At 61.4% G+C, this 115,343-nt stretch carries 100 protein-coding genes and 1 riboswitch (1 of these 101 running past the window's edge); of the genes, 56 read left to right on the forward strand and 44 right to left on the reverse strand.

The window, feature by feature from the left end; genetic code table 11:
• Together IB249_RS06815 and IB249_RS06820 are read left to right on the forward strand one after the other, a co-directional pair.
• The coding region (locus IB249_RS06815) for a cbb3-type cytochrome c oxidase subunit I (RefSeq protein WP_192302895.1) at positions 1-755 on the forward strand (755 nt) is incomplete at its 5' end.
• Between the two features lie 14 nt (positions 756-769).
• Positions 770-991 carry a cbb3-type cytochrome c oxidase subunit 3 gene (locus tag IB249_RS06820; protein WP_192302897.1) on the forward strand — a complete coding sequence of 74 codons (222 nt, stop codon included), beginning with the start codon at positions 770-772 and terminating at the stop codon, positions 989-991.
• A 68-nt stretch (positions 992-1,059) separates the two neighbouring features.
• On the opposite strand, the gene IB249_RS06825 is transcribed toward IB249_RS06820, so the two are convergent.
• Together IB249_RS06825 and IB249_RS06830 are read right to left on the reverse strand one after the other, a co-directional pair.
• Positions 1,060-1,554, reverse strand: a complete 495-nt coding sequence (locus IB249_RS06825; protein ID WP_192302899.1) for a hypothetical protein — start codon at positions 1,552-1,554, stop codon at positions 1,060-1,062.
• A 149-nt stretch (positions 1,555-1,703) separates the two neighbouring features.
• A complete protein-coding gene (locus tag IB249_RS06830; protein ID WP_192302900.1) occupies positions 1,704-2,144 on the reverse strand; it encodes a carboxymuconolactone decarboxylase family protein in 441 nt (146 codons plus the stop codon).
• 206 nt (positions 2,145-2,350) lie between these two features.
• On the opposite strand from IB249_RS06830, the gene IB249_RS06835 reads away from it, so the two are divergent.
• The 3 genes from IB249_RS06835 to IB249_RS06845 all read left to right on the forward strand — a co-directional run bounded on the left by IB249_RS06835 (position 2,351) and on the right by IB249_RS06845 (position 4,806).
• Positions 2,351-3,784, forward strand: a complete 1,434-nt coding sequence (locus tag IB249_RS06835; RefSeq protein ID WP_192302902.1) for a PLP-dependent aminotransferase family protein — start codon at positions 2,351-2,353, stop codon at positions 3,782-3,784.
• Positions 3,785-3,907: 123 nt separating this feature from the next.
• The gene (locus IB249_RS06840; protein ID WP_192302905.1) at positions 3,908-4,201 is read left to right on the forward strand and encodes an antibiotic biosynthesis monooxygenase family protein; all 294 of its coding nucleotides are present in this window, start codon (positions 3,908-3,910) and stop codon (positions 4,199-4,201) included.
• A 194-nt stretch (positions 4,202-4,395) separates the two neighbouring features.
• Positions 4,396-4,806: a cupin domain-containing protein gene (locus tag IB249_RS06845; RefSeq protein ID WP_192302907.1), complete on the forward strand. Its 411-nt coding sequence runs from the start codon at positions 4,396-4,398 to the stop codon at positions 4,804-4,806.
• Positions 4,807-4,991: 185 nt separating this feature from the next.
• Here the strand turns inward: IB249_RS06845 and IB249_RS06850 are convergent, their stop codons facing one another.
• The gene (locus tag IB249_RS06850; protein ID WP_192302909.1) at positions 4,992-9,884 is read right to left on the reverse strand and encodes an NAD-glutamate dehydrogenase; all 4,893 of its coding nucleotides are present in this window, start codon (positions 9,882-9,884) and stop codon (positions 4,992-4,994) included.
• A gap of 698 nt (positions 9,885-10,582) precedes the next feature.
• On the opposite strand from IB249_RS06850, the gene IB249_RS06855 reads away from it, so the two are divergent.
• The 11 genes from IB249_RS06855 to IB249_RS06905 all read left to right on the forward strand — a co-directional run bounded on the left by IB249_RS06855 (position 10,583) and on the right by IB249_RS06905 (position 25,605).
• Positions 10,583-11,731, forward strand: a complete 1,149-nt coding sequence (locus IB249_RS06855; protein WP_192302911.1) for a colicin-like pore-forming protein — start codon at positions 10,583-10,585, stop codon at positions 11,729-11,731.
• A 769-nt stretch (positions 11,732-12,500) separates the two neighbouring features.
• Positions 12,501-12,854, forward strand: a complete 354-nt coding sequence (locus IB249_RS06860) for a hypothetical protein (RefSeq protein ID WP_192302913.1) — start codon at positions 12,501-12,503, stop codon at positions 12,852-12,854.
• A 240-nt stretch (positions 12,855-13,094) separates the two neighbouring features.
• Positions 13,095-14,054 (forward strand): AAA family ATPase, encoded by a 960-nt coding sequence (locus tag IB249_RS06865; protein WP_192302915.1) that lies wholly within the window; start codon positions 13,095-13,097, stop codon positions 14,052-14,054.
• A 5-nt stretch (positions 14,055-14,059) separates the two neighbouring features.
• The gene (locus IB249_RS06870) at positions 14,060-15,004 is read left to right on the forward strand and encodes a DUF58 domain-containing protein (protein ID WP_192302917.1); all 945 of its coding nucleotides are present in this window, start codon (positions 14,060-14,062) and stop codon (positions 15,002-15,004) included.
• A complete protein-coding gene (locus IB249_RS06875; protein ID WP_192302919.1) occupies positions 15,001-15,495 on the forward strand; it encodes a DUF4381 domain-containing protein in 495 nt (164 codons plus the stop codon). Before IB249_RS06870 ends, IB249_RS06875 begins: the two co-directional genes overlap by 4 nt.
• The gene (locus tag IB249_RS06880) at positions 15,488-16,567 is read left to right on the forward strand and encodes a vWA domain-containing protein (RefSeq protein WP_192302921.1); all 1,080 of its coding nucleotides are present in this window, start codon (positions 15,488-15,490) and stop codon (positions 16,565-16,567) included. Before IB249_RS06875 ends, IB249_RS06880 begins: the two co-directional genes overlap by 8 nt.
• Complete coding sequence (locus IB249_RS06885) at positions 16,564-18,300, forward strand: tetratricopeptide repeat protein (protein WP_192302923.1); 1,737 nt, start codon at positions 16,564-16,566, stop codon at positions 18,298-18,300. The genes IB249_RS06880 and IB249_RS06885 overlap by 4 nt, the downstream gene beginning before the upstream one ends.
• Complete coding sequence (locus IB249_RS06890) at positions 18,297-19,937, forward strand: BatD family protein (RefSeq protein WP_192302925.1); 1,641 nt, start codon at positions 18,297-18,299, stop codon at positions 19,935-19,937. Before IB249_RS06885 ends, IB249_RS06890 begins: the two co-directional genes overlap by 4 nt.
• A 192-nt stretch (positions 19,938-20,129) precedes the next feature.
• A complete protein-coding gene (locus IB249_RS06895) occupies positions 20,130-21,374 on the forward strand; it encodes an exonuclease SbcCD subunit D C-terminal domain-containing protein (protein ID WP_192302927.1) in 1,245 nt (414 codons plus the stop codon).
• Positions 21,371-25,012, forward strand: coding sequence for an AAA family ATPase (locus tag IB249_RS06900; RefSeq protein ID WP_192302929.1), 3,642 nt, complete (start codon positions 21,371-21,373; stop codon positions 25,010-25,012). Before IB249_RS06895 ends, IB249_RS06900 begins: the two co-directional genes overlap by 4 nt.
• On the forward strand, positions 25,009-25,605 hold the full coding sequence (locus IB249_RS06905) for a glutathione S-transferase (protein WP_192302931.1): 597 nt from the start codon (positions 25,009-25,011) through the stop codon (positions 25,603-25,605). The genes IB249_RS06900 and IB249_RS06905 overlap by 4 nt, the downstream gene beginning before the upstream one ends.
• A 4-nt stretch (positions 25,606-25,609) precedes the next feature.
• Here the strand turns inward: IB249_RS06905 and IB249_RS06910 are convergent, their stop codons facing one another.
• The 8 genes from IB249_RS06910 to IB249_RS06945 all read right to left on the reverse strand — a co-directional run bounded on the left by IB249_RS06910 (position 25,610) and on the right by IB249_RS06945 (position 32,561).
• A complete protein-coding gene (locus IB249_RS06910) occupies positions 25,610-25,867 on the reverse strand; it encodes a hypothetical protein (RefSeq protein WP_192302933.1) in 258 nt (85 codons plus the stop codon).
• Positions 25,864-26,076, reverse strand: a complete 213-nt coding sequence (locus IB249_RS06915) for a hypothetical protein (protein WP_192304799.1) — start codon at positions 26,074-26,076, stop codon at positions 25,864-25,866. The genes IB249_RS06910 and IB249_RS06915 overlap by 4 nt, the downstream gene beginning before the upstream one ends.
• A gap of 448 nt (positions 26,077-26,524) precedes the next feature.
• Entirely contained in the window at positions 26,525-26,704 is a 180-nt protein-coding gene (locus IB249_RS06920) for a hypothetical protein (RefSeq protein ID WP_192302935.1), read from the reverse strand.
• Between the two features lie 154 nt (positions 26,705-26,858).
• Positions 26,859-28,028, reverse strand: a complete 1,170-nt coding sequence (locus tag IB249_RS06925) for a lactonase family protein (protein WP_192304801.1) — start codon at positions 28,026-28,028, stop codon at positions 26,859-26,861.
• A complete protein-coding gene (locus IB249_RS06930; protein WP_192302937.1) occupies positions 28,021-28,314 on the reverse strand; it encodes a DUF5629 family protein in 294 nt (97 codons plus the stop codon). The genes IB249_RS06925 and IB249_RS06930 overlap by 8 nt, the downstream gene beginning before the upstream one ends.
• 205 nt (positions 28,315-28,519) lie before the next feature.
• Positions 28,520-30,100: an aldehyde dehydrogenase (NADP(+)) gene (locus tag IB249_RS06935; RefSeq protein ID WP_192302938.1), complete on the reverse strand. Its 1,581-nt coding sequence runs from the start codon at positions 30,098-30,100 to the stop codon at positions 28,520-28,522.
• A 10-nt stretch (positions 30,101-30,110) separates the two neighbouring features.
• The gene (araD1, locus tag IB249_RS06940; RefSeq protein ID WP_192302940.1) at positions 30,111-31,103 is read right to left on the reverse strand and encodes an AraD1 family protein; all 993 of its coding nucleotides are present in this window, start codon (positions 31,101-31,103) and stop codon (positions 30,111-30,113) included.
• Between the two features lie 144 nt (positions 31,104-31,247).
• A complete protein-coding gene (locus IB249_RS06945; protein ID WP_192302943.1) occupies positions 31,248-32,561 on the reverse strand; it encodes an MFS transporter in 1,314 nt (437 codons plus the stop codon).
• A gap of 193 nt (positions 32,562-32,754) precedes the next feature.
• Between IB249_RS06945 and IB249_RS06950 the strand changes: the two genes are divergently transcribed.
• The gene (locus IB249_RS06950) at positions 32,755-34,491 is read left to right on the forward strand and encodes an IlvD/Edd family dehydratase (RefSeq protein ID WP_192302945.1); all 1,737 of its coding nucleotides are present in this window, start codon (positions 32,755-32,757) and stop codon (positions 34,489-34,491) included.
• A 145-nt stretch (positions 34,492-34,636) separates the two neighbouring features.
• Positions 34,637-35,356, forward strand: coding sequence for a FadR/GntR family transcriptional regulator (locus IB249_RS06955; RefSeq protein WP_192302947.1), 720 nt, complete (start codon positions 34,637-34,639; stop codon positions 35,354-35,356).
• 122 nt (positions 35,357-35,478) lie between these two features.
• Here IB249_RS06955 and IB249_RS06960 read toward each other — a convergent pair whose 3' ends face one another.
• The 8 genes from IB249_RS06960 to IB249_RS06995 all read right to left on the reverse strand — a co-directional run bounded on the left by IB249_RS06960 (position 35,479) and on the right by IB249_RS06995 (position 45,756).
• Complete coding sequence (locus IB249_RS06960) at positions 35,479-37,854, reverse strand: efflux RND transporter permease subunit (RefSeq protein ID WP_412547989.1); 2,376 nt, start codon at positions 37,852-37,854, stop codon at positions 35,479-35,481.
• A gap of 25 nt (positions 37,855-37,879) precedes the next feature.
• Positions 37,880-38,932, reverse strand: a complete 1,053-nt coding sequence (locus IB249_RS06965; protein WP_192302951.1) for a WD40/YVTN/BNR-like repeat-containing protein — start codon at positions 38,930-38,932, stop codon at positions 37,880-37,882.
• 306 nt (positions 38,933-39,238) lie between these two features.
• The gene (gene pepN, locus IB249_RS06970) at positions 39,239-41,896 is read right to left on the reverse strand and encodes an aminopeptidase N (protein ID WP_192302953.1); all 2,658 of its coding nucleotides are present in this window, start codon (positions 41,894-41,896) and stop codon (positions 39,239-39,241) included.
• A gap of 10 nt (positions 41,897-41,906) precedes the next feature.
• Positions 41,907-42,737 carry a DUF2797 domain-containing protein gene (locus IB249_RS06975; protein WP_192302955.1) on the reverse strand — a complete coding sequence of 277 codons (831 nt, stop codon included), beginning with the start codon at positions 42,735-42,737 and terminating at the stop codon, positions 41,907-41,909.
• Positions 42,734-42,994, reverse strand: a complete 261-nt coding sequence (locus IB249_RS06980; RefSeq protein WP_192302957.1) for a YeaC family protein — start codon at positions 42,992-42,994, stop codon at positions 42,734-42,736. Before IB249_RS06980 ends, IB249_RS06975 begins: the two co-directional genes overlap by 4 nt.
• Positions 42,995-43,028: 34 nt before the next feature.
• Positions 43,029-43,898: a rhomboid family intramembrane serine protease gene (locus IB249_RS06985; RefSeq protein ID WP_192302965.1), complete on the reverse strand. Its 870-nt coding sequence runs from the start codon at positions 43,896-43,898 to the stop codon at positions 43,029-43,031.
• Positions 43,895-44,869 carry a metallophosphoesterase gene (locus IB249_RS06990; RefSeq protein WP_192304803.1) on the reverse strand — a complete coding sequence of 325 codons (975 nt, stop codon included), beginning with the start codon at positions 44,867-44,869 and terminating at the stop codon, positions 43,895-43,897. Before IB249_RS06990 ends, IB249_RS06985 begins: the two co-directional genes overlap by 4 nt.
• Positions 44,866-45,756 (reverse strand): NAD(+) kinase, encoded by an 891-nt coding sequence (locus IB249_RS06995; RefSeq protein WP_192302967.1) that lies wholly within the window; start codon positions 45,754-45,756, stop codon positions 44,866-44,868. The genes IB249_RS06990 and IB249_RS06995 overlap by 4 nt, the downstream gene beginning before the upstream one ends.
• Positions 45,757-45,879: 123 nt before the next feature.
• Between IB249_RS06995 and IB249_RS07000 the strand changes: the two genes are divergently transcribed.
• Entirely contained in the window at positions 45,880-46,830 is a 951-nt protein-coding gene (locus tag IB249_RS07000) for a DUF1853 family protein (protein ID WP_192302969.1), read from the forward strand.
• Positions 46,831-46,881: 51 nt separating this feature from the next.
• On the opposite strand, the gene IB249_RS07005 is transcribed toward IB249_RS07000, so the two are convergent.
• Both IB249_RS07005 and IB249_RS07010 read right to left on the reverse strand, forming a co-directional pair.
• Positions 46,882-48,165 carry an arsenic transporter gene (locus IB249_RS07005; protein WP_192302971.1) on the reverse strand — a complete coding sequence of 428 codons (1,284 nt, stop codon included), beginning with the start codon at positions 48,163-48,165 and terminating at the stop codon, positions 46,882-46,884.
• 83 nt (positions 48,166-48,248) lie between these two features.
• Positions 48,249-48,806 (reverse strand): NADPH-dependent FMN reductase, encoded by a 558-nt coding sequence (locus IB249_RS07010; RefSeq protein WP_192302973.1) that lies wholly within the window; start codon positions 48,804-48,806, stop codon positions 48,249-48,251.
• A gap of 177 nt (positions 48,807-48,983) precedes the next feature.
• Here IB249_RS07010 and IB249_RS07015 point away from each other — a divergent pair, with 177 nt between their 5' ends.
• Both IB249_RS07015 and IB249_RS07020 read left to right on the forward strand, forming a co-directional pair.
• Positions 48,984-49,235 (forward strand): hypothetical protein, encoded by a 252-nt coding sequence (locus IB249_RS07015; protein WP_192302975.1) that lies wholly within the window; start codon positions 48,984-48,986, stop codon positions 49,233-49,235.
• Positions 49,236-49,320: 85 nt separating this feature from the next.
• Complete coding sequence (locus IB249_RS07020; protein WP_192302977.1) at positions 49,321-50,214, forward strand: LysR substrate-binding domain-containing protein; 894 nt, start codon at positions 49,321-49,323, stop codon at positions 50,212-50,214.
• On the opposite strand, the gene IB249_RS07025 is transcribed toward IB249_RS07020, so the two are convergent.
• The 5 genes from IB249_RS07025 to IB249_RS07045 form a co-directional block, all read right to left on the reverse strand.
• The gene (locus IB249_RS07025) at positions 50,180-50,794 is read right to left on the reverse strand and encodes a GNAT family N-acetyltransferase (RefSeq protein WP_192302979.1); all 615 of its coding nucleotides are present in this window, start codon (positions 50,792-50,794) and stop codon (positions 50,180-50,182) included. The genes IB249_RS07020 and IB249_RS07025 overlap by 35 nt on opposite strands.
• 14 nt (positions 50,795-50,808) lie before the next feature.
• Positions 50,809-53,064 carry an arginine/lysine/ornithine decarboxylase gene (locus IB249_RS07030; RefSeq protein ID WP_192302981.1) on the reverse strand — a complete coding sequence of 752 codons (2,256 nt, stop codon included), beginning with the start codon at positions 53,062-53,064 and terminating at the stop codon, positions 50,809-50,811.
• A 127-nt stretch (positions 53,065-53,191) separates the two neighbouring features.
• Positions 53,192-53,941, reverse strand: a complete 750-nt coding sequence (dnaQ, locus tag IB249_RS07035) for a DNA polymerase III subunit epsilon (RefSeq protein WP_192302983.1) — start codon at positions 53,939-53,941, stop codon at positions 53,192-53,194.
• A 166-nt stretch (positions 53,942-54,107) separates the two neighbouring features.
• Entirely contained in the window at positions 54,108-54,560 is a 453-nt protein-coding gene (gene rnhA / locus IB249_RS07040; RefSeq protein WP_192302985.1) for a ribonuclease HI, read from the reverse strand.
• A 90-nt stretch (positions 54,561-54,650) separates the two neighbouring features.
• Entirely contained in the window at positions 54,651-55,409 is a 759-nt protein-coding gene (locus IB249_RS07045; protein ID WP_192302986.1) for a methyltransferase domain-containing protein, read from the reverse strand.
• Between the two features lie 65 nt (positions 55,410-55,474).
• Here IB249_RS07045 and gloB point away from each other — a divergent pair, with 65 nt between their 5' ends.
• The 8 genes from gloB (at position 55,475) to fabI (ending at position 66,217) form a co-directional block, all read left to right on the forward strand.
• Positions 55,475-56,242, forward strand: coding sequence for a hydroxyacylglutathione hydrolase (gene gloB, locus IB249_RS07050; RefSeq protein ID WP_192302988.1), 768 nt, complete (start codon positions 55,475-55,477; stop codon positions 56,240-56,242).
• 99 nt (positions 56,243-56,341) lie between these two features.
• Positions 56,342-57,790 (forward strand): transglycosylase SLT domain-containing protein, encoded by a 1,449-nt coding sequence (locus IB249_RS07055; RefSeq protein WP_192302990.1) that lies wholly within the window; start codon positions 56,342-56,344, stop codon positions 57,788-57,790.
• Positions 57,791-58,004: 214 nt separating this feature from the next.
• Positions 58,005-59,855 carry an extracellular solute-binding protein gene (locus IB249_RS07060; protein WP_192302992.1) on the forward strand — a complete coding sequence of 617 codons (1,851 nt, stop codon included), beginning with the start codon at positions 58,005-58,007 and terminating at the stop codon, positions 59,853-59,855.
• Positions 59,852-61,693: an extracellular solute-binding protein gene (locus IB249_RS07065; RefSeq protein WP_192302994.1), complete on the forward strand. Its 1,842-nt coding sequence runs from the start codon at positions 59,852-59,854 to the stop codon at positions 61,691-61,693. The genes IB249_RS07060 and IB249_RS07065 overlap by 4 nt, the downstream gene beginning before the upstream one ends.
• A gap of 3 nt (positions 61,694-61,696) precedes the next feature.
• Positions 61,697-62,770, forward strand: coding sequence for a microcin C ABC transporter permease YejB (locus tag IB249_RS07070; protein ID WP_192302996.1), 1,074 nt, complete (start codon positions 61,697-61,699; stop codon positions 62,768-62,770).
• 1 nt (position 62,771) lies between these two features.
• Positions 62,772-63,791: an ABC transporter permease gene (locus IB249_RS07075; protein ID WP_192302998.1), complete on the forward strand. Its 1,020-nt coding sequence runs from the start codon at positions 62,772-62,774 to the stop codon at positions 63,789-63,791.
• Between the two features lies 1 nt (position 63,792).
• Positions 63,793-65,403: an ABC transporter ATP-binding protein gene (locus tag IB249_RS07080; RefSeq protein ID WP_192303000.1), complete on the forward strand. Its 1,611-nt coding sequence runs from the start codon at positions 63,793-63,795 to the stop codon at positions 65,401-65,403.
• 19 nt (positions 65,404-65,422) lie between these two features.
• Positions 65,423-66,217, forward strand: a complete 795-nt coding sequence (gene fabI, locus IB249_RS07085) for an enoyl-ACP reductase FabI (protein WP_192303002.1) — start codon at positions 65,423-65,425, stop codon at positions 66,215-66,217.
• 171 nt (positions 66,218-66,388) lie between these two features.
• Here the strand turns inward: fabI and IB249_RS07090 are convergent, their stop codons facing one another.
• Positions 66,389-67,249, reverse strand: coding sequence for a LysR family transcriptional regulator (locus IB249_RS07090; protein WP_192303004.1), 861 nt, complete (start codon positions 67,247-67,249; stop codon positions 66,389-66,391).
• 115 nt (positions 67,250-67,364) lie between these two features.
• On the opposite strand from IB249_RS07090, the gene IB249_RS07095 reads away from it, so the two are divergent.
• On the forward strand, positions 67,365-67,790 hold the full coding sequence (locus IB249_RS07095) for a VOC family protein (RefSeq protein WP_192303006.1): 426 nt from the start codon (positions 67,365-67,367) through the stop codon (positions 67,788-67,790).
• 95 nt (positions 67,791-67,885) lie between these two features.
• On the opposite strand, the gene IB249_RS07100 is transcribed toward IB249_RS07095, so the two are convergent.
• Together IB249_RS07100 and IB249_RS07105 are read right to left on the reverse strand one after the other, a co-directional pair.
• Positions 67,886-68,467, reverse strand: a complete 582-nt coding sequence (locus tag IB249_RS07100) for a GGDEF domain-containing protein (protein WP_192303009.1) — start codon at positions 68,465-68,467, stop codon at positions 67,886-67,888.
• Positions 68,468-68,705: 238 nt separating this feature from the next.
• Positions 68,706-69,551: an oxidoreductase gene (locus IB249_RS07105; protein WP_192303010.1), complete on the reverse strand. Its 846-nt coding sequence runs from the start codon at positions 69,549-69,551 to the stop codon at positions 68,706-68,708.
• A 114-nt stretch (positions 69,552-69,665) separates the two neighbouring features.
• On the opposite strand from IB249_RS07105, the gene IB249_RS07110 reads away from it, so the two are divergent.
• Complete coding sequence (locus IB249_RS07110) at positions 69,666-70,589, forward strand: LysR family transcriptional regulator (protein ID WP_192303012.1); 924 nt, start codon at positions 69,666-69,668, stop codon at positions 70,587-70,589.
• Between the two features lie 173 nt (positions 70,590-70,762).
• Here the strand turns inward: IB249_RS07110 and IB249_RS07115 are convergent, their stop codons facing one another.
• Positions 70,763-71,014 carry a transmembrane sensor/regulator PpyR gene (locus tag IB249_RS07115; protein WP_192303014.1) on the reverse strand — a complete coding sequence of 84 codons (252 nt, stop codon included), beginning with the start codon at positions 71,012-71,014 and terminating at the stop codon, positions 70,763-70,765.
• A 280-nt stretch (positions 71,015-71,294) separates the two neighbouring features.
• Here IB249_RS07115 and IB249_RS07120 point away from each other — a divergent pair, with 280 nt between their 5' ends.
• The 4 genes from IB249_RS07120 to IB249_RS07135 all read left to right on the forward strand — a co-directional run bounded on the left by IB249_RS07120 (position 71,295) and on the right by IB249_RS07135 (position 76,279).
• The gene (locus IB249_RS07120) at positions 71,295-71,819 is read left to right on the forward strand and encodes a sigma-70 family RNA polymerase sigma factor (RefSeq protein ID WP_192303016.1); all 525 of its coding nucleotides are present in this window, start codon (positions 71,295-71,297) and stop codon (positions 71,817-71,819) included.
• 4 nt (positions 71,820-71,823) lie between these two features.
• On the forward strand, positions 71,824-72,807 hold the full coding sequence (locus tag IB249_RS07125; protein WP_192303018.1) for a FecR domain-containing protein: 984 nt from the start codon (positions 71,824-71,826) through the stop codon (positions 72,805-72,807).
• A gap of 177 nt (positions 72,808-72,984) precedes the next feature.
• The gene (locus IB249_RS07130) at positions 72,985-75,390 is read left to right on the forward strand and encodes a TonB-dependent siderophore receptor (protein WP_412547995.1); all 2,406 of its coding nucleotides are present in this window, start codon (positions 72,985-72,987) and stop codon (positions 75,388-75,390) included.
• A gap of 58 nt (positions 75,391-75,448) precedes the next feature.
• Complete coding sequence (locus IB249_RS07135; protein WP_192303021.1) at positions 75,449-76,279, forward strand: helix-turn-helix transcriptional regulator; 831 nt, start codon at positions 75,449-75,451, stop codon at positions 76,277-76,279.
• Here the strand turns inward: IB249_RS07135 and IB249_RS07140 are convergent.
• Entirely contained in the window at positions 76,276-76,863 is a 588-nt protein-coding gene (locus IB249_RS07140; protein WP_192303023.1) for a LysE family translocator, read from the reverse strand. The genes IB249_RS07135 and IB249_RS07140 overlap by 4 nt on opposite strands.
• A gap of 142 nt (positions 76,864-77,005) precedes the next feature.
• Positions 77,006-78,337 carry a PLP-dependent aminotransferase family protein gene (locus IB249_RS07145; protein WP_192303025.1) on the reverse strand — a complete coding sequence of 444 codons (1,332 nt, stop codon included), beginning with the start codon at positions 78,335-78,337 and terminating at the stop codon, positions 77,006-77,008.
• Positions 78,338-78,437: 100 nt separating this feature from the next.
• On the opposite strand from IB249_RS07145, the gene IB249_RS07150 reads away from it, so the two are divergent.
• The 3 genes from IB249_RS07150 to IB249_RS07160 all read left to right on the forward strand — a co-directional run bounded on the left by IB249_RS07150 (position 78,438) and on the right by IB249_RS07160 (position 80,612).
• Entirely contained in the window at positions 78,438-79,334 is an 897-nt protein-coding gene (locus tag IB249_RS07150) for a DMT family transporter (RefSeq protein ID WP_192303027.1), read from the forward strand.
• 133 nt (positions 79,335-79,467) lie between these two features.
• On the forward strand, positions 79,468-79,926 hold the full coding sequence (locus tag IB249_RS07155; RefSeq protein ID WP_192303029.1) for a sn-glycerol-3-phosphate transporter: 459 nt from the start codon (positions 79,468-79,470) through the stop codon (positions 79,924-79,926).
• A 341-nt stretch (positions 79,927-80,267) separates the two neighbouring features.
• Positions 80,268-80,612: a hypothetical protein gene (locus IB249_RS07160; protein WP_192303031.1), complete on the forward strand. Its 345-nt coding sequence runs from the start codon at positions 80,268-80,270 to the stop codon at positions 80,610-80,612.
• Here the strand turns inward: IB249_RS07160 and IB249_RS07165 are convergent.
• Positions 80,598-80,801, reverse strand: a complete 204-nt coding sequence (locus tag IB249_RS07165) for a cupin domain-containing protein (RefSeq protein WP_225606869.1) — start codon at positions 80,799-80,801, stop codon at positions 80,598-80,600. The genes IB249_RS07160 and IB249_RS07165 overlap by 15 nt on opposite strands.
• A gap of 65 nt (positions 80,802-80,866) precedes the next feature.
• Positions 80,867-81,316 carry a tryptophan-rich sensory protein TspO gene (gene tspO, locus IB249_RS07170; protein ID WP_192303033.1) on the reverse strand — a complete coding sequence of 150 codons (450 nt, stop codon included), beginning with the start codon at positions 81,314-81,316 and terminating at the stop codon, positions 80,867-80,869.
• Between the two features lie 105 nt (positions 81,317-81,421).
• Positions 81,422-81,617: riboswitch (cobalamin riboswitch) on the forward strand.
• Positions 81,618-81,749: 132 nt separating this feature from the next.
• Here tspO and IB249_RS07175 point away from each other — a divergent pair.
• From IB249_RS07175 to IB249_RS07185, 3 genes are read left to right on the forward strand one after another with little or no spacing between them, the layout of a single operon-like run.
• On the forward strand, positions 81,750-82,760 hold the full coding sequence (locus IB249_RS07175) for an ABC transporter substrate-binding protein (protein ID WP_192304807.1): 1,011 nt from the start codon (positions 81,750-81,752) through the stop codon (positions 82,758-82,760).
• An 8-nt stretch (positions 82,761-82,768) separates the two neighbouring features.
• Positions 82,769-83,773 carry a FecCD family ABC transporter permease gene (locus tag IB249_RS07180; protein ID WP_192304805.1) on the forward strand — a complete coding sequence of 335 codons (1,005 nt, stop codon included), beginning with the start codon at positions 82,769-82,771 and terminating at the stop codon, positions 83,771-83,773.
• Positions 83,770-84,540: an ABC transporter ATP-binding protein gene (locus IB249_RS07185; RefSeq protein WP_192303035.1), complete on the forward strand. Its 771-nt coding sequence runs from the start codon at positions 83,770-83,772 to the stop codon at positions 84,538-84,540. Before IB249_RS07180 ends, IB249_RS07185 begins: the two co-directional genes overlap by 4 nt.
• Here the strand turns inward: IB249_RS07185 and IB249_RS07190 are convergent.
• On the reverse strand, positions 84,533-85,036 hold the full coding sequence (locus IB249_RS07190) for a GNAT family N-acetyltransferase (RefSeq protein WP_192303036.1): 504 nt from the start codon (positions 85,034-85,036) through the stop codon (positions 84,533-84,535). The two genes, IB249_RS07185 and IB249_RS07190, sit on opposite strands and share 8 nt — an antisense overlap.
• Before the next feature lie 146 nt (positions 85,037-85,182).
• The gene (locus tag IB249_RS07195) at positions 85,183-85,635 is read right to left on the reverse strand and encodes a hypothetical protein (RefSeq protein WP_192303038.1); all 453 of its coding nucleotides are present in this window, start codon (positions 85,633-85,635) and stop codon (positions 85,183-85,185) included.
• A 383-nt stretch (positions 85,636-86,018) separates the two neighbouring features.
• Here IB249_RS07195 and IB249_RS07200 point away from each other — a divergent pair, with 383 nt between their 5' ends.
• Positions 86,019-87,710 carry an Hsp70 family protein gene (locus IB249_RS07200; RefSeq protein ID WP_192303040.1) on the forward strand — a complete coding sequence of 564 codons (1,692 nt, stop codon included), beginning with the start codon at positions 86,019-86,021 and terminating at the stop codon, positions 87,708-87,710.
• A 3-nt stretch (positions 87,711-87,713) separates the two neighbouring features.
• Complete coding sequence (locus IB249_RS07205; protein ID WP_192303042.1) at positions 87,714-89,072, forward strand: J domain-containing protein; 1,359 nt, start codon at positions 87,714-87,716, stop codon at positions 89,070-89,072.
• 39 nt (positions 89,073-89,111) lie between these two features.
• Here the strand turns inward: IB249_RS07205 and yfcF are convergent, their stop codons facing one another.
• From yfcF to IB249_RS07225, 4 genes are all read right to left on the reverse strand, one after another.
• A complete protein-coding gene (gene yfcF, locus IB249_RS07210; RefSeq protein ID WP_192303044.1) occupies positions 89,112-89,744 on the reverse strand; it encodes a glutathione transferase in 633 nt (210 codons plus the stop codon).
• A gap of 135 nt (positions 89,745-89,879) precedes the next feature.
• Positions 89,880-90,881: an NAD(P)H-quinone oxidoreductase gene (locus tag IB249_RS07215; protein WP_192303046.1), complete on the reverse strand. Its 1,002-nt coding sequence runs from the start codon at positions 90,879-90,881 to the stop codon at positions 89,880-89,882.
• A complete protein-coding gene (locus tag IB249_RS07220) occupies positions 90,881-91,216 on the reverse strand; it encodes a carboxymuconolactone decarboxylase family protein (RefSeq protein ID WP_192303048.1) in 336 nt (111 codons plus the stop codon). Before IB249_RS07220 ends, IB249_RS07215 begins: the two co-directional genes overlap by 1 nt.
• Before the next feature lie 10 nt (positions 91,217-91,226).
• A complete protein-coding gene (locus IB249_RS07225; RefSeq protein ID WP_192303050.1) occupies positions 91,227-92,663 on the reverse strand; it encodes an NAD-dependent succinate-semialdehyde dehydrogenase in 1,437 nt (478 codons plus the stop codon).
• A gap of 192 nt (positions 92,664-92,855) precedes the next feature.
• Here IB249_RS07225 and IB249_RS07230 point away from each other — a divergent pair, with 192 nt between their 5' ends.
• The 4 genes from IB249_RS07230 to IB249_RS07245 all read left to right on the forward strand — a co-directional run bounded on the left by IB249_RS07230 (position 92,856) and on the right by IB249_RS07245 (position 98,096).
• Positions 92,856-93,785 (forward strand): LysR family transcriptional regulator, encoded by a 930-nt coding sequence (locus tag IB249_RS07230; protein ID WP_192303052.1) that lies wholly within the window; start codon positions 92,856-92,858, stop codon positions 93,783-93,785.
• 97 nt (positions 93,786-93,882) lie between these two features.
• The gene (locus IB249_RS07235; RefSeq protein WP_192303054.1) at positions 93,883-94,965 is read left to right on the forward strand and encodes a bifunctional transcriptional activator/DNA repair enzyme AdaA; all 1,083 of its coding nucleotides are present in this window, start codon (positions 93,883-93,885) and stop codon (positions 94,963-94,965) included.
• Between the two features lie 31 nt (positions 94,966-94,996).
• Positions 94,997-95,614, forward strand: a complete 618-nt coding sequence (locus IB249_RS07240; RefSeq protein ID WP_192304809.1) for a DNA-3-methyladenine glycosylase family protein — start codon at positions 94,997-94,999, stop codon at positions 95,612-95,614.
• A gap of 232 nt (positions 95,615-95,846) precedes the next feature.
• On the forward strand, positions 95,847-98,096 hold the full coding sequence (locus tag IB249_RS07245) for a TonB-dependent siderophore receptor (protein ID WP_192303056.1): 2,250 nt from the start codon (positions 95,847-95,849) through the stop codon (positions 98,094-98,096).
• Between the two features lie 67 nt (positions 98,097-98,163).
• On the opposite strand, the gene IB249_RS07250 is transcribed toward IB249_RS07245, so the two are convergent.
• The gene (locus IB249_RS07250) at positions 98,164-98,772 is read right to left on the reverse strand and encodes a tRNA-(ms[2]io[6]A)-hydroxylase (RefSeq protein WP_192303058.1); all 609 of its coding nucleotides are present in this window, start codon (positions 98,770-98,772) and stop codon (positions 98,164-98,166) included.
• A 158-nt stretch (positions 98,773-98,930) separates the two neighbouring features.
• On the opposite strand from IB249_RS07250, the gene IB249_RS07255 reads away from it, so the two are divergent.
• The gene (locus tag IB249_RS07255; RefSeq protein ID WP_192303059.1) at positions 98,931-99,794 is read left to right on the forward strand and encodes a universal stress protein; all 864 of its coding nucleotides are present in this window, start codon (positions 98,931-98,933) and stop codon (positions 99,792-99,794) included.
• Positions 99,795-99,884: 90 nt separating this feature from the next.
• Here IB249_RS07255 and IB249_RS07260 read toward each other — a convergent pair whose 3' ends face one another.
• Positions 99,885-100,355: a DUF1289 domain-containing protein gene (locus IB249_RS07260; RefSeq protein WP_192303061.1), complete on the reverse strand. Its 471-nt coding sequence runs from the start codon at positions 100,353-100,355 to the stop codon at positions 99,885-99,887.
• A 407-nt stretch (positions 100,356-100,762) separates the two neighbouring features.
• Here IB249_RS07260 and acnB point away from each other — a divergent pair, with 407 nt between their 5' ends.
• On the forward strand, positions 100,763-103,372 hold the full coding sequence (gene acnB / locus IB249_RS07265) for a bifunctional aconitate hydratase 2/2-methylisocitrate dehydratase (protein ID WP_192304811.1): 2,610 nt from the start codon (positions 100,763-100,765) through the stop codon (positions 103,370-103,372).
• Positions 103,373-103,843: 471 nt separating this feature from the next.
• On the opposite strand, the gene IB249_RS07270 is transcribed toward acnB, so the two are convergent.
• Positions 103,844-105,124, reverse strand: coding sequence for a serine/threonine transporter (locus tag IB249_RS07270; protein ID WP_192303063.1), 1,281 nt, complete (start codon positions 105,122-105,124; stop codon positions 103,844-103,846).
• A 266-nt stretch (positions 105,125-105,390) separates the two neighbouring features.
• Here IB249_RS07270 and IB249_RS07275 point away from each other — a divergent pair, with 266 nt between their 5' ends.
• From IB249_RS07275 to IB249_RS07305, 7 genes are all read left to right on the forward strand, one after another.
• Positions 105,391-105,774 (forward strand): tautomerase family protein, encoded by a 384-nt coding sequence (locus tag IB249_RS07275; protein WP_192303065.1) that lies wholly within the window; start codon positions 105,391-105,393, stop codon positions 105,772-105,774.
• A 29-nt stretch (positions 105,775-105,803) separates the two neighbouring features.
• Complete coding sequence (locus IB249_RS07280; RefSeq protein WP_192303067.1) at positions 105,804-106,388, forward strand: TetR/AcrR family transcriptional regulator; 585 nt, start codon at positions 105,804-105,806, stop codon at positions 106,386-106,388.
• Positions 106,389-106,498: 110 nt separating this feature from the next.
• Complete coding sequence (locus tag IB249_RS07285; protein ID WP_192303069.1) at positions 106,499-107,464, forward strand: 2-hydroxyacid dehydrogenase; 966 nt, start codon at positions 106,499-106,501, stop codon at positions 107,462-107,464.
• A 144-nt stretch (positions 107,465-107,608) separates the two neighbouring features.
• On the forward strand, positions 107,609-108,676 hold the full coding sequence (locus tag IB249_RS07290) for a phosphotransferase family protein (RefSeq protein ID WP_192303071.1): 1,068 nt from the start codon (positions 107,609-107,611) through the stop codon (positions 108,674-108,676).
• A gap of 37 nt (positions 108,677-108,713) precedes the next feature.
• Positions 108,714-109,481 carry an SDR family oxidoreductase gene (locus IB249_RS07295; RefSeq protein WP_192303073.1) on the forward strand — a complete coding sequence of 256 codons (768 nt, stop codon included), beginning with the start codon at positions 108,714-108,716 and terminating at the stop codon, positions 109,479-109,481.
• 286 nt (positions 109,482-109,767) lie between these two features.
• The gene (locus tag IB249_RS07300; RefSeq protein ID WP_192303075.1) at positions 109,768-111,669 is read left to right on the forward strand and encodes a hypothetical protein; all 1,902 of its coding nucleotides are present in this window, start codon (positions 109,768-109,770) and stop codon (positions 111,667-111,669) included.
• A gap of 435 nt (positions 111,670-112,104) precedes the next feature.
• Entirely contained in the window at positions 112,105-112,701 is a 597-nt protein-coding gene (locus tag IB249_RS07305) for a hypothetical protein (RefSeq protein WP_192303077.1), read from the forward strand.
• An 862-nt stretch (positions 112,702-113,563) separates the two neighbouring features.
• On the opposite strand, the gene IB249_RS07310 is transcribed toward IB249_RS07305, so the two are convergent.
• Positions 113,564-115,343: the 3' portion of a hypothetical protein gene (locus IB249_RS07310; RefSeq protein ID WP_192303096.1), read on the reverse strand. It continues 482 nt past the right edge of the window; 1,780 of the gene's 2,262 nt are visible here — the last part of the coding sequence; its start codon lies off the right edge, out of view — the gene reads right to left on this strand; its stop codon occupies positions 113,564-113,566.

The raw sequence follows: 115,343 nt of genomic DNA on the forward strand, positions 1-115,343 counted from the left end.
ACTTCGTGCCCAAGCAAGTCGGCCGGCCGGTGTACTCCTATCGCCTGTCCATCGTGCACTTCTGGGCGCTGATCACCCTGTACATCTGGGCCGGGCCGCACCACCTGCACTACACCGCCCTGCCCGACTGGGCGCAGTCGCTGGGCATGGCGATGTCGCTGATCCTCCTGGCCCCCAGCTGGGGCGGCATGATCAACGGCATGATGACCCTCTCGGGCGCCTGGCATAAGTTGCGCAGCGACCCGATCCTGCGCTTCCTGGTGCTGTCCCTGGCGTTCTACGGCATGTCGACCTTCGAAGGGCCGATGATGGCGATCAAGACCGTCAACGCCCTCTCCCACTACACCGACTGGACCATCGGCCACGTGCACGCCGGTGCCCTGGGCTGGGTGGCGATGATCACCTTCGGCGCCACCTACCACATGGTGCCCAAAGTCTTCGGGCGCGAGCAGATGCACAGCACCCCGCTGATCAACCTGCACTTCTGGCTCGCGACCATCGGCACCGTGCTGTACATCGCCTCGATGTGGGTCAACGGCATCACCCAGGGCCTGATGTGGCGCGCAATCAACGACGACGGCACGCTGACCTACTCCTTCGTCGAAGCCTTGCAGGCCAGCCACCCCGGCTTTGTGGTGCGCTTCGCCGGTGGCGTGTTCTTCCTCAGCGGCATGCTGCTGATGGCCTACAACGTCTGGCGCACCGTGCGGGTGGCGGACGTGCGCCTGGCCGAACGTGAAGCGCAGATTGCCTGACGGAGGCGCTGGAGATGGGTGAAATACTGCTGAACCTACTGTTTGTCGCCGGGCTGTGGCTGGCGGTCGAGTACTGCCTGAAGCGCGAGACCGCGCAGAGCCTGGACGACGCCAGTCTGATCCCCTTCGCCGATGACCCGGAAGTGGCGCGGCGCGTGGAGCTGGCGACCGGCAAGGTCGTCAAGGCGGTGGCGCCCGAAGAAGCCAGGCCGGGGTATGTAAACCTCGATATGTGATGCAACGGCAAACCCTGTGGGAGCGAGCAGGCTCGCTCCCACATTGAATGGGTTTCAGCCTCGGGAATTCAACCGCGTTCGCGAGGGATCAGGCTCTGCAACTGCTGCGCCAGAAAATTCGCATCGAAAGTAAAGTTGTCGGACTCCTTCAAGCCGTTGGTCTTGCGCCATTGCCAGCTGTCCGACGGCGGCAGGCACACCAGCGAAATGCTGCCGTACCGCGCCGCCGTCAGGCCCATCACCGCCAGGGAAATCTGCCCACCTGCGCCCATCACGTCGGGCAGGAACTCCACGGGTTTGCCGGCGATCACGATGCTTAGCTTCTCTGTCTTGAACGTCGAAGTCTCAAGCGGAACGCTCGGCCCCGAAGCCACATAGGCTTCGCGTGATACTTCCAGCAGGTTCGGTGCCTGGACCGGTTCCAGCCATTGCTGGATCTGATCGAACAGTTCGGTTATGCGTGTCGTCCACACCGCCGATTGCGCCTCGAACAGTTGTTGTTTGTGCGCCTTGCCGTCTGCGTAGTGGCGAAGCATCTCACCCAGTTGCTGTACGTCGTCCATTGCGATGTTCCTATGGTGGAAGCCGTGCTGCGGACCCTGAGCATGGCAGATGCCGGCGCCGGCCGTACAAATCAATGATGGCCGGGCACAACGCACACCGGCGATCCGACGACAGCTCGCGCTCACAGAAAGCCAGGCTGGCGGCCGGATCAGGCGTTGGGGGCCTGCCGGAAGCTGACGGCCAGGCGATTCCAGCTGTTGATCGTGGTGACGGCAATGGTCAGGTCGACCAGTTCGCTTTCGCTGAAGTGCTGTCGGGCCTGCTCGTAGACGTCGTCCGGCACGTGGCTGTCGGCAAGCAGCGTGACCGATTCGGTCCAGGCCAGCGCCGCGCGCTCGCGCGGGTTGAAAAAATTGCTGTCGCGCCAGACCACGATCGAATACAGGCGCCGGTCGGTCTCGCCGAGGCGCCGCGCATCCACCGAGTGCATGTCGGTGCAGAAGGCGCAGCCATTGAGTTGCGAGGCACGAATCTTGATCAGGTGCAGCAATTCCGGCTCGATGCTCAGGTGGCTGGTCAGCGCCTCCATGGCAATCATGGCTTTCATCGCCTTGGGCGATGCGCTGTAGTAATCCAGGCGGGACGTCATGACTAGCCTCGGGGGTCGATGGGGACTGTTCAAAATTAGGCGCTGATGCCTCGCAGTGACAGAGCCAATTACGCGAAATAACGGTGGGCCATTGCGCAAAAAGACCAATCCCCGGTTTTTGCACTGCGCAACTTCTGCGCAACCACGCTTGCGGGTAATCTTGCGCGACGCAAGCGCGCGTCAATTGCCCCAGGAGCCCCGTCGGTATGGAACTTCATGTTGTCATCAACGGCCGCAAGGACCTGGCTGGCCAGTTGTACAACCAGTTGCGCAGCGCCATCGAATCCGGCCGCCTGGCCGCCGGCACGCAGTTGCCGCCCAGCCGCCTGCTGGCGGAACAACTGGGCATCTCGCGCAAGACCATTTCCGACACCTATGCACAACTGACGTACGAGAACTTCCTGACCGGAGTGATCGGCAAGGGCACGTTCGTCAACACCCGGCCAGCGAAAGCGCAGCCCAAGCAGAGCCATACGCAACTGGCGAGCGCCGAGGTCATCGAGTCCTGGCGCAACCTGCCGGTGTTCCTGCGTCACCCGACCCTGGAAGGCTCATTGCGTTATGACTTCATCGGTGGCGCCACCAGCAAGGGTCAGTTCCCCCAGGACGACTGGCGACGCTGCACCGCCCACGCGCTGCGTCAGATGGCCGATTCAAGAGGGTTCTACAGTTTGCCCGAAGGCCTCCCGGCGCTGCGCAACGCCATCGCCCGGCACATCGCATTTTCCCGTGGGGTGAACTGCCAGGATGAAGACGTGGTGGTGTGCAACGGCGCGCAACAGGCGCTGGACCTGATTTCCCGGGTGATGACACGCCCCGGCAGCATCGTTGCCATGGAAGATCCCGGCTACCCGCCCGCGCGCCTGCTGTTTGGCAGTCATGGCGCCACGGTGGTGGGCGTACCGGTGGACGCCGAAGGCATTCAGGTCGACAAGATCCCCGACGGAACCCGCCTGATCTATGTGACCCCTTCGCATCAGTTTCCCCTCGGCATCGCGATGAGCCAGGCTCGCCGAGCGGCACTGCTCGAACGGGCCCGCGAATTGGGCGCGATCATCATCGAGGACGACTACGACAGCGAATTCCGCTACGAAGGCCGCCCCACCGACTCCCTGCAAAGCATGGACGAGCACGGGATCGTCGCCTACGTGGGGACCTTTTCGAAGACCCTGCTGCCGGAATTGCGCCTGGGCTACATGATTCTCCCGCCGGCGATCCTCGACGCCGTGGTCCGCGCCAAGCAACTGACCGACCTGCACACCTCCACTCTGCCCCAATGGGCGCTGGCCAAGTTCATCGCCGAAGGTTGCCTGCTCAAGCACATCCGGCGCTGTCATACGATCTATGCCGGACGGCGCGAACGCCTGCTGTCGCGTGTTGCCGGGGATCTGGCCCCCTGGCTCGAGGCGATCCCGAGCACCGCCGGTTTCCACATGACGCTTAGATGCAAAACACCTATCGATATTCCGTTGTTGGTCGAACTGGCGAAAAAAGTCGAAGTCGGCCTGTACTCCATCGAGCCCTTCTACTACCAGCAAATGCCGCAGGCCGGCCTGCTCATGGGCTTTGGCGCCATTGAAACCCTGGACATCGACACCGCCCTGGACCGGCTGCGGGACCTCTTGCAGCAGCTGGCGTAAGGCATTGGCCTGCGGTTTTATCCGGCGATTGGCTATTGGCGGTCCGGGAGTGCAGGCCTATTCTGCATGGGCGTTGTCCCTCAATGAGCAGGATTCGTCCGGCCTGATTCAGGAGTGTGAGTAATGTCCAACGAAGTGATCAATACCGTAAAGGTGCAGGCCGTCTCCGGCCGCTCGGAAGAGCTGGGCAAGCAACTGCAAAAGATTGTCGAAACCCTGCGCGAGTTACCGGGCTGTGAATCCTATATGGTCGACCGCTGCCCCGAGGACAGCAACCGCTGGAACGTCAGCGCCCGCTGGCAATCGGAAGCGGCCATGCACAGGCATTTCAACTGCCCGGAAGTCCAGGGCTTCATCGGCCTGATCGACAACCAACTGGCGAACGCCGTGGATTTCAACAGTTTCCCCCTCCGCTGACACGGTTGAAAGATCGCAGTCTTCGGCGATGCCGGCAGGGCTATGGGTACCTCTGCAGGCCTCGCCGCAGGCTGCGATCTTTTTTGTGCGCGAGCAGGATTGGTCCCCTCGCCTTCACGAAAATTGGCCGTTTGAACACCCGGGTACGCGGTCTACTCTGGTCCCTGACGACTAACCACTGCAGGTGATAATCCATGAAAGCTTTGCGCTTGTGTGCCGCTCCGCTGGCGGCTCTCGCCCTGACCCTCTCGGCCTCGGCATTCGCCCACGACCCCTCGGAAAAAGTCACGATCCTGCAGGACGAAGTCCTCAAGAACGTCCCGGACAAAAAAGCCCTGATGCTCGAAGTCGACTACAAGCCCGGCCAGTCGTCCGTCGCCCACAAACACGAAGGGACGGCGATGGCGTACGTACTGTCCGGATCGATTGTTTCCCAGGTCAAGGGCGAACCGGCAAAAACCTACAAGGCGGGCGAGTTCTGGTACGAACCGGCCGGCTCGGAACACCTGGTGTCGAAAAACGCCAGCAAGACCAAGCCGGCCAAGCTGCTGGTGTTCATGGTGTTGTCGCCAGACGAGAAAGTGTTGATTCCGCTGGAAAAATGAATTTACACACGAGCGGTAGCCCCGGTGTGGGAGCGAGCCTGCTCGCGATAGCGGCGTATCAGTTAACAACGACGTTGAATGTACAGACCTCATCGCGAGCAGGCTCGCTTCCACCGGGCGACAAGTAAACGGCCATAAAAAAGCCCCGTATCTTTCGATACGGGGCTTTTTCATTCAACGCCTGATCAGGCCGGTTCCAGCTCCGCGCTGGCCTGGGCGGCAGCAGGCACTACCGCTTGTCCGCTCAACGCCAGATCCAGCAACTCACGGTTGGCCACCGCATACATGGCGTAGTCCGTACCGCTGGCGGCACGGATTTCCACCAACATGGAGCGCCAGCGCTCGATCATGCTCTCGTGCTGCGCCATCCACGCCTCCAGACGGGCTTCCACCGAGCCTTCGCCCAGTTGCAGCACCGAGATGGTGATGGCGCGCTGTTGCCAGTCGACGTCATCGCGGAACGCTTCACGGGCCAGGGCCTGCCAGTTGTTTTCAACCGGCAAGGCACTGATCTGTTGCAGGTACCAGGTGATGTCCAGCTTCTCGCCCACGGCGAAGTAGGCCTTGGCCACTTCGGCAGGGTCCTGGCCGGTCACGTCGGACGCCTCGATGACAGGCAGCAGGGTGTACAGGTGCGAGGTACCCGCCACCATACGTGCCAGCAACTCCGGCACACCCGCTTCGACGTAAGCCAGGTAACGCTTCTGCCAGCCCTCGCGGGTCGGGCCTTCCAGCAGTTCGTCGAGCTTCAGGCCCAGCTCCTTCAGGTGCGGGCCGAAATGCGCGACGTCACGGGCGGCGTTCTGCTCGTTGCGGCGGGCACGCAGGAACCAGCGCGTGGCGCGACGGCCCAGGCGCATCAGCTCGTCCATCATCTCCAGTTGCACGTCAGCGGACACCTTGTAGTCCAGGGCTTCGATCTGACGGAACCAGTGCGGGAGGTGGAAAATGTCCCGAACGATGACATAAGCACCCGCAACATTCGCCGGGCTCATGCCGGTCGACTCCTTGAGTCGCTGAACGAAGGTGATGCCCATGTGGTTCACCAGGTCGTTGGCGATCTGGGTGCTGACGATTTCGCGCTTCAGGCGGTGACGGCGCATGGCCTCGGAGAACTTGCTCACCAGGGTTGGCGGGAAAGCGGTTTCCATGTCACGGGTCAGGTACTCGTCATCCGGCACCAGGGACTCGAGCAATTGTGCCTTGAGGTCGATCTTGCTGTAGGAGATCAGGACCGACAGCTCCGGACGGGTCAGGCCGTGGCCCGCCGCGACGCGTTCGTTGATCTGGTCTTCGGACGGCAGGAATTCGATGGCACGGTCCAGCTTGCCGCGACTTTCCAGGTCGTTCATCAGGCGCTTGTATTCAGCGATGCGTGGCAATGCACGACGCGCCGCCAGGGACAGGGCCTGGGTCTGCTTGTAGTTGTTGCCCAGCACCAGGCCACCGACTTCGTCGGTCATGCTCGACAGCAACTGGTTGCGCTGCTTGTCGGTCATGTCGCCGGCCTGAACCACTTCGTTCAGCAGGATCTTGATGTTCACTTCGTGGTCGGAGCAGTCCACGCCACCGGCGTTGTCGATGAAGTCGGTGTTGGAACCGCCGCCATTGAGACCGAACTCGACGCGGCCCAATTGGGTCATGCCCAGGTTACCGCCCTCGCCCACGACCTTGCAGCGCAGCTCATTGCCGTTCACGCGCAGCGCATCGTTGGCCTTGTCGCCGACGTCGGCGTGGCTCTCGCTGCTGGCCTTGACGTACGTACCGATACCACCGTTCCACAACAGGTCCACCGGCGCCTTGAGCAAGGCGTTCAGCAGTTCGGTCGGGGTCAGTTTGTCGGCCTGGATGTCGAAGCGCTCTTTCATCTGCGGGGAAATCGCGATGCTTTTCGCGCTGCGGGAGAAGATCCCGCCGCCTTCGGACATGATGCTGGTGTCGTAATCCGACCACGCCGAACGCGGCAGGTCGAACATGCGCTGACGCTCGGCGAAGCTGGTCGCCGGGTTCGGGTTCGGGTCGATGAAGATGTGCAGGTGGTTGAACGCCGCGACCAGTTGCAGCTTGTCGGACATCAGCAAGCCGTTACCGAACACGTCACCGGCCATGTCGCCGACGCCCACGACTGTAATGCTGTCTTCCTGGACATTGATGCCGCGCTCGCGGAAGTGACGTTGCACGCCCACCCACGCGCCCTTGGCGGTGATGCCCATTTTCTTGTGGTCGTAACCGGCCGAGCCGCCGGAGGCGAACGCATCGCCCAGCCAGAAGCCGTAGTCGATGGCGATGCCGTTGGCGATGTCGGAGAAGGTCGCGGTGCCCTTGTCCGCAGCGACGACCAGGTACGGGTCATCGTCGTCATGGCGCACGACGTTGGCCGGCGGAACCAGCACGCCGTCCTTCAGGTTGTCGGTGATGTCCAGCAGGCCGGAAATGAAGATGCGGTAGCAGGCGATGCCTTCGGCCGCGATCTCGTCCCGGCCGCCGCCCAGTGGCAGGCGACGCGGCAGGAAGCCACCCTTGGCGCCCACCGGCACAATGACCGAGTTCTTCACCTGCTGGGCTTTTACCAGGCCCAGCACTTCGGTGCGGAAGTCTTCCTCACGGTCGGACCAGCGCAGGCCACCGCGCGCCACGTTGCCAAAGCGCAGGTGCACGCCTTCGACCCGTGGCGAGTAAACGAAGATCTCGAATTTCGGCACCGGCTTGGGCAGCTCGGGAATCAGGTGCGGGTTGAACTTGAAGCTGAAGTACGACTTGTTCTGACCATTGGCATCGGCCTGGTAGAAGTTGGTCCGCAGGGTCGCCTTGATCAGGTCCAGGTAACGACGCAGGATGCGGTCTTCATTGAGCACCTGAACGTCGTCCAGGGCGCTGAGAATCGCGTGCTCCAGGCGTTGCTGCTTGTCGTCCAGATCGTCGCCGCTGAGCTTGCGCGCCAGGTAGAAACGGGTCTTGAACAACCGGGTCAACTCGCGGGCGATGTCGGTGTGGTTGTTCAGGGTGCTGGCGATGTAGCCCAGATCGAAGCCCAGGCGGATCTGCTTCATGTAGCGGGCGTAGGCACGCAGCAGCGCCACATCGCGCCATGGCAGGCCGGCGGTCAGCACCAGGCGGTTGAAGGCATCGTTCTCGGCATCGCCGCGCACGATGTGGACGAAGGCGTCCTGCAGGGTGTCGTTGAGTTGCTGGATGTCCAGGTCCAGGCCTTCGGCGGCGGTGAACGCGAAGTCATGGATCCAGAACTCGCGACCGTTGGTGTGACGCAGACGATAAGGGAATTCACCGAGCACACGCAGACCGAGGTTTTCCAGGATCGGCAGCACGTCGGACAGTGCCAGCGGGGTGTCGGCGTGATACAGCTTGCAATGCAGCTCGCGCTGGCCGGACACCTGGCCCAGTGGCTGATAGAAGCTCATCACCAGCGGGTTCTTTTCGTTCAGGCTCAGCAGGTGCTGCATGTCGACCACGGCCGAATGCGCCGCGAAACGCTCGCGATAACCGGCCGGGAAGCCTTTCGGGAAGTCGGCCAGCACGTTGGTGCCGTGGGCTTCGCCGAAGCTCTCGACGGTCAGGGCGGCGTAATCGTCCTGCCAGCTGCGGCAGGCCTGGATCACTTCGTTTTCCAGTTGCTGCGGGTCGATGTCGATGCGGTTTTTCGGGTCGACGCGCAGGATCAGTTGCACGCGGGCCAGCACAGACTCGGAGAAGAAGGTCCAGAACTCGCAATCCGAGGCTTTCAGGCGATCCATCAGTACCTGCTGGATCTTCTGGCGCACCTCGGTGGAGTAGATGTCACGCGGCACATAGGCCAGGCAGTAGCAGAAACGGCCGTACGGGTCCTTGCGCAGGAACACGCGGATTTTGTTGCGTTCCTGGATCTGCACGATCGACATCACGGTGCTGAACAGTTCGTCCACCGGGGTCTGGAACAGATCGTCCCGTGGCAGCACTTCGAGGACCTGTGCCAGTTCCTTGCCCAGGTGAGCCTTGGCCTGGAAGCCGGAGCGGCGTTCGATTTCCGCCACCTTGCGACGGATGTACGGAATGACCCGCACGCTCTCGCCGTACACCGACGAAGTGTACAGGCCCATGAAGCGGCATTCCTTGATGACCTTGCCATCGGCGTCGATTTCACGGATCGACACGTAGTCAGGGTAAGCCGGACGGTGGACACGGCTTGGGTGCGCAGCCTTGGCGAACGACAGCAGGGTCGGTTCGCGCAGGTAGTTCACGGCGTAGTCTTCGATGCGCAGGTCATCGTAGGTCAGGCCGACACGCAGCAGCTTGGCCAGGCCCAGGAAGGAGCTCTGGTCGTATTCGATGTGACCGCCATCGGCCTGGTCGGTGACCACGAACTCTTCGTAGCCGAGGAAGGTGAAATGGTTGCCCACCAGCCATTCCAGGAAGCTCTTGATTTCGTTCTTTTCTTCGGCATCGACGGCGAAACGGCTGTTGTCCAGGTTGGTCAGGATTTCCTGGACCTTGGCCTTCATCGGCTCGAAATCGGTGACCGCGACGCGCACTTCACCCAGCACCTGCTCCAGCTCTTTGCTCAGCACGTTCAGTTCGGCGGTATTGGCGCAACGGTCGATTTCCAGGTACATCAGCGACTCTTGCAGCACGTCGTCGCCCTGGGTGCCTTTTGGCAGGATTTCCAGCAATTCGCCCTTGCTGCCACGACGCACGCTCAGCACGGTGGTCTGCAAGGTGTGAATGCTGTAGCCGCGACGGTTCAGCTCGGTGCGTACCGAGTCCACCAGGAATGGCAGGTCGTGGTGCAGCACTTCGACCGCGGTGTGGGTCGACTGCCAGCCGTGGCGTTCGTAATCGGGGTTGTAGACGCGCACTTGCGGTTGCGCGTGATCGAAGCGCTCAAGCAGGCGCCACGCAGAAAGGGTACAGCCAGCGAGGTCGGACAGGCGACGCTGGGTCAGCTCGTCCAGGGAAATGATGCCGAAGAATTGTTCAGCGAACAGCGCCACTTGTGGCAGTGCCTGTTCACTGATGTGCTGCGCCAGTGCCGCTTGCAGTTGGTGCTGGAAGTCGGCTTTGCTGGCTGCGGTGAAGAACGCCATCTGTGGTACTCCGCTTGGGCTTGTTATTGATTGAAGCGTCGCGTGCAACACCCCTTTCGGGGCGATCCGTCATCCTGTTCCTGATTCTCGGGCAGAGGAAACAGGGTGACAGGTGGGTGAAGCTGGACGGGACACTCAGGTCACATTCACCTTCCGTGAATGGGCATCTGCAAAAACCACTGTGCGATCAATTGCACACTCTCTTTACAGGCAGGTCTTTACAGGTATCCATTCGATGCGCAGCTTAACCAGTGCGGCAAGGCCGCTGCTTGCAGTGCTGCGACATATTCGGTCATCGGAATGCAGCTGGCGCGACATGCCTCGAACAACACTAGCAGCCGCGAGGGAAATTGGGCGTTTTATCCCGTATTTACGGCACGGGCGTACCAGAAGCGCTCGAGTGACGTGCGGGGGGGCTCTCCCCTCCGTCCTTTCGCTTCTTGACCAGACGAGATTTTTTTCTGAATGGGCAGCGTCGCAACGATGCCCCCAAAAACCAGAAAAAAACATGATGTAACTTCGCACTATCTTATCCTTACTAATAACGCGAATTATCCTACGCAACTATAAGACCACTCCCTCACACATCTTATTTTCAAAAACAACAGAAGACACTGACAATATCGCTCCACCACAAGCAGACAACATCGGTTTGAATAGACAATGGATCGGTCACCCAACATGAAAGGAATCATGACATGTCGCAACTAGAGCTACCACTAACGATATTCTATGGCGACGGGACATGGGAAATCTTGAATCTGAACCCCAACAGAATCCGCGGGGACATTCGTAAAAACTACCCATTGGGAAATCCAATGCATGGCTTTACATTGGCCATCGAAAAGGACTATTTCGCGCGCAAACAAAACCTTGAAACAGCCTTGCAAATAGAATTGAACACCTCCGAAACCAGGCAACCGCCACCCACCAACAACACACCCGACGCATCGCTTTCTCGAACGATCAACGCGGTTAACGAGTTAATCTCCCAAAAAAACTCCCTACTTCAGCAAGAGCTGAAAATTATAAAAACATCGAAACAGCATGGAAAACTACAAGCCACTTACAACGCGATGATTCTGAAGGACCAAGTCGATATTCTTCAGCTGCGACAGAATCACTTGCATAAAGAGAAAGGCCGACGCGAAGCTGAGCTTTCTGCACAGCAACAAGCTGCCGAAGCCGCGCGCACTGCTGCGCAAGCGCAGCGGCAGGCTGAAGAACAGGCTCGCCTTGCCATTGAAGAAGAGTCTAGTCTCGCTGATGAATACAAACGCAACATCAGCTTTTTAGCAGACATGAATGAAAGCATCTTGAAAAAATATGGCGAGAACATGGGATACGTCGCACATAACCTTCAAAAGGATATTTCCGGGAAGAAGGTTAGAAGCTACCGAACAGCCATGAAAACTTTCGAGAAGGTCAGAAAAAATCCGAACGTGCGGCTTAGCCCGCAGGATACCCAAGCCGTTATCGACGCCCTGAATTCACTGGACAAAGCCACGCTTGCAGATAATGCGAATCGCTTGGCAAGAGCTTTCGGGCTCGTGGGAAAAGCGGTCCAGGCACACTCCATTGTCGAAAACGCGGCAATCGGCTTCAAGGATGGCAATTGGGCGCCTTTGATGCTGGAGTTGGAAAGCATTGCTGCCGGGGCGGGTGCAAGTGCGCTGCTAGCCACTGTTCTCATGCCGATTTTAACCATGGCAGTGCCATCAACTGCAGCGCTCATCATCACCGCTATACTAATGGCTTCCGCCTCCGCTTATCTTGATGCCAAGCAGGTAGATATCATCAATAAAAGAATTCTCAACAAGCTCAACTCACTCAAGAACGAGAACTAAATAAAAATATTAGCCAGGATCACCTCCACCTTGGCTACTCACATACCAAATCAACGCCGACACCCATCATGACCAATAGAATATTACTCCCTTACCGGCAGTTCATAGTTACGGCACTGCCGATTTTTCTGATAATTTATTTTGTCCCCGCACACGCCTCCACCCCGCTGCATTTTCTTATTGATAACTTTATAGAAACCCACCTACTGGGATATGCCGGATTCTGGACGAGCCATTATCCATTCAGCTCAAAAATAACTACAAATTACATAAGTATTCTCGGACCTGTTATCGCAATTTCAGTATTTTACAAAACGTACCCCAGCATTAACTTAACGCCGCTCCAAATGGAGAGAATAGAAAACCTTGGGGGCATTAAATATTGCCTGTTCTCACTCTGCATGATAGTCATTTTTTATTTTATACTCACCAAACACTATCTATACCCTTACGAGTTGATCAGCCAAAAAAACAGCCTGAGCATATTGGGCAAACATAAAATCCTGTATTCGCTCTACTCCACACTCATGCTCTTCGGGCTTTATCTGATGCCGGTGATATTTTATATTTACTTTATCCTCCTACCCCACAAGCTCTTTAAACGTTGGAAGGTAAAAAAACCACATCAGTAGGTTCGTGCATCCGTTCAATTAATCGACGGAGACGACTGAAAAACATAGAATGCCCGCCTCTTTTCCTGCTTTTCTCGACATGACCCAACCGTCAAGATCGCGACCTTTTTACCTCACGTCTATGACCAGGAGCTCCCATGCAAATGACCACCGCCCTGTTGATCGTCAACCCGTGCGACGACGAAGAAGACAACATGGCCATGCTGGCCTGCCACAGCAACCAGGGGGAAATGTTCCTGATGACCCGCTATCCGGACGAGGACGAGCTGGAAATCACCCTCGACGGCGAACCTTCGACCCTGGACGGCGTGAAAGTCACCCTCAGCCCGACTCGCCTGCTGATCGAAATCGCTGCAACGGATGCCGATGCGCTCAATGGTGATGATTCGCTGGAAATCATTCACGGCACCGATGCGGGTGACCTGGCGGAGGTCGAGGAGACCTTGCGCAACATTCTCAAGGGCACCGGGACTTACATCAGCGAGCTTTGAGGGCGTTTGTGCGGGCCCCGTCGCGAGCAGGCTCGCTCCCACAGGGGCTATACGAACGGCTTCTTTGTGGGAGCGAGCGTGCTCGCGATGGCGCTCGCCAGGTCGCCACCGTTCCCATCATTTCCCACACTTTGCACAAAATGCCGTTAGTCGCCGCCCCCCGCGATGGATTAAAGTAACGCCCCCAGCCCTGGCGTTAATTCGAACGTCTTCGGTCACCCTTTCCAGGAACAGTCATCGATGGAACATCGTGAAGCGCTGATCGCGCTGCGAACCTTTCTTTCAACGCAGATTCTCGGCCAGGAAAAACTCATCGAGCGCTTGCTCATCGCCCTGCTCGCCGACGGCCACATGCTGGTCGAGGGTGCACCGGGCCTGGCCAAGACCAAGGCCATCAAGGAGCTCGCCGAGGGCATCGAAGCCCAGTTCCATCGTATCCAGTTCACCCCCGACCTGCTGCCCGCCGACATCACCGGCACGGAGATCTATCGCCCGGAAACCGGCAGCTTCGTGTTCCAGCAAGGCCCGATCTTCCACAACCTGGTGCTCGCGGACGAAATCAACCGGGCCCCGGCCAAGGTGCAATCGGCCCTGCTCGAAGCCATGGCCGAGCGCCAGGTCAGTGTCGGGCGCAGCACCTACGAGTTGTCGCCGCTGTTCCTGGTGATGGCCACGCAGAACCCGATCGAGCAGGAAGGCACCTATCCGCTGCCCGAAGCTCAGCTCGACCGCTTCCTGATGCACGTGAAAATCGGCTTTCCGGACGCCGCGGTCGAACGCCGCATTTTGCAACAGGCCCGTGGCGAAGCGCTGAACGGCGAAACCAAGCCGGAACGCCGGGTCAGCCAGCAGGCAATCTTCGCCGCGCGCAAGGAAATCCTCGGCCTGTACATGGCCGACGCCGTGGAGGAATACCTGGTGCAACTGGTCATGGCTACGCGCACCCCGGCCAAGTTCGACCCGGAAATGGCCGAGTGGATCGCCTATGGCGCCAGCCCTCGCGGTTCGATCGCCCTGGACCGCTGCGCCCGGGCCCACGCCTGGCTGGCCGGTCGCGACTTCGTCAGCCCGGAGGACATTCAGGCCGTGCTGTTCGACGTGCTGCGCCATCGCATCATCCTGTCCTTCGAAGCCGAGGCCGCCGGCATTGACCAGGACCGGGTGGTCCAGCGAATTCTCGACGTCGTAGCCGTCGCTTGACCCCGATGAACGCCCACCTGCCGCCCGAGCCGGGCATCCGCATCAGCCTCTCCGACCTGATCGAGATGCGCCATCGCGTGCGCGAAGTGCAACTGTTCTCCACGCCAAGCCAGCGCAGCCCGCTGATCGGCCTGCACCACTCCAAGCTGCGGGGCCGTGGGGTGGATTTCGATCAGGTGCGGGTCTACCAGGCCGGCGACGACGTACGCACCATCGACTGGCGCGTGACCGCCCGAACCCAGGAACCGCACACCAAGCTGTTCCATGAAGAGCGCGAGCGACCGATCTTCATCATGGTCGAGCAAAGCCGTCGGCTGTTCTTCGGTTCCGGGCTGATGTTCAAGTCGGTGCTCGCCGCCCAGGCCGCGAGCCTGATCGGTTGGGCGGCGCTCGGTCATAACGACCGGGTGGGCGGGCTGGTGTTCGGCGACAACGAGCACTACGAGATCAAGCCACGCCGTAGCAAACAAAGCCTGCTGCAACTGCTCAACCGGCTGGTGCGGGTCAATCAATCCCTGCACACCGAAATCGAACAGAATCGCGACACCCTCAACCTGGCCCTGCGCCGCGCCCGTGAAGTCTTGCGCCCTGGCAGCCTGGTGATTCTGATCTGCGACGAGCGTGCGTTGACCGAGGGCACCGAACAGCAATTGAGCCTGCTGTCGCGCCATTGCGACCTGCTGCTGTTGCCGGTATCCGACCCGCTGGACCACGCCCTGCCCGCCGCCGGCCTGCTGCGCTTCGCCGAACGTGGCGCGCAACTGGAGATCGACACCCTGAACTTCGAGCTGCGCCAGACCTATCGTGCCCAGGCCGAGGCGCGGATCGCCCGCTGGGAACTGCTGGCGCAAAAGCTGCGGGTGTTGTTGATGCCATTGAGCACCCAGAGTGAAATGGTCGAGCAACTGCGCGAGTACCTCAACCCCCAGAATGCGGGGACGGGTCGATGAGCAGCCTGGACCAGTTGCAACCGCTGATTTCGCCGCCGCCCATCAGCCTCTGGCCGCCGGCGCCGGGCTGGTGGCTGTTGCTGCTGGCACTGGGGCTGATCGCATTCGGTCTGTGGAAAGCCCGAAGCCTGCTGCCGAGCAAACGCCTCATCGTGCGCGCCGAACAACCCCTGGACCCGGTGCGCCTCGCCGCACTGGCGGAACTGGCGCTGCTGCCCAAACCCTACGACGGCGCCCCGGCCGGTGCCTGGCTGCAGCAGCTCAACGGCCTGCTCAAGCGCCTGTGCCGCAACCATTACCCCTACAGCCAGAGCCATACCCTCAACGGTCGCCAATGGCTGGCATTCCTCGACAACCGCTGCCCCGCCGCCGGCCTGACGCGCTGGATGGTGCTGGTCGAAGGCGCCTACAAACCCGAATGCAAACTTGACGACAAGGCCATCGCCGGCCTGACCCAGGCCGTCGACACCTGGATTCGCAAACATGTTTGAGTTCGCCTGGCCGTGGATCTTCGCCCTGCTGCCGCTGCCGTGGTTGATGCGCCTCGTGCTGCCGGTGGCCGACAGCGGCGAGCCGGCGCTCAAGGTCAGCTTCCTTGGCGACCTCGAAGGCCTGGCGCGACGCCGCGCCCGGGCCAACCTGCCGGCCTGGCGCCAACAGGCACCGTTCATGTTGCTGTGGCTGTTTCTGCTGATTGCCGCAGCGCGCCCGCAGTGGCTCGGCGAACCGCTGCCGATTGCCGCCAGTGGCCGCGACCTGCTGGTGGCGGTGGACGTGTCCGGTTCCATGGATTTCCCCGATATGCAGTGGCAGGAGGACGAGGTCAGCCGCCTGACGCTGGTGCAACACCTGCTCGGCGACTTTCTGGAAAGCCGCGACGGCGACCGGGTCGGCCTGATCCTGTTCGGCAGCCGGGCTTACTTGCAGGCGCCGCTGACCTTCGATCGACGTACGGTGCGAATCTGGCTCGACGAAGCGCGGGTCGGCATCGCCGGCAAGAACACCGCCATCGGCGACGCCATTGGCCTGGCCCTCAAGCGCCTGCGCCTGCGCCCGGCACAGAGCCGCGTGCTGATCCTGGTCACCGACGGCGCCAACAATGGCGGTGAAATCGACCCCTTGACGGCGGCAAGGCTGGCGGCCCGGGAAGGGGTAAAGATTTACACCATCGGCATCGGCGCCGACCCGGAGCAGTCCGGCACCCCGGGCTTTCTCGGCGTCAACCCGAGCCTGGACCTCGATGAGCCGGCGTTGCAAGCCATCGCCGCCGCCACCGACGGCCAGTATTTCCGTGCTCGCGATGGCGCGCAGCTACAGGCGATCAAGCAAACCCTCGATCAACTGGAGCCGGTGACTCAACAACCGACCCAGGCCCGCCCCGCCCAGGCGCTGTACCACTGGCCGCTGGCGATGGCGCTGCTGCTGAGCATGTTGCTGGTCGTGCGCGAACGCTGGCCGGACAACCCGCTGCAGCGCCTGTTCACCAAGGACCTTCTGTCCCAGACCGCCCTGCCCGACTGGCGCCAGCGGCTCAGGCGCCTGCGCCTGCGGAGGCGCCGATGAGCGCTCTCTGGCCTTATTGGTTCCGGCCCTGGTGGCTGTTGCTGGTGCCGCTGCTTGGCTGGTTGCTCTGGCAGCTGTGGCACCGGCAGAAACGCGCCGGGCGCTGGCAGATGATTCTGCCGCCGGCGTTCCATGCCGCATTGCTCAGTGGTGGTAACGGTCGCGACAGTAAATTGCCGTGGGCGGCGCTCGGCGTGGCTTGGTTGCTGACGGTTCTGGCGCTGCTCGGACCGAGCTGGGAGCGTGTCGAGCAAAACAGCCAGAAACCGGCTGACCCGCTGGTGGTGATTCTGGAGCTGACCCCGGAAATGCTCGCCACCGACGTTACGCCCAACCGCCTGGAACAGGCACGCCGCAAGCTGTTCGACCTGCTGCAGAACCGCAGCGATGCACAGACCGCCATCGTCGTCTACGCCGGCAGTGCGCACACGCTGGTGCCGCTGTCGGACGATCTCGCCACCAGTCGCAATCTGCTGGATGCGCTCAAACCGTCGCTGATGCCCCAGGCCGGCCATCGCGCCGACCTGGCGGTGACCAAGGCCTTGGCATTGCTGAATCAGGGCGCATTGGGCGATGGCCGCATCCTGCTGATCGGTTCGTCCTTGAACGAACTGGAGCGCGAAGGCATTCAGCAGGCGCTGGATGGCAAATCGACCCAGTTTTTGATGCTCGGTGTCGGCACGGCCGAAGGATCGCCGATCACCCAGGAAGATGGCAGTTTCCTCAAGGACGATCAGGGCGCGATCCTGGTCCCGCACCTGGACGAGCCGAGCCTGAAAGCCTTCGTCAATGGCCTCGACGGCCGTTATCGCCATGCGCGGCTCGAGGATGCCGACCTGCGCGGCCTCGGCCTGCTTGGTGGTCCGCGCAACCTGCGCGATGACGGCCAGACCCTGCGTCTCGATACCTGGGCCGACCAGGGTTACTGGCTGCTACTGCCCCTGTTGTTCCTCGCAGCCTGCGCCGGGCGGAGGGGCTGGTTGTTCTGTGTGCCGCTGCTGTTCCTGCTGCCACAACCGAGTTACGCCTACGACTTCAAGGATTTGTGGTTGCGTCCCGATCAGCAGGGCCTGCACCTGCTCAAGCAGAAGCGCCCGGCCGAGGCCGCGCAGCACTTCGAGAATCGGCAATGGCAAGGCGTCGCGCTCTATGAGGCCGGCGACTACAGTGGCGCCGTCCAGCGCTTCGCCGAAGGCAACGACGCCCACGCCCACTACAATCGAGGCAACGCCCTGGCCAGGAGCGGTGAGCTGGAAGCTGCGCTGGATGCGTACGAACAGGCGCTGGAGCTGCAACCGGACTTGCGGCCGGCACTCACCAACAAGGCGCTGGTGGAAAACCTGCTGAAACAGAAGAACGCGCCCAAGCCGGTCGAACCGGACAATAACCAAGACGACAAGACAGACGCCCCGCAGGAACCACAGCCCGGCGCCGCCACGCAGCCGGCCAACGCCGACGAATCCAGGCCCGACGCACAGGCGCCCGCCACAGAGACACAGGAGCCGGAAACGGCACCGCCACGACCGGGCAGCAATGAAGTGCCCGGTAGCGAGCTGGGCGACGAACAAAGCACCACCCCGCCCCTGCGCCCGGCCAGCGATGCCATCGATGGCGAACAGCGCCAGGCACTGGAGCAATGGCTGCGCAAGATCCCGGATGACCCGGGAGAATTGCTGCGGCGCAAATTCTGGTACGAACAGCAACAGCATCAGGATCAGGAAAAAACTCGATGACCCGCTTCACCGCTTTCTTGGCCGCCCTTCTACTCTGGACCCTGCAGGCCCAGGCTGCGGAGTTGGTCGCCAGTGTCGACCGCACTCGCCTGAACTCCGGCGAAACGGTCGAGCTGACCCTGGAAACCAACGATGTGACGCAGTTCGGCAAACCCGACCTGACGGCGCTGGAGCCGCTGTTCGAGGTGCGTGGCACGCGCCAGGTCAACCAGTTGACGACCATCAACGGCGACAGTCGCGCCACCACCCGCTGGATCATTACCCTGCTGCCACGCCAGAACGGCAGTGTGGTGATTGCCCCGCTGAAACTGGGCGACGTGCAGAGTCAGCCCATCACCCTGCAAGTGGTCGAAAGCGAAAGCCGCGACACCACCGGCACGCAGGCACCGGTCTTCATCGAGGCCAGCCTCGATCAGTCCAGCGTGTACGTGCAGGCCCAGGCGATTCTGACGCTGCGTATCTACCATTCCGTCTCGCTGTACGACGACAGTAACCTGACCCCCTTGCAGATCCCTGACGCGCGTATCGAACAGCTGGGTGAATCACGCACTTACGAAAAGGACATCAATGGCCTGCGCCACGGTGTGATCGAACTGCGCTATGCGATCTATCCGCAACACAGTGGCCAGTTGACCATACCGGCACAGATCTTCAGCGCCACCCTGGTGGACCCGCAGCCAGCTCAGGACATCGAAGCCCAGGTGCCGAAATCCGGCAAGCTGATGCGGGTCAGCTCGGCCGAGCTGACGCTGACCGTCAAGGCCAAGCCGGCCACGTATCCGGCCGACGCCCCCTGGTTGCCGGCTCGAAGCCTGAGCCTGAGTGAAAGCTGGAACCCGGAGCCGGACCATCCACAGGTTGGCGACTCGCTGACGCGCAGCCTGACCCTGAAGGCCGAAGGCCTGGCCAGCTCGCAACTGCCGCCGCTGCCGGGCACCGACGTCAACGGTTTGCGGCGCTACCCCGACCAGCCAGTGCTGGGCAATCAGAACAGTGAGCGCGGCCTGGTCGGCAGCCGTGAAGATCGCGAGGCCCTGGTGCCCGTGCACAGTGGCGATATCGAGCTGCCGGCGGTGGACGTGGTCTGGTGGAACACTTTCGAGGACCACCTGGAACACACCAGCCTGCCGGCCCGCACCCTGAACGTTGCGAACAATCCCGGCCTGATCGTCGATACCCCGGCCGGCGTGCCAGCGGTTATCTCCGCTGCCGACAATGAAGCGCTGTGGTGGTGGAAACTCAGTACCCTGATCCTGGCCTGCACCACACTTATGGGCTTCGGCCTCTGGTGGCGCGCCCGCTGGCAGCCGGCGATCCTGCGGGCCGCACAGACCGGCCCGAGCCCGCGCACCGTGCTGGACGACCTCAAGCGTGCCTGCCAGGCCAACGACACCCACGCCACCCGCCAGGCCCTGGACGCCTGGGCTCGCCAGCAACCGGAAACTCTGGCGGACATGGCCGCGCGCTTCGTTCCGCTGTCCGACGCACTGGATGGGTTGAACGGCGCGCTGTACAGCGAGACCGGCCAACACTGGCAGGGTGAGGAGTTGTGGCGGGCGATCCGGACCATACCGATCGCCGAACGGACCCAGGACCCGCTGGGCGACAGCGGATTGCCGCCGCTTTACCCCAAGTAAACGCAGCGAAGGCGCCAGCCCATTACCCGCGATGGCGCCTGCTCCACCGCCTTCGCGAGCAACCCCGCCAAGACAATGCCCAATTTGCACGGCGAGTGTTATGTATCACTCCCGCTTTACCCTTAAACTCTTCCCCCTTTCGCCGCTGTCCATTTCCTCGCGGCCATGACCTTATTTCCTACGGAGCTCGCCTTGCGTCTGTTTCACACCTCCGACTGGCACCTTGGGCAGAACCTGCACGGCCAGGATCGCGATTTCGAGCACGCCTGCTTTCTCGAGTGGCTGTTGCGCCAGCTGAAGCTGAACCAGCCCGATGTGCTGTTGATCGCCGGCGACATCTTCGACACGGTCAATCCACCGGTCAAAGCCCAGGAGCGCCTGTACGACTTCATCGTCAGCGCCCACGAACAACAACCGAAGCTGACCATAGTGATGATCGCCGGCAACCACGATTCCGGTTCGCGCATCGAACTGCCCGCGCCGCTGATGCGTCGCTTGCGCACCCATGCGCTGGGTCGTGTGCTGTGGCTGGACGATGGCCAACTCGACGTCGAACGCTTGCTGCTGCCACTGCCGGATGCCAAAGGCAAAACGGCGGCCTGGTGCCTGGCGCTGCCCTTCCTGCGCCCGGCCGAAGTCACCGGCGCCCATCTGGGCGACGACTACCTGCGCGGCATCGGCCAGGTGCACGAATGGCTGATCGAAGCCGCCAACGCCAGGCGAAAGAAGGGTCAGGCCCTGATCGCCATCAGCCATGCGCACATGGCCGGCGGTTCGGTATCGGAAGATTCCGAGCGCAGCCTGATCATCGGCAACGCCGAAGCCCTGCCCGCCAGCCTGTTCGGCCCGAGCATCAGCTACGTCGCCCTCGGCCACTTGCACAAGCCGCAAAAGGTCAACGGTGAAGAACGCATTCGCTACAGCGGCTCACCGATCCCGCTGTCCTTCTCGGAAATCGCCTATCAGCACCAGATTCTCGACATCCAGCTCGATGGCGAAACCCTGATCAGCGTCGAACCCCGGCTGATTCCCCGCGCCGTCAACCTGCAACGCATCGGCCCTGCCCCATTGGCCGACGTCCTGCTGCAACTGACCGACCTGCCCAACGTCGACCTGCTGGCGGACATCCAGCGCCAGCCGTGGCTGGAAGTCCGGGTTCGTCTCGACGAGCCGCAGCCGGACCTGCGCAATCAAGTGGAAACGGCCCTGCAAGGCAAAGCCGTGCGCCTGGTGCGCATTGCCGCCGAATACGCCGGCAGCGGCAGTCGCGATGGCGTCGACGACGGCGCGGCCTTGATCGAACTCGACCAGCTCACGCCCCAGGAACTGTTCAGCCGCGCCTGGCAGGACAACTATGGCAGCGAGGTCGACGAGCAAACGCTGAAGGACTTTGCCGAGTTGCTGCAGGACGTGCAGATGGAGGGCGAGCAGCCATGAAAATCCTCGCCATCCGCCTGAAAAACCTCGCCTCGCTGGCCGGGCCCTTCGAGATCGACTTCACCGCCGAACCCCTGGCCAGCGCCGGGCTGTTCGCCATCACCGGCCCGACTGGCGCCGGCAAGAGCACCTTGCTCGATGCGTTGTGCCTGGCGCTGTTCGGTGCCGTTCCGCGCTTGAGCAATGCCCAGGCGTCGGCCAAGGCACCGGACGCCGACGGCGAGATCAGCACCGGCGACCCACGCACCTTGCTGCGTCGCGGCACCGGCGAAGGCTACGCCGAAGTGGATTTTGTCGGGATCGACGGCCGCCGCTACCGGGCGCGCTGGGAAGCCAATCGCGCCCGGGACAAGGCCGGCGGCAAGCTGCAGGCCAGCCGCCAGAGCCTGCGCGACATCGACCTGGATCAACTGCTCGCCAGTCAGAAAGTCGAGTTCAAGACTCAACTCGAATCGGTGCTAGGCCTGAATTTCGAACAGTTCACCCGCGCCGTATTGCTGGCCCAAAGTGAGTTCAGTGCCTTCCTCAAGGCCAACGACAACGAACGCAGCGAGCTGCTGGAAAAGCTCACCGACACCGCGCTCTATACGCGTCTGGGCCGGCGTGCCTTCGACAAGACCAAGGAGGCGCGCGAGGCCCACAAGCAACTGCAGGATCAAGCCACCGGCGTCACCCCGTTGGCTGCGCAGGCGCGTGCCGAACTCGATGAGCGCTTCAACCAGGCGCAGCAGCAGCTCAAGACCCAACAGGCGCAACTCAAGCAACTCGAGCAGCAGCACACCTGGCTGAAACAGCTAGGCCAATTGCAGGACGAACTGCTCAGCTCCCGCGAACAACTGACCAGCGCCGAGCAGGATTGGCAACACTTGGCCGGCGAACGCCTGACCCTGACTCGCCTGGAACAACTGGCGCCGCAACGCCACCAGTTTGCCCGCCAGAGCGAACTCAGGGCGCAGCTCACGCCGCTGGCGGCGCAGATTCAACAGCACACCCAGCAGGAACAGGCCTTGCAAACGCGCCAGGCGCAACTCGAACAGAGCCTGAGCGCCGCGCAAACCGCACTGACCGAAGCCCAAGGCCAGCACCGTTCGAGCGCCCCGCTGTTGCGCCAGGCCTTTGAAGCCCAGAGCAGCCTGGCCCGCCTGACCCGCGAAGCCGGCCTCAGCGCGGACCTCAGGCAGCAAGCCGAACACGCCTGCAGCGAAGGACAAAACACCCTCAAGGGTTTGCTTGACCAGCAGCAACGGGTGGCCGAGCGCCTGCAACAGATTGCCGCCGAACTTGAGCAAAGCACCCCGCTGGCGCCGATCAGCGAGGCCTGGAGCGCTTACCGTGACCGCTTGCAGCAGCTGATGCTGATCGGCAATCGCCTGAACAAAGGTCAGGCCGAACTGCCCGCGCTGGAGCAGAACGCCAACCTTGCCAGCGCAGAATGGACCGCGCAAAAGCAACACCTGGAAATGTTGTACAAGGAAGCCGGCGCCGAACCGGAAGCAGTGGCGGAACAGATCCAGTTGCTCGGCAACCTGTTGCAGGACAACCGCAAACAGCTGCGCGCCTTCGAAGAGCTGATGCGACTGTGGAGCAGCCAGCAGGCCCTGGACCAACACCTGGCCGAGTTGCAACAACGCCAGGCCAGCGCCCAACAGGAACGTGAACGCCTGACCCAGGACGGGGTGAAAACCCGTAACGAATTGGCGATCGCCGAGCAGACCCTGACCGTCACCCGTGAACTGCTCGAACGTCAGCGCCTGGCCCGCAGCGCCAGCGTCGAAGAACTGCGCGCGCAATTGCAGGATGATCAGCCCTGCCCCGTGTGCGGCAGCCCGGATCACCCCTACCACCAGCCCGAAGCACTGCTGCAGAGCCTCGGCCGCCATGATGAAAGCGAACAGGCCAACGCGCAGAAAGCGGTGGATTCGCTCAAGGAGAAGCTGACCGACCTGCGCACCGAGGTCGGCGGCGTGATCGCCCAGCAAAAGGAACTGCTGCAACAGCAGGAACAGCTGCTCACCCAGCAACAGAGCCTGGCGTCGGAGCTTGAGGCGCACCCGTTGTCCGCGCAGCTGTTCAACCAGGATCACGCCAGACGGGATGCCTGGCTGGCCCAGCAAAACAGCCAATTGAACCAGAGCATCAGCCAGGACGAACAACGGCAGACCGCCCTGCTGACCCTGCAGCAGGACGCCGCACGCTTGCAACAGCAACTGCGCGGCGCCGAGACCGCCAGTCAGCAGGCGACCCAGCACCTGATCAATCAACAACGTGAGCTGAGCAGCGATCGCCAGCGTCTGGACGAGGAACTGAACGCGTTCAGCAGCCTGCTCCCGGCCGACACCCTGGAGGCCTTGCGCGCCGAGCCGGCCGCGACCTTCATGCAGTTGGATCAACAGATCGCCCAGCGTCTGGAACAACTCGATCAGCAGCGCGACGAACTCGGCGAGCAGCAACAACGCCAGCAGACGCTGGAGAAGGAACAGGACCGGCAACTGACCCGCGTCCAGCAGCTCGAAGCGGCGCAACAGCAATTCGCGGCGCTCGCCGATCAGCAGCAGGTCTGCCAGCAGCAATTGGCACAACTGCTCGGCGAGCACAGCAGCGCCGAACACTGGCAACAGGCGCTGGATCAAGCGGTCGAACAGACGCGCCAGGCCGAAACCACGGTCAATCAGGACCTGCAAACGGTGCGCACGCAACGGGTGCAACTGGCGGCCGAACTCAACGCCCAGCAGGAGCGCCTGATCGCCCTGGAAGCTGAAGATCGGCAACTGAGCGCAAGCATCGGCGATTGGCGTGCACGGCATCCGGAACTGGATGACGGCGGCCTTGAGCAACTGCTGGGCATCGACGACCAGCAGCTTGGTGAGTTGCGCCAGCGTCTGCAACAGAACGAAAAGGCCATCGAACAGGCCAAGGTGTTGCTGCAGGAGCGCGACAAGCGGCTGGTCAGTCATCAGGCGCAGCACAATGGCAACCTCGACGCCGCGCAACTGGCCAGCGCGCTGGCCGACCTGCAACAGCAGTGTGCCGTCAGCGAACAGCAGTGCGCTGAGCTACGGGCCGAACAGGCCGAGGATCAACGCCGGCAAAACGCCAACCAGGCACTGGCGCAACAGATCGCCCAAGCCTATGCCGAGTATCAGCGCTGGGCGCGCCTGAATGCGTTGATCGGCTCCGCCACCGGTGACACCTTCCGCAAGATTGCCCAGGCTTACAACCTCGACCTGTTGGTGCATCACGCCAACGTGCAATTGCGTCAACTGGTGCGGCGCTACCGCCTCAAGCGTGGGGGCAGCATGCTCGGCCTGCTGGTGATGGACACGGAAATGGGCGATGAGCTGCGTTCGGTGCATTCGTTGTCTGGCGGCGAAACCTTCCTTGTGTCGCTGGCACTGGCGCTGGGCCTGGCATCGATGGCATCGAGCACGCTCAAGATCGAATCGCTGTTCATCGACGAAGGCTTCGGCAGCCTCGATCCGGAGTCGCTGCAACTGGCGATGGACGCCCTCGATGGCTTGCAGGCCCAGGGCCGCAAGGTCGCGGTGATCTCCCACGTGCAGGAAATGCATGAACGGATTCCGGTGCAGATCCAGGTGCAGCGCCAGGGCAATGGCCTCAGCACTCTGGAGGTGAAGTGATCACCCTCTACTCCTTCCGCCGCTGCCCGTATGCCATGCGCGCCCGCATGGCCCTGCGCTACTCGCAGGTGGCGCTGGACATCGTCGAAGTCAGCCTGAAGGCCAAACCGGCCGAAATGCTGGCGTTGTCGAGCAAAGGCACGGTGCCGGTGCTGAACGTCGATGGCCAGGTGATCGATGAAAGCCTGGCGATCATGCACTGGGCACTGGCGCAGCACGACCCGCAGGATTGGCTGCTCAGGGACGACCCCGTCGGGCAAGCGTCAATGGCGGCATTGATCGAAGAGAACGACCAGGTGTTCAAGGTGCACCTCAATCGCTACAAATATGCCGAACGCTACCCCGAGCAGCCGATGGTGTTCTACCGGGGCGAAGGTGAGCGATTCCTGGGCAAGCTGGAGCAGTTGCTGGAGCAGCGCGCGTATTTGCTGGGTGCTCATCCGAGCCTGGCGGACGTGGCGCTGATGCCGTTCATCCGGCAGTTCGCGCATGTCGATCGCGAGTGGTTCGCGCAGAGCCCTTACCCGCGCTTGCAGCGTTGGCTGCAGGGATTTCTGGACTCGGCGCTGTTCACCGCGATCATGAAAAAATAACCTTTCAGGCAAACACTTCGCACATCTGCACCGCCGAGCAATCGATCTGGAACGGGCCGAAGAAATCGCCCTGGCGTTTCACCGGCGGATTACCGGCCAGCAGGCCCATGGCCTTGGCGGTTTCAATGTTGTGCGCGAGGTTGTGATTGGCCTCGATCGACCGCGCGACCGAGCCTGCGGAGCCGTGGCTGAAGCCGAGCAACGAAGGCCCGTTGGTCATGAACGCCAGGAAGGCAACGACCCAGAGTCTGACCCCTTTCATATCCCTGCCACTCCCACCGCGTCGACGTGATCGACCACCGCGTTCTGCACGCGATGTTCGAACTGGATGCCTGGGTGAGCGACCTGGATCGGTGCGTCGATGTCGCGTTGCGATTGCGCCGAAAGGCTGACGACCAACACCAGCGCCAGGTACAGACCGATGGCCAGGTAGGCGCCGTATTTGGCTGAAGTAAGAATGCTGCTGGCCATGATGTTCTCCGTGGACATGTTTCGATGTCCACAGAATCGATCAAAAAAGCAGTGATAACCACTCAGGGTTATCCATAGTGACCATCAGCTTTATTGATCATTAAGCCAGTCTATTTCAGCCTTCAATAAAACTCATCATGCGCTCGTGCGCAGCGTCGGGCTCGCCGGGAACAGGCGTGTGAGCGGACAGGATAGGAGTTGAATAGAGGCAGAGAAGAACTACGGCCAGACGCATCGCCATACTGTCGATCCTTTTTATGGGAGAAGGAGTCAGAACGTCAGCGACAAATCTAATGGTATGGCCATGTGATATCAAGCCTTGCACTGATAGCACTGTGACGGTGTCGTAAACGCGTTATGCAGGAGCGACCTCACTCGTTTTTTTTCAAGCCTTGGCTCGATTCACTCAAGTGACTTCGCTCCTGCATAAAGGGTGCAGGGCTGGCTTTCAGGCTTGGGTCTTGTGATCCAGCGCGGCGTAGAAGTTGGCGCTCTGTTGCAGGTATTTCTGGGTGTAGCTCTGGGTGGGGGCTTTTTTGTCGCTGATTTCCACGTTGGCGCTGGCTGGCAGAGCAACGGTGGCGGAGATGGCGGAAGCGGCGATGATGGAGAAGAGATTGAAGTTCATGGGGTATTCCTCGTAGTCAGTGGGCTTGCTTGCCGGTTAAGGCCGTGGAGCAAACTTAACGGTCGAGGTGGGTGCGTTGAAATCTTTTGTAGCACTAACGCATATCACTGACATTGATAGAAAGCTACAGGCCCCATCAACCGGGGCCTGCGGTCTATTGACGCACCAGGAACTTCAGGTCGCTGGGGGCATCCATCGGCAGTTTCTGGACGGTTTTGCCCAGCAGGCCGCTCTTGGCATCGCGTTCGATCACGACAATCTGATTGCTCTTCTGGTTGGCGATCAGCAGAAAGCGGCCACTCGGGTCGAGGCTGAACTCGCGCGGGTGATCGCCTTCCACCGAACGACGCTGCAGCTCCTTGAGGTGGCCAGTGGCGGGGTCGATGGCAAATACCAGCATCTGGTTGGCGGTGCCCCGGTTGCTGACGTAGAGAAAGCGCCCATCGGCCGAGGCATGCAGCGCGGCAGCAGCCTTGTCCGACACCGGTTGCCCAGCGGCAAGGTCGACACTCTGCGTTTGCTCGAGCCGGCCGTCGCGGTAGTCGAACACTGCGACCTGTGCGCTCATCTCCATCGTCAGCCAGGCATGCTTGCCATCGGCGCTGAACAGCAAATGCCGAGGACCGCTGCCCGCTGGCAATTGCACGAACGCCGGGTCGGCGGGCACCAGCGGCAGGTCCGGGTTGGCCTTGGGATCGAAGCGATAGACAAACACCCTGTCGGCGCCCAGGTCATTGGAGAACACGAACCGGCCATCCGGCGACGGCACCGTGGAGTGGACATGCGCCGACATCTGCCGCTCGGGGTTGACCCGGCTGGCGGGATGGCTGCTCATCTGCACCACGGGCCGCAGTTGGCCAGCGGCGCCCAGCGGCAACACGGCCAGGGTGCCACCCGGGTCTTCAGCCACTGAATAGTTGCTGACGAACAGGTGGCTGGCGTCCTGGCTGAGGCTCGAATGGGTCGGCTCATTGCCCAGGCTCTGCACCTGGTTGATCAGGCTCAGCGCGTGGGTCTTGGGATCGATGGCATAGCTGCTGACGCGTCCGACCGGGTCGGCCTGTCCCGGACCGTTTTCGTTGACCACGAACAGGTAACGCAGGTCCTTGGACAGGGTCAGCCAGGACGGGTTTTCGCTCTTGACCACTTGCAGTGGTTTGGCCTCGAGCTGGCCGCGGACGCTGTCGAAACCCAGGCGATAAATCCCCTGGCTCTGGCCCCCGGTGTACGAACCCACCAGCACCTGGTAGTGCTCGGCAGGTGCTGCCTGTACGCCCATGGCGCCGACGCTGCTGGCGATCAACAGCGGCCAGAGCTTACGCATCCTCATGCACGTCATCCTCGTTGTCACCACCCGTGGCGTCCAGACAGACCAGGCGGTGCTCACCGGACTGACCGCTGATGACCCAGCTTTGCAGGGAGGCATCGAAGGTCGCCGCTTCAATCTGCGCCATGTTGAACACCCAACGCTTGAGCGCACGGCCGTCCATGCATTCGATGTGCAGTTGGTCCTCTTCATCAAGGGAGAAATCGAAGGCGTGCAGCCCGTCGATTTCCAGCATGTCGCAGGTTTCGAGGGCGGCGAGCAAGGTGTGGGTTACGGCAGTCATGGCAGTCAGTCTTTAAAGGAGAAAGACGCAATGATAGCTCAATGTGATGCTGGCCCCGATGCTGCGACCAACATAGAACGAAGGTGGGAGCGGGCTTGCTCGCGAAGAGGTAGTGTCAGTCGCCGATGATGTGACTGATAGACCGCTTCGCGAGCAAGCCCGCTCCCACCCTTGAATCGTGTTGCGAAGTGGCGGTTTTCAGCCGTTACAACCCCTCACGCGACGGCTGTCCATCCACCAGCCGCTGGATGCCCAGTGGGTTGGCGTTTTTCAGCGGGTCCGGCAGCAAGCTGTCGGGGTAGTTCTGGAAGCACACCGGGCGCAGGAAACGGTCGATGGCCAGGGTGCCCACCGACGTGCCACGCGCATCGGAGGTGGCCGGGTACGGGCCGCCATGGACCATCGAATCGCACACTTCGACACCGGTCGGGTAACCATTGAGCAGGATCCGCCCAACCTTTTGCTCCAGCAACGGCGTCAACTCGCCGAACTGTTCGAAATCGCCAGGCTCACCAATGATCGTCGCCGTCAGTTGCCCGTGCAGGCCGTGCAAGGCCGCACTCAGCTGCGCCTGGTCGGCGACTTCGACAAACACCGTGGTCGGGCCGAAGATCTCTTCCTGCAACACTTCATCGCCATCGATCAACAAGCCGACATCGGCCTTGAACAATTGCGGTTGAGCCTGATTGCCCTGCTGCGCACTGCCGGCCAGATGAGTCACGCCCGGATGCGCGAGGAGCTTTTGCAGCCCTTTGCCGTAGCTGCTCAAGGTGCCGGCGTTGAGCATGGTTTGCGCCGGCTGATCGTTGATCAACCCCGCCACCTGCTGCACGAACGCACTGAATTGCGGCGAGCGAATGCCAATCACCAGGCCAGGGTTGGTGCAGAACTGGCCACAGCCCTGGACCACCGACGCCGTCAGGTCACGGGCAACGGTTTCGCTGCGCGCTTGCAGTGCCTGGGGCAGGACGATCACCGGGTTGATGCTCGACATCTCGGCGAACACCGGGATCGGTTGCGCCCGGGCGGCCGCCATATCGCACAGGGCGCGGCCGCCACGCAGCGAACCGGTGAAGCCCACTGCCTGGATCGCCGGATGCTTGACCAGCGCCTCGCCGACTCCGCCGCCGTAAATCATGTTGAACACACCGGCTGGCATGTCGGTTTTTTCCGCAGCACGGATGATCGCGTCGGCAACCTGTTCTGCGGTCGCCATGTGCCCGCTGTGGGCCTTGAAGACCACGGGGCAACCGGCGGCCAGGGCCGAAGCGGTGTCGCCGCCCGCCGTGGAAAAGGCCAGCGGAAAGTTGCTCGCGCCGAACACGGCCACGGGACCCAGGCCGATGCGGTACTGACGCAAGTCGGGACGCGGCAAGGGCTTGCGTTCCGGCAAGGCCTGGTCGATCCGCGCGCCGTAGAAATCGCCGCGTCGCAGGACCTTGGCGAACAGACGCATCTGGCCGCTGGTGCGACCGCGCTCGCCCTGAATCCGTGCTGCCGGCAGCGCGGTTTCGCGGCAGACCACGGCGACGAAATCGTCGCCCAGGGCGTCCAGCTCATCGGCAATCGCATCGAGAAACTGCGCGCGGCGCTCGGCGCTGAGGCTGCGATACGCCGGGTAAGCCGCAGCGGCGGCCTTGGCGGCGGCATCCACCTCCTGCGGCGTGGCCTGCACGAACGTGCCTGGCAGCGCCTCGCCGGTGCTGGCGTCGACGCTTTGCAGTTTGACCGTGCCGGCCGCGCTGCGCGAACCGCCGATGTAGTTGTGACCCAGTAGCTGACTCATGGGGGTTTCCTTAAAGAGTACCGATGGTGCCGGGTTCGAAGACCGCTTCAACCGGTGCAATACCGTTGACCAACGGTGCGCCGAACTCGGCCTGACTGATTTCGAAGACATCACCCGGCTGCGTACGAATGCCGTCGGCAAACGATAGCGTCGCTGTGCCGAAGAAGTGAATGTGCACGTCACCCGGGCGCAGGAACTGACTGTACTTGAAATGGTGGTATTCGAGGTTCTCCAGGCTATGGCACATGTTCGCCTCACCGCTCAGGAACTCGTTCTGCCACAACACTTCGCCGTTACGCACGATGCGGCTGGTGCCCGCCAGATGTTGAGGCAGTTCACCGACCCGAAGTTCCGGGCCGTAGCTGCAACTGCGCAATTTCGAGTGCGCCAGGTACAGGTAGTTCTTGCGTTCCATGACGTGGTCGGAAAACTCGTTGCCAACCGCAAAGCCCAGTCGATAAGGCTTGCCATCGTGGCCGATGACATACAGGCCGCTGATCTCCGGTTCTTCACCGGCGTCTTCGGCGAATGGCGGCAGCGGGAACGGCTGGCCCGGGCGCACGACGATGCTGCCGTCGCCCTTGTAGAACCATTCCGGCTGCACGCCGGCCTGGCCCGCCGCCGGCTTGCCGCCCTCCACGCCCCACTTGAAGATGCGCATGGTGTCGGTCATCGCCGCTTCGTCGCTGGCTTGCTGGTGCATTTTGTCCCGAGCCGAGGCGCTGCCCAGATGGGTCAGGCCAGTGCCGCTGACCAGCATGTGCGCCGGGTCCGGATGGTCCAGCGGCGGCAGGATGCGCAGCTTGGCCAACAGTTCGGCGTAGTCGTGGCTGATGCCCAGGCCCTGTGCACTGACCTGGCGCTCAAGGCTGACCCCGGCCTCGATGGCCGCCAGGGCGAGGTCGCGCACCGTGTGCGCATCCTGTACTTCGCGCACCAGACCGGCCTCGACCACACCGACCCGGCGTTCACCGTTAACCAATTCGAATTGAACCAGACGCATGAATTTCTCCTGTTTGATTCAACACCGCCTATCCCTGTGGGAGCGAGCCCGCTGGCGATGGCGGTGTTTCAGTAGCATGAATATTGAATGTGATATCCCTTCGCGAGCAGGCTCGCTCCCACAGGGGGTGGAGGTGCTCCGTATTCAGCTCCGGCGGGCACTGGCGGCAAACTGATCCGCCGGCAATACATGCTTGCGCTCCAGCTGGCGATACACCACGCCGGTCAGGATCAGCCCGAACACCATCACCCCGGACAGGAAATAGAGTCCGGACGCCAGGTTGCCGGTGTATTCCTTCAACGCACCGATCACGAACGGGCCAATGTAGCCGCCGAGGTTGCCCACCGAGTTGATCAAGGCAATCCCCGCCGCCGCGCTGGCACCGGCAAAGAAACGGCCCGGCAACGTCCAGAACACCGCGGTGCAGGAAAACAGCGCGAACGCCACCAGGCACAATGCTGCCAGTTGCAGCACGGGCAACGTCAGCCAGGCACTGAGGAACAGGCCGACGGCCCCCAGGACATACAGCACCGCCAGGTGACCGTAGCGGTCATTCAGGCGATCGGAACTGCGCGGAATGATCAACAGGCCGACGATCCCGAAAATGTAGGGCACCGAGGAGACGAAACCGGTGACCAGATCACTGCCGCCGAACTGCTTGATCAGTGTCGGCAGCCACAGGCCCAGGCCATAGATGCTCAGGGTTACCGGCAGGTAGAACAGCGCCAGCAGCAGCACGCGGGTGTCCTTGAGCGCATGCAATGGATTGCCATGACGCGTCTGGCCGTATTCCGCCAGGTCTCTTTTCAGCTCGCCGGCCAGCCAGTCCTTCTCGGCCTGGTCCATCCATTTCACCTGTTGCGGACCATCCGGCAACCAGCGCAGTACCGGCCAGGTCAGCACGATCGCCGGGGTGCCGATGACGATGAACAGCCACTGCCAGCCATGCAGGCCGAGGATCCCGTCCATCCCCAGCAAGCCACCGGACACCGGGCCGGTGATCAGCATGGCGATCGGTTGGGACAGGATGAACAGGCCGAGGATCTTGCCGCGATGGCGCACCGGGAACCACTGGGTGATGTAGTACAGAACACCTGGAAAGAAGCCGGCTTCGGCGGCGCCCAGCAGGAAGCGCATCACATAGAAGCTGTGTGGCCCCTGGACGAAGGCCATGCCGATGGTGATGGCGCCCCAGGTGATCATGATCCGCGCAAACCAGCGTCGTGCGCCGAAGCGTTCGAGCATCAGGTTGCTGGGGATCTCGAACAGGAAGTAGCCAATGAAGAACAGCCCCGCACCGAGGCCGTAGGCCGCATCGCCGATGCCGATGTCAGCGCCCATGTGCAGCTTGGCGAAACCCACGGCGGAGCGATCCACATAGGCGATCAGGTACAGCAGGATCAGGAAGGGAATCAGTTTGAGTGTGATGCGACGAATAAGCCGCAATTCCTGGCTCATGAGATCGGTCTCCGATTGTTGTTGTTATGGAACCTCGGGGGACGCCTCTCGCGAAAATCGCCAGGGCCATCCCTCCAGTGAAAGCGACTATATAGTAATACTATTTAATCGAGCAACACTTCCAAAGCGGAGAAATTGCGCTTATGGTACGGGTCAGCACGAACAATATAGTCATACAATAAGAGAATCGATCATGTCTGATAAGAAACCCACCCTGCGCTCCGCCCAATGGTTTGGCACGGCCGACAAGAACGGCTTCATGTACCGCAGCTGGATGAAGAATCAGGGCATCGCCGACCACCAGTTCCATGGCAAGCCGATCATTGGCATCTGTAATACCTGGTCGGAGCTGACCCCCTGCAACGCGCATTTCCGCCAGATCGCCGAGCACGTCAAACGCGGCGTGATCGAGGCCGGCGGTTTCCCGGTGGAGTTTCCAGTGTTCTCCAACGGTGAATCGAACCTGCGCCCGACCGCCATGCTCACCCGTAACCTGGCGAGCATGGACGTGGAAGAAGCCATTCGCGGCAACCCGATCGACGGCGTGGTGCTGCTGACCGGTTGCGACAAGACCACCCCGGCCCTGCTGATGGGCGCCGCCAGTTGCGATGTGCCGGCCATCGTCGTCACCGGTGGGCCGATGCTCAACGGCAAGCACAAGGGCAAGGACATCGGTTCGGGCACCGTGGTCTGGCAACTGAGCGAACAGGTCAAGGCCGGCACCATCACCATCGACGACTTCCTCGCGGCCGAGGGCGGCATGTCCCGTTCGGCGGGCACCTGCAACACCATGGGCACCGCCTCGACCATGGCCTGCATGGCCGAAGCGCTTGGCACCTCCCTGCCCCATAACGCGGCGATTCCGGCGGTGGACGCACGCCGCTACGTGTTGGCCCACATGTCCGGCATGCGTGCGGTGGAGATGGTCCGCGAAGACTTGCGGCTGTCGAAGATACTCACCAAGGAAGCGTTCGAAAACGCCATTCGAGTCAACGCGGCGATTGGCGGTTCGACCAACGCGGTGATCCACCTGAAGGCCATCGCCGGGCGGATTGGCGTCGAACTGGACCTCGACGACTGGACCCGCATCGGTCGTGGCATGCCGACCATCGTCGACCTGCAGCCGTCCGGGCGTTTCCTGATGGAAGAGTTCTACTACGCCGGTGGCCTGCCTGCCGTACTGCGACGCCTGGGTGAAGCCAATCTGATCCCGAACCCGAACGCCTTGACGGTCAACGGCAAGTCCCTGGGCGAGAACACCAAGGACGCGCCGATCTATGGCGAGGACGAAGTGATCCGTACCCTCGACAACCCGATCCGGGCCGATGGCGGGATCTGCGTGCTGCGCGGCAACCTGGCGCCGCTCGGTGCCGTACTCAAGCCTTCGGCGGCCACGCCGGAACTGATGCAGCATCGCGGGCGTGCCGTGGTGTTCGAAAACTTCGACATGTACAAGGCCCGGATCAACGACCCGGAACTGGACGTGGACGCCAGCTCGATCCTGGTGATGAAGAACTGCGGGCCGAAGGGTTATCCGGGCATGGCCGAAGTCGGCAACATGGGCTTGCCGGCCAAACTGCTGGCCCAGGGTGTGACCGACATGGTGCGCATTTCCGATGCGCGCATGAGCGGCACCGCCTACGGCACCGTGGTATTGCACGTGGCGCCGGAAGCGGCGGCTGGCGGTCCTCTGGCCGTGGTGAAGGAAGGTGACTGGATCGAACTGGATTGCGCCAGCGGCCGCCTGCACCTGGACATTCCGGATGCCGAACTCGCCGCGCGCATGGCCGACCTGCAACCGCCACAACAGTTGCTGGTGGGCGGCTATCGTCAGTTGTACATCGACCATGTCTTGCAAGCGGACCAGGGTTGCGACTTTGACTTCCTGGTCGGCTGCCGTGGGGCCGAAGTGCCGCGTCACTCGCACTGACGCCCTCTCACGAGGGGAAGTACCTGTGGGAGCGAGCCGCCCGGAGCCGGCTCGCTCCCACATTTGGTTTTGCACTCGTCTCAAGAGTACGCCGCGCCTGTTATCATGCGCGGCATCTCCATCGCACAGGATCGCGCCGTTCCCCATGGACTACCGCAAACCCTCCGACCGCAAGAGCATGCATTCGCGCATCGTCCAGGAACTGGGCATGCAGATCGTTTCCGGTCGCTTCAAGCCGGACGACAAACTGCCCGCCGAAGCCCTGCTGTGCGAAGAGTACGCGGTCAGCCGGCCGGTACTGCGCGAGGCCACTCGCGTGCTGGTCGCCAAGGGCCTGGTGTATTCCCGTCCGCGGGTCGGCACGGTGGTCAAGCAGCGCAAGGAATGGCACATGCTCGACCCGGACGTGCTGCACTGGCTGATGCAAAGCAGCCCGCAAAATGAATTCTTCGACCTGCTGACCAGCGTTCGCAGCATCATCGAACCGGCCGCCGCCGCCCTGGCCGCGCAGCACGCCACGGACGCCGACATTGCCGCCATCGGTGAAGCCTACCAGCGCATGGAGACCGCGCCGACCCCCGAAGCCCTGCTGCAACCGGACCTGGACTTCCACAGCCGTATCGCCGATGCCACCCACAACGACCTGCTGGCCAACCTGTGCAACATGCTCGCGGTGGCAATTGCCGAGGCCTTGAAGCACTCCAATCAGCGCCCGAACCTGCATGAACTGGCACTGCCTCGCCACAAGGCGATCCTGACCGCCATCGAGAACCGTGACGCCCTGGGTGCGCGGCACGCGACGCTGGTGCAGCTGGATGATGCGCGCAGTGCGTTGCATGTGGTGTTGGGCAGCGATCCGGCCTGACCCCCGACACCACAAATCCCTGTTCGAGCGAGCCTGCGCGCTCCCACCCGATTGGATCAGTATGAATTCGAGACATGAAAAAGCCGCAACCTGGGTTGCGGCTTTTTCATTTCAGACCAGGATCAGTGGGCAAACAACGAATTGCCCTTCTGCCCCGCCAGTTTCTCCGGTTTGATCAGGAACCGCGCCAGTGCCGGCAGCAGCCACAGCGCCCCGAACATGTTCCACAGCAGCATGAAGGTCAGCATCAGACCCATGTCGGCCTGGAACTTGATGGCCGAGAAGATCCAGGTGCACACGCCAATGGCCAGGCACAGACCGGTGAACAGCACCGCTTTACCGGTGGACTTCAGGGTCTGGTAGTACGCCTCCTGCAACGGCAAGCCGGCGCGCAGGAAACTTTCCAGGCGACTGTAGATGTAGATGCCGTAGTCCACGCCAATCCCCACGCCCAATGCCACCACCGGCAGGGTCGCGACTTTCACGCCGATACCCATGAAGGCCATCAGGGCGTTGCCCAGGACCGAGGTCAGCACCAGCGGCAGGACGATGCACAGGGTCGCCGCCCAGGAGCGGAAGGTGATCATGCACATGACCGCCACGCAGATGTACACCAGGATCAGGATGGTCAGCTCGGACTTCTTGATCACCTCGTTGGTGGCCGCCTCGATCCCGGCGTTACCGGCCGCGAGGATGAATTCCAGGCCATCCTTGTTGTTTTCCTTGGCGAACTCCTGCACCGCATGGACGGCGCGGTCGAGGGTCTCGGCCTTGTGATCGTTGAGGAACACCAGCACCGGCGCCAGGGAGCAACTGTTGTTGTACAAGCCATCGGCACGGGCGATGGAGTTGTTCAGCACGTCGGAGTTGCGCGACAGGGTTTCCCATTTCAGGTTGCCCTCGTTCATGCCCTTGATCATCTGCTTGGACACGGTCACCAGGGAAATCGCCGACTGCACGCCCTCGGTGTTCTGCATCTTCCACATCAGTTCGTCGATCGGCGCCATGGTCTCGTAGTGCGAACAGCCTTCGGCCTTGGTCTTGACCATCACCACCAACACGTCCGAACTGGTGGAGTAGTTGCTGATGATGAAGTTGTTGTCCTTGTTGTAGCGTGAATCCGGACGCAGTTCGGGAGCCCCCTGGTCGAGGTCGCCGATCTTCAGGTTCTGGCTGTACCAGAGGCCGCCCCCGAAGGCGATCAGCGCCAGGGCAATGGAAACCGGAGCGACTTTCGGGCTGGCAAAGCTCGACAGCAGGCGCCAGAACGGGTGCTCGCGGTGCGCGTCCTTCTTGCTGCGCTCGACCGCACGCTTGCTGATGCCGACGTAGGAAATCGCCACCGGCAACAGAATCAGGTTGGTGAACACGATGACCGCCACACCGATGGACGCACCGATGGCCAGTTCGCGAATCACACCGATATCGATGATCAGCAACGTGATGAAGCCAACCGCGTCCGCGAGGATCGCAATCATCCCCGGCAGGAACAATTGACGGAACGTACGTCGTGCCGCCGTCAGCGCGTTATCAGCCTCGCTCGACTGCAAGGCGATACCGTTGATCTTCTGTACGCCGTGGGAAATACCGATGGCGAAAATCAGGAACGGCACCAGCATCGAATACGGGTCGAGGCCGAAGCCGAAGAAGTGCATCAGGCCCAGTTGCCAGACCACCGCGACCAGCGTCGTGCTCAACACCGCCACGGTGCTGCGCATGCAGTTGGTGAACCAGTACAGCAGAATCAGAGTGATGACGAAGGCGACGCCGAAGAACATCACCACCATCACCAGCCCGTCGATCAGGTCGCCGACCTTCTTGGCGAAACCGACGATGTGGATCTTGACGTTGGGGTTCTGTTTTTCGAACTTGTCGCGGATCTTTTCTTCAAGATCGTGGGAGAACTTGCGGTAGTCCAGCGCCAGCAACTTGCCCTGGTCCTGCGGGTCCGGGTAGGACTCCAGCAACGGGATGTCGACGATGCTCGACTTGAAGTCGTTGGCCACCAGACGTCCGATCTGACCGGACTTGAGCACGTTATTGCGCAGCAGGTCGAGGCTTTGCTGGGAACCGTTGTAACTCTGCGGGATCACTTCACCACCGGCAAAGCCCTCCTCCGTCACCTCGGTCCAGCGTACGCTCGGGCTCCACAGCGACTTCAGGCCGGAACGGTCAACGCCGGAGATGTAGAACACCTCGTCGTTGATCTGGCGCAGCGTCTCCATGTACTCCTTGGAGAAGATGTCACCGTCGGTGGCTTCCACCGAAATGCGCACGGTGTTGCCCAGGTTCGCCAGATCGTTGCGGTGCTCCATCATTTTCTGGATGAACGGATGCTCCAGCGGGATCATTTTTTCGAAACTGGTGGACGGCCGGATCAGCGTCGCCTGCCAGAACAGGAAAATGCTGACCAGCAGGCAGATGAAGATCACTGCCGGGCGGTTATTGAAAATCAGGCGTTCGAGGAACGTCGCCTTGTCCTGGTGATGGCTTGTCATGGATGTCATAGCTCCGCCCTTCTTATTATTTGCCCAGCTCTGAGCCGGTTGGCGAAGTAGCGCGAACGCCGCCCTGTCCTGCCAGAATCAAGTTGCCGTTGCCTGCCGCGGTCACCGCAGAAACGGAGATGCGATCCGGACGATTGAATACGCTGAAGGTTTCGCCGTCGTCGTTGCTGCGCACGACACTGCCACCGTTGCCGACGATCACGATGGAACCGTCATCCAGCAGCGTAGCGCCCGACAGCCCGAACTCCAGCGCACCGCGGGCCGCCTTCAGCTCGACCGGTTCCCAGGTGCTGCCAAAGTCGGTGGAACGAAACAGGTTGCCGCGCAGGCCGTAGGCCAGCAGCGTGTTGGGTTGGGCTGTGCCGATCACGCCAAACAGCGAGCCTTCGTAAGGGCCTTCAAGCTTCTCCCAGGTCTGGCCCCCGTCGGCCGAACGGAACATGCTGCCCTGCTCGCCGACGATGAACAGCCCGGCATCCTTGACCGCAGCGATGGCGTTGAGGTGGTACTGGTCTTCGTTGTCGAGGCGGTCGCTGGCGTCTTCCCAGTGCTTGCCGCCGTCGGTGGTCGCCATCAGCGAACCATAGGCGCCCACGGCAAAGCCGTTGTTGGCGTCCTGGAACCAGACGTCGAGCAGCGGCGATTCGCGGGTGAGGTCTTCGAATTGCTTGGTCCAGGTGACGCCGCCGTCTTCGCTGGCGAGGATCTGGGCGTCATGGCCGACGGCCCAGCCGTGCTTGTCATCGACAAAATACACCGAGGTCAGCAGTTGCCGGGTCGGCACCTTGGCCTGGGTCCAGGTCGCGCCCTGGTCATCGGAGTACAGGATGTGCCCGCGATCGCCGACCGCCACCAGGCGCTTGCCGGCGTGCACGACGTCGAGCATCAGGCTTTTACTGGCCTTGGCCGATTCCACGGAATAGATAACATCGGATGACGGCGCGGCGGCAGCCAGCACAGGAGCCGACCACACGGCGCAGCCCAGCAGCGAGAGCGCTGTGGCCAGCAACGCGAATTTACGCAGTGCCGGCGGGCGGCTGGTACCCACACCCATGACAGGCTCACTCATAGACCTTCCCCCATTATTATTGTTAGGTCATTCAACCTTTCAGGGCGCCGCAAGGGGTACTCGAAGGGATTGAATGGTTAGGAGCATAGTCCTGAAACCCGCAATCCAGAGCCCCTTCGGAAGCTGGGCTTATCCTATCGGGGTTTGGAAAGGTCTGACAATCGACGCCACGTTATCTTTTGTTAACCCGGCGGGGTCGGGAGGGAGGCTGAATGATGGGGTATCAGGCGGGGTGATCGGGAGCGGCCACCTGTGGGAGCGAGCGGGCTCGCTCCCACAAGGATCGAGTAGTGAACCAGCCGAGGCTTACGCCAGGCTCTTGCTCACCACTTCAAACACATCGCTGGACAACTGGCCCGAAGCGCGGATCCGCTCCAGTTCACCTTTCATCAAGGCCTGGCGAGCGCCGTCGTACTTGCGCCAGCGCGTCAGCGGCGCCAGTTGGCGAGAGGCGATCTGCGGATTGAAGCCATTGAGCTCGATCACCAGATCCGCCAGGAAGCGGTAGCCCGAGCCATCGGCTGCATGGAAGTTGATCAGGTTCTGCCCGGCGAACGCACCGATCAGTGCCCGCACCTTGTTCGGGTTCTTCAGGTTGAACGCCGGGTGCTGCATCAACGCCTTGACCCGATCCAGCCCGCCCGGCAGGGTGCTGCCGGCCTGGACGCTGAACCACTGGTCCATGACCAGCGGGTTGTCCTTGAAGTGCTCGGCAAACGCCGCCAGCGCCCGGGCCTTCTGCTCTTCGTGCGGCGAATTGACCAGCACGGCCAGGGCCGTCAGGCGCTCGGTCATGTTGTCACTGTTCTCGAACTGCTCGAGCGTCGCCGCCAGCACTTCGGGCTTGCCACTCAACATCAGGTACGACAGCGCAATGTTCTGCAACGCACGGCGTGCAAAGTGCTCGGCCTCAGCGATGTAGGGCGTCTGTTTCGACAGGTCGCGATTGGCCTGGTAACGCAGCCACAACGCTTCGAACAAACCGTCGGCCAATTGTTTACGGGCAAATTCGCGGGCGATATGGATGGCCTCGACATCGGCCACCTCGCTGATTTCGGTCAGGTAGGCCTCGCCCGGCAGTGCGAGCATCTCGGCGACCATTGCCTGGTCCAGCGATTCGTCCGACAGCACCGTGCGCAAGGCGGAAACCAGGCGCGGGTCGAGCACCAGCGGCTCGCCCTTCTGCTGCTGGGCGATCAGTTCCTGCAGCACTTGCACCGACAGTTGCTGACCGGCATCCCAGCGGTTGAAGCCGTCGCTGTCGTGCTGCATCAGGAACATCAACTGGTCACGGCTGTACGGGAAGCTCAGTTTCACCGGCGCCGAGAAGCCGCGCAGCAACGACGGTAGCGGTTGTTCGGCGATGTCGACGAACGTGAACGTCTGCTCGGCTTGCGTCACCGAAAGCACTCGCGAAGTGCCCTGGGCGCTGGCTTCGCCAGACAGGCGCAAGGCAATGGCCGCGCCGTTGGCGTCCAACAGGCCGAGCGCCACCGGAATCACGAAGGGCAGCTTTTCAACCTTGTCCGGGGTGGCCGGGCAGCTCTGGCGGAACGTCAGGCTGTAGGTTTTCGCCGCGGCATCGTAGGACTCGCTCACCGCCAGGCGTGGCGTACCGGCCTGGCTGTACCAGCGTTTGAACTGGGTCAGGTCGACGCCATTGGCGTCTTCCATGGCCTTGATGAAGTCGTCGCAGGTCACGGCCTGGCCGTCATGGCGTTCGAAATACAGGTCGCTGCCTTTGCGGAACCCTTCGGCGCCGAGCAAGGTGTGGATCATGCCGACCACTTCCGAACCCTTTTCGTACACGGTCAGGGTGTAGAAGTTGGAGATCTCTATGAAGCTGTCCGGGCGCACCGCGTGGGCCATGGGACCGGCGTCTTCGGCGAACTGGTGCGTGCGCAGGTACGCCACGTCCTGAATGCGCTTGACCGTGGCCGAGTTCATGTCGGCGGAGAAACCCGAGTCACGGAATACGGTAAAGCCTTCCTTGAGCGACAGCTGGAACCAGTCGCGACACGTCACGCGGTTGCCCGACCAGTTGTGGAAGTATTCGTGGGCGACGATCGCTTCCACACGCTGGTGCGCGGCGTCGGTCGCGGTTTCGGCACGCGCCAGTACCGCGCTGGAGTTGAAGATGTTGAGGCCCTTGTTCTCCATCGCCCCCATGTTGAAGTCGTTGACGGCCACGATCATGAAGATGTCCAGGTCGTACTCGCGACCGTACACCTCTTCATCCCAGCGCATCGACTTCTTCAGGCTGTTCATCGCGTGCTGGCACTTGTCGATGTTTTCCGGCTCGACGTAGATGCGCAGCGCCACCGTGCGTTCGGTCATGGTGGTGAAGGTGTCCTCGACACACCACAGGTCACCGGCCACCAGCGCGAACAGGTACGCCGGCTTCATGAACGGGTCTTCCCACGTCGCCCAATGCCGGCCGTCTTCGCCCGGGCCGCTGGCAATCGGGTTACCGTTGGACAGCAGCACCGGGTAGCTGTGCTGCTCGGCGACCACGGTGGTGGTGAACTTGCTCATCACGTCCGGGCGGTCGAGGTAGTAGGTGATCTTGCGGAAACCTTCGGCCTCGCACTGGGTGCAGAACATCGTGCCGGACTTGTACAGGCCTTCCAGCGCGGTATTGGTTTCCGGATGGATCCTGACGCTGGTGTCGACCGTGAACGTGGTGCCGGTCGGTTGCAGGGTCAGGTGGTTCTCGGTCAACTGGTAGTCGGCAGCGCTCAGTTCGCGGTCGGCCAGGGTCACCGACAACAGTTCCAGCTGCTGGCCATCCAGCACCAGCGGCGGCAGGCCCGGGCCGCGCTCGGGGTTACGGCGCATCACCAGTTGCGCGTGGACCAGGCTGTGGTCCTCGAACAACTCGAAGGTCAGGTGCGTTTCGTCGATCAGGTACTCGGGCGCCTGATAGTCTTTCAAATAGATCATCTTCGGTTGTTCGGTGCGCATGCTGGAGTCCTTACTGATGCACGGCGAGTTGATAAGCCGTGTATTTACGAATATTGATCACGCCGGTGTCGAAAATCAGGTACTGGCCCTTGATCCCCAGCAGCGTGCCTTCGGCAATCGGGTTCTTGTCCAGGTTGAAGCTGACGATCTTGGCCGGGTACTGCTGGACCGGAAAGCGGATTTCCAGCGGTTCCACATCGGCAATGGTCTGGATCGCCTGCAGGCCGAATCGTTCCTGCAAAGCCTGCAATCCCTCGGCACAGCGGTCGAACAACTGGTCGCGAATTTCCGCCAGGTCCACCGCCGCCGCCTCGCCCTTGAGTAACGCACGCCAGTTGGTCTTGTCCGCCACCTGACTGCGCAGCAGGTCCTCGACGAAACCCGATTGCTGGCGGGTGGCGACACGCATGATCGGCAGTGCCTGGCGGGCTCCCTGGTCGATCCAGCGGGTTGGCAGCTGGATGGCCCGGGTTATCCCGACTTTCACCCCGGACGAGTTCGACAGATACACAATGTGATCGGTCATGCAGAACTGCTCGCCCCACGCCGGTTCACGGCAGGTGCCGGCGTCGTAATGGCAGCGCTCCGGGCTCATGATGCACAGGTCGCACTGCGCCAGCTTGGTCATGCACGGATAGCAGTAACCCTGGCTGAAACTGGTTTTGGTCTTGCGCCCGCAATGGGAGCAGAAAATCGCCCCCAGGTATTCCAGGCGGACCGTGCTGCCGATCAACGGATTGACCGGCACCTCGAGCTCGCCCAGACGAAACGCGTACTGCACCTCGGCCCCGTCAAGGCGTGCCGACATCTTGCTGATTGCACCGCGGCCAATCTCGATCAATGGACGGCATCCGACTTGAACAGCACGTTCGGAATCTCGATCGATTTGGAAGCGCACTCCTGCACGCCCATGTAGCCGGTGCGCTGGTCTTCGGGCAGGTTCTGGATTTCCCAGGCGATCATCGCTTGCAGCGACAGCTCGCGCTGCTCGGCGGTGAGTTTGCCACCGTCGGACCATTTACCGATTTCCACCGCCACTTTCAGGCTGTTGTAGATATCCGGGGTGATGTTCTTGATCATTTCGTTGAAAGAGGACATTGGTTGTGCGCACTCCATGATTCACATGACAAATTTAGACGGCCAGTTTACGGCGGTTGTACAAACCGCCCAACAAACCGGTCAAGCATCCGACGAGCAACCCGCCGACGTGGGCCGCGTTGGCGATTTCACCGAAGCCGATCAACGAGACCAGCCCCGACAGACACAGCAGCAGCCACACCAGCATCATCACCAGCACGCCACGTGGCAGGCGGTAGGCCCGGTTCGGGGACAACAGCTGGAAAATCCAGCAATGCCCGAGCAGCCCATACAGTACGCCGGACAACCCGCCGAACAGGGTCGGCCCGCTGACAATGAACTGGGCGTAGTTGGATACCAGGGCAAACAGCAGCGTCAGGCCGATCAGGTTGATGCTGCCCTGGCGTGATTCGATACGCCGCCCCAGCTCCCAATACCACATGCCGTTCATGGCCAGGTGCAGGAAGCCGAAGTGGATCAGCATCGGCGTCACCAGGCGCCACCACTGCCCCGCCGCCAGGCTGTCGGCCAATGGTGTGAAATGGATGTATTCGCCGACGACCCGGAAATCGAGGAAGGTCAGCCAGCGCATTGCTTCGAGATTTTCGCCCAGCAGCGTCACCGCGCCGACGATCAGGCTGAGCAGCAACACCAGTGCCGTGGCCTTGGCGTGGCGCAATTGCTCGACAAATCCGGGGCGCGTGGGGGCTTTCGTCACCGGGATGTCGAGTCGCTGATCAGGATCGCCGGCCGGATAGCGCTCGTACAGCACCCGCACATCTTCGCTGATGCTGGCGGGCACCCAGAGCACTTGCTCGCCCTGCTCTTCGCTGACCCGGTGCGGCACCTGCATGCGTTCGAGCAGGTTGACAAAACCGCTCAGGTCCACCGCCAGCGGCAAGCGCAATACGGCCACGGCGCTCATCGCAACGCCTCCGGCCGCTCGACATCGACCCAGACGAATTTGTGCGGGTCCAGGCGCGTTTCCTGATCCAGGCGATAGGCAACCAGTTTGCCGTAGAGCACTGCGCTGTAGTCCAGGCAGGCCAGGTTCGGCCGGATCGGCGCCGGTTTGCCGCTGCGCCAGTAGTGGCCAACGAACAGCAACGGCTCATCGGCGCCATAACGCAGCAAGGTATTCTTTTCGCTGGAACTCAGCGGTGTGCGGGCTACGGGTTCCGGCAAGGCATCGGGCTGGAACACGATATCGCCGTAAGTCTGCGGGTCGTCTTCCCAGAACTTGGTACGGAAGAAAGAGCGGGTCAGCCCGTCGCCGCTGGTCATGGTCAGGCCGTGGGGCAGGCGCATGTCGGTGCCGCGCAGCAAGCGGTCGAACACGGTGCAGGCGAAACTGCCGGGCATGCCGGAGGCCTGGAGAAAATGTTCGTCGACACAGCCATCGGGGAACAGTGCGCGCAGCGGTTCGATCAGGCCACCATCCCAGCAGGCATGGACCACACGGAAACGCCCGGCGTCGACGAACAGCGGCAACTGGTAGAACCATTGCAGGAAGTCATGCCAGTCGGCGGGGTGATCTTCAAACTGGGCCAGGGTCTCGCCCAGCAGGCGCGCGTGGCGCGGCGTGTGTTCGCGCACGAACTGCTTGCCGCTGCCCGGCGGCGCCGGCGTGCTCCAACCCAGGGCGTTGAACTCATGATTGCCCATGATGCACAGCGCCTGCCCGGCCTCGACCATGTCGTGAACGATGTGCAGGGCCTCGCGAATCCGCGGGCCGCGGTCGATGATGTCGCCGACGAACACCGCCATGCGCGAAGTGTGCCGCCAGACGCCAGCCTGTTTGTGATAACCGAGCCGATCGAGCAAATGCTCAAGGGTCAACGCGCAACCATGTACGTCGCCGATCAGGTCATAACTTCGCGCGGGATCGAGCATCAGTCGCCTCCACCACCCAACTTGCTGCCCCAGCCGAGCTTGGTCCGGCAGACTTCATAGTAGTTGTGGTCGAGCGGGTGAATCAGCCGCAGTTTCTGCGCTTTCTTGCTGACGGTAATGGTGTCACCCGGCGCGCAGGTGAAGTGGTTCTGCCCGTCACAGGAGACCTGCGGGTAGATCTGCATATCCTTGGACACGACGATTTTCAGCTCACTGTTGCCATCGACCACAATCGGCCTACCCGACAAGGTATGGGGGTACATGGGCACAATCACAATAGCGTCGAGCTTGGGATGCATGATCGGCCCGCCCGCCGACAGCGCATAGGCGGTGGAACCGGTCGGCGTGGCGACGATCAGGCCGTCGGCCTTCTGGCTGCAGACGAACTGGCCGTCGATGTACAGCTCGAACTCGATCATCCGGGTCGATTTGCCAGGGTGCAGGACCACATCGTTCAGTGCATCGCCCTGGCCAATGGCCTCGGCGTGGCGCCGGACTTCGGCCTGCAACAGGAAACGGTTTTCCACCAGGTAGTGGCCGTCGAGCACTTCGGCGACCTTGGCTTCGAGTTCGTCGGGACGGATATCGGTGAGAAAACCCAGGCTGCCACGGTTGATGCCGAGCACCGGGATGTTGTGCCGGGCCAGGGCGCGCGCGGCGCCGAGCAGGCTGCCATCACCGCCGACCACAATCACCATGTCACAGACTTCGCCCAGCATCTTGCGCGACGAGGTTTGCAAGCCGTGCCCCGGCAGCACTTCGGCGATGGTGTCCTCGAGGATCACATGCAGGTGACGATCGAGCAGAAACCGTTTCAGTCGGCGGACGGTATCCAGCACCTGCGAACTGCCCAGGCGACCGATGATGCCGATATTACGAAATTGCTCCATGGGGCTCCTATAGGGACGCGGGGGCCTGCGACGGCTAAAAACACGATTATGGGCGAAAGCGCGGGATAGACAAAATCCTTTCAGCGACAAGGGTGTACTCATGTTTGAGGCTATGCTCGCAGGATGATCCTATTTCCCGACTTGTTGCAGTTACCCCACCAGTTGCGCCACCCCGAGGTGCGCGACCTGGCCTGGGTCATCCTTGCGCCGCCGATGCTCGAGGTCACGCCGTGGCCGCAGCGTCATCCGCTGGCCGGCAGTGATTGGGTACAGGCGCCGGAGCGCCTCGAGCAATGGCTGCGCCAACTGGATCGCGACAGCTATGACTTGCTGCACTGGCTGGCGCAGGCTCGAACCCGGCGCCTGGGGCTGTATTACGAACGCCTGTGGCAGTACGCGGTGCGCCATGCCCCGGGTATCGAGCTGCTGGCCGCCAACCTGCCGATCCGCCGCGAGGGCCACACGCTGGGGGAGCTGGACATGCTGCTGCGTGATCGCGACGGCGTGCATCACCTGGAGCTGGCGATCAAGCTTTACCTGGGTCCGCAGGCGGGCGATGGCCATGACGCTGCGCGCTGGCTGGGCCCCGGCTGCCACGATCGGCTGGACCGTAAACTGGCGCACCTGAGCCAGCATCAGTTGCCGATCTCCAACCGCCCCGAAAGCCGCGAGGTGCTGGCAGCCCTGGACATCCGCCAGTTCAGCGCCCATTTGTGGCTCGGGGGCTACCTGTTGTATCCGTGGCCGGGAGAGTCTCGACCGCCGGCTGGCGCGCATCCGCAGCACCTGCGTGGCCGCTGGCTGCATCAAAAGGACTGGCCGGCGTTTTTTACCCGGCAGCCGCCCGGCCGCTGGCAACCCCTGCCCCGTCATGCCTGGCTGGCGCCGGCGCATTATCCGGCCGAGCAGACCTGGAATGCTCAACAGCTGGAGGCGTGGCTCGGGGAGCTGGAACCGCTGGCGCCGGCGCAACTGCTGGTGCGCCTGGTCGAGAACGCCGACGGCGACTGGGAGGAAGCGGAACGCCTGTTCCTGGTGGCGGATCCCTGGCCGAATGTGCCGGGAGGCGGCTGAGTGTTGATTGCCTCAAGCACCGGCAAGTCGGCGACAGGGGGCGTCGCGACCCTACAGGGACAACCGCAGTGCCAACGCCGCCAACGTCACCAGCAACACTGGCAGGGTCAACACAATCCCGACCTTGAAGTAATACCCCCAGCCGATCCGGATGTTCTTGCGCTCGAGCACATGCAGCCACAGCAGTGTCGCCAGGCTGCCTATCGGGGTGATTTTCGGCCCCAGGTCGCTGCCGATGACGTTGGCGTAGATCATCGCCTCCTTCACCACCCCCGTGGCCTGGCTGGCGTCGATGGACAGCAGACCAATCAGCACGGTCGGCAGGTTGTTCATCATCGACGACAGCAACGCAGTCATCACACCGGTGCCCAGCGCCGCACCCCAGACGCCGTATCCGGCAAACACGTCGAGCCAACCCGCCAGGTACCCGGTGAGCCCCGCATTGCGCAGGCCATAGACCACCAGATACATGCCCAGGGAGAAAATCACGATGTGCCACGGCGCTTCCTTCATGACCTTGCGCGTGGAAATCCGGTGGCCACGAGCCGCGATGGCCAGCAGCAGTGCCGCGCAGACCGCCGAGATGGCGCTGATCGGAATGCCCAGCGGCTCCAGCGCGAAACAACCGAGCAACAGAATCACCAGCACCGCCCAACCGGCGAAAAAAGTCGCTCGGTCGTGGATCGCACTGGCCGGGTCCTCGAGTTGCTCAGGGTCATACGTCCGGGGAATATCCCGTCGGAAGAACCACAGCAACACTGCGAGCGTCGCCGCGACGCTGACCAGGTTGACCGGAATCATGACCGCCGCGTAGCGATTGAAGCCGATGTCGAAGTAATCGGCGGAGACGATGTTGACCAGGTTCGACACCACCAGCGGCAGGCTCGCGGTATCGGCAATGAACCCGGCGCCCATGACGAACGCCAGGGTGGCCGCCGGGGAGAAGCGCAAGGCCAGCAGCATGGAAATCACGATCGGCGTGAGGATCAGCGCTGCGCCGTCATTGGCGAACAGTGCCGAGACCAGCGCCCCCAGCAGCACCATCCAGGCGAACAGCCTGCGGCCATTGCCCCGCCCCCAACGCGCGACGTGCAACGCCGCCCAGGCAAAGAAACCGGCCTCGTCCAGCAACAGACTGATGATGATCAGGGCAACGAAGGTGCCGGTGGCGTTCCAGATGATCTGCCACACCAGCGGGACGTCACTGAGGTGCACCACGCCGGTCATCAGTGCCAGCACAGCGCCCAGTACCGCACTCCAGCCGACGCCCAGGCCTTTGGGTTGCCAGATCACCAGGGTGATGGTCAGCAGGAAAATCAGAGACGCCGTGAGCATGAAAAGCTGCCTGAAGGGAACAAAGGCGCAGATTCTGGAGCAGGCCACGCCTTTGTGGCAACGGGATCATGACAATGCGGGGGTCAGGCCTTCTTGTACTGCTCGACCCACTTGGCGTAGGCATTGATAAAGTTCTGCAGGAACGGCTTCACCGACTCCGACAGCTTGCCTGCCTCATCAAACGCCGAGCCGGCGCCGCCGAGATAGGCTTCCGGTTGCTGCATGCACGGCACATCGAGGAATACCAGGGACTGGCGCAGGTGATGGTTGGCGCCGAACCCGCCGATCGCCCCCGGCGATACGCTGATGATCGCCCCTGGCTTGCCACCCCAGGCGCTCTTGCCATAGGGCCGCGAACCGACGTCAATCGCATTTTTCAACGGCGCCGGAACCGATCGGTTGTATTCCGGAGTGACAAACAGCAACGCGTCGGATGAAGCCACTTGTTCGCGGAAAGTGCTGTAGGCTGCCGGCGGTGAAACATCGATGTCTTCGTTGTACAGCGGCAAATCGCCAATTTCTACGATGTTCAGTTTGAGATTCGCGGGGGCCAGATCGGCCAGGGCCAGGGCGACCTTGCGGTTGATCGACTCCTTTCTCAAGCTGCCGACTACAACGGCGATGGTGTACACGTTGCTCATGGAAGATTCTCGACTGTCCGATTGAAAGAGCTTGTAGTTATAGATGACGTTTCATCACGCGGGCTAGCTATACCCAGGTTCAGTTGACTATTTTTTTCCTGTAGGAAAACTTACAGCGCCTTGCGACGGTCTACTGAGCCGCAAATTGAGTGTTTTATCCCCAGAGGTTCTAAGCAGATGGCAGCAGTACTCGTCGGTCAGTTCCATGCAAGAGACGCGGAAGGCCGGGTCTATTCCGTGCATGAGTTCCAGGAATCCACCCCGTCCGCAGAAGGCCTTGCGCCCGTCACCACCTATAAGCTGGCCATCGGTGACCGCGTCAAGAAGCTCGATGACAATCAGTTTTTGCTGGTGCAATCGGACATTACCCTCGTCCGCGAACCCGACTCTTTCATTACGGGCGTGGCGGAAACCAACGTCGCCTCATAACGATGCGTTATGAGCAGAAGTCATGTGCGGACTTGAGTTAGGATTCAACCACTGACTCTTCACCCGCTGAACATGGACTTCACGCATGCGTTTACGCCATATCGAAGTAATTCAGGCACTTTTGCAGACCGGTCACTTGGGCACCGCCGCCGAATGGCTGCAACTGCCGGTGGCCGAGATCGAGCGCACGTTGCGGGACGCCGAGAGTCAGTTGGGTTTCATGTTGTTTTCCAGTGTGCGCGGGCGCTTGCAGGCCACGCGCGAAGCCCGGGAATTACAAGTCGAGATCGCCCACGTGTATGAGGCACTCGAACCCGTCCAGCGGCTGGCCAGCAGCCTCAAGCAATATCACGCCCCACCCCTTCGCATCATTTGCACACCGCCCCTGGCCCAGCAGTTGCTGCCCCAAAGCATCGCAGCCCTGCGCCGGCGCCTGCCCGATGTGCCTTGCAGCCTGCTGAGCCAGCCTACACGCGACATCGTCCGGCACCTGCTGTTGCGCGAGAGCGACCTGGGCCTGAGCCTGCACGACCCCGATCATGCGGACATTGATTGCAAGGTCATCGCCCAGGGCAAATTGCAGTTGCTGGCCCCTCATGGCTGGCTGCAACCGAAACAGAAGTACATTTCCCTGCAGGACCTGGCCGGGCAAGCAATGATCGGCCTCGAAGGCCATGACCCGCTGAACCCGGCACTGGACAACAAGTTGCACGCCCTGCGCCCTGCCCCCGTGATCCACACCCGAGTGCAGACCCACCAGATGATGCGCAGCATGGTCGAGGCCGGTGAAGGCCTGGCGATTGTCGACCCGTTCACCGCGCTTGGTGCCAGGTCCGCAGGCCTGGACATGTGCCCGCTGGCGCCCGCCGTCCCGATCAGCGTCTACGCCCTGTCGCTGAAAAACGCCGAACCGTCACCGGCAGCTCAAGCCTTGCTGGCCATCGTCACGGAACAAGCCGCGGCGATGTTGGCGAGCTGATCGGGTTCTCCAGCGGATTATCGAAGAATCGATACCAGAACAAGGCCACCTCGGCGGTGTTTGGGTCGATACCGCGATAACGCAGGTGGTCGACGCCACCAATCACGTAGCCGCAACGCTCATACAGCCGGCAAGCTCCCAGGTTGTTGTTCTGGGTTTCGAGCATGATGCCCGGCAGCTTCTTCTTGCGACTCCAGAACTGCGCCACGTCCAGAAGCGCCTTGGCCACACCGTGCCGTCGGGCCGGGGCATGCACGGCCAACTCGTCGATGTGGGCAAAAGCATTCCAGTTGGTGCTGATCACCAGGTGCCCCACCGGCTCATCATCGAGATAAGCCATGAAAATCGCACTGTCGGCGGCATCGTGATACGCACTGAACTCTTCGGGGTCGATGCCATAACACTTGCGGTACGGGACGATCGGCGTAACCGGCCACTGCTCCACCGGCTTGCCAATTTCGGCCGTTCCATAGGCCGCGACTTCAAAGCTGAAATCACTGCTCCAGATGTAAGCGGCGAAACCCTCATCGGCCACGCGTACCGACAGGCCCGGGTATTTCGGATTCATGACCGGCTGCATTTTGGGAAATGTCCTCACTCCTTGATGCAATCGACGGTGTAACGCCGTCCATCGCCCTCGTCTTCGTGTTGCAAGCCGTGCACATCGGCGACAAACCCTGGAAAGCTGCTGTCGAAGGTGCGGGCAAACGCCAGGTAATCATTGATCGAGCGGGTTGACTCGGTGAAGCGCTCACCCGGCATGATCAGCGGTATGCCTGGCGGGTACGGCACCAGCATCACCGCAGCGATACGCCCTTGCAACTGATCGATCGACACCGCTTCCACCTGCCCGCGAACCAGGTGGTCATAGGCGTCCGCCGGCTTCATGGCGACCTCCGGCAGCACGGTGTACATGCGTTTGAGGTGCTTGGCCGTGGCGTTGCTGCGATAGCAGGCGTGCAGTTGATCGCACAAGTCGCGCAAGCCCATGCCCTTGTAGCGCGCGGCATCCTGCTGTGCCACGCACGGCAGGCAGCTCGCCAGGCTGACGTTGGCATCGTAGCTGCGCTTGAACTCCAGCAGCTCGGTGAGCAACGTGCTCCACTTGCCCTTGGTGATGCCCATGGAGAACAGCACCAGGAAGGAATACAAACCGGTTTTCTCGACGACCAGCCCACGTTCCCACAGGAACTTGCTGACCACCGCCGCAGGAATTCCGCGCTCGCTCAACGCGCCCCCCGCCGTCAGGCCCGGCATCACCAGCGTGACCTTGATCGGGTCGAGCAGCACGTAGTCATCGGTGACACCACCGAAGCCATGCCAGTCGGCATCGGGTTGCAACAACCAGTCCTGGGTCTGCACATGGTCGATGCCATCTGCCGACGGCGGTTGCCAGATGGAAAACCACCAGTCATCGGCGGCGATGTGTTGGCGCAGGTTCGCCAGAGCCCGCCGAAAACTCAAGGCCTCGTCGAACATTTCCTGTAACAGGGAGCGACCGGCCGGACCTTCCATCATCGCCGACGCCACGTCCAGTGACGCGATGATGCTGTACTGCGGCGAGGTGGAGATGTGCATCATGAATGCTTCGTTGAAACGGTCATGATCCAACTGCCGCGCGCCGCCGTCCTGGACGTGGATCATCGAGGCCTGGCTGAACGCCGCCAGCAGTTTGTGGGTGGAGTGGGTGGTGAACACCAGTGGGCTGTCTTCGGTACGGGAGGTGCCCATGCCGTAGCGACCGGCGAAGAATTCGTGAAACGCCGCGTAGGCATACCAGGCTTCGTCGAAATGCAGCACTTCGACGCTGTTGCCCAGTTTTTGCTTGATCAGCTCGGCGTTGTAGCACAGGCCGTCGTAGGTCGAATTGGTCACCACCGCCAGCTTCACCCTGGGCTCGCGCCCCTTGGTCAACGGGCTGGCGTCGATCTTGGCCTGGATCGATTCACGGCTGAACTCACTCAGCGGAATCGGGCCGATGATGCCCAGTTCGTTGCGTTCCGGGCACAGGTACAACGGAATCGCCCCGGTCATGATGATCGAGTGCAGCACCGACTTGTGGCAATTGCGATCCACCAGCACCAGGTCGTCCCGCGCCACCATGGAGTGCCAGACGATCTTGTTGGCGGTCGAAGTGCCATTGATCACGAAGAAGGTGTGATCGGCGCCAAAATTGCGCGCCGCGCGGGCCTCGGCTTCCGCTAGCGGTCCGGTGTGATCGAGCAGCGAACCCAGCTCGGGCACCGACACCGACAAGTCAGAGCGCAGGGTGTTTTCCCCGAAGAACTGGTGGAACGCCTGCCCCACCGGGCTCTTGTGATAGGCCACGCCACCGCCGTGACCGGGCGTGTGCCAGGAATAGTTGGAATCGGCGGTGTGCTGCACCAGGGCCTTGAAAAACGGCGGCAGCAGGCCGTCCAGGTATCGTCGTGCGGCGCGAGCCACTTGCCGCGCCAGGAACGGCACGGTGTCTTCGAACAGATAGAGAATGCCGCGCAATTGGTTGAGTTCGTCCATGGCGTCCGCCGGCGCGTTTTCCAGCGTCACCTGCTCGCCAAGGGCAAAGATCGGCAGGTCCGGTGCCCGCACCCGCGCCAGGCCAATCAGCTCGTCCATGTTGTGCAGCAGATGGGAATTGGCGCTGGGGTCTTCGGCGGCGATCAACATGCACGAAAGACGGTGATGGGTCGACGCGACCAGCCGCCCCTCGTTGTAATCCACCGCCGAAACGACACTGAAGCCTTCCTGCTCCAGCTCCCGGGCGATGCCACGCACACGATCGCCGGCGACGGTGTCGGCCTTGATGTCGCGATGAACAATCAAGACCGGGAATTTCAAGTCTTTGTACATGAGGCACAGCGTCCTGAGGCGACAAGCCGCAGCTTGCCAATAACCTCAGGGTAGAGGGTTGAAGCGGATGTGGCGAGCACCGATGCCCTGACGCAGGTCAATCGGCGCAGCATCATTTGGCCACATTTCAGGCCTGCGCCTTGGCCTCGGCCAGTTGCTGCCACAGCGCTGGAGCGCCGGCGGACTTGGCGATCGCTTCCAGGCGCGCGACGTGCTGCGCCAGGTCGTCTTCGCTGGCACGGATGACCCGCGTGCGCGGGCGATCGGCCGGCAAACGACGAATCTCACTGCCGGCATTGCCACCCTCGCCGGTGCCATCGGAAGCATTGCCGGCCAGCGACAGGCTGGTCTGGCCACCGGTCATGGTCAGGTAGACGTCGGCGAGAATCTCGGAGTCGAGCAGAGCGCCGTGGAGCTCACGACCGGAGTTGTCGACGCCGTAGCGTTTGCACAGGGCATCGAGGCTGTTGCGCTGACCGGGGTGACGCTCCCTGGCCATCATCAGGGTGTCGAGGATCGAGCAGTGTTGCGCGATATCCGCGCGCTCGTGCTGCCCCATCAGGGCGAATTCGTTGTTGATGAAGCCAACGTCGAACGCCGCGTTATGGATGATCAGTTGGGCGCCCTGGATGAATTCGAAAAACTCGTCGGCCACTTCAGGGAAACGCGGCTTGCCCACCAGGAATTCGTTGGTGATGCCGTGGACGCCGATGGCGCCTTCGTCGCTTTCCCGATCCGGTTGCAGGTAGACGTGGAAGTGCCGGCCCGTCAGGCGCCGACCGATCAATTCGACGCAACCGATTTCGATAATCCGGTGGCCGTCGGTCACCGGCATGCCGGTGGTTTCGGTATCGAGTACAACGGATCTGGTGGCCATCAGTGTTCAGCTCTCAATCGGTGAATCGGGTAAAAGGTGGCGATGTTAGCATGGCTGTCAGGGGTTTCAGGTAGACCGTGTGGCCCCCATCGCGAGCAGGCTCGCTCCCACAGAGGATCACGCCAGTGTGGGAGCGAGCCCGCTCGCGATAAGGGCGACTCGGTCCTCAGCCCTGCTTGAACCCCCGCACCTCGTCTACCCCACGGTTGGCCAACTGGTCGGCCCGCTCGTTGCCATGATGCCCGATGTGCCCGCGCACCCACTTCCACGTGACGTTGTGGCGGTTGACCTGCTCATCGAGCTGTTTCCACAGGTCGGCGTTTTTCACCGGCTCTTTCGCCGCCGTTTTCCAGCCGCGCTTCTTCCAGTTGGCCATCCACTCGTTGATGCCTTTCATCACGTACTGCGAGTCGGTCACCAGCAACACGTCGCAGGAACGCTTGAGTTCTTCCAGCCCGCGGATCGCGCCCATCAGTTCCATGCGGTTGTTGGTGGTATTGGCTTCGCCGCCCCAAAGTTCTTTCTCAACCCCCTTGTACACCAGCAACGCACCCCAGCCGCCAGGGCCGGGATTACCTTTGCAGGCGCCGTCGGTGAAGAGTTCTACGCTATCGCTCATGCCAATCTATCCAGAAAATGCGCTGGCCCGCCGAGCCGCGCTCGACGAAGCCCGAGGCCGGGACATGCCCGACCGGGAATGAATACAGGTTTACGGTTCGATATTGCGCCGGTTGACCTTGGCCATCGGCAACGGGATCAGCTTGCCCATCGGCTCGCGGCGCTCCTGGCGAAGCGGGCGCAGGCCCACGACTATCTTGCGTGCCACCAATAAATAGAAGCCGCCGCCCGAGAGCTGCCAGTGACCGGCCCTGCGCTCCCAACCGGCCAGCCGTGCTTGCCAGGCGGGCGACGCAAGCGGCGGACGATAGCACCCGAAGCGGCGTTTCTCCAGCGCGAAGCCCAGCAGGTTAAGCCAGTCGCCGACCCGTGACGGGGAAATGCAGCGGGCCTTGCGCAAGGCATCATGGGCAAATACATGGCGCAGCCCCCAGGTGCTCCAGGGGTTGATCCCGATGATCAGCAAATGCCCGCCGGGCCGCACGCTGCTGGCGGCCTCGCGCAGCAGGCCATGGGGCGACAGGCAAAAATCCAGCCCGTGCTGCAACACCACCACATCGGCGGCATGCTCGCTCAACGGCCAGGCCTGTTCTTCACAGACGATCTCGACACCCGGCAACGGCGCGCCGAGCCGCACATTGCGCTGCACCTGCGGTGCCGAAGGCGGTGTCTCGGCCGAAGGACCGTAATGCACCAGATAGCCGCCGAAGAAGCGCCCCAGCTCGTCTTCGAGCATGCGCCGCTCTTCGTCCAGCAAAAATTGCCCGAGCGGGCCGGACAGCCATTCACGGGCCGCGCTGATCAACGCGAGCCAGTCAGGATCAGCCTGAGCGAACGCTTTATCGGTCATTGCATTCTCCAACGCGCCAGGAAGTTCTAAGATGCGCCATTGTTTACCGCTTGGCGAATCCGACGATGATACAGATCACAGCCCTGCCCGCCTTCACAGACAACTACATCTGGTTGTTACAAGACCCCGATACCCGGCGCTGCGCCGTGGTCGACCCGGGCGATGCCGCACCGGTGCAGGCCTGGCTGGCCGATCATCCGGGCTGGGCGCTCAGTGACATTCTGATCACTCATCACCATCACGACCATGTCGGCGGCGTCGAACAGCTGAAAAAAGCGACGGACGCGAAGGTCTTCGGCCCCGCCAGCGAGAAGATCCCGGCGCGAGACGTTGCCCTCAAGGACAACGACCGCATCAACGTCCTGGGTTGGGACTTCGAGGTGTTCGCCGTTCCCGGCCATACCCTGGGGCACATCGCCTTCTATCATGACGGCGTGCTGTTCTGTGGCGACACCCTGTTCGCCGCCGGTTGCGGACGCCTGTTCGAAGGCACGCCCGAGCAAATGCACACCTCGCTGAGCCGTCTCGCGGCCTTGCCCGAGCAGACACAGGTCTACTGCACTCACGAATACACCCTGAGCAACCTGCGCTTTGCCGTCGCGGTCGAGCCCGACAACCGGCACACCGCCGATCGCCTGGCCGACGTCACGCAAAAACGTCAGGCAGGGATCATCACGCTGCCTTCGACTTTGGCCCTGGAAAAGCTGACAAACCCGTTCCTGAGGACCGGTGAAACATCCGTTAAAGATAAAGTGGACGAACGGAACGGCCCGCAAGACCGGGCTCCCAGTGCGGTTTTTGCGGCTCTGAGGGCGTGGAAAGACACCTTCTGAGAGGCACCTGCGTCACTGCGGCCGATCGCAATGGTTGACCGCAGGGGGTGCGCTTTCTAGAATCGCCCGACATTTTTGCCCGGAACTTACTTCCAGCCAATGTCGTCATCTATTCGTAAGTCCGTCCATTCAGACGCATTGACCCGCCTGGCTCAAGCCATAGCGGTGGCTGTGTCCGCCACGCTGGCGGGCTGTTCCAGCCATGTGCCCCAGACTGAAGCGACTCACACGCCGAACATTGCCGCGCGGGCCAAACAGAAGCCGATCTGGCTCAGCGAAAAGCCGAGCCCGCAAGTTCCGCAGGACGTCTGGGAACGCATGCGCCAGGGCTTCCAGTTGCAGGAAGGCCTGGGCGTGAACCCGCGCATCGAGCAACAGCGCCTGTGGTTCGCCAGCAACCCCTCCTTTCTCGAAAACGCCGGCGAACGCGGCAGCCTCTACATTCATTACATCGTCGAACGCCTTGAAGAACGCAACATGCCGCTGGAACTGGCGCTGCTGCCAGTGATTGAAAGCGCCTACAACCCGATGGCCTATTCCCGGGCCGATGCGGTTGGCCTGTGGCAGTTCATCCCTTCCACCGGGCGTTATTTCAACCTGCGCCAGACCCGTTTCTATGATGGCCGTCGCGACATCACCGCGTCGACCACCGCCGCGATGGATTACCTGACACGCCTGCACGACATGTTCAACGGCGACTGGTTGCTGGCCCTGGCTGCCTACAACGCCGGCGAAGGCACGGTCAGCCGCGCCATCGAACGCAACGAAAAGCTGGGCCTGCCCACCGATTACTGGAACCTGCCACTGCCGTCCGAAACCCAGGCCTATGTGCCGAAGCTGCTGGCGCTGTCGCAAGTCGTGCTGGCCCCCGAAGCCTACGGCGTGAACCTCAATCCGATCGCCAACGAACCGTATTTCCAGGTGGTCGAGATCAACCAGCGCATGGACCTGTCCAAGGTCGCCGCGGTGGCGAATATCGACGAGGATGAACTGTTCCAGCTCAACCCGGCCTTCAAGCAGCGCACCACCATCGACGGACCCCAGCACCTGCTGGTGCCGACATCCAAGGCGCAGTTGCTGACCACCAGCCTGTCGACCATGCGTCCCGAAGAACTGATCAGCAAGCGTCCGCTCAAGCCGGTCTTCGAGGGTGCCGACAATGCCCGGATCGCCAGCGCCAAGCGTAGCTACCGGGTCAAGCGTGGCGACAACCTGGGCACCATCGCCAAGGCCAACAAGGTCGACGTCAAGGACCTGCAACGCTGGAACAAGCTGACCGGCCAGAACCTGAAGGTCGGCCAGACGCTGGTGATGCAGGACACCAGCAAGCGCAGCAGCGGGCGTGTTGACACCGTACTGGCGGCCAACACCAGGACGAAGGCCAAGGACAAGAAAGAGCCGACCCAGTACAAGGTCCAGCAAGGCGACTCGCTGTATATCGTCGCCAAGCGTTTCAATGTCGAGATGCAACACCTCAAGCGCTGGAACCCGCGGGTCGGCAAGGCCCTCAAGCCTGGACAGATGCTGACGGTTGCCTCACCCCACTGATCAAGAGCCCCTGAATTCAGGGGCTTTTTCATGCGGGAGCGAACCTGCTCGCGATGGCCTGAAAAGATGACGCGTTGTTTACCACCATCGCGAGCAGGCTCGCTCCCACAGGGTGCCGACGGGCCCTGGGCCAACAATTAACCCCGCATTAAAGCCCTGTCTTTTTCCTGTCCATACAAGCTGTTACTGTACGAGCCATAAAAGCCCAAGCCGCATGGATCGGATTTCTGACTTGACGCGTCCCCTCCTCACTTTCCTGATCAGCCTGGCCTTGAGCTCCTCTGCAAACGCGACGATCAGCGAAAGTCACGGTTATGCGCAGTTCGGCACACTCAAGTACCCGGCCAGATTTACCCACTTCGACTGGGTTAACCCGCAAGCCCCCAAGGGCGGTACATTGCGGGTGATGGCGTTTGGCACCTTCGATACGCTCAACCCCTACACCTTCAAGGGCTCCAGTCCGGTCTCCACGCCGAACTTCCAGCAGTACGGCATCAACGAGCTCAACGAACCACTGATGGTCGGCACCGGCCAGTACGCACCGTCCGGCGACGAACCCACCTCCAGCTATGGCCTGATCGCCCAATCGGTCGAATACAGCGAGGACCGCAGCTGGGTGGTGTTCAACCTGCGCCCGGAAGCACGCTTCCATGATGGCGTGCCGATTACCGCTTACGACGTGGCGTTCTCCTACCGCTTGCTGCTCAAGGAAGGTCACCCGCAATACCGCACCAACCTGCAGGAAGTGCTGCGGGTCGACGTGCTCAATCCGCATCGCATCCGGTTTGTCTTCAAGCGCGCCGGCAATCCGCTGCTGATCCTGCGCCTGGGCGAATTACCGGTGCTGCCGCAACATTACTGGAAAGGTCGCGACTTCAAGGCAACCACCTTCGAACCGCCACTGGGCAGCGGCCCATACCGCATCACCTCGGTCACGCCCGGCCGGCAGATCGTTTTCGAACGGGTCAAGGACTATTGGGGCAAGGACCTGCCGGTCAATCGCGGCAAGTACAACGTCGACCGCATGGAAGTCGAGTTCTACCGCGACAGCGACGTGGCGTTCGAAGCGTTCAAGGCCGGCGAGTTCGACATCTACATCGAGCACCAGGCCAAGAACTGGGACACCGGTTACCGATTCCCGGCGGTCAACCGCGGCGACGTGATCAAGGCACAGATTGCCCACCAGATCCCGACCCAGAGCCAGGGCTTGTTCATGAACAGCCGCCGCGCGGCGTTCTCCGACGCCCGAGTGCGCGAAGCGCTGGGGCTGATGTTCGACTTCGAGTGGACCAATCGCACCTTGTTCAGCGGCGCCTACAAGCGCGCCATGAGTTACTACCCCAACAGTGAGTTCTCCGCCAGCGGCCTGCCGGTCGGTCACGAATGGCTGATGCTCAAGCCGTACCGCGAGCAACTGCCCGCCAGACTGTTCACTGAACCCTTCACCCTGGCACAGACCCAGGGCCGCGGCATCCCCCGGGAAACCATGCGCAAGGCCTTGGGCCTGCTGGCCGAGGCGGGCTGGAAACTCAATGGCCAGCATGTGCAGAACGCCGCCGGACAGCCGCTGCGCCTGGAAATCCTGCTGGTCAATCCAAACCTTGAGCGCATTCTGCAGCCCTATGTCGAGAACCTCGCCAGCATCGGCATCGACGCCCGGCTTCGCACCGTGGATCGCGCTCAGTACAAGCAGCGCCTGGACCAGTTCGACTTCGACATGATTCTGATGACCCTCAGTCAAACCCTCAGCCCGGGTCTTGAACAATGGCAGTACTTCCACTCGAGCCAGGTCGGGGTCAAGGGCAGCAAGAACTACGCGGGCATCGCCAATCCGGTGGTCGATCACCTGCTCGAACAATTGCTCGCCGCCAAGACCCGAGACGAACAGGTGGCCGCCGGCAAGGCCCTGGATCGGGTGCTGTTGTGGCAGCACTACATCATTCCCAACTGGTATCTCAACTATCACCGCCTGGCGTACCGCAACCGGTTCGCCTTCGTCACCACGCCGCCCTACACCCTGGGCCTGAGTGCATGGTGGTTGAAATCTTCGGAGAAAGATCGATGAAACCCGTACGCGCCCTGCTCCTGCAGGCTGGCGGCCTGTTGTTCTGTGGACTGGCCTGGGCCGCTCCGCAACACGCCGTCACGCTTTACAACGAGCCGCCGAAATACCCGGCGGACTTCAAGCACTTCGATTACGTGAACCCGGACGCGCCCAAGGGCGGGATTTTCCGTCAGGCCGGGTTCGGCGGCTTCGACAGCCTCAATCCGTTCATCAGCAAAGGCGTGCCGGCGGACGACGTCGGCCTGATCTACGACACCCTGGCCAAACAGGGCCTGGACGAACCGTTCACCGAGTACGGACTGATCGCCGGCAAGATCGAGAAAGCCCCGGACAACAGCTGGGTGCGTTTCTACCTGCGTCCTGAAGCCCGTTTCCACGACGGCCATCCGGTGCGCGCCGAAGACGTGGTGTTCAGCTTCCAGACCCTGATCAAGGACGGCGCCCCGCTCTACCGCGGCTACTACAGTGACGTCGAAGAGGCCGTCGCCGAAGATCCGCTGACTGTGCTGTTCAAGTTCAAGCACACCAACAACCGCGAACTGCCATTGATCCTCGGCCAGTTGCCGGTGCTGCCCAAGCACTGGTGGGCAACCCGGGATTTCACCAAGGGCAACCTGGAAATGCCACTCGGCAGCGGGCCGTACAAGGTCACCCAAGTCAAGGCCGGCCGTTCGGTGCGCTATGAGCGGGTCAAGGACTACTGGGGCAAGGATCTGCCGGCCAACCGAGGCTTCTACAACTTCGACGTAATGCTCACCGATTACTACCGCGACAACACCGTGGCCCTGGAAGCCCTCAAGGCCGGCCAGTTCGATTACTGGCTGGAGATGACCGCCAAGAACTGGGCCAATGGCTACAACATCCCGGCGGTCACCGAAGGCCGACTGATCAAGGAACAGATTCCCAACGGCAACCCGACCGGCATGCAGGGATTTGTCTTCAACATGCGCCGTCCGGTGTTCCAAGACGTGCGGGTGCGCCACGCGCTGACGTTGTTAATGGACTTCGAATGGACCAACAAGCAACTGTTCAATAGCGCCTATGCGCGAACCCGCAGCTTCTTCGAGAACTCGGAAATGGCCGCCACCGGCCTTCCCGACGCCGAGCAACTGGCGATCCTCGAGCCTTTCCGCGGCAAGATCCCCGAACAGGTCTTCACCGAGGCCTTCGAAAACCCGGTGACCGACGGCAGCGGCATGATCCGCACCCAGCAACGCAAGGCCTACCAGTTGCTGCAAGAGGCCGGCTGGCGCATCGTCGACGACAAGATGGTCGATGCCAACGGCAAGCCGGTGACCATCGAATTCCTCCTGGCCCAGACCGAATTCGAACGGGTGCTGTTACCATTCAAGCGCAACCTGAGCGACCTGGGCATCGACCTGGTGATTCGCCGCGTGGACGTCTCGCAATACGTCAACCGCGTGCGCTCCCGGGACTTCGACATGATCGTCGGCAGCTTCCCGCAGTCCAATTCACCGGGTAACGAGCAACGGGAATTCTGGATGACCGACGCCGCCGACCGGCCCGGAAGCCGCAACTCCATGGGCCTCAAGGACCCGGTGGTGGACCAGCTGGTCGAACAACTGATCAACGCCGATTCACGCAAAAGCCTGGTGGCCCACGCCCGCGCACTGGACCGCGTGCTGCAATGGGGTTATTACGTGATCCCCAACTGGCACATCAAGACCTGGCGCGTGGCGTACTGGAACCATATCGGTCACCCGAAAACCTCGCCCAGGTATGACATCGGCATCGCCACCTGGTGGATCAAGCCGAACGTGGCACCGGCCATCGAAGTCGAAACCAAACTGCAAGCCGACCCTGCGGGCACGGAGTAATAGATGCTGGCGTATATTTTTCGGCGACTGCTGCTGATCATCCCGACGCTGTTCGGCATCCTGCTAATCAACTTCGTGATCATCCAGGCCGCTCCCGGTGGACCGGTCGAACAGATGATCGCCAAGCTCGAGGGCTTCGAAGGCGCCACCAGCCGGATTGCCGGCGGCGGTGCCGAGGTCTCGGTGGCCGGCTCGTCCTATCGCGGCGCACAGGGCCTGGACCCGGCGCTGGTCAAGGAAATCGAGCACATGTACGGCTTCGACAAGTCGGCGCCTGAACGCTTGTGGATCATGATCAAGAACTACGCGACCCTGGACTTTGGCGACAGCTTCTTCCGCGACGCCAAGGTCATCGACCTGATCAAGGAAAAGATGCCGGTGTCGATCTCCCTCGGGCTGTGGAGCACGCTGATCATGTACCTGGTGTCGATTCCACTGGGGATCGCCAAGGCCACCCGGCACGGCAGTCATTTCGACGTCTGGACCAGTTCGGCGATCATCGTCGGCTATGCCATCCCCTCGTTCCTGTTCGCCATCCTGCTGATCGTGGTGTTCGCCGGTGGCAGTTACCTGGACTGGTTTCCGCTACGGGGCCTGACCTCGAACAACTTCGATGAGTTGAGCATGGGCGGCAAGATTCTCGACTACTTCTGGCACCTGGCGCTGCCCGTGACCGCGCTGGTGATCGGCAACTTCGCGACCATGACCCTGTTGACCAAGAACAGCTTCCTGGACGAGATCAACAAACAGTACGTGGTGACCGCCAAGGCCAAGGGGCTGACGAAAAACCGCGTGCTCTACGGCCACGTGTTTCGTAACGCCATGCTGCTGGTCATCGCGGGTTTCCCGTCCGCATTCATCGGGATTTTCTTCACCGGCTCGCTGCTGGTGGAAGTGATCTTCTCCCTCGACGGCCTGGGCCTGATGAGTTTTGAAGCGGCGATCAACCGCGATTACCCGGTGGTGTTCGGCACACTGTTCATCTTCACGTTACTGGGCCTGCTGGTGAAACTGATCGGCGATCTGACCTACTCCTTCGTCGATCCACGCATCGACTTCGAAAGCCGGGAGCATTGAGATGAACCTGTCCCCGCTCAATCGCCGACGTTTCGAGCTGTTCAAGGCCAACAAGCGTGGCTGGTGGTCGTTGTGGCTGTTCCTGATCCTGTTCGGCCTGAGCCTCGGTGCCGAGCTGATCGCCAACGACAAGCCGCTGGCGGTGCATTACGACAACACCTGGTACTTCCCGGCCATCAAGCGCTACCCGGAAACCACGTTCGGCGGCGAATTTCCGCTGGAGGCCAACTACAAGAGCCCGTATATCCGCGAACTGCTCAAGGCCAAGGACGCCTGGGTGCTGTGGGCGCCCATCCCCTTCAGCTACCAGAGCATCAACTACGACCTGAAAGTCCCGGCTCCCGCCCCGCCCTCGGCTGACAACCTGCTGGGCACCGACGACCAGGGGCGCGACGTGTTGGCGCGAGTGATCTACGGCTTTCGCATTTCGGTGCTGTTCGCCCTGACGCTGACCGTACTCAGCTCGATCATCGGCGTGATTGCCGGGGCCTTGCAGGGCTTCTATGGGGGCTGGGTCGATCTGGCCGGACAGCGTTTTCTGGAAATCTGGTCCGGATTGCCGGTCCTGTACCTGCTGATCATTCTCGCCAGCTTCGTGCAGCCGAACTTCTGGTGGCTGCTGGGGATCATGCTGCTGTTTTCCTGGATGAGCCTGGTGGACGTGGTCCGTGCCGAATTCCTGCGCGGGCGCAACCTCGAATACGTGCGCGCCGCCCGCGCGCTGGGGATGCAGAATGGCGCAATCATGTTCCGCCACATCCTGCCCAACGCCATGGTCTCGACCATGACCTTCATGCCCTTTATCCTCACCGGCGCCATCGGCACGCTGACGGCCCTGGACTTCCTCGGTTTCGGCCTGCCACCGGGCGCGCCGTCGCTGGGTGAACTGGTGGCCCAGGGCAAATCCAACCTGCAGGCGCCGTGGCTGGGCATGAGCGCGTTTGCGGTGCTGGCCCTGATGTTGAGCCTGCTGGTGTTTATCGGCGAGTCCGCTCGCGATGCCTTCGACCCGAGGAAGTGAAATGAATCAGGACAATCTGATCGAAGTGCGCGACCTGGCCGTCGAATTCGTCGTAGGCGAGCACAGCCAGCGCGTGGTGGAAGGCGTCAGTTTCGATATCAGGCGCGGCGAAACCCTGGCGCTGGTGGGTGAAAGCGGCTCCGGCAAATCGGTGACTGCGCATTCGATCCTGCGCCTGCTGCCCTACCCGCTCGCCCGCCACCCCTCGGGCACCATCGAGTATTCCGGGCAGAACCTGCTGGACCTGAAAGAGAAAACCATCCGGCACATCCGTGGCAACCGGATCGCGATGATCTTCCAGGAGCCGATGACCTCGCTCAACCCGCTGCACTCGATCGAAAAGCAGATCAATGAGGTGCTGGGCATCCACAAGGGCCTGGTCGGTAAAGTGGCGACCAGGCGGACCCTGGAATTGCTGGAGATGGTCGGCATTCCCGAGCCCGAGAAACGCCTCAAGGCTTTGCCCCACGAGCTGTCCGGCGGCCAGCGCCAGCGGGTGATGATCGCCATGGCCCTGGCCAACGAGCCAGAACTGCTGATCGCCGATGAACCGACCACCGCGCTGGACGTTACCGTTCAGCTGAAGATCCTCGAATTGCTCAAGCAATTGCAGGCCCGCCTGGGCATGGCGCTGTTACTGATCAGTCACGATTTGAACCTTGTTCGAAGAATTGCGCATCGCGTATGTGTCATGCAGCGCGGTTGCATCGTCGAACAGGCATCGTGCGAAGAGTTGTTCCGCGCGCCGCAGCATCCGTACACTCGGGAACTGCTGGCAGCGGAGCCCAGCGGCAAGCCGGCAACCAACGTTATCGGGCCACCGCTGTTGCAGGTCGAGGACCTGAAAGTCTGGTTCCCGGTCAAGAAAGGCCTGCTGAAAAAGACCGTCGATCACATCAAGGCAGTGGACGGGATCAATTTCAGCCTGCCCCAGGGGCAGACATTGGGCATTGTCGGCGAAAGCGGTTCCGGCAAATCGACGTTAGGCCTGGCAATTTTGCGTTTGATCGGCAGCCAAGGGGCGATCCGGTTCGAAGGCAAACAGCTAGACTGCATGACGCAACAACAGGTTCGGCCGCTGCGTCGGGAGATGCAGGTGGTGTTTCAGGACCCTTTCGGCAGCCTGAGCCCGCGAATGTGCGTGAGCCAGATCGTCGGCGAGGGCCTGCGGATCCACGGGATCGGCACCGAGGCGGAACAGGAACAAGCGATTATTGCGGCATTGAAGGAGGTAGGCCTGGATCCGGACACCCGGAACCGCTACCCCCACGAATTTTCCGGAGGGCAACGGCAGAGAATCGCCATTGCCCGGGCACTGGTGTTGAAACCGGCGCTGATCCTGCTGGACGAGCCGACCTCGGCCCTCGACCGGACAGTGCAGCGCCAAGTGGTGGAGCTGCTGCGTTCACTGCAAAGCAAGTACAACCTGACGTATCTGTTCATCAGCCATGACCTGGCTGTCGTCAAGGCGCTGAGCCACCAGTTGATGGTGGTCAAGCATGGCCAAGTGGTCGAACAGGGAGACGCGCAAAGTATCTTTGCCGCCCCCCAACATCCGTATACACAGCAGTTGCTGGAAGCCGCTTTCCTGGCTCCAGCCACTGCGCAATAACCTGAAAGAGGAGCAACACATGGGTTTTCTCGCCGGTAAGCGCGTACTGATCGTCGGTGTCGCCAGCAAGCTGTCCATCGCATCCGGCATCGCCGCCGCCATGCATCGCGAGGGCGCTGAGCTTGCCTTCACTTATCAGAACGACAAACTCAAGGGTCGTGTCGAAGAGTTCGCCCAAGGCTGGGGTTCCAGCCCGGAACTGTGCTTCCCGTGCGACGTGGCCAGCGATGAAGAAATCGCCCAGGTCTTCGAAGCGCTGAGCAAGAAGTGGGACGGCCTGGACTGCATCGTGCACTCCGTCGGCTTCGCCCCGGGCGACCAACTGGACGGCGACTTCACCGAAGCCACCACCCGTGAAGGTTTCCGTATCGCTCACGACATCAGCGCCTACAGCTTCGTGGCCCTGGCCAAGGCCGGTCGCGAAATGATGAAGGGCCGCAACGGCAGCCTGCTGACCCTGTCGTACCTGGGCGCCGAGCGCACCATGCCGAACTACAACGTGATGGGCATGGCCAAGGCTTCGCTGGAAGCCGGCGTACGTTACCTGGCCGGCTCCCTGGGCCCGGACGGAACTCGCGTCAACGCCGTATCGGCCGGTCCGATCCGCACCCTCGCCGCCTCCGGCATCAAGAACTTCCGCAAGATGCTGGCCGCCAACGAAGCGCAAACCCCGCTGCGTCGCAACGTCACCATCGACGAAGTCGGCAACGCCGGCGCTTTCCTGTGCTCGGACCTGGCGTCCGGCATCAGCGGCGAAATCATGTACGTGGACGGCGGTTTCAACACCACGGCCATGGGCAACATCGAAGAGTAATCTTCAGCGCGCCGTACAAAAAACCCGCCTTGACTGGCGGGTTTTTTATGCCTGCGATTTATCAGGCAACCGTAACCCCTGGGGGAGCGGGCTCGCTGACGAAGGCATTTTCCTGGGTGGAAGGGGCGTCGTCCGATGCAACGCTGTGCGAGCAAGCGTGCGCTCACGGGGTCAGTGGTCTCCCAGGCACTCGGCAAACAGCTGCTGAATGGGCTGCTGTCGCTGGCTGTAGCGCTGCAACAGCACGATCTCGCGGTAGAACGTCAATTCACCCAACCGGATGATCCTGACGTTTGCGCCATGCTCCAGCCACAACCCGGCCTCTGGCAACAGTGAAATCCCCAGTCCGCACTCGACCATTTTCACGATGGCTTCCAGCTCATCCAGCTCCAGCGCCGCCTGCACATCGATGTGCTGCTCGCGCAGAAAGCGCGTCACCAGGCGCCCGCCGAACGAGTTGCGGTCATAGCGCACGTGCGGATGCTCAGCCAGCAATCGCAACGGATCATCGCCCTCGAGGCCGGCCGGGACGATCAGTACGAACGGCTCGCGACGGATAACCTGGGCCGACAGCTCCTTGGGCAGCTCGAACGGTGGCTTGATCAAGATGGCCAGGTCCACTTCGCCGGTGTCCACCTGACTGAGCAGGTTGAGCGACACGCCGGGCACCAGCTTTGGTTCCAGGAGGGGCGCCAGTTGGCGCAAGCGCAACAAGGCCTGAGGCAACAGACCGGTCTGGGCCGTGGCGACCGCGCCGATTTTCAATTCGCCACGGTACTCGCTGACATCGTCACTGACGGCCATGCGGCTGAAGGTATCCAGCATGTCCCGGGCCATCGGCAATGCACGCTGACCCGCCGCATTGAGAATGGCCTGGCGACCGGTGCGATCGAACAGCCGGATGCCCAGCGCCTGCTCCAGATTGCGCATCTGCGCGCTGACCGCCGACTGGGTCAGGCCAACATGCATGCCGGCCGCCGCAAACGTTCCGTGGCGCGCCACCGCCAGGAAGGTTTTCAATTCACGCAGCATGACGCCCCCGATTGATCGAAATAATTTGAGCTCGACGCAAAAACTATCGTCTTTCAATCAAAAAGCACAGCGCTAAACTCAATGTCACCGACCCATTGCCTGCGAGGCTCCCCTAATGCAACTGTCGCCTTTTCACCTGGCCATCCCCGTGTACGACCTGCCAGCTGCCCGAACTTTTTACGGCGAGGTGTTCGGTCTGGAAGAAGGTCGCTCCAGCGACCATTGGGTCGACTTCAACTTTTTCGGCCATCAATTGGTGATCCACCTAGCGCCGAAAAACGCCTCACAGGAAGCCGCGCACACCAACGCGGTGGACGGCCACGATGTGCCGGTGCCGCATTTTGGTGTGGTGTTGGGAATGGCGGAATGGGAAGCCCTGGCCGAACGCCTGAAAGCACGTGAGACCCGATTCGTGATCGAACCGGGAATTCGCTTCAAGGGGCTGGTGGGTGAGCAGGCGACCATGTTCCTGTTCGACCCGTGCGGCAATGCGCTGGAGTTCAAGGCGTTCAAGGACATTGGCCAGCTGTTCGCAAAATAGTGCTCGATGGCGGATACGCCATCGCGAGCAGGCTCGCTCCCACCGTTCGGATCCGGCAGGCCACTCGAGGGAGTGAGCCTGCTCGCGATGACGGCCTACCTGAACAAACCCATCTCTCCTTCAACCAGCATCGCTTCAACCGTGTCATGGAGGGCCGGGTCGTACTCGATCTGACCGATGTTGAAACGAATGTCATAACCGCGGCGCATCGTGGCGTTGCGCTCATCGAGTATCTCCTCGAGCCGCGCCTTGATCGCACTCAGCTCCACCGCACTCGAACCGGTCAACAACACGACGAATTCATCGTCCCCGAGCCTCCCGACCACATCGCTTTCGCGAAAGGCGATGCGCAATACGTCCGCGAAGGTCTTCAGCGCATCGTCGCCCTCGGCGCGGCCATACAGGTAATTGATGTGCTTGAAATGATCAAGGTCGAAAAACAGCAGTGTGGCGGGTATTTCCATGCGTTGGCACGCCTCCAGCCCCAACTGCGCCAGTGCAGTGAAACCGTGGCGATTGGAGAGCAGCGTCAGCGCGTCCATGTTGGCCATGGTCACGCCCATCACTTGCTGCTCGGCCGTTCGGGCCAGGTGGCGCAAGGTTGCGCGTATCTGCTGCGGCGAAAGCGATGGCGCCGCGCTGTCGCCGTGTTTGAGCGGTCTGCCTGAGGTCAGCATCAGTTGCTCCGGTGGTGGGTATGTACGTTAGAGTCCTCCGACCCGTTTTGACTCCCCTGTACCGGACCATCGGTCAACGGCCGCTCCGAAAAACACCCGTAAACCTGTAGGCGTGAGCTTGCTCGGGCGGCGTTGCCACGATGGCGGTCAACGATAATGCCGGCTGACGGAATGCCCGCGTTATCCATCGCGAGCATTCGAGCATCGACCGGCCGCCCGCGCCGTGTTCGGCATTTCGTTAGAAGTCAGTGGACACCGACACCTCACGCCATGCCTGCAACTCACCGGCGACAAAGCTGTTTTTCGCTTCAATGGCCGCGACACAGTCACTGCCCAGGGGCAAGCGCAGCGGCGCGTCGTTCGTTTCCACCAGGGTGATCATCACCTGGGCCAGTTTGTCCGGGTCGCCTGGCTGGTTCAGGGTCACGGCCTTGGCGATTCTGCGCACTTCACCGGCGGTGCTGTCGTAGTCGGCAATCGACGCTGGGGATTCAACCAGCGAGTTGCCTTCCAGGAATTCGGTGCGGAAGTAACCCGGCTCGACCACGGTCACCTTGATACCCAGCGGCGCCAGCTCGGCGTGCAAGGCCTCGGTCAGGCCTTCGACGGCGAACTTGGTCGAGCAATAGACGCCGAAGCCGGCCCCGGACTTGTAGCCTCCGACCGAGGACAGGTTGATCACATGCCCGCTGCGTGCGGCGCGCATATGTGGCAGGACAGCGCGGGTGACATTGAGCAGGCCAAAGACGTTGGTTTCGTACACGCGGCGCACTTCATCGGCCGTGGCCTCTTCCACGGCGCCGAGCACACCAAAGCCCGCATTGTTGACCAGCACGTCGATGCGCCCGAAGTGCTCGATGGCCTGCTGGGCGACCGCAATGCCCTGGGCTTCGTTTGTGACGTCCAGGCTGGCGGCGAGCAAGCCAGGGTGTTCGCCAAAGCGCTGGGTAATGCTGCTGGCATCTCGGGCGGTGGCAACCACGGCGTCACCATTGGCCAGGGCGGCGGCGGCGATCTTGGCACCGATGCCACGGGAAGCGCCGGTGATCAGCCAGATGCGATTGAAGGTGTTGGAAGTGGTCATGAGCGTGTTTCCTTGTTGACGTTGGGGTAGGCACAAGGTACGCAGGAGGATTGCCCGGAAAAATGCCCTCGTGTTACAAGCACTATGAAACGCTCTTTCATAATGGCGATCTCGATGAATCACGATCCTTTCGATGGCCTGACCGAATTCCTGGCGGTGGCCGAACACAAGAGCTTCACCGTCGCCGCTTCCCGCCTGGCGGTGACGCCCACGGCCGTCAGCCACGCCATCAAATTGCTTGAGCGGCGCACTGGCGTGCTGCTGTTCCAACGCACCACGCGCCGGGTCGCCTTGACCGAAGCGGGCGCCAGCCTGTTTGCCCGATTACGCCCGGCGGCCAGCGAAATCGATGAGGCGCTGGCAGTCCTCAGCGGCTTTCGCGACCAACCCATGGGCACGCTGCGCCTGACGGCGCCGCGGTTGTCGGGGGCGCTGTTGATCGAACCGCTGATGCCGTTGTTTCGCCAGGCATATCCGCAGGTCACGCTCGACATCTGCCTGGACGATGCCACGGTGGACTTGATGGCCGGCGGGTTTGATGCGGGGATCAGGCTGGGCGAATCCATCGAAAAGGACATGATCGCGGTGCGCCTCACGCCGGACCTGCAATGGTCGGTGGTGGGCGCGCCGGCGTATTTCGCCAGGGCCGGCAAACCTGAAAGCCCGGAAGACCTGACCGATCACCAATGCATCGGCTTTCGGTTCTCGACATCGGGCAACGCACACCGCTGGGAATTCCGCCGCGATGGCCGCGACTTTACCGTAGGGGTAGAAGGCGGCGTGATCGTCAACGATCGAGGGCTGCTGGTCTCGGCGGCACGCAGCGGTTGCGGGCTGGTGTACGCGTGCGACCTGGAAATTGCCGATGAATTGGCGGATGGACGGCTGGAGCGCGTGTTGCAACCTTTTGTGCCGCTGAGTACGGCGCTGTACCTCTACTTCCCCAGCCGCACACAGACGCAGCCCAAGTTGCGGGCGTTCATTGACCTGGCGACCGGGTGGGTTGCCCGTCAGCGCAGCACCCCTCCGACTCACTGATCGCTGGGCAAGCGAGTCACGTTGTTCCGATGGAAGCAACTCTGTGAGAGCGAGCCTGCTCGCGAAAAACCAGGCCTGCCACCCGGTCCCTGGTTTCCTGCGTTATCGTTGAGAGCATCGTCGGAACGCCGCCCGGAGCAGGCTCGCTCCCACAGGGCCGGTGCAGATCAGGCTTACGCAGCGACTTTGCCGGCCAGGCCTTTGCCCAGCCGATGTTGCGACAGCAGGCGCATGACGTAGCCGATCTTGATCAGGGTCGGGCCGACGATGGTCATGGCGTGCAGCGCGACCTGGACCACGATCGACAGGTGCCCGCTGTAGAGGTAGGCGCCGTAGATCCCCACCAGCAACATTGCCAGCCCCGCGATCAGGACTTCGCTCGACAGGTGCAGAACTTTATGTGGATTGTTGAAGTAGGCGAACATTTTTCGTACTCCTGAATCAGACCAGTTGTACGTGGGTTATTTCACCATTCGTGCCAGGTTCGCTATTCATTAAAATCAATTACTTAGGACATAGCGGGTCAATTTGACCCCGTCGAAGGCAAGTCAAAATGACAGCTTCACAAGTCATATTGACCACGATTGCCATCGCCCCACCCAAAAGCAAATCGATATCATTTGCGCACCTTCAAGGCTTTTGCTTTAATCGCGACCAATTCTTATTTGCACCGAGGCGCTCGTCGCCCAGGGACACGTGCTTACGATGATGGTTGCCGACTCTTCCAGCGTACAGAACCTCTACGTCACTCATCACCGCTGGCTGCACGAGCTGCTGCGCCGGCGCTTGAGCAATGCGTTCGATGCTGCCGACCTGGCCCATGACACCTTTATCCGGGTGCTCAAGCGCCCACAGATTTTCGACAGCGAAACCCGCGAGCGCTCCTACCTCGCCACCATCGCCCGGGGTCTGTGCATCGATCACTGGCGTCGGCGACAGCTCGAACAAGCGTGGCTGGAGACCCTGGCCGCACGTCCGCAGGCGGTGCAACCTTCTCCGGAACAGCGGGCGATCATCGTTGAAACTCTCTACGAAGTGGACGCCATGCTGCAGCGCCTGCCCCAACGGGTGCGCGACGCCTTCATCCTCGCCCAATTGCACGGCCTGCCGTACAAGCACATCGCCGAGGAAATCGGGGTATGCGAGCGCATGGTGAAGAAGTACCTGGCCCAGGCGCTGATGCATTGCGCGATGCTCGAGGCCGAGCTCGACGGCCTGCTGATCGAGTAAGCACATGCCCTCCCCGACCACTTCCGCCAACAGCATCAACCACGCCAGCCTCGAGCAGGCGGCGCAGTGGTACGTGCAGCTCAACGATCAGCAGGTCGGCGAGCAGGAACGCCAGCGCTGGCAAGCCTGGCTGGCGCAGAGTGGCGATCATCAGGCGGCCTGGCGTTATGTCGAGCGCGTCGGCCAGCGTTTTGCCGCGCTGCAGGATGACCATCAGGCCGCCGGTTTTGTCCTGCGCAACACCGCACGCTCGTCGATCAGCCGTCGGCAAACGGTCAAGGGTTTGCTCATCCTCGCTTCGGGTGGCCTGCTGGGTTGGAATGCCTGGCGTGAAACCTCGCTGCCGGACGCTTTCGGCCGCTGGACCGCCGACCTCTCGACCGGCACCGGCGAGACCCGCGAAAGCCTGCTCAGCGATGGCAGCCGCCTCTGGCTCAATGCCCTGAGCGCCTTGAACGTACGCTTCGATACCCAGCAACGACTGTTGCTGTTAAGCGCCGGAGAAGTGTTGATCGACACTGCCAAAGACAGCAGCCGACCTTTCCTGGTGCAAACCGCCCAAGGCCGGCTGCGTGCCCTGGGCACGCGCTTCAGCGTGCGTCAGCGACAACGGCAGACCTTGCTCAACGTCTATGAAGGCGCGGTGGAGGTGCGTACCGATCAGGGTCAAATGCAAGTGGTCGAGGCGGGACGCCAACTGGCGTTCACGGAAGATCACACGCCTGCTTCCACCGAAGCAGCGGCGGGTCGTGAAGCCTGGCGCCGGGGCGTGTTGCTGGCGGACAACTTGCCGCTGGGCGAGTTGATCGACGAGTTGAGTCGCTATCGACACGGGCACCTGGCGTGCGATCCGGCGATTGCCGGGCTGCCGGTGATGGGTTCGTTCCCGCTCAAGGACACCGATCAGGCGTTGAGCCTGCTGGAAGCCGCGTTGCCGATTCGCGTGGAGAAAACCCTGTCCTGGTGGGTCAGCGTCGGTCCCGCTTGAGGCGTATCGGCCCGAGCATCACGATGACCCGGCAAAAAAAACGGCAGCGCAGTTCCCTTTTACCCTTCTCGTTCGGTTAACCCTGTGAAGCCCTTGAATCGCCGACCAGCAGGGAAATCTTTTTTGCGCACTGCCTTCACCTCCTTGCGTCTGCTCGCCCTGGCCATACCACTCGTCCTGAGCCTCGCGTCAACACCGGCGAACGCCCAGACCCCGGTGGAACACGCCAGCAGTCAGGCGCGCTACTACGCCATCGCGCCCGGTTCGCTGATCAGCGTACTGAACCGCTTCGCCGAACAAGCCGGCATCTTCCTCGCCGGCCACAACGACCTCGCCAGTGACAAGCGCAGCCCCGGCCTCACTGGCGAATTCACCGAGCAACAGGGTTTGCAACGACTGCTCCAGGGCAGCGGCCTGCAAGCGCACCCCCAGGGCCATCGTGGCTATGTTCTGAAAGTCGCGCAGGAAAGTCTCCTGGAGCTGGACGCGACCCACATTGCCGCCCAGGCACTGGGCGCCACCACCGAAAACACCCACGCCTACACCACCGGCTCGACGTCCTCGGCCACCGGCCTGCCCTTGTCCCTGCGGGAGACGCCGCAATCGGTGACGGTCATCACCCGCCAGCAGCTCGACGATCAGGGCTCCACCAGCATCGCCGACGCGTTGCGCCGCGTGCCCGGTATCAGCGTGCAGAACTACGACAGCGAACGCTGGGAGTTTTCCAGCCGTGGCCTGCCGATCACCAACTTCCAGTACGACGGCGTCAACACCGACTACGACGGCGTCTATGACTACGGCACCACCAGCACCGACATGGTGACCTTCGACCGCGTTGAGATCATCAAGGGCGCCACCGGCCTCATGACCGGTTCAGGCGACCCGTCGGCCACGGTCAACCTGATCCGCAAGCGCCCCACCCGTGCCTTCCAGGCCTCGGTCAGCGCTGCCGTCGGTTCCTGGGACAATGAGCGCAGCACCGCCGACATCGCAGGCCCCCTGACCGACAGCGGCAACCTGCGCGGACGCTTCGTCGGTGCCTATCAAGACCGTGGCGCCTACATGGATCACTACCGCAATACCCGTGGCATCGGGTATGGCATCCTGGAGGCCGACCTGACACCGGGCACCTTGCTGACCCTCGGTATCGACCAGCAGAACACCCGCTCCCGTGGCGCCAGCTGGACCGGTTTTCCGATGTACAACAGCGACGGTTCGCGCACGCACTTTTCCCGCTCGTTCAACCCCGCCACCGACTGGAGCCGCCGCGACTTCGACAACCAGACGCTGTTCGCCTCGGTCCAGCAGCAACTGGCCCAGGACTGGGCGCTCAAGGTCAGCTACGACCGCAAGCACCGCCAGCACGACACCTTCCTCGCCTCGGCCAGTGGCGGCAACCCGGATCCGGCTACTGGCGAGGGGATGTTCATGTACATGGGCAAGTTCAAGGGCGATCAGGTGCAGGACAACCTCGACCTCAACTTCAGCGGCCCTTTCAACTGGCTGGGCCGCGAGCATCAATTGATCGCCGGGTTCATGTCGATCAGCACCCGCCAGGACATCCCGGTGCATGGCTCGATCTACCCCCCGGTGGGCGAAAGCATCGACGACTGGAACGGCGAGTATGCGAAACCGGACATCCCCAAGGTAGGCGACAACGACATCGTGCGGCGCCAGACCGGCCTTTATGTCGCCACCCGACTCAAGCCGAGCGACGACCTTGCGCTGATCCTCGGCACCCGTGTCAGCCAGTTCAGTGCCGACGATGACATCGACTATATCGACCCCGCGACCCCGGACTTGCACGACAGCTACCGACAAACCGGCGTGGTCACGCCCTACGCCGGGCTGGTCTACGACCTGGATGACAGCTACTCGCTGTACAGCAGCTACACGCGGATCTATCAACCGCAGATGAGCAAGGACGCCGAACGCAAGCTGCTCGACCCGGTGCAAGGCAACAGCTACGAGGCCGGGATCAAGGCCGAGTATTTTGGCGGACGTCTGAACGCCAGCTTCGCCGTGTTCCGCATCGAGCAGGACAACCTCGCCGAATACGTCAGCGGCGTCGACAGCGAATCGGTGTACCGCGCCGTGCAAGGTGCGGTCACCAAGGGCTTTGAGTTGGAACTGGCCGGCGAAGTGCGCGATGGCTGGAACCTGTCGGCCGGCTACAGCTATAACCACACCCGCGATGCCCGAGGCGATTACGTCTATGGCGCGATCCTGCAAACCACCGCGCCGCAGCAGATGGTGCGGCTGTTCAGCACCTATCGCTTGTCCGGCGCCCTGGAAAAACTCACGGTCGGCGCAGGCGTGAACTGGCAGAGCGAGTTCTTCGGCAACGTGCTGCAGCCCGATCCGAACGACCCGATCAATGGCGGCCAGCCTTCGAAGATCACCCAGCACAGTTACGCCCTGGTCGACGCCATGGCGCGCTACCGCTTCAACGACCACTTGAGCACCACACTCAACGTCAAGAACCTGTTCGACAGGACTTATTACACCGGCCTGGGCAACTTCGGCACCGGGTTCTACGGCGAACCCCGCAGCCTGCAACTGACCACCCGCTGGGATTTCTGATCGGCAATGGGTCGCAGAGCGCTTACACTGCACAACGGATCTGCCGAGGACACCGACGATGAAGCCCACCGCCAAAAACACCGACAAGGCCCCGCGCTTCTGGCGCGACGACGCCCTGCCCTTCATCGAGGCCCGGGCCATCGCCGACGGCCGCGAGGTCTGCTACACCCGGCATTCCCACGAGCACTTTTCCATCGGCGCGATTACCGCCGGGCGCAGTACCTACCTGCATGAGCAATCGTCGTTTGAGGTCGCCACCGGCACGGTGGTGCTGATGAACCCCGGCGATGTCCATGCGTGCAACCCGATCAATGACCAACCCTGGTCGTACCTGATGTTGTATGTCGACACGGCCTGGCTGACCGATTTGCAGCATCAGCTCGGGTTCAGCCACGACCTGGCGTTTCGTCGCTTCGCCGTCACCCACACCGAGGACGCCGGCCTGTTTGCCGGCCTGGCCGCCCTGTACGACATCCTCGTCGACCACCGGCAGGACGTGCTGCGCAAGCAGAGCGCGGCGGTGGAATTCTTCACCGAGGTGCAGCAACGCCTCAACCCCGGTGATCAGCCTGGGCGCGAACCGAACTTCAAACTCGAGCGCGCAGCCGACTTCATCCGTGACAACTGCACGCGTCTGCTCAAGCTCGAAGACATCTGCGAGGCGGCGCAGTTGTCGCCGTCGTACCTGATCCGCGCGTTCAAACAGCATTACGGCATGACGCCCCACGCCTTTCTGGTCAATCGGCGCATTCAGTTTGCCCGCGAGCGCCTGCGCAGCGGCCAGTTGATCGCCGACGTCGCGCTGGAAGCCGGGTTCGCCGACCAGGCGCATTTCCAGCGCGCGTTCAAACAGCATCTGGCGGCGACGCCAGGACAGTATCGCGGCTAAGGCAATAACAGGTACGCCGCGCTCAAGGCCAGCAGCAGCGCCATGACCCGATTGAACAGGCGCATGCCCGCCGGGTTGTTCAGGTAACCGCGCAGGAAGGTACCGGCATACGCCCAGCAACCGACAGATACGTAACAGATCACCAGGTACACCGCCGCAAACTGCCAGATCAATCGCGCCTCGCCATCGGCGACGAACGCACCCATGCCCGCCACACAGGCCAGCCAGGCCTTGGGATTGAGCCATTGCATCACCGCGCCGTACACCATCGACGGCGCCCGTGCCGAATCCTTCGCATCGAGCTGACCGTTGTCAGACGCGAGCTTCCACGCCATGAACAACAGAAACGCCACACCGGCCAGTTGCACGATCCGTGTCAGCTGTGGCCATTGCTGCAACACCTCATGCAACCCCAGCCCCATCAACACCAGCAGCAGCACAAAGCCCAGGGTCGCTCCGGCCACGTGCCGCTGACTGGCGCGAAAGCCGAACTGCGCCCCGGAACTCAACGCCACGATATTCACCGGTCCCGGCGTGATCGACGCCACCAGGGCAAACGCGGCCATCGACATGATCAGACTCATTGTTGTTTTCTTCCCTTCAGTTGAACCAGGGGCTCAAGGTAAACAGCCCGCTGATTGTCGTATTGAAGAAAACTACCCAATGCCCACGCCCACAGAAAATGTCCGAGCACTGACGCCCTTTTTGTGCGAGCGGCGGTATGCCTCAGGAATACGCGCCGACCACCCGTTTCACTTTGATCAGCGCCTCGCGCAATGAATCCATGTCCACCGAACCCAACGCCAGCCGGATCGCATGCGGCACATGCACCGACGTGGCAAACGGCTCAGCCGTGGACACCGCCACCTGCTCCTGCATCAACGCCACCGCAATCTGGTCCGCCCGCGCATCTTCGCCCAGTGGCAACCAGAGAAAATACGAAAAAGGGTGAGTCATGCAGCGCAGTCCCTTCAGCACCTCAGCGGCCAGCGTCTGGCGCGCCTGGGCATCCTCCCGCTTTTGCACCTCGAGCTGGCCGACCGTCCCATCGTCGATCCAGCCGCAGGCAATGGCGGTCATCACGCCGGGGGTGTTCCAGGTCGTGGCCCGAATCACCCGTTCCAGGGCCGGCACCCTGTCCAGCGGCGCCGCCACAAATCCCACACGCAGCCCCGTGGCGACATTCTTCGAGAACCCCGACACATACACCGTGCGCTCCGGCGCCAGTTCGGCCACCGGCACCGGCGCCTCCTCCACCAGAAACGCATAGGCCGCGTCTTCGATAATCAACAGATCATGTTGGCGCGCAATCGCCACCAGACGCCCCCGCCACGGCACATCCATCACCCACCCGCAGGGGTTGTGCAGCGTCGGCATGGTGTAGACCGCCCGCACCGAACGCCGCCGGCACAGCGCCTCGAGCGCCGCCAGGTCCGGCCCGTTCTCCGTGACCGGAATCGGCACAATCTCCAGATGCAGCGACTCGGCCAGCACCTTGAAACCGGTATAGGTCAAGGCATCCGCCGCAATCACATCCCCCGGCTTGAGCAACGCCATCATCGCCACGGCCAGGCCATGCTGCGCGCCGCTGACGATCAGGACCTGCTCCGCTGTCAGGTTCAGGCCGCGTGACAGCAGGTGCCGGGCAATCGATGCCCGCTCATGCAAACGCCCGCCATGGGGCTGATAACGCAAATGGGCTTCCAGGTCACCGGACAACGCCAGTTGGCGCAACGCCGTGCGCAACAGATCGGCCTGCCCCGGCAACGACGGGTAGTTGAAATTGAGATCGGCCATGCCCACCGCCACCACATGCTGGCTGACGCCCTGACCGGCCGGCAGCGAGATCTCCCGCACGAACGTGCCCCGTCCCGTTTCGCCACTGACCAATCCCATCGTCTCCAGCTCGGCATACACCCGGCTGGCGGTGACCAGCGCCAACCCGTGTTCGGCGGCGAGCTGCCGGTGAGTCGGCAGGCGTGTGCCGGGCGCGAGGCGTCCCGCACGGATATCGGCGGCGTAGCTGTCGACCAGCGACTTGTAGCGCAAACGAGGCATAGGACGATGTATCCATGACAATTTTTTGATTGTCTTAATACTCGGTCATACGATGCGCCCAAGGCAACCCGTCGTCTCAACCCCCCATCGAGTGAGCGTCATGGAACGAGCAACCCACCTCAACACCCAGCCTCGGGAGAAGTCCGCCAGCGGCTGGCTCAATGGCCTGATCGGCGTCATCATCTTCAGCGGCTCACTGCCGGCGACACGCGTCGCGGTGCTGGAATTCGACCCGGTGTTCCTCACCGTCATCCGCGCCACCCTGGCCGGCGTGCTTGCGCTGTGCCTGCTGAGCCTGTTCAAGCAACAACGCCCAACGCGCAATCAACTGCTGCCGCTGCTCATCGTCGCCCTCGGCGTGGTGGTGGGATTCCCGCTGCTGACGGCGCTGGCCCTGCAATACGTGACGTCGGCGCATTCCATCGTCTTCATCGGCCTGCTGCCCCTGGCCACCGCGATCTTCGGCGTCCTGCGCGGCGGCGAACGTCCGCGCCCGGCGTTTTGGGGGTTCTCCGTGCTGGGCAGCCTGCTGGTCTCGGGCTACGCAATCTCCCAGGGCCTGGCGGCCTCTCCCCTCGGCGACCTGCTCATGCTGCTCGCCGTTCTCGCCTGCGGCCTGGGCTACGCCGAAGGGGCAAAGCTGTCGCGAACACTGGGTGGCTGGCAGGTGATTTGCTGGGCGCTGGTGTTGTCGTTACCGGCCATGACGCTGCTGAGCGCCTGGCGCGCGCCCGCCTCGTTCAGCGGGATCAGCCTGCCGGCGTGGTTCAGCCTGGGTTACGTTTCGCTGTTCAGCATGCTGATCGGCTTTGTGTTCTGGTATCGCGGGCTGGCCCAGGGCGGGATTGCGGCGGTGGGACAACTGCAACTGTTGCAGCCGTTTTTTGGCTTGGCGCTGGCGGCGGGACTGCTGCATGAGCAAGTCAGCCCGGGGATGGTGGCCGTGACCGTGGCGGTGATTCTGTGCGTGGCGGGCGCGAAGAATTTTTCCAAATAAATCAGCTTGTTACAGACCATTTCCATCTGCACCCGGCAGCAATACCCGGTAAATCAAACAGCCGGTTGATCCCCCTTTTCGATGGCAAGATTTCTCGGCATCCCCACCCTTGGCCGCAGAAAAATGGTGATCAATGAAACCTCTACTGCTCTTGCTTGGCACATTCTTCATCAGCCCGGGCACCTTCGCCATGAATGGCGACTTCTGGTATTTCCAGACGAGTGCCTACACCAAACACTGGAAAAGCGACCCGGACCACAACAATCGTCAAAAGCTGATCAGTGTCGAACGCAACCGCGCCGACGGCTCGCTGTGGGGAGGCGCAACGTTTAAAAACTCCTTCGACCAGCGCTCCTACTACGCCTATTACGGCCATCGCTGGAACGCCGAGCAATATCCGGTCTACGTCAAGCTCAGTGGCGGGCTGCTCCACGGGTACAAAGGCAAATACAAGGACCGGATTCCACTGAACAACCTGGGCGTCGCGCCGGTGATCATTCCCGCCGTTGGCACCTATTACGGCCCCGTGGGTGCCGAGCTGGTCGTCCTGGGCGGCGCCGCGGTCATGGTCAATGTCGGTTACCGCTACTGATCATCCAGGCTCAAAGCGCTGACATTGCCTGTATTGTTCGTCAATCATGCTGGCCGAGCTGGCGTTCAATCGGACGCTGGATCAGTTGGATCCGGTCGAGTCACGGAGGACAGGGTCGTAATCACCCAGTGGAACGATCAATGCGCATATTTGCCAGGATGAATGCATTAGCTTTCATCGCGAGCGGGCTCGCTCCCACACAGAGGTAACGCAGAAGCTGATACCGATTTGTTTTGCTTGATATTGCCAACGCAGGATCCGCAGTGATATCAATTTGGCACTGCACAGATTTTCCAGTATCTTGGCGCCCATGAATTGTTTTAACGCTATGGAAAGCACGAATGACCGCGAAGCTCGCAACCGTTATCCAGAAAGAGACCTACCTGGGCCACGATATCATCGTCGAAACCTTCGGCCCTGTGACTGCAAACCCGAGCAATACCGGCAGTGTGCAAACGCATCACACCAGCACAATTTCCATCTGGCTGGATGGCGAAGAGATCAGGGATGCGCGCGAGACACCTTCGCTTCTGTATGTATCGCGCGAAGATGCGATCGTGCTGGGCTTTGAAATCGGCCGGATGATCGTCAGCCAGCGTCGCGAATCAGCGGCTATCGGTCTGACGGCCCGGATGTACGAGTTCTTCAAGTCGACTCGCCTGCCGTTTTCCTCACTGCGCGCCTGATCGTGCAGGCCCTGCTCGCCAGCACTGGCAAACAGGGCCGGACAGACTCACCTGGCCGATGTAGAACACACCGGAAATCACGGTGTAGATGCGATCTTCCGGATGCGCGTGGGGCATGAGCTTCAAGCCTTCAGGCACTTTGACCCTGACCACGTAAGGCCCCGGCTGACTCGGGTTGCCAACGCTCACGGCCAGTTTCAGGGACGCGGATAAATCACGTCCCGAGCACTCCAGCTCTTACATCGCGTAACAAACTATCGCGGGTTGTTGCGCAGGATGGCAAAGTTGAGTGCGGCAGCGACGCACAGCCACACCAGATAAGGGAACAGGATCAGCCCGGTGATCACGTCCAGGCGCAGAGCCAGCACTACCATGGCCGCGACCACCAGCCACAGCAGCACCAGAATCACCATCCCCGCGAACACGCGTTGCGCGCCGAAAAAGACCGGCGTCCACAGCGTGTTGAGCGCAATCTGCGCCGCCCACAATGCCAGCACTTCCTGACTGCCGGGGATCAGGGTCAGTCGGTAGCCGGCCCAGGCAAGCAGCAGGTAGATGATCGTCCAGGCGACCGGGAACAACCAGTCGGGCGGTGTGAAGCTCGGTTTGACCAGCGATCGGTACCATTCACCCGGCTTGAAGAACATGCCGGTGCTGGCGGCCGCCGCGCTGGCCAGGAGAAAGATGAAAAAGGTGTAGGTCATGATCGCTTCCTGTCTGGGGTTATTTGAAACTTTGACGCGTGGCGACCCGCAAAAAGTTCACCAGCGCCCGGAGTAAAAAACCACGCTCCCCCTCGGCCGCATGATCGACTACCATACGCCGCCGGTTCCCGAACGGGACTAACAGGGAATTCGAAACGCCGTATCCGGCGTCAATCGAAACTGCCCCCGCAACTGTAGGTGCTGAGCCCGCTCCTCGATGGCCACTGGATCAGATCCGGGAAGGCCGGAGCACGGCGACGACGCATCAGTCAGGAGACCTGCCGGCCAGCTGAATCACTAACCGGCGGGGTGTCCGGGGAGGACATCCGTTGCCGACCGGCCTTGCCCTGCTTATACCGCAGCGTTTGATGGTGTGTTTCCAGACCCGTACCGCGCCCGTTTCAAGTACGGTCCCCATGGAGATTGCATCATGCTGTTGCCCCGCCTTGCCGCGCTGTTCACCGGTTTGGGCCTGTGTGCCCTGGCGCACGCCGCCCCGACCCAGTACCCGCTGACGATCGACAACTGCGGCAGCCCCCTCACCTTCCCGCAGGCGCCCACTCGCACTGTGACCATCGGCCAGGCCGGCACCGAGATGCTGTACGGCTTGGGCCTGGGCGACAAGGTGGTTGCGACTTCGCTGTGGTTCAACGACGTGTTGCCGGCATACAAGGCGCAAAACGACAAAATCGAACGCCTGGCGAACAACGAGCCGAGTTTTGAAGCGGTGATCGGCCAGCGTCCGGAGCTGGTGACCGTGGAGTTCGAGTGGATGGTCGGGCCGCAAGGCGCGGTGGGCACCCGCGAGCAGTTTCACGAGTTAAAGATTCCGACCTACCTGCTGCCGTCCGACTGTGAAGGCAAGGACAACCGGAAGGGCGCCGACGGCACGCGTCTGGAGCCGTTCCGCATCGACACGATCTACAAGAGCATCGAGCAACTGGCGCAGATTTTCGACGTGCAGGCGCGCGGCGAACAATGGGTCGCGCAGCTCAAGGGAAAACTGGCCGCCTCCGTGGCCAAGGTGCAGGAAAAAGGCGTGAAGCAGGCCAGTGCGCTGGTGTGGTTCTCCAGCACCGACCTGCACGTCGATCCGTTTGTGGCCGGGCACAAGGGCATTCCGGATTTCATGCTTGGCACCCTGGGTATCCGCAACGTGGTGGAGTCCGATGAGGAATGGCCGACCGTGGGCTGGGAAACCATTGCCAAGGCCAACCCGACCTTCCTGGTAATTGCACGCATGGACCGTCGCCGTTTCCCGGCCGATGACCATGAGAAGAAACTGGCGTTCCTGCGCAACGACCCGGTCACCCGCAACATGGACGCAGTGAAGCACAACCGCATCATCATTCTCGACGCCATGGCCCTGCAGGCCAGCGCGCGGATGTTCGATGGCCTCGAACAACTGGCCAGCGCCATCGACGGCTACGACCTGCCGAAATGACCGCCCGCCTGATTCGCACCCTGCTCGCGTTGTTGTTGCTGTTGATGGCGGTGCTCGCCGGGGTGGCCATCGGTGAAACGCCCATCGATCCGGGCGTGGTGCTCCAGGTGCTGGCTAACAAAGTGTGGGGCGCAGGTTACACGCTCAACCCCATCGATGAAGGCATCGTCTGGAACTACCGCCTGACCCGCGCCCTGGTGGCTGCCGCCTGCGGGGCCGGGCTGGCGACCTGCGGGGTGATCCTGCAGTCGTTGCTGCGCAACCCGTTGGCCGACCCGTATTTGCTGGGGATCAGTGCCGGCGCCTCCACCGGCGCGGTGCTGGTGGCATTGCTCGGTGTCGGGGCCGGGTTGCTGACACTGTCGGCCGGGGCATTTGTCGGGGCCATGGCCGCGTTTGCGCTGGTGGTGGTGTTGGCGCGGGTCAGCGGGTCTGCCAACGGCACCGGTCAGATCATTCTGGCGGGCATCGCCGGCTCGCAATTGTTCAATGCCCTGACGGCGTTTCTCATCACCAAGTCGGCCAGTTCCGAACAGGCGCGGGGCATTCTGTTCTGGTTGCTGGGCAACCTCAGTGGCGTGCGCTGGCCGTCGGTGTGGCTGGCAGTGCCGGTGGCCGTCGCTGGGCTGGTCGTGTGTCTGTGGCACCGGCGGGCTTTGGATGCGTTTACCTTTGGCGCCGACTCGGCAGCGTCGCTGGGGATTGCGGTACGCCGGGTGCAGTTGGTGTTGATCGGCTGTGCCGCACTGGTAACGGCGGTGATGGTGTCGATCGTTGGCTCCATCGGGTTTGTCGGGTTGGTGATTCCCCATGCCGCACGCCTGATGCTCGGCACCGGGCATTCGCGGTTGTTGCCAGCCAGTGCCCTGGGCGGTGCGCTGTTTCTGATTGCGGCGGACGTGTTGTCACGGACCTTGATCAAGGGCCAGGTGATTCCGGTCGGGGTGATTACCGCGCTGGTAGGGGCGCCGGTGTTTGCGCTGATTCTGATCGGTCGGAGGAATGCCCGATGAGTGCGTGGGTACTGAGCTGTTCCGGCCTTGGCTTTCGCGTGCGTGACGCCGAGTTGCTGAACGATATTCACCTTGAGGTGCAACTCGGCGAAACCCTGGGCATCGTCGGGCCGAATGGATCCGGCAAATCCACCTTGCTCAGACTGCTCGCCGGTTTGCGCACGCCGGCGACCGGCGAAGTCCGCCTGGGTGGCCAACGCTTGAGCGAATTGTCGCGCCGTAGCATCGCGCAGCAACTGGCGGTGGTGGAACAACAGGCCGACACGGACGAAGCCATTCGGGTGTTCGATGCCGTGGCGCTGGGCCGTACGCCCTGGCTGTCAGCCTTGAGCCCGTGGTCGGACGACGATGACGCCATCGTGCGCCAGGCTTTGCAGGACGTCGATGCCACGCACCTGCGCCAACGCACCTGGCGCAGCCTCTCCGGAGGTGAGCGCCAGCGCGTGCACATCGCACGGGCCCTCGCCCAACGCCCGCAGATCCTGCTGCTGGACGAGCCGACCAATCACCTGGATATCCAACATCAACTGGCGATCCTGAAGGGGGTGCAGTCTTTGCCGGTGACCACCCTGATCGCCTTGCATGACCTCAATCAGGCGTTGAGCTGTGACCGCCTGGCCGTGCTGGATCGGGGTCGGCTGGTGGCACTCGGCAAGCCCCTGGAGGTGCTGACGCCGCAATGTTTGCAAGACACCTTTGGCGTGCAGGCGCACTACCTGACGGACCCGTTCGACGGTGCGCCGATCTTGCGCTTGCGCTCTACCTGATAACGCGCTGCTGCATGTGGGTGGTTTGCCAGACCGGATCGGCTTCGATGTCGATGATCTCGAAACCCTGGCGAACCCAGAAGTCGATCGCGCCGGGTAGAAACGGATGGGTGTGCAGGTAGATCACCTCGACGCCATCGGCTTGCGCCAGCGCGGTCAGGGCGCGGTACAACTCGGCCGCCAGACCGCTGCGACGGAACCGCGGCAGCACGAACAGACGGACCACCTCCACCACTTTCACACCCTGGTATTTCAATTGAGAAAAGCGCCCGTCGTAAGGCCGGTAGCCCACCGCCGCGACCACTTGTCCCTCGAACCGCGCGACCAGGAAGCGGCCATCCCCGTGAAGGTAGACGGCTTCGAAATGTTCCAGGTCCGCCGGCATGCCGGCAGCGCTGAGTTTGGGAAACAGCTCGGCGCGGGCCTGGAGAGTGAAGGCCAGGACTTCGGGGATGTCGGTGACAGTAACGGGATGGAGGCTGGGGCGGTGGTTCATGCGCAGGTGACGGTTGCCAGTTCGGCCGCCCACACTAACAGATTGAGCAACACCCCACTGCGGGGTATCAGGCGACCAGCGTTTTCGTTGGCGACCTTCGCGAGCAGGCTCGCGCCCACAAAAGATCGAGTCCTGCAGGTTGGCGATCAGTTGCGGGTGGGGGCTGCGATATCGCCGCAAAAGATATCGGTGTCGCCGTCCGAGGGGGCGCTGCGCAAGACGATCGAATACCCGCCGGCCAGCAAGGTGGCCAGTGGCACCGGTGCGGTTCTGTAGAAACTCCAGCCCTTGGTGCCGGCGTCGCTTCTGGTGTTGACCTGATCGTTCAAGGCGTACGCCGTTGCCCCGGGTTGCTGGCAACTGCCCTTGTTGATGAAGGTGAAAATCCGCGGTGGCAGCAGGCTGCCGGTCGGCACGCCGGTGATGTAGACGTTGAGATTGGTTTGACTGTTCACGTCGGTCAACGTCACCCGGCCGACCTGACCCGCATTCCTGTGGGTCCCCGCCAAAGGCAGATTGACCGATTCGCTGGATGAATGGGTGCAGCCGAGCAGGCTCGTCGTGACCAGCATGACGGCCAGTATCTTGCGGGGATTCATGACAACCTCCTCCAATGATTCACATCATTGCGGATTCCATTGACGGCTCGGCGCATCGACCTTCGGGCCGTTGTTCAGGCAACTCTAGACGATCCGTTCGATAGCGCCGGCTCCTCGGACGGTCGGCGGTTCGGCAGTCAAGCCGATAAAACAATCCGACGGGATGAAGCGCATCGTCACAGGAACGACTGGAGCTCAACACGCCATTTCTGGATAATAGCCATGTGCCTCTACCGAGCATTCCCGAGACATCCCGCTCGACTCAAGCTGGCACCCGTCCTGCCGATAATCCCGGCCATGGATCTGCGTACCGGCGGTACAAATGATTGACCTGCGACCCCGGCGCCCTGTTGTCCGGCCGCGTCATTAAAGGAAAAGTGACTGTGATCATCGGCATCGACCTGGGCACCACCAACAGCCTCGTGGCGGCCTGGGATGGCGAACAAGCCCGCCTGCTTCCAAACGCCTTGGGCAACCTCCTGACGCCTAGCGTCGTTGGCCTCGACGACCAGGGTCAACTGGTCGTCGGAGACATCGCCCGCGAGCGCTTGCACACCCACCCGCACCTGACCGCGTCGCTGTTCAAGCGCTACATGGGCAGCGCCCGTGAAACCCGGCTCGGCGGACGCGCCTACCGTGCCGAAGAACTCTCGGCAATGCTCCTGCGCAGCCTCAAGGCCGACGCCGAGCGCGCCCTGGGCGTGCCTGTCCTCGAAGCGGTGATCAGCGTGCCGGCGTATTTCAGCGACGCGCAGCGCAAGGCGACGCGGATCGCCGGCGAATTGGCTGGGCTGAAAATCGAAAAGCTGATCAACGAACCGACCGCCGCCGCCCTCGCCTACGGCCTGGAACAGCGCAACGAGGCGACTTTCCTGGTGTTCGACCTCGGCGGCGGCACCTTTGACGTGTCGATCCTGGAGCTGTTCGAAGGGGTCATGGAAGTGCGCGCCAGCGCGGGGGACAACTTCCTCGGCGGTGAAGACTTCGACGACCTGCTGGTGGAGCACTTCATTGGCAAAATCGGCAAGGCTGACCTGCCCGACACCACCCTCCCCGCCATTGCCCAGCGCTTGCGCCATGAAGCGCAACAGGTTCGCCACGCCCTGGGACAGGCGCAGGTCGCACGCTTCAGCCTTCGCGAGCAATCGCGCGAATGGAGCCTCGAGCTGACCCAGGGCGACCTGGCGGAGATCACCCGCCCGCTGCTGGACCGTCTGCGCGCGCCCATCGAACGCGCCCTGCGCGACGCCCGGATCAAGGTCGCGGACCTCAACGAAATTCTCCTGGTGGGCGGCACGACGCGCATGCCGCTGGTGCGCAAGCTGGTTGCCACGCTGTTCGGGCGAATCCCGGCGATGCAGCTCAACCCGGATGAAGTGGTCGCTCAGGGAGCAGCCATTCAGGCAGCGCTTCAGGCACGCCATGCCTCCCTTGAAGAAGTGGTGCTGACCGATGTCTGCCCCTACACCCTGGGGATCGAGACCTCGGTGCAGCAAGGTGCCGGTTTCCAGAGCGGGCACTACCTGCCGATCATCGAGCGCAACACCGTGGTGCCGGTGAGCCGTTCCCGCACCGTGTTCACCCTCAGCGACAACCAGAAAGTGGTCCATCTGGGCATTTATCAGGGCGAAAGTCGGCTGGTGAGTCACAACATTTTCCTGGGGGAACTGGAAATCCCGGTGCCGCCATGCAAGGCTGGCGAAGTCGAGCTGGACGTGCGCTTCACCTACGACAACAACGGTTTGCTTGAAGCCCAGGTGCACTTGCCGATCAACGGTGAAACCCGTCGGCTGGTCATCGAGAACAACCCGGGCGTATTGGCCCCGGAGGAAATTGCCACGCGACTGGCCGCCCTGGAAGCGTTGAAAGTGCACCCCCGCGATCAGCAGATCAATACACTGCTGCTGGCCCGACTCGATCGCCTGTATCAGGAAACCCTGGGCGATGGCCGGGAGCACATTGCCAGACTGGCGCACTACTTCCAGCAGATGCTCGACACCCAGGACGAACGCCAGATCCGCGAAGCCCGCAGCGACATCAGCCAGCGCCTCGCTCATTTCGAGCGGGAGGTTTGAGCCATGAGCCACTGGCAATTGCTCGGCCTGACCGCAGATGCGGACGAACGCAGTATCAAGCGTGCCTATGCGCAACGGCTGAAAACCTGCCGCCCGGATGACGACCCCGAGGCATTCCAGCGCCTGCGCGAAGCCTACGAAACATCGCTGGCCGAGGCGCGCTGGCGCGCAGAGGCGGACGATGATGTGGTTCTTGCCCCGCTGGTCACGACCGTCGAGCAACACGACGCGCCCGTCCTCACCCTGGAGCACGTCGAGGCTCCGGCCGCCATCAGCCCTCCGCAACCGTCCCTGGATGAGATGGGACAATGGCTGGACGAAGGCAGGGAGCGCCAGGTGGTCGACGCGTTGCGCCATTGGCTGGCCAGCGAGTGGCTGCTGCCCTTCGAGCGCCGCCAGCAGTTCGATCAACACGTACTGGAGTGGCTCGAGTCCGCGCCGAACTGGTCAGCGGCCTTTTTCGAAGGCGTGTGCCAGGCCATGGGATGGGACGAAACCCAAGGCCTTTTGCCGTGCGAATACTGGCGCTGGGATCGCCTGATCCGGCGCTGCGAGATGCAAGCCATGGAGCAAACCCTGCGTGCGGACCTCGCCCGATTCGACGCCGACCCGATCCATGGACAGGCGGCCGCCCTGCTGCTCAAACCCATGAGCGATGCACAACGTCGGGGCATGGCCGATTACTTCACCGGGCTCGACTGGCAACAGTTTTCAAAATTCGCGGAAACCATCGAGTACCAGTACCCCGAGCTGCCCGAGCGCCTGGGGCTCAAGGCGCTCGACAATTGGCGCGACTGGTTGCCAGCAACGAGTTTTCGAGGGGTCTACCTTTTTCTGTGGATCGCGTTGGCGGCGCTGCTGATCGCTTCCCTGCTGTCGAGCGTGTCCAAGAGGGATGGGGTGGTCGTCGCACTGGTCCCGCTGTTCCTGCCGGCTTTGATGTGGCTGGGCATGAAAGCCTACGAGTTCTGGTCCACAGGCGCCGTGTTTGCGGGTTCGCTGGATGTGCGGCTGAGTCATTGGTTACTACCGCGCAGTCTGTACCGGCAAGGCGCCGGTCTGCTGGTGCTGCGCCACCTGCTCCCCAGCGCAGTGCCGGCGGCCTTGGCGTTCTCATGGTCAGGCAATGTGCCGTGGCTACGCTGGGTGAGCCCCGTGGTGGTCTTCCTCGGCACGCTGTACTTCACCAATGCAGCGCTGCGCGGCGGCAAACCCTCGATGTGGACACGGGCCTCACGCGCGATCAAGCTGAAGATGGGGCGCTTGCCTTGGCACCTGCTCAAGCGCGAAGGCCTCCTGGTGTTGGTCGCCGTGGCGGCGATGGCGGTGTGGGTGTATTCAAAAATGACGGTTGTGGTTTAGGGCCGGCATGCCGGCCTTCAACCCAGCCACCGCGCGCGCTTACAACGCCGGACGCTGCAACCCCACCCATGCCTGCACGCTGGGTCGCTGCCATTGGCGCTGTGCATAGTCCACCAGCGCAGTTGGCACGGGATCGCCGTTGAGGATCAGCCGGTTGAGCATCACGGCCAGGTCGACGTCGGCAATCGACCACTCACCGAACAGGTACTCGCGGTTGCCGGCCAGCAGCGCTTGCGCGGCGTCGATCAGTTTGTTCGCGGCGGATTCGGCAGACGGCGACAACGGGCCGTATGTCTGTCCGTAAAACACCACCAGGGTGGACCGCTCCTGGCGAATCGGCAGCAGGTCGCTGCGCAGCCAGGCCTGGACTTGCCGTGCCTTAGCGCGCTGCCTGGGGTCTTGAGGATAGACCGGCACCTGGGGGAAGACCTCTTCCAGGTACTCGGTGATCGCCGAGGATTCGGACAGCGCGAAGCCGCCCTGCACCAGCGTCGGCACGCGCCGGGTCAATGACAGGTTGGCGTAATCCACGGTCTGGTTTTCGCTGGCATCGAGGTCCAGTGGCTTGATCTCGAAATCGATGCCCTTTTCGCGAAGCACCACGAATGCCGACAGGGCATAAGGGCTGGTGAATTGAGCGTCTACGTACAGGCGCAGCGGGGAATGGTTCACGGCGGTCATCTCCATATGCATGAGCCCGCTACGCTACGAGATCCGCCGCTACAAATGAAATGGATGATTTTCATGGGCGTATTCCCGTGCGGAATACGCCAGTGCCCCCGGGATCGGGGGCACCTTGCGCAGCATCTAAACCAGGTCCTGAGGCTGCATCGTCAGGATGATCTTGCCGACGTTTTGCGCCGACTCCATTTTGCGATGGGCATCGGCGGCACGCGAAAGCGGGTACGTGCTGTCGACCACCGGCTCCAGGCTGCCACCGCCTTCGAAGCGATCCAGCCAGTGCTCGCGGAAGCGCTTGATCATGGCGTGTTTCTCCGGCTGGGTACGGGACTTCATCACCGTGCCGATGATTTGCAGGTGGCGGTACAGGATGTCCTCCAGCTTCAGCGCCACGTTGCCGCCGCCACCGAGAATCCCTACCTGGACCAGCCGGCCGCCGTTGGCCAGTGAAGCGAGGTTTCGGGCGAAATAAGGTTCGCCGACAAAGTCGATGATCGCGTCGACACCGCGCCCATTGGTTTTGCTCGCGATGACCTCGGCGAAATCCTCAGCCTTGTAGTCGATGGCCACATCGGCTCCCAGGTGCTCGACACGGGAAATCTTGCTGCCCTCGGTGGTCGCGTATACGGTGGCGCCCGTGGCGTAGGCCAGTTGCACGGCGGCGGAGCCGACACCGCCTGCGGCGGCGTGGATCAATACCGAGTCACCGGCCTTGAGTCGCGCCAGGTGCATCATCGCTTCATGAGCGGTGACGAACACCTCGGGAATCGCCGCCGCATGCACGTAGTCCAGCTCAGCGGGAATCGGCATGGCCATGCGGTAATCGATGCGCGCCAGCTCGGCGTAAGCGCCACCCCCGACAACGCCCATCACGCGATCCCCGATTTCGTAGCCCGTGACGGCGCTGCCCTTTTCGATCACTTCGCCAGCGATCTCCAGGCCGATGATCAGCGAGTCGCCGAAATTGGGGTGGCCGTAGCCACCGGTGCGATGGGTCAGGTCCGCTCGATTGACGCCGGCGGCATACACGCGCACCAGCAGGTCGGTGGGACGCACTTGCGGGGCGGCAACGTCCGTCAGTTCAAGGACATCGGCGTCGCCGAAGGCAGCAAAGGTAATGGCTTTCATCACTGATTGACCTGCGATGCGTTGAGTGTGGCGTTGGCGATGGCCGACGCGGTGATGGCGGCGGGGAAACCGGCGTAGAACGCCAAGTGAGTGATCGCTGCAGAGATTTCGTCCAGGGTGACGCCATTGCTGACGGCACGGCGCAAGTGCGCAGGCAATTCTTCGGAGTGCCCGCCGGCAATCAGCACGGCGACGGTGATCAGGCTGCGGTCGCGCGGCGACAGTGCCGGGTCGCTCCAGATCTGCGGGTACAGCGTCGAGTCGACGAACTGCGAGAGCTTGGGAGTGAACGCCCTGGCGGCTTCGCGTGGGCTGCTGAAGTTGATGGCTGACATGTGGGTGTCCTCAGATCTGGCTGATGAATTTGTGGGTCAGGTAGTGTTCGATGCCTTCAATGCCGCCCTCGGAGCCGTGACCGCTCTCCTTCAGGCCGCCGAAGGGCAGTTCAGTGGCGACGATGCGGTATTGGTTGATCCCGATCATGCCGGCCTCCAGACCGTCGGCAACGTCGATGGCGGTGCGGGCGTTGCTGGTGAAGGCATAGGCCGACAGCCCGTAAGGCAGCCGATTGGCCTCGGCCAGGCCGTCTGCCAGCCCCTCGAACGGCATCAGGATGGCGATGGGGCCGAAGGGTTCTTCGTGCATGACCCGAGCGTCCATCGGCACCTCCGCCAAAACGGTCGGCGCGAAGAAGTAGCCCTGCCCCGGCAGGCGTTCGCCACCGGCCAGCACCCGTGCGCCCTTGGCGACGGCGTCATCCACCAGTTCCTGCATCTTGGCCAGTTGCCGTGGATTGGCCAGGGGGCCGACCTGGGTGTGAGGGTGCAGGCCGTTACCGATGCGCAGTGCGTTCGTGGCCTCGACAAAATGTTCGACGAAGCGCTCGTAGGCACCGCGCTGGATCAGGAACCGGGTTGACGAGATACACACCTGGCCCGTGCCACGGAAGCGGTTGGCAACGCCTTCCACGGCGGCCTTCCTGATGTCGGCATCGGCAAACACCAGCACCGGCCCGTGACCGCCCAGTTCCAGGGTGATCGGCTTGACGCCTTCCGCGGCCCTGGCCGACAGCAGGCGGCCGATCGGTACGGAACCGGTAAACGTCACCTTGCGAATGACCGAAGACGCGATCAGGTGGCTGGACACCTGATCCGGTACGCCGAACACCACTTGCAGAACGCCTTTGGGCAAGCCCGCATCGTCCAGCGCACGGGCAAGCGCCAATGCCGTGGAAGGGCTTTCTTCGCCAGGCTTGAGAATCACGCTGCACCCGGCCGCCAGGGCCGCCGACAACTTGCGGGCCGGGGTAATGGCCGGAAAGTTCCAGGGCGTGAACGCCGCCACCGGGCCGATCGCCTGGCGCTTGACCAGTTGCAGGACACCCGGGCGGTTGCTCGGCACGACACGACCATCGATGCGGCGAGCGCTTTCGGCAAACCACTCGAAATACTCGGCGGCCCGGGTGACTTCGTCCATGGCCTCGCCAATCGGCTTGCCCTCTTCGAGCGTCATCTGCGCAGCGATATGCGGTACGCGCTCCAGAATCAGGTCGGCGGCGCGCTTCAACACTTTGGCGCGCTGGTCAGGCACGGTCTTGCGCCAGACGTCGAAACTGCGTTGAGCCACTTCCAGGGCATGATCCAGATCGCCAGCGGTGGCCAGCGGCACCCGTCCGATTTCGTTCTCAGTGGCCGGATTGACGACCGCAGCCGTGTTGCGGCCTTCAGTGCCGATCCATTCACCGCCGATGAAAAGGTAGAGCGAGTCATAGGGCGTGTTCATACAGGAGACCTTCTTTGGATTGTCGGGGTCGGTGCCGGCTCAGGCGGCCCGTGCAATCCAGTCTATGGAGGAAGGCTCTGTTGATTTAGCGGTCCTGGAGGGAATGATTGTTGTGCTCAGAGGGAAGATCGCCTTTAAATACCCGTGGATTCTCACAACCCGTGCGATCAATGCAGCCTTGGGCAGGTAGCGATGGACAAGCTTTCGAATATGTCGGTGTACGTCAAAGTCGTGGAGATGGGCAGCTTCACGGCGGTGGCCAACCATCTCGACTCGACCGTCGGCAACGTATCCCGCTCGGTGTCCGCGCTCGAACAGATGCTGGACACCCGTCTGCTGCAACGCTCGACCCGACGCCTGTCGGTCACCGATGCGGGCCGACGCTTTTACGACCGCTGTACGGCGATCCTGGCCGACCTGGATAACGCCGAAGCCGAAGCGCGCAATGCGCTGCTTGAACCAAGGGGCACGCTGCGTGTGCATTGCGTTCCGGGCCTGGCGCGGCAACTGGTGACGGGCGCGGTACTTGAATACCGCACGGCACATCCGCAGGTCACCGTCGACCTGATGTTGTCCCAGCGGATGCCGAACCTGCTGGAAGACCAGTTGGACGTGTCGATCCTGATTGCCCGGACCCTGCCCGATTCGGCGTATGTCAGCCAGAAGATCGGCGTCAGCCATTGCGTGCTGGTCGCCTCCCCCGAGTACCTGGCCCGGCATCCCGCGCCCCGGGAGCCGGAAGATCTCAGGGACCACCAGTGCCTGTTGCTGGGCACCGTCGATTACGTGCGCGATGAATGGCAGCTCGAGGGCCGCAACGGCAAAGCGACGTATGTGCCCACCGGACCCAGTTTCAGCGTGAACGACATGGACGCCATGTCGTTCGCCGTGCAGCAAGGCGCCGGGATCGGTTTGATGGCCGGTTTCTCGGCCATTGATGACCTGCGCTCGGGGAAACTGGTGCGTGTGCTGCCCGACTATCACACCCACGAGCGCAACGTGTATGCCGTCTACACCTCGCGCCAGTTCGTCGATGCCAAGATCACCCGGTTTATCGAGACCCTGAAATCGCGCGTGGGGGATCAACTGGCCGCCACGGCCACCGAGCTGATCGGTCAATGACGGCGGGCAGAGCCCTGCCCACTGCACGGTCCGGATCGGAAAGTTCGCTGTCGATTTTCCGGTGGAGGCGTGCCCCGGCGCGGCTTATGCTCAACCCATGAACCTACAAAACCCGATGCTCCCGCCCCACGCCGAGATGGTTCGCGCCATGCTCGAGCGCGACACCACCTACGAGGGGGTGTTTTTCACAGCCGTCAAAACCACCGGCATCTTCTGCCGCCCCAGTTGCACGGCGCGCAAGCCCAAGCCGGAGAACGTCGAATTCTTCGCCCATGCCGATGAATGCCTGTCCGCCGGTTACCGCGCCTGCCTGCGCTGCAAACCGCTGGACGCGGCCGCCATCGCGCCAGACTGGGTGCAGGCGCTGCTCAAGGCCGTGGATGCCGAGCCCGACCAGCGCTGGAGCGATGCCCAACTGTTGGCCGAGGGCATCGAGCCCTTGAAGCTGCGGCGCTGGTTCAAGCAGCATTTCGGCATGACCTTCCATGCCTGGCTGCGCACCCGACGCCTGGGCATGGCGTTGGGCGGGATCAAACAGGGCGACTCCATCGATGGCGCGGCATTCGATTCAGGTTACGAGTCCCTGAGCGGTTTTCGCGACGCCTTTCAGAAGTCCTTCCACATCACACCCGGCCGTGCGGCCAACAGTGAGCCATTGCTGTTCACGCGCCTGACCACCCCCCTGGGGCCAATGATCGCCATGGCCGAACGGCGCGGCCTGGTGCTGCTGGAGTTTCTCGACCGGCCCGCATTGACCCGGGAAGTCGAAGCCCTGCAAAACCGTCATGGCTATGCGGTGGCGCCCGGGCATAACAGCCACTTGCAGCAAATCGAGGATGAACTGGCACGTTATTTTGCCGGCCAACTGACCGGGTTCAAGGTGCCGCTGCACCTGCCCGGCAGCGAGTTTTCCCGGCAGGTGTGGGCTGAACTGCTGAAAATCCCCTACGGCCAGACCAGCACCTACGGCACCCTCGCCGCACGGTTGGGCAAGCCGGGGGCCAGCCGTGCCGTGGGCCTGGCCAACGGGCATAATCGCATTTCCATCGTCGTGCCCTGCCACCGGGTGATCGGCGCCGACGGTTCGTTGACCGGTTACGGTGGCGGACAGGCGCGCAAGGCGTTTCTGCTGCGGCTGGAAAACGCGGCGCTGCAAGTCACCCGGCAACTGGCGTTCTAATCAACCGGAAAGGAAATATCGTCTGAGCACCCTGCCCGATCCTTATCAGCCGGCGAGCGAATGGCTGGCCAGCATCGACACCGACTGGGCCCGTCATATCGCGGCCGTCGGCCCCTGCCTGCACCAGCCGCACCCGGCCCGCGCGCCCTATGAGTCGCTGGTGCGGGCGATTGCCTATCAGCAACTGCATGCCAGGGCCGGGGACGCGATCGTCGGCCGGCTAGTGGCGCTGTTTCCAGCGCTGACCTTTCCCGGGCCCGAGCAGATGCTCGCGACCACGTTCGATCAACTGCGCGCCTGCGGTTTTTCCGCGAGCAAGATCACCACCCTCCAAGGCATTGCCCAGGCGACGCTGGACGGCGTGGTGCCCGACTACGCGACAGCGCGGGCGATGGACGATGAAGCGCTGATCGAACGCCTGGTGACCCTGCGCGGCGTCGGGCGCTGGACCGTCGAGATGTTGCTGATCTACAGCCTGGAGCGGATGGACATTCTGCCGGCCGATGACTTTGGGGTGCGTGAGGGCTATCGGCGCTTGAAGGGCCTCGCGGTACAACCCACCCGCAAGCAGATGCAGGAGATCGGGCTGGCGTGGCGACCGTATCGAACGGTGGCGGCCTGGTACTTGTGGCGGGTGCCCAACCGCTAGACCCGGTTATCGGTCATCGCGAGCGAGCCCACTCCCACATTGACTGCGCCGTCCCCGCAGGAGCGGGCTTGCCCGCGAAGGCCTCACCAAGATCGCCCAAGTATCCGCCCGGTCGCAGCAACAATCGAAGGAAAGCAGTTTTTTCGCCCCCGGCAGTTCCCCTTTGCGTTTTTCGTTCGGTTAACCCTCAGAAGCATTCACTTTCCGAACGATCCGATACCAAGGGACCTCCATGTCGCACCTTCTCGCCGCGCGTTTTCGCTTCGCCCTGCGCCCCCTGGCGCTGGCCTTTCCGGCCGCCCTGCTGAGCCTCGCCTCCACCGCCCACGCCGCCGAAACGGCGAACAGCAAAACCGCGACCGGGGAAGACGGCGCACTGCAACTCGGCGCGACCAACATTTCCGCCCAGGCCTTGGGCGCGACCACCGAGGGCACTCACTCCTACACCACCGGTGCGACCTCATCGGCCACCGGCCTGTCCCTGTCGCCGCGCGAAACACCCCAATCGGTCACCGTAGTGACTCGTCAGCAGATGGACGACCAGGGTGTGCAGAGTGTCAGCGACGCCTTGCGCAATACCCCCGGCGTCTCGACGCAAAAGTACGACAGCGACCGTACCGAGTTTTCCGCCCGTGGCTTTGCCATCACCAACTTCCAGTACGACGGGGTCAACCAGCCGTACGATGGCGTCTACGGGGAAAACCCCAACAACGGCGATGATGCGGCGAGCCTCGATCGCATCGAAGTGATCAAAGGTGCGACCGGCCTGATGACCGGCTCGGGCGACCCGGCCGCCACCGTCAACCTCATCCGCAAGAAACCGACCCGGGAATTCAAGGCGTCGATCAGCGGCACGGTGGGCTCCTGGGACAACTACCGCACCACCGGCGACATTTCCGGGCCGTTGAATGACAGCGGCAGCGTGCGGGGCCGCTTTGTCGGCTCGTATCAGGACAAAAACTCGTACATCGATCACTACAGCCAGAAGAAGGACCTGTATTACGGCATTCTTGAAGCCGACCTGACGGACGACACCTTGCTGACCTTCGGCATCGACAAGTCCAGCACCACACCACGGGGCAGCTCCTGGACCGGCAACAGCGTGTACTTCGCCGACGGTGGTCGCACCGATTTCCCCCGCAGTTTCAACCCGGGCGCCGACTGGAGCCGCCGCGACTTCGACACCGTGACGTACTTCTCGTCGCTGGAACAGGCCCTGGCCAACGACTGGAAACTCAAGGTCAGCCTGAACCAGAAAACCACCGACCACGATACGCGGCTGGCGTCTGCCAGCGGCGGCGCTCCCGACCGGGCAACCGGTGAAGGCATGTCGTTCTATTGGGGTCGCTGGGAAGGTCATCGCGTGCAGAATACGGCGGACGTAAACGTCTCCGGCCCCTTCACCCTGGGCGGGCGCGAACACGAACTGGTCGCCGGGTTCATGACCTCCCATGCACGCCAGACCGGCGCGACATTCGACAGCTTTATCCCCGGTGCCGGCGGGGTGCCCGGCAGCATCTACGACTGGAACGGCGATGTGGCGGAACCGGATTTCCCCAAGAATGGCAAGTACCAGCGCACCACCAGCCAGAACGGTGCCTACCTGGCCACACGCCTGCGCCCGACCGATGATTTGTCGTTCATCCTTGGCACCCGCGTCAGCACCTTCAAGTACAACGAGGATTACCGCTACTACCCCGGCGCCGGTCAGGTCGACACCCAGACCAGCTACAAGGAGCACGGTGTGGTCACGCCTTACGCCGGTGTGGTCTATGACCTGAACGAGACCTACTCGGCCTACGCCAGCTACACCAACATCTACCAGCCGCAAACCTACAAGGATGCGGCGGGCTCCACCCTGAAGCCGGTTGAAGGCAACAGCTACGAGACCGGCCTGAAGGCGGCCTACCTTGAGGGCAAGCTGAATGCCAGCCTGGCCTACTTCCAGATCGAACAGGAAAACGTCGCGCAATACGTCACCACCGATGGCACCGGGCAAGACGTGTACGAAGCCATCCCCGGCGCCAAGACCAAAGGCATCGAACTGGAACTGGCCGGCGAGCTGGCCGATGGCTGGAACCTGTCGGCCGGCTACACCTATGCCCGCACCCGCGACAAGGACTCGCAGCGCATCTACGGTTATCCGCTGGCCACCACCAAACCGGAACACCTGGTGCGTACGTTCACCACGTACCGTTTGCCGGGCGCGCTGGACAAGGTCACCGTCGGTGGCGGCATCAGTTGGCAAAGCGCGTTCTACGGCCAGAGCAGCAGCCCCGTCGAAGGTGCCACCTCACTCAAGCAAGGCGGCTACACCCTGGTCGACCTGATGACCCGCTATCAGTACAACCAGCACTTGAGCTTCACGGCCAACGCCAACAACGTATTCGACAAGAAATACATGAGCGGCCTGGGCAACTTCGGCACCACCTTCTATGGCGAGCCGCGCAACCTGATGCTGACCACGCGCTGGGATTTCTGAGTGGCTGTCGTCGGTTGATCCGCCATCGCCGGCAAGTCGGCGATGGCGGCCAAAAACACAAAGCCGGTCAGTTGGCGGCCGGTACGCCACTGTGGAAACGGAATTCCACGTCCGGGGATTCGATCAGTTCCTTTTCGGCAGCGCGCACGCGCTCGATCACCTGAGCGATGTCCCTGGCGTCACCGTACTGGTAGGCGAGTTTCAGGTAACCCTGGAAATGCCGGGCTTCGCTTTTCAGCAGGCCGAAATAGAACTTGCCCAGTTCTTCGTCCAGGTGCGGCACCAGGGCTTCGAAACGCTCGCAACTGCGGGCCTCGATGAACGCACCGACCACCAGCGTATCCACCAGCTTGACCGGCTCGTGGCTACGCACCACTTTGCGCAGGCCCGAAGCGTATCGCCCGGCGGACAACTGACGCAGTTCGACCTTGCGCTTCTTCATCAGGCGCATGACTTGCTCGTGATGCACCAACTCTTCCCTGGCCAGGCGCGACATCATATTGATAAGGTCGACATGGGAATGGTATTTGGCGATCAGGCTCAATGCCGTGCTGGCAGCCTTGAATTCGCAGTTCTTGTGGTCGATCAGCAGCGTTTCCTGATCGGCAAGCGCGGCCCGGACCCAGCCGTCGGGGGTGCGGCAGCCAAGGAACTCGTGAATTTCGGGAAGGATCATGGGGTTCACGCAGATAAAGGGTTCAATCGAAGGGCGCCGATTATACCGGCCCGTCGACAGACCACCAGCCGTGACCGTTGATATGCATCAAGTCCCGGATACGCGACCAGCAACTATAGTTGTTCAACGCCGCTTTTTACTTCCTGGAGATCCCGATCATGCAAGCCATTCGCAGCATTCTGGTGGTCATCGAGCCCGAACACTCGGAAAGCCTGGCGCTCAAACGGGCGAAATTGATTGCCGGCGTGACCCAGGCGCACCTGCATCTGCTGGTCTGTGATCGCAAGCATGACCACAGCGCCATGCTCAGCGTGCTCAAGGCCGCGCTGATCCAGGACGGCTACAGCGTCACCACCGAGCAAGCCTGGAACGAGACCCTGCAGGAAACCATCGTCGATGTGCAGCAGGCCGAAGGCTGCGGCCTGGTGATCAAGCAGCACTTCCCGGACAGCCCGTTGAAAAAGGCGCTGCTGACCCCGGCGGACTGGAAGCTGCTGCGCTCCTGCCCCACCCCGGTGCTGCTGGTGAAAACCTCGAAACCCTGGACCGGCGGCGTCATCCTGGCGGCCGTCGACGTGGGCAATACCGACGGCGAACACCGGACCCTGCACGCCACCCTCATCGATCACGGCTACGACATCGCCAGCCTGGCCAAGGCAAGCCTGCACGTGATCAGCGCTCACCCGTCGCCGATGCTGTCGGCGGCCGATCCGTCGTTGCAGCTCAGCGAAACCATCGAGGCGCGTTATCGCGAGCAGTGCAAAGCGTTCCAGGCCGAGTTCGACATCGACGATGCGCACCTGCACATCGAGGAAGGCCCGGCGGACGTATTGATTCCGTTCATGGCCCACAAGCTGCAAGCGGCGGTGACCGTGATTGGCACGGTGGCCCGGTCCGGGCTATCGGGGGCGTTGATCGGCAATACCGCTGAAGTGGTGCTGGATGCGCTGGAGAGCGATGTGCTGGTGCTGAAACCGGATGAGGTGATGGACCATCTTGAAGAGGTGGTTTCCCATCATTGACTTCAGAGCCGGATCGACGGCTTTCGCGAGCAGGCTCGCCTCCACAGGGACAGGTGTTCCAATGTGGCAGCGAGCCTGCTCGCGATGCTCTCAGCCGCCGAAGGCATCCTTGAGGAACCCGGGCGCAATGTAGCGCTGGTAATGCGCCTCGGAGAGCAGGAAGAACTCCCGATCGATCGCATCACGCAGCTCCGGCAGGTTCCAGTCGCGGAACTCCGGCAGCAAGACCATCCCATAGGCGTCCAGATTGTTGATCACTCTCGCGCCCCGGGCGATCAACTGGTAAGCCCAGCAATATTCCGACTGATGCGGCACGAAGCGGATCTTGCGCTGCTCCAGCTGCTGGCGCAGGCGATCGCGATCAAAAACCTCGAGCTTGGCGGCCATCACCTGAGACAACAATTGCTCCAGGCGCAGCCAGACCGCGCGTTTTTCCTCCTCGTTGTAACCGTTCCAGTTGATCACCTCGTGGTGGAAACGCTTGCAGCCACGGCAGACCAGGTCACCGTAAACAGTGGAGCAAAGGCCGACGCAGGGGGTCTTGATGGTCTGATTGGGCATAGGTCAACAAAGCAAGGGGCGGCAGGACAGGCGGGCATGTTAGCCCTTTGTCTAACATTCATCACCCCTCAAAGTTCAGGGGCTAACTTACCTTTAATTGTTTTTTGCCGTAGAATCGGCCTGCCTTTTTAGGCGCCAATGTCCGTAAGAAGCTGTTTTCAAAGCGTCACGAGCACAGTCGTTCCTTCAGAGCGGTGTTGGCGAAGGGTTTTTCCAGCGGGGAAACGCCCAACGCCAACCCTCATCAGCTCCCGTTCTGCAGGCGTAAAACTTTGAAAGCAGCTTCTGTAAGGAATGTCCGGTAATTCTGGCTAAGTGGCTCACAACGCCATGCAGCGCATGAGTACGGCCATTTCGGGATGAGCGTCCCGGACACCCATTTGGGACCACTGATGAGGGTAATAACTGTGCTTGAAGCCTACCGCAAACATATCGAAGAGCGCGCAGCACTGGGTATCGTTCCCCAGCCGCTTAACGCCGAACAAACTGCAGGCCTGGTCGAGCTGCTGAAGAATCCCCCGGCTGGCGAAGAAGCTTTCCTCGTTGACCTGATCACCAATCGCGTACCCCCAGGAGTGGACGAAGCCGCCTACGTCAAGGCCGGCTTTCTCTCCGCACTGGCCAAGGGCGAAGTCACCTCCCCTCTGCTGGACAAGAAGCGCGCTGTAGAACTGCTCGGCACCATGCAGGGCGGCTACAACATCGTGACCCTGGTTGAACTGCTGGACAACGCCGAACTGGCGCCAGTGGCCGCCGAAGAACTCAAGCACACCCTGCTGATGTTCGATGCCTTCCACGACGTGGCTGAAAAAGCCAAGAACGGCAACGTTCACGCCAAGGCCGTGCTGCAATCCTGGGCTGAAGGCGAGTGGTTCAAGAAGCGCCCTGTACTGGCCGACAAGATCAGCCTGCGCGTATTCAAGGTCACCGGCGAAACCAACACCGACGACCTGTCCCCTGCTCCGGACGCCTGGTCCCGCCCGGACATCCCGCTGCACGCCCTGGCCATGCTGAAAATGGCTCGCGACGGCATCGTGCCTGACGAGCAAGGCAAGACCGGCCCGATGAAGCAGATCGAAGAAATGCGCGGCCAAGGTTTCCCGATCGCCTACGTCGGTGACGTGGTCGGTACCGGTTCCTCGCGTAAATCCGCGACCAACTCGGTGCTGTGGTTCTTCGGCGACGACATCCCTTACGTACCGAACAAGCGTGCCGGCGGCTTCTGCTTCGGCAGCAAGATCGCTCCGATCTTCTACAACACCATGGAAGATGCGGGCGCACTGCCGATCGAGTTCGACGTATCCAACATGAACATGGGCGACGTGATCGACCTGTACCCGCATGCTGGCAAAGTCTGCAAGCACGGTACCGACGAAGTCATCACCACCTTCGAAATGAAGACCCCTGTGCTGTTGGACGAAGTCCGTGCCGGCGGTCGTATCCCGCTGATCATCGGCCGTGGCCTGACCGAGAAGGCTCGCGCCGAGCTGGGTCTGCCGGCATTCGACCTGTTCAAGAAGCCTGAAGCCCCGGCCGAAAGCACCAAGGGTTTCACCCTGGCGCAGAAAATGGTCGGCAAGGCTTGCGGCCTGGCAGAAGGCAAAGGCGTTCGTCCTGGCACCTACTGCGAACCGAAGATGACCACCGTGGGCTCCCAGGACACCACCGGTCCAATGACCCGTGATGAACTGAAAGACCTGGCGTGCCTGGGCTTCTCCGCTGATCTGGTGATGCAGTCGTTCTGCCACACCGCGGCCTATCCAAAGCCGATCGACGTGACCACCCACCACACCCTGCCCGACTTCATCATGACCCGCGGCGGCGTTTCCCTGCGTCCGGGCGACGGCATCATCCACTCGTGGCTGAACCGCATGCTGCTGCCGGACACCGTCGGTACCGGTGGCGACTCGCACACCCGTTTCCCGATGGGCATCTCGTTCCCGGCCGGTTCGGGCCTGGTCGCGTTCGCAGCCGCCACCGGCGTCATGCCGCTGGATATGCCGGAATCGATCCTGGTGCGTTTCAAGGGCAAGATGAAACCTGGCATCACCCTGCGTGACCTGGTTCATGCCATTCCTTACTTCGCCATCCAGAATGGCCTGCTGACCGTCGAGAAGAAAGGCAAGAAAAACGCCTTCTCCGGCCGCATCCTGGAAATCGAAGGCCTGGAAGGCCTGACGCTGGAACAGGCTTTCGAGCTGTCCGACGCGTCGGCTGAACGTTCGGCTGCCGGTTGCACCATCAAGCTGTCGAAAGAATCGATCACCGAGTACCTGCAATCCAACATCACCCTGCTGCGCTGGATGATCGGCGAAGGCTACGGCGATGCACGTACCCTGGAACGTCGTGCCCAGGCGATGGAAGCCTGGATCGCCAACCCGCAGCTGATGGAAGCCGATGCCGACGCCGAATACGCCGAAGTCATCGAAATCGACCTGGCCGACATCAGCGAGCCAGTGCTCTGCGCGCCGAACGATCCGGACGACGCCCGTCTGCTGTCCAGCGTTGCTGGCGAGAAGATCGACGAAGTGTTCATCGGCTCGTGCATGACCAACATCGGTCACTTCCGCGCTGCCGGCAAGTTGCTGGATCAGGTCAAGGGTCAGCTGCCAACCCGTCTGTGGCTGTCGCCGCCGACCAAGATGGACGCTCACCAACTGACCGAAGAAGGCTACTACGGCATCTACGGCAAGGCTGGCGCACGCATGGAAATGCCGGGCTGCTCGCTGTGCATGGGTAACCAGGCACGCGTAGAGCCGAACTCGACCGTCGTGTCGACTTCGACCCGTAACTTCCCGAACCGTCTGGGTGACGGCGCGAACGTCTACCTGGCTTCGGCCGAGCTGGCGTCCGTGGCTTCCATCCTGGGTCGCCTGCCGACCGTCGAGGAGTACATGGAATACGCTGGCAAGATCGACAGCATGGCGGCCGATGTCTACCGCTACCTGTCCTTCGACCAGATTGCCGAGTTCCGTGAAGCAGCAGCGAACGCCAAGATCCCGGTCGTTCAAGCCTAACGCTACCCTGCAATGAAAAACGCCGCCCATCGTGAGATGAGCGGCGTTTTTTTATGCCTTCAACAACAGAGCCCTGTGGGAGCTGGCTTGCCAGCGATGGCGGTCTTGTAGGCGACCCTGTTTTTTTTGGGTGTACATATCCGTTGTTGTGGTAACGGCTGCTTAGGGTTCCGCTCTTACAGCGGGTTACTTGGAAAAGCCTGCGCGGCCCGACGCCAAGTAACCAAGCGCTTTTATCCCCTGACGTACGGCCCTTCGCTGACGCTCAGGGTTCCCTCGCTCCGGTCCTGCTCCGTGGGCCCGCCGCCATCGGCCATCCATGGCCGGCGGCGGCTAAACCGGCATCCATGCCGGTTTGCCCACTGCGCAGAACCTCCACTCGGCCTTCCGAGGGGGCAGATCAAGGTCAAAAGCCGGATCAAAATCAAGATCAAAAGCCGACGCGATCCTTGTGGGAGCGAGCCTGAGTTATCAAGCACTCAGCGAATAGACCAGCGCCGTGATCGCCACCAACCCTACCGCCACCACAAACACGTTCGACGCCTGGCCGCGATAACGCGCCATCGCCGGGACCTTGCGGATTGCGTACATCGGCATCAGGAACAGAATCGCCGCGATAACCGGCCCGCCGAGGGTTTCAATCATTCGCAGGATGCTCGGATTCCACGTCGCGACCAGCCAGCACACCACCAGCATGAAGGCGGCCGTCATGCGATCGAGCGTCTTTGGCGTCGGGCGCCTGCCGCTTTTGACGATCAAGCCTTTCAGACCTTCACTGGCCCCGATGTAGTGGCCCAGGAACGACTTGGAAATCGCCACGAACGCAATCAACGGCGCCGCGAACTCGATGGTCGGATTGTTGAAGTGGTTGGCCAGGTACGACAGGATCGACAGGTTCTGCGCCTTGGCTTCGGCCAGTTGGGCCGGTGACAGGGTCAGCACGCAACTGAAGACGAAGAACAGCACCATCACCACCATCAACAAGTGAGCGCGGGACAGGATCTGCGAGCTGCGCGCTTCGGCGTGCTCGCCGTAGCGACGCTTCTGGTCCACGGCGAAGGCCGAAATGATCGGCGAGTGGTTGAACGAGAACACCATCACCGGAATCGCCAGCCACAGCGTGTGCAGCAGCGCCGACGGCTCAGGCAGCGTCGAGGCGGTGCTGAGGATACCGCCGTTCCAGTGTGGAATCAGGAACACCGCCAGAAACAGCAACGCCACGATGAACGGATAAACCATCAGGCTCATGGCCTTGACGATCACCTGCTCGCCGCAACGCACCACCACCAGCAGGCCGAGGATCAGCACCAGCGACAGGATGGCGCGCGGTGGCGGCGCAATGTGCAGCTGATGTTCGAGGAAACTGCCGACCGTGTTGGTCAGGGCCACGCTGTAGATCAGCAGGATCGGAAAGATCGCGAAGAAGTAGAGCAAGGTGATCAGCGCCCCGGCCTTGATGCCGAAGTGCTCTTCCACCACTTGCGTGATGTCCGCGCCTTCCCGACCGGACAACACGAAGCGGGTCAGGCCACGGTGCGCATAAAACGTCATGGGGAACGCCAGCAGCGCGAGGATCAGCAACGGCCAGAAGCCGCCCAGGCCCGCGTTGATCGGCAAGAACAGGGTGCCGGCGCCAATGGCCGTGCCAAACAGGCCCAGCATCCAGGTGGTGTCATGACGATTCCAGCTTTCGAGGCTGACAGGGTTCGCCGCTACATAGCGTTCGCTGACGCTATTGGCCTGATCATTCATCCGGTGGGATCTCCGCATTCCGGTCGGTTGCTACCCGACCAGGACGAGTCGGAAAACCCGACAGGCAGCGCCCTGGCCGAAACAGGGGCGCGATTGTCCGGGATTAATCAACAGAAGCAAAGACTTAGGGGAGCAATGGTGTGGCGGATCAGACCAGATGTAGCGTTTTCTTCAATGTTTGCGGCATCGAATCACTCAATCCTGATTTTATAAAGTTTTCACATCATGTATTTTCACTGAAACCTGTATCCTTCCGGAGCTGCCTCATGCCACTGGTTCGCATCGATATCAAGAAACACCAGGACCCTTCCTTCGCCCAGCGCATCGGCAAGCTGGTCTACGCCGCCATGCACAGCGCCATTGGCGTACCGGAGAACGATAATTTCCAGATCCTCGCCGAACACGACGAGCAGCATTTCATCTTTGACCCGCAGTACCTGGGGATCAACCGCACCGACCAGTTGGTGGTGATCCAGATCACCCTCAGCGAAGGCCGTACCGTGGAACAGAAGAAGTTGCTCTACAAGACCATTGCCGACAGCCTTCACGGGCAGTTGGCGGTGCGCCTGGAGGACATTTTCATTAATCTGGTCGAAGTGAAAAAAGAGAACTGGTCATTCGGCAACGGCATTGCCCAGTACGCCCTCTGACCTCAACCCCTGATATCTGTGAGCCATCCATGCCCCGTGTTTCCCGCAAGCAAGCCGAACTCAACCGAGAAATCGTCGTCGAGGCCGCCACGCGGCTGTTCCGCGAACGGGGCCTGCATGGCATCAGTGTCGTTGATGTCATGGGGGCCGCAGGGCTGACCCATGGTGGCTTTTATGGCCATTTCGAGTCGAAAGAGGCCCTGGCCCGGGAAGCCTTTGGCCGCGCCTTCAAGGAGTCGGGCGAGCGCTGGAACGAACGGATGGCCGGCCACACGGATAAGACAGCCGCCCGCCAGGCCGTGATCGAGCCCTACCTTTCGGCTGCCAGTCGCGACAATCCGGGAGAGAGCTGTCCTGTCGCCGCTTTTGTCGGCGACATGTGTCACGAAGCGACCGACAGCGGCTTGCGCCAGACCTTCGTCAAAGGCATCGATTCGTTGCTCGAGACCTTTGTGCCCCTGATGGACAGCGGCGACCCCGAGCGTGATCGACAGCAGGCACTGGTGCAATATGCACTGATGGTCGGTGCGCTGACACTGGCCCGAGCCACCCGTGGCGACGACCTGTCCGATGAAATCCTGGCGGCGGCGAACAGCTTTTTGAAGGCGCCCTAACCACTCTCTCCCGTTCCGCTATGATCATCTGGCAGCGTGCGACATTTTCGCGTTGCCGATGCGCTGCCAGTCTGCAATCTCAAGGGATATTCGAGCCACAGGAGCCCAGCATGCCCGCAACCGTCCTGGTTTTGGTTGAAACCATCAATGACTACCTGCCGATTCTCGAGCATCAGGGCTTCCACCTGATTCTGGCCCCGACCCCGGCCGAACGCGCCGAAGCCATCGCCACCCACGGCGCGCGCATCGATGCGGTACTCACCCGTGGCCCACTGGGGCTGTATGCCGAAGAAATCGCCGCACTGGCGGCGCTGAAGATCATTTGCGTGATCGGAGCCGGTTACGAACACGTCGACCTGCAAGCCGCCGCTGATCGCGGCATCACGGTCACCAATGGCGCCGGGGTCAATGCCTCTTCGGTCGCCGACCACGCCATGGCGATGCTGCTGTCGCTGGTGCGGGACATTCCCCGTGCCGACGCCGCCGTACGCCGGGGCGAATGGCCGAAGATCATGCGCCCTTCCCTGGCCGGCAAGCGCATGGGCATCCTCGGCCTTGGCGCCGTCGGCATGGCCATCGCCAAACGCGCGGCCAATGGTTTCGACATGAGCATCAGCTACCACAACCGCCAGCACCGCAGCGACGTGCCCTACACCTTCTGCTCGACGCCGACCGAACTGGCACGGGCCTCGGATTTCCTGGTGGTGGCCACGCCCGGCGGCCTCGGCACCCGCAGCCTGATCAACAAATCGGTGCTGGATGCCCTGGGCCCCAACGGGTTTCTGGTCAATATCGCCCGGGCCAGCGTGGTGGCCACCGTCGACCTGATCAGCGCCCTGGAGCAACGGCGCATCGCCGGCGCAGCGCTGGATGTGTTCGACCATGAACCGCAGGTGTCCGACGCCCTCAAAGCGCTGAGCAACGTGGTGCTGACGCCGCATGTCGCCGGCCTGTCGCCCGAAGCGACCCAAGGCACCGTCGAATTGGTCGGGCGCAACCTGACGGCGTACTTTTCCGGCCATCCGGTACTGACTCCGATCCAACTGCCGGCGACCGAGCACAAGGCCTTCCTGTAGGACAATTCAAACAGGTGTATCAAAAGCAATGATTGCCCGGCAACACGCCTGCCTATAAGGGCCGATCGCGGTTGTGGGGATGGGGTGTGCGCATTAGATTAGCCACAGTCTCAGGCCTCCAGAATAAGCAGAACAGGGATACGCATGACGCTTACTGACAAGTCCACCCGCATCCGCACCGGCGAAGAACTCGATGCCAGCCTGATCGATCCGTACCTCAAGGCGCACATCCCGGGCCTCAGTGGCTTGCCGCAGATCAGCCAGTTTCCGGGCGGCGCGTCGAACCTGACCTACCTGCTGGAATACCCTGGCCAGGAGTTCGTCCTGCGCCGCCCGCCGTTCGGCCACAAGGCCAAGTCCGCCCATGACATGGGTCGTGAATTTCGCATCCTCAATCAACTGCGTGACGGTTTCCCCTACTGCCCCAAGGCCTACGTGCACTGCACGGATGAGTCGGTGATCGGCGCCGAGTTCTATGTGATGGAACGGGTCAAGGGGATCATCCTGCGCTCGGAACTGCCGCCGGAGCTGGGCCTGGATTCAACGAAGACCGAAGCCCTGTGCAAGAGCTTCATCGACCGCTTCGTCGAGCTGCACCAGGTCGACTACAACGCCTATGGCCTGGGTGACCTGGGCAAACCCGAGGGCTACGTGGCGCGGCAGATCAAGGGTTGGAGCGATCGCTACGAAAAGGCCCTGACACCCGATGCGCCGCACTGGGAAACCGTCAAGGCCTGGCTCAACGACAAGATGCCCGCCGACCATCCGACGTCAAGCATCGTGCACAACGACTACCGCTTCGACAACGTGATCCTCGACCCGAACAACCCGATGCAGATCATCGGCGTGCTCGATTGGGAACTCACGACCCTCGGTGACCCGCTGATGGACCTGGGCAACACCCTCGCCTACTGGATCGAAGCCAGCGACCCGGCACCGGTGCAAATGATGCGCCGCCAGCCAAGCCACGCACCGGGCATGCTGACCCGCCGCGAGTTCGTCGATTATTACGCCCAGCGCTCGGGCATCCAGATCGAAAATTTCGATTTCTACTACACCTACGGCCTGTTCCGCCTGGCCGGCATCGTGCAGCAGATCTACTACCGCTTCTTCCATGGCCAGACCCAGGACAAACGCTTCGCTTCGTTCATTCACGTGAACAAGGTACTGGAGCAGATGAGCTTGCAGGTCATCCAGAAATCCAGCCTCTGATCAGCCCCTACAATCAGGCCAACAATAAGGAACACCCATGTCCAAGACTCAGTTGTTCGACCTCGACGGCAAGATCGCTTTCGTTTCCGGCGCCAGCCGCGGCATCGGCGAGGCCATCGCCAAACTGCTGGCGCAGCAAGGGGCGCATGTGATCGTCTCCAGCCGTAAGCTCGAAGGCTGCCAGCACGTGGCCGACGCCATCATCGCCGCAGGCGGCAAGGCCACTGCCGTCGCCTGCCACATCGGCGAAATGGAACAGATCAGCCAAGTGTTCGCCGACATCCGCGAACAGTTCGGCCGCCTGGACATCCTGGTCAACAACGCCGCGACCAACCCGCAGTTCTGCAACGTGCTGGACACCGACCTCAGTGCCTTCCAGAAAACCGTCGACGTGAACATCCGGGGCTACTTCTTCATGTCGGTGGAAGCCGGCAAGCTGATGCGTGAAAACGGTGGCGGCAGCATCATCAACGTGGCGTCGATCAACGGTGTATCACCCGGGGTTTTCCAGGGCATCTATTCGGTGACCAAGGCCGCGGTGATCAACATGACCAAGGTCTTCGCCAAGGAATGCGCGCAGTTCGGCATTCGCTGCAATGCCCTGCTGCCGGGCCTGACGGACACCAAGTTCGCATCGGCGCTGGTGAAGAATGAAGCGATCCTGAACACCGCGCTGGCACAGATTCCGCTCAAGCGCGTGGCCGACCCGAGCGAAATGGCGGGGGCGGTGTTGTACCTGGCGAGCGATGCTTCCAGTTATACGACTGGGGTTTCGTTGAATGTGGATGGGGGGTTTTTGTCGTGATAGGCACTCGCTAGCCTTGAAAAAAATCGACTTGCCTTCGAAGCTGCTTTAGCGACCAACGAAGGCAAGTCGAAGCGTATTTACGCTGACCGCTTTTTTCCGCCCTCATCACCCTCTCCTTTAATTGCGTCCTGCCCACCCCCCATCGCTCTGAATTGGAATATTCGTCTTCTTTTTTATTTGAAACACGTCTAGATAACTGACATTTCTATCAGTATCACGAGCCGTTTTTTTTCTCGATAGTCGATTGGCCTGTTTGCCAATCCTCATCGATCGAGAATGCGCCATGATTGCGGATCACAAGACCCCAGAATCAGAACTTCCAATCCTTATTTGCTATGGTGCGGACCATACCTTATCCGTCAAGGGCGACCCGCAGAACCCTTGGTTCAATTACGGTGTCAGCATCAATCCGGCGTCGGGTGAAACCCTGCCTTTCCAGTCCTCCCCCGCACAAGGAGCGCTACAAACGCTTGTGGAGACAGGAACTGCATGGGCGCTCAAGTGCGCGGAGGATGGCGAAGAGCGAAACTTTGATTGTTGTATACATTCTGAATTCACCGCCACGCCTTATCGTATCCCGATGCGCGTAGGTCACTTTTCTCGAAAGTTCGGATATACGCAAACTATAATACCTGCATCAATGATTAACGAAACAGTCCACGCCAGCATTGAGGTGGTGTCGACCTATACGGGCAAACAACTTGAAAACGTAAAGGTCCAATGGAGTGTTGATGGACGTTTCAGCCACTTTGACAATACCCAAGCATCCGGCTTCAGCAGGTTTGCGTATGCTTTTCCGGATCCTGGCGGGCACACGATTCATGCCAGCATCAAAAACGAGATTGACGGCAGTCTTGTAACGCATGAATTTTCAGTTCAGATTTACGAAAGCAATCCCTGGGAACTGGTCAGCATCAAGGTCAACGGTACGCCACAGCCTTTCGACAAAGCAATTGTTCTGCCCTTTGACAGGCCGACCGAAATAATTATCGATGATGAGCACGAGATAACCAGGCAACTTCTCCTGGAACTTACTGATATCGAAGGAACACGCATTACGGTTGAACCAGCAGGATGGCAAGACCCGCTGAACAGGCAATTCAAATGGACGCTGACTCCGGAAACAGGAAAACGTGGCCGATTCAAATTTGCCCTTGCCAGTAAGGAAATTGAACTTCCTAGAGAGTTTGATGGGCGAGTTCTTTCAGATAATTTGAGCGCGGAAGTTGATGTAGAAATTAACGGAAAACGGACGGACCACGACAACAATATTTTCTTCCGCGATTTGCCCTACACCATAAAGTTAATCCCGAAAACTGCCACTGGTGCTGTGATAACTGATCTTCCCGTAACGCTCAACTACACGATCAAGAGCGGCCTCGCAAAGGGCGACTTAAGAAGCACCCCTGAATTCGATGAAGACAATAAAGACCAGCAGTGGTCGATGACAGGATCAAATAAAAGCGGCATTTTCGACTTGAGCATTGCCTGCTGGGGAGTCGCTAACCCACTTGTCCTCAGCGCCAATATGTTGATTTCGCAAAATATTGAAGATGAGGCCAAGGCAAGCCTGGACAATGATGACAGCGCATTCTTCCTGCGAGGAGACACCCGAACATTGACGCTGACTCCAAAACCGGGCAGCCCATTTGATAAGGTACCGGTGGCCTTGCGTTGGGTCAGCGGAACGAACATCACTTCGGCGGACCTCACCTGCAATCCGCAACTAGACGTTTATTCGACCACGAAAACCTGGGCCATCACACCTTCCAACCTCAAGAGCGGCACCATGATATTGGAGTTGATATTCGAACACTCGGCAATTGCTTACACGTTACCCACTTACACCATCATGTCGAAAAACCACTCCGATGAAGTTGATGTAAAACTGGATGGCAATCCAGTCGGTGTCGGGACCGTATTCACCGCTGGAAAATTACACAATTTGACAGTTACGGCAAAGCCCCATAGCCCATACGCTTATATGCCGGTGAGTTTGATATGGGGATCGAGTTCCACTTTGACAGCGGCGGACTTCACGTGTGCCCCATCATTTGGTGCTCCCGGCATGCAATTTAAATGGGGTATTACGGGCAACACAAACAAGCAGGGTCAGTTCAGCCTGGAGTTAAAGTGGGTTCAGTTAACTGGCACCATGAGCCTTGGCGGTTTAGTGCTGCGCTAAATCTGGACAGAAGTCATTGCACAAAAATCAACTGATCTGTGAGGTGTGTGATGGAAGAGCGAAAAACAACCGAATCTGATGGAGAGATATCGGGGGTGTCCGCGTTTTATATATCGGATGCAAAACTTGAGGCGGTAGAGGGTGGCCACTTCAGAGTCAGGTTCCGGGTATTGAATAAAGCAACGAACCTGCCCGGCAAGCTATATGAGTCACAGTTTGCGCTCGCGTTCGATGGTTGGAACTATTGCGAGACGGGAGAGCCTAGAACAGATGGATGGCACGAAGGCACTTATACGCCAAGCAAACCCGGGCCGACGTGGGTAAAAATAAGTACGCAAACCACTTGCCCGATAACAGACCCCGATCATATAAGGCTTGTTTACCCATAACACAACATCGATATAGATTCTCTTGTACTAGATGAGGAACCACATAATGGACAGTCAAAGCATCGCACCAATCGTAATAACGTTCCCCAGGGAACATGGCACAGTTGAAGCGGATAACCCCATGCGCGGAACGGCGCATCCCAACGGGGAGGTATTTATAGGAAACGTCCCTTCTACAGGAGTTAAACAAGCCGCGAAAGTGGACGCCAATGGTAACTGGGAAAAAGTATTCCCTGGGACAGGTCCACAAAAAGTCTCATTCGAACAAGTCGTTAATGGTCAGACCCATGCGCGCCCGGGTGATTTCAGCTTTAATGTTGCTGGCGCTCCGCCCATTGCACCCAAGTTTCTGCAACCTACACCTGACGCTAAACTGGGCCCCAAGGGTGCATTCATGATCGAGATTCCGTTATACACGGAGAGTGATGAGTCGGCACTGGAGATAAGTTACGCAGGTGGCTCAGTAATCATTTCACAAAATATGGGACCAGACCCGGCCTCGAACATGAGCCGCCGATATCTTATGCTGGATAAACCGCTTGATGTCGGATACTACTCCGTCAGGGCGAGGTATAAATCCAATGGAGTCTGGTCCAGATACACGGCTGAAACGAACTTCAGTGTGGGCATGCCCACCGGTTGATTGATGCTGGCGAATGACCAAGGGCAAGATCCAGGCGCTTTGAGTCTAGAAGTAAGTCGGGATCAAGCCATAACACCCGACCCGCCTTCGATCGCTCAGCTCAGGGGCTACCGAAGACGGGTCGAGCGCTTACCATATATTCGACTGTCCGCTTCTCGGGCCTTCGATAAGGCGCCAAGCGAGATTCGCAGAGTTACAACCGGTCCGTGAAACGTTTTTTGAGTTCCAACTGATAACCACATCGCCCTGCGTCGAAATTCACAAGGCAATCCTAGTTCGTGATGGTGAGAAACCAGAGTGAAAAAGACCTACCCAAAGCCGACCGCATCAGCCAGGTCTGTGAGTAAGCTGCAGGACAATTCGCGAGCGGCGTGCCTTTACCCGCAAAGCTCAACTCAAAAGTGCCGCTCCTGGTCGATCCCACTTATAAACAAGTCCTTGCAGACCGGAAGCGTTATGCCTTGCGTCCCAGGGGCGAGCCTTTCAATTCCAGACTGAACGTACCGCTGTTGGCGTGGGACTTTACCGACCCGCTGTGTGTGGCAGTTTCACCGGCTGGGGTAACCGACAGATTGGGGGCTATCGGCGCGAGGTTTGAAAATAAGAACATGGCATTGATCACCGTCGGCTCCGTGGCAGATATACATGGGCGCGGACGTTTTTTTCGTGAGCAGTTTCGGCGGCCGTGACAGATCTCATTATCAGGACGTAGAAAAGGTAACGACAACCTAACGATTACGCCTAGAAGACACGGAAAAGCTATCAGTTATGACACCGTATTAGAACGAATGGAGATTAGTCATATATCGAAAGCATTTTAGTGTTCATCAGCCGACCATGGACCAGCACGTATCCATCCCCATCAATGGTCCGTAACATCGAAAAAAAGCTCATCATAAACACCTGGAAACTGTTCAATGGACAGCACAATGGAGAACTTACCCAAACGAGCATCGTCAGACACCGATATACTCCAATTTGCCACTGCTGCCTGTTCCATCCCCAAATACTGTGAATTTATCGGCAACACAACGACGCGAGCGGGTAAATCTCGTGCTTTCAGTAACAGAGACTTTCGGTCCGCCTCGGAAACCGCTGCGTGAAACTGTAGAGGATAGCCTTTGTTTCTTCCGTTCAGTTGGTGTGTGATATCCCACCCCGGCAACTCCGTATAACTGAGTCGACACTTCACCAAGTCCCTTACTCTTAATGAACTGACGGTACAGAGAGGTAAGGTCAAGGGTGTAGCGACACCTTTGCCTACTAAACTCAACTGAAAGGTTCCAGCCCCCTGTGCAGAAACATCCCAACGGTAGGTATCCACTTCAATATCGAAATTCGGCTGACTCTCGACGATCACGTCCGGTCCGCTTTGGTTATCGCACTGGAGCTTGACTGGAACACCGTTCATTGGACTGCCCGCCTTGGGCGCCAATGTCAGCGTCCTGGCATCTCCCGAACGGAAGAAAATGCCGCCCTCGGGTAGCGCAAGACCATCAATTTCGATGTCGACCTCGTCCTCCAGATTGGTGGACAGCACCTTACTCACAGGCAGTACCAGGTCCCGGGTAATCTCCGGCCCCGTCAACTCCAGCCTGAACGTCCCACTCCTGTTGGCCGCTTCGACTGTCCACGAATGCGGGTCAGTCGATAAGGCGGCAACGCGCAGATCGCCGGGTTGCAAACCGGTCAATGGCACGGCTTTCAGTTCCAGCGGGTAACCGGGCAAAGGGCTGTGTTGCTGGTAGGTCAACGTGATGGTTTTGAGTGTTCCCCGCAGGTACACCGCGTCGACGGGGTAAGGCACACCATCCAGCAAGACCGACGCGACTTCGGCGTCCAGGTAGTGCGACATCACCTTGCAGACCGGTAGCGTAATGCCTTGCGTCCCTGGCGGGCCTTTCAACTCCAGTTGAAACGTACCACTGTCGGTGTGGGACTTTACCGCCCAGCTATGCGTGACCGATGGATCCGCCGGAGTCACCGACAGATTGGCCGGTTGCACGCCGGTGAGTGGTGTTCCAACCAACTGCAATGGGAAGCCTTGCAAAGGACTGCCGGCCTTGTACGTCAAGGTGACCGTTTGGGCTTCATTACGGAAAAACTGAATTTGAGCGGGGGGCGAAGCGACGCCGTTGACCAGAATTTTGTCCACTTCATCCGCAAGGTTGGCCGACATCACCGAGCTTCGAAGCTCCCACGGCAGTTCGACTTCATGACTGTAAAAAACCAGGGTGGCCAAACCGCTCAAGTTACCCGTCGACGTGACCCGCCAGCTGAATTTTCCGGCCACCGGGTCAACCGGCGTATCAAAACCCGGAGCGGCCTGGAGCGTCAGGCCGCCAGCGTCAGCCAGGCTGAGCACCAATTGCCGGGCGATCTCCGGAGGCGCTTCAACCGTGATCTCATTCGCCTGCCCACGAATCAATGCCAGGGGCAGACCGAATTCAACTTCTGCGCCATTGACGGTGAGTGTGGCCTGTTCCCACGGGCTGCTGGAGTATCCCATGAATGAAAATTCCTCGGTGATGGATTTGCCGGTATTGGGGCTGAATACACTCGCTGTAATCGTCTGTTTGCCCTCATTCGCCACGGTGTAAGTGAAATCACTGACACCCGATGACGACGTGGGGACGGTGAGG

The organism is Pseudomonas sp. PDM04 (assembly GCF_014851765.1).
Classification (GTDB): Bacteria; Pseudomonadota; Gammaproteobacteria; order Pseudomonadales; family Pseudomonadaceae; genus Aquipseudomonas.

What these genes read in the sequence shown, in the direction of transcription:
- IB249_RS06820 (WP_192302897.1), top strand. Translation starts at nt 770, where the DNA reads ATGGGTGAAATACTGCTGAACCTACTGTTTGTCGCCGGGCTGTGGCTG.
- IB249_RS06825 (WP_192302899.1), bottom strand. Translation starts at nt 1,554, where the DNA reads ATGGACGACGTACAGCAACTGGGTGAGATGCTTCGCCACTACGCAGAC.
- IB249_RS06830 (WP_192302900.1), bottom strand. Translation starts at nt 2,144, where the DNA reads ATGACGTCCCGCCTGGATTACTACAGCGCATCGCCCAAGGCGATGAAA.
- IB249_RS06835 (WP_192302902.1), top strand. Translation starts at nt 2,351, where the DNA reads ATGGAACTTCATGTTGTCATCAACGGCCGCAAGGACCTGGCTGGCCAG.
- IB249_RS06840 (WP_192302905.1), top strand. Translation starts at nt 3,908, where the DNA reads ATGTCCAACGAAGTGATCAATACCGTAAAGGTGCAGGCCGTCTCCGGC.
- IB249_RS06845 (WP_192302907.1), top strand. Translation starts at nt 4,396, where the DNA reads ATGAAAGCTTTGCGCTTGTGTGCCGCTCCGCTGGCGGCTCTCGCCCTG.
- IB249_RS06850 (WP_192302909.1), bottom strand. Translation starts at nt 9,884, where the DNA reads ATGGCGTTCTTCACCGCAGCCAGCAAAGCCGACTTCCAGCACCAACTG.
- IB249_RS06855 (WP_192302911.1), top strand. Translation starts at nt 10,583, where the DNA reads ATGTCGCAACTAGAGCTACCACTAACGATATTCTATGGCGACGGGACA.
- IB249_RS06860 (WP_192302913.1), top strand. Translation starts at nt 12,501, where the DNA reads ATGCAAATGACCACCGCCCTGTTGATCGTCAACCCGTGCGACGACGAA.
- IB249_RS06865 (WP_192302915.1), top strand. Translation starts at nt 13,095, where the DNA reads ATGGAACATCGTGAAGCGCTGATCGCGCTGCGAACCTTTCTTTCAACG.
- IB249_RS06870 (WP_192302917.1), top strand. Translation starts at nt 14,060, where the DNA reads ATGAACGCCCACCTGCCGCCCGAGCCGGGCATCCGCATCAGCCTCTCC.
- IB249_RS06875 (WP_192302919.1), top strand. Translation starts at nt 15,001, where the DNA reads ATGAGCAGCCTGGACCAGTTGCAACCGCTGATTTCGCCGCCGCCCATC.
- IB249_RS06880 (WP_192302921.1), top strand. Translation starts at nt 15,488, where the DNA reads ATGTTTGAGTTCGCCTGGCCGTGGATCTTCGCCCTGCTGCCGCTGCCG.
- IB249_RS06885 (WP_192302923.1), top strand. Translation starts at nt 16,564, where the DNA reads ATGAGCGCTCTCTGGCCTTATTGGTTCCGGCCCTGGTGGCTGTTGCTG.
- IB249_RS06890 (WP_192302925.1), top strand. Translation starts at nt 18,297, where the DNA reads ATGACCCGCTTCACCGCTTTCTTGGCCGCCCTTCTACTCTGGACCCTG.
- IB249_RS06900 (WP_192302929.1), top strand. Translation starts at nt 21,371, where the DNA reads ATGAAAATCCTCGCCATCCGCCTGAAAAACCTCGCCTCGCTGGCCGGG.
- IB249_RS06910 (WP_192302933.1), bottom strand. Translation starts at nt 25,867, where the DNA reads ATGAAAGGGGTCAGACTCTGGGTCGTTGCCTTCCTGGCGTTCATGACC.
- IB249_RS06915 (WP_192304799.1), bottom strand. Translation starts at nt 26,076, where the DNA reads ATGGCCAGCAGCATTCTTACTTCAGCCAAATACGGCGCCTACCTGGCC.
- IB249_RS06920 (WP_192302935.1), bottom strand. Translation starts at nt 26,704, where the DNA reads ATGAACTTCAATCTCTTCTCCATCATCGCCGCTTCCGCCATCTCCGCC.
- IB249_RS06925 (WP_192304801.1), bottom strand. Translation starts at nt 28,028, where the DNA reads ATGCGTAAGCTCTGGCCGCTGTTGATCGCCAGCAGCGTCGGCGCCATG.
- IB249_RS06930 (WP_192302937.1), bottom strand. Translation starts at nt 28,314, where the DNA reads ATGACTGCCGTAACCCACACCTTGCTCGCCGCCCTCGAAACCTGCGAC.
- IB249_RS06935 (WP_192302938.1), bottom strand. Translation starts at nt 30,100, where the DNA reads ATGAGTCAGCTACTGGGTCACAACTACATCGGCGGTTCGCGCAGCGCG.
- araD1 (WP_192302940.1), bottom strand. Translation starts at nt 31,103, where the DNA reads ATGCGTCTGGTTCAATTCGAATTGGTTAACGGTGAACGCCGGGTCGGT.
- IB249_RS06945 (WP_192302943.1), bottom strand. Translation starts at nt 32,561, where the DNA reads ATGAGCCAGGAATTGCGGCTTATTCGTCGCATCACACTCAAACTGATT.
- IB249_RS06950 (WP_192302945.1), top strand. Translation starts at nt 32,755, where the DNA reads ATGTCTGATAAGAAACCCACCCTGCGCTCCGCCCAATGGTTTGGCACG.
- IB249_RS06955 (WP_192302947.1), top strand. Translation starts at nt 34,637, where the DNA reads ATGGACTACCGCAAACCCTCCGACCGCAAGAGCATGCATTCGCGCATC.
- IB249_RS06960 (WP_412547989.1), bottom strand. Translation starts at nt 37,854, where the DNA reads ATGACAAGCCATCACCAGGACAAGGCGACGTTCCTCGAACGCCTGATT.
- IB249_RS06965 (WP_192302951.1), bottom strand. Translation starts at nt 38,932, where the DNA reads ATGAGTGAGCCTGTCATGGGTGTGGGTACCAGCCGCCCGCCGGCACTG.
- pepN (WP_192302953.1), bottom strand. Translation starts at nt 41,896, where the DNA reads ATGCGCACCGAACAACCGAAGATGATCTATTTGAAAGACTATCAGGCG.
- IB249_RS06980 (WP_192302957.1), bottom strand. Translation starts at nt 42,994, where the DNA reads ATGTCCTCTTTCAACGAAATGATCAAGAACATCACCCCGGATATCTAC.
- IB249_RS06985 (WP_192302965.1), bottom strand. Translation starts at nt 43,898, where the DNA reads ATGAGCGCCGTGGCCGTATTGCGCTTGCCGCTGGCGGTGGACCTGAGC.
- IB249_RS06995 (WP_192302967.1), bottom strand. Translation starts at nt 45,756, where the DNA reads ATGGAGCAATTTCGTAATATCGGCATCATCGGTCGCCTGGGCAGTTCG.
- IB249_RS07000 (WP_192302969.1), top strand. Translation starts at nt 45,880, where the DNA reads ATGATCCTATTTCCCGACTTGTTGCAGTTACCCCACCAGTTGCGCCAC.
- IB249_RS07005 (WP_192302971.1), bottom strand. Translation starts at nt 48,165, where the DNA reads ATGCTCACGGCGTCTCTGATTTTCCTGCTGACCATCACCCTGGTGATC.
- IB249_RS07010 (WP_192302973.1), bottom strand. Translation starts at nt 48,806, where the DNA reads ATGAGCAACGTGTACACCATCGCCGTTGTAGTCGGCAGCTTGAGAAAG.
- IB249_RS07015 (WP_192302975.1), top strand. Translation starts at nt 48,984, where the DNA reads ATGGCAGCAGTACTCGTCGGTCAGTTCCATGCAAGAGACGCGGAAGGC.
- IB249_RS07020 (WP_192302977.1), top strand. Translation starts at nt 49,321, where the DNA reads ATGCGTTTACGCCATATCGAAGTAATTCAGGCACTTTTGCAGACCGGT.
- IB249_RS07025 (WP_192302979.1), bottom strand. Translation starts at nt 50,794, where the DNA reads ATGCAGCCGGTCATGAATCCGAAATACCCGGGCCTGTCGGTACGCGTG.
- IB249_RS07030 (WP_192302981.1), bottom strand. Translation starts at nt 53,064, where the DNA reads ATGTACAAAGACTTGAAATTCCCGGTCTTGATTGTTCATCGCGACATC.
- dnaQ (WP_192302983.1), bottom strand. Translation starts at nt 53,941, where the DNA reads ATGGCCACCAGATCCGTTGTACTCGATACCGAAACCACCGGCATGCCG.
- rnhA (WP_192302985.1), bottom strand. Translation starts at nt 54,560, where the DNA reads ATGAGCGATAGCGTAGAACTCTTCACCGACGGCGCCTGCAAAGGTAAT.
- IB249_RS07045 (WP_192302986.1), bottom strand. Translation starts at nt 55,409, where the DNA reads ATGACCGATAAAGCGTTCGCTCAGGCTGATCCTGACTGGCTCGCGTTG.
- gloB (WP_192302988.1), top strand. Translation starts at nt 55,475, where the DNA reads ATGATACAGATCACAGCCCTGCCCGCCTTCACAGACAACTACATCTGG.
- IB249_RS07055 (WP_192302990.1), top strand. Translation starts at nt 56,342, where the DNA reads ATGTCGTCATCTATTCGTAAGTCCGTCCATTCAGACGCATTGACCCGC.
- IB249_RS07060 (WP_192302992.1), top strand. Translation starts at nt 58,005, where the DNA reads ATGGATCGGATTTCTGACTTGACGCGTCCCCTCCTCACTTTCCTGATC.
- IB249_RS07065 (WP_192302994.1), top strand. Translation starts at nt 59,852, where the DNA reads ATGAAACCCGTACGCGCCCTGCTCCTGCAGGCTGGCGGCCTGTTGTTC.
- IB249_RS07070 (WP_192302996.1), top strand. Translation starts at nt 61,697, where the DNA reads ATGCTGGCGTATATTTTTCGGCGACTGCTGCTGATCATCCCGACGCTG.
- IB249_RS07075 (WP_192302998.1), top strand. Translation starts at nt 62,772, where the DNA reads ATGAACCTGTCCCCGCTCAATCGCCGACGTTTCGAGCTGTTCAAGGCC.
- IB249_RS07080 (WP_192303000.1), top strand. Translation starts at nt 63,793, where the DNA reads ATGAATCAGGACAATCTGATCGAAGTGCGCGACCTGGCCGTCGAATTC.
- fabI (WP_192303002.1), top strand. Translation starts at nt 65,423, where the DNA reads ATGGGTTTTCTCGCCGGTAAGCGCGTACTGATCGTCGGTGTCGCCAGC.
- IB249_RS07090 (WP_192303004.1), bottom strand. Translation starts at nt 67,249, where the DNA reads ATGCTGCGTGAATTGAAAACCTTCCTGGCGGTGGCGCGCCACGGAACG.
- IB249_RS07095 (WP_192303006.1), top strand. Translation starts at nt 67,365, where the DNA reads ATGCAACTGTCGCCTTTTCACCTGGCCATCCCCGTGTACGACCTGCCA.
- IB249_RS07100 (WP_192303009.1), bottom strand. Translation starts at nt 68,467, where the DNA reads ATGCTGACCTCAGGCAGACCGCTCAAACACGGCGACAGCGCGGCGCCA.
- IB249_RS07105 (WP_192303010.1), bottom strand. Translation starts at nt 69,551, where the DNA reads ATGACCACTTCCAACACCTTCAATCGCATCTGGCTGATCACCGGCGCT.
- IB249_RS07110 (WP_192303012.1), top strand. Translation starts at nt 69,666, where the DNA reads ATGAATCACGATCCTTTCGATGGCCTGACCGAATTCCTGGCGGTGGCC.
- IB249_RS07115 (WP_192303014.1), bottom strand. Translation starts at nt 71,014, where the DNA reads ATGTTCGCCTACTTCAACAATCCACATAAAGTTCTGCACCTGTCGAGC.
- IB249_RS07120 (WP_192303016.1), top strand. Translation starts at nt 71,295, where the DNA reads ATGATGGTTGCCGACTCTTCCAGCGTACAGAACCTCTACGTCACTCAT.
- IB249_RS07125 (WP_192303018.1), top strand. Translation starts at nt 71,824, where the DNA reads ATGCCCTCCCCGACCACTTCCGCCAACAGCATCAACCACGCCAGCCTC.
- IB249_RS07135 (WP_192303021.1), top strand. Translation starts at nt 75,449, where the DNA reads ATGAAGCCCACCGCCAAAAACACCGACAAGGCCCCGCGCTTCTGGCGC.
- IB249_RS07140 (WP_192303023.1), bottom strand. Translation starts at nt 76,863, where the DNA reads ATGAGTCTGATCATGTCGATGGCCGCGTTTGCCCTGGTGGCGTCGATC.
- IB249_RS07145 (WP_192303025.1), bottom strand. Translation starts at nt 78,337, where the DNA reads ATGCCTCGTTTGCGCTACAAGTCGCTGGTCGACAGCTACGCCGCCGAT.
- IB249_RS07150 (WP_192303027.1), top strand. Translation starts at nt 78,438, where the DNA reads ATGGAACGAGCAACCCACCTCAACACCCAGCCTCGGGAGAAGTCCGCC.
- IB249_RS07155 (WP_192303029.1), top strand. Translation starts at nt 79,468, where the DNA reads ATGAAACCTCTACTGCTCTTGCTTGGCACATTCTTCATCAGCCCGGGC.
- IB249_RS07160 (WP_192303031.1), top strand. Translation starts at nt 80,268, where the DNA reads ATGACCGCGAAGCTCGCAACCGTTATCCAGAAAGAGACCTACCTGGGC.
- tspO (WP_192303033.1), bottom strand. Translation starts at nt 81,316, where the DNA reads ATGACCTACACCTTTTTCATCTTTCTCCTGGCCAGCGCGGCGGCCGCC.
- IB249_RS07185 (WP_192303035.1), top strand. Translation starts at nt 83,770, where the DNA reads ATGAGTGCGTGGGTACTGAGCTGTTCCGGCCTTGGCTTTCGCGTGCGT.
- IB249_RS07190 (WP_192303036.1), bottom strand. Translation starts at nt 85,036, where the DNA reads ATGAACCACCGCCCCAGCCTCCATCCCGTTACTGTCACCGACATCCCC.
- IB249_RS07195 (WP_192303038.1), bottom strand. Translation starts at nt 85,635, where the DNA reads ATGAATCCCCGCAAGATACTGGCCGTCATGCTGGTCACGACGAGCCTG.
- IB249_RS07205 (WP_192303042.1), top strand. Translation starts at nt 87,714, where the DNA reads ATGAGCCACTGGCAATTGCTCGGCCTGACCGCAGATGCGGACGAACGC.
- IB249_RS07215 (WP_192303046.1), bottom strand. Translation starts at nt 90,881, where the DNA reads ATGAAAGCCATTACCTTTGCTGCCTTCGGCGACGCCGATGTCCTTGAA.
- IB249_RS07220 (WP_192303048.1), bottom strand. Translation starts at nt 91,216, where the DNA reads ATGTCAGCCATCAACTTCAGCAGCCCACGCGAAGCCGCCAGGGCGTTC.
- IB249_RS07225 (WP_192303050.1), bottom strand. Translation starts at nt 92,663, where the DNA reads ATGAACACGCCCTATGACTCGCTCTACCTTTTCATCGGCGGTGAATGG.
- IB249_RS07230 (WP_192303052.1), top strand. Translation starts at nt 92,856, where the DNA reads ATGGACAAGCTTTCGAATATGTCGGTGTACGTCAAAGTCGTGGAGATG.
- IB249_RS07235 (WP_192303054.1), top strand. Translation starts at nt 93,883, where the DNA reads ATGAACCTACAAAACCCGATGCTCCCGCCCCACGCCGAGATGGTTCGC.
- IB249_RS07245 (WP_192303056.1), top strand. Translation starts at nt 95,847, where the DNA reads ATGTCGCACCTTCTCGCCGCGCGTTTTCGCTTCGCCCTGCGCCCCCTG.
- IB249_RS07250 (WP_192303058.1), bottom strand. Translation starts at nt 98,772, where the DNA reads ATGATCCTTCCCGAAATTCACGAGTTCCTTGGCTGCCGCACCCCCGAC.
- IB249_RS07255 (WP_192303059.1), top strand. Translation starts at nt 98,931, where the DNA reads ATGCAAGCCATTCGCAGCATTCTGGTGGTCATCGAGCCCGAACACTCG.
- IB249_RS07260 (WP_192303061.1), bottom strand. Translation starts at nt 100,355, where the DNA reads ATGCCCAATCAGACCATCAAGACCCCCTGCGTCGGCCTTTGCTCCACT.
- IB249_RS07270 (WP_192303063.1), bottom strand. Translation starts at nt 105,124, where the DNA reads ATGAATGATCAGGCCAATAGCGTCAGCGAACGCTATGTAGCGGCGAAC.
- IB249_RS07275 (WP_192303065.1), top strand. Translation starts at nt 105,391, where the DNA reads ATGCCACTGGTTCGCATCGATATCAAGAAACACCAGGACCCTTCCTTC.
- IB249_RS07280 (WP_192303067.1), top strand. Translation starts at nt 105,804, where the DNA reads ATGCCCCGTGTTTCCCGCAAGCAAGCCGAACTCAACCGAGAAATCGTC.
- IB249_RS07285 (WP_192303069.1), top strand. Translation starts at nt 106,499, where the DNA reads ATGCCCGCAACCGTCCTGGTTTTGGTTGAAACCATCAATGACTACCTG.
- IB249_RS07290 (WP_192303071.1), top strand. Translation starts at nt 107,609, where the DNA reads ATGACGCTTACTGACAAGTCCACCCGCATCCGCACCGGCGAAGAACTC.
- IB249_RS07295 (WP_192303073.1), top strand. Translation starts at nt 108,714, where the DNA reads ATGTCCAAGACTCAGTTGTTCGACCTCGACGGCAAGATCGCTTTCGTT.
- IB249_RS07300 (WP_192303075.1), top strand. Translation starts at nt 109,768, where the DNA reads ATGATTGCGGATCACAAGACCCCAGAATCAGAACTTCCAATCCTTATT.
- IB249_RS07305 (WP_192303077.1), top strand. Translation starts at nt 112,105, where the DNA reads ATGGACAGTCAAAGCATCGCACCAATCGTAATAACGTTCCCCAGGGAA.